Source organism: Nitratireductor aquibiodomus (genome assembly GCF_900105565.1).
Classification (GTDB): domain Bacteria; phylum Pseudomonadota; class Alphaproteobacteria; order Rhizobiales; family Rhizobiaceae; genus Nitratireductor; species Nitratireductor aquibiodomus.
Genome location: NZ_FNSL01000001.1, coordinates 1 through 113,771, shown reverse-complemented (window position 1 = coordinate 113,771; position 113,771 = coordinate 1). Strand labels below are relative to the sequence as shown.

Below are 113,771 nucleotides of genomic sequence, written 5' to 3'. Positions count from 1 at the left end.
TGAAACGGGTTATTCAGACGCCTTGCGGGCTGCATCTAGCCAGCCGTCGACCGCATCGCGGTTTCCAGAAATCCAGTCCGAAGCCTGCTTCTTGATGTCTTCGGGTTTGTCGGCGCCGTCATTCATCGCCGAGTTCTGGGCAAAGATGTCTTCAAGCGGGATCGATGCCGATTTGAGCAGCGTTGCGACGGCGGGGTTCTCCTCCAGGAATTTGGAGTTGGCGACCGGAACGATGTCGTTGGCCTCGAAGCCCATGACGCATGGATCGGCAACGCAGGCATCAATGCCGGCAGCGGCGTTCTCATCCGTTGCCTCTTCGGGAACCTGGATCCAGACCACGTCTTCGCCAAGCTTCAGCTCATTGACGGTCCAGTTGGGCGTCCAGGTGTAGAAGAGGATCGGCTCACCGCTCTCATAGGCAGCAACGGCATCAGCCATCGAAGCCGAATAGCTCGCCTTGATCTCGTTGATGTGATCCTTGAGGTCATACTCGGTCAGATGATCCTCAATCGCCACTTCACAGCCCCAGCCGGGCGGGCAGGCAACGAGATCGGCCTTGCCGTCGCCGTCACGGTCAAACGCCTCCTTGACTTCGTCGCGCTTGAAATCGTCAAGCGTCTTGATCTCGAACTTCTCAGCCGACGCCTTGTCGACGAGGTAGCCCTGCAGCGCGCCGCCGGCCGCGACCGCACCGATAATCTCGGCGGATGCCTCGAAAGCCGGGCGATAGGTGTCGTGGATCGGGAACCAGCCGTTCACCCAAAGATCAACATCGCCATAGCCGACCGCCTGGTAGAAGGGCGGGTTGTCGAGCGTGGTCGGGCCTTCGACCGTGTAGCCAAGCTCTTCAAACATCTGCTTGTAGATTTCGGCGTGGAACCAGCCCGTGTCCCAGGTGGCCTGAGCCATCTTGATGGTCTTGCCGGCGCCGGGGCCGTCCTGCGCCATCGCCGGCATTGCGACGGAGCCGAGCAGCGCGAGCGCTGCGATTGCGGGAATGGTTTTCTTAAGACCAGTCATAATAAGCAGTCTCCTTAAATTCGTGTTCATGAACTGTGGCAGCGTTCGGGGTCAGGACCTGGCCGCTGCCGCGAAAGCGGAACGCGCAGTCGCGTCCCGCGAGACGGACGGTGCCCTATGCGGCCTTGCCCGCTTTTTCTTCGTCACCCGGCTTGCCGAGCGCAAACATCGAGCGCAGCGTCTGCCAGAGCGAAGGCGACTGCACGGCTTTTTTCTCGCCGAGCGATTGCGTGATGCGATCGAGAATGATCGCCAGAAGCACGATGCCGATGCCGCCGGCGGTGGCCGCGCCCACATTCAGGCGCCCAAGGCCCGTATAGACCGTGAGGCCAAGCCCGCCGGCACCGATGAGTGCAGCAATGACCACCATGGACAGGGCCAGCATCAGGGTCTGGTTCAGGCCGGCCATGATGGTGCGCAGGGCCAGCGGAAACTGCACCTCCCACAGCATCTGCCAGCGCGTGGAGCCGAAGGCTTCCGCCGCTTCGATCAGATCACCCCGTACATTGCGGATGCCCAGATTGGTGAGACGGATGATCGGCGGCAGGGCAAAAATGATCGTGGCGATGATGCCCGGCACCATGCCCACGCCGAACAGCATCACGATCGGCACCAGATAAACGAAGGACGGGATCGTCTGCATGATGTCGAGAATCGGTCGCACGACGAACAGCACACGATCACTGCGCGCGCTCCAGATGCCGAGCGGAATGCCGATAATGGCGCAGAAGAGCACCGAGGTGATGATCATCGACAGGGTGGTCATGGTTTCCGGCCACAGGCCGATCATGTCGATAAATGCGAGCGCAACAAGCGTGAAGATGGCGACGCCGCGTCCAGCGGTGCGCCAGGCGATGAGCGTGAGGCCCGCCGTGAAAACCAGCATGGGCAGCCAGTGGAAGAAGGCGTCGAGCCAGCCTAGAACCGCCGTCACCGGCGTCTGCATCGCCCGGAAGAACGGCCGGAAATTCGGCACCAGAAAGTCGCGGACGAAACTGTTTACCCAGTCGTCGAGCGGAATCTGAACGAGATCGGCGGGGCTGATCATTGGCGTTCTCCTTTCTGTGCGGAGCTGGCTTCGGCTTCATCCACAGATGCTGCCGTATCGTCGTTCTCCTCGCCCGAGAGCTGGGAAAACACCGCCTGCGGCTCGATCACCCCGGCGAGACGGCCACGTTTGTCGGCCACGGCAATGGGGTAGCCGGCACTCGCTGCACCATAGAGCTCGTTGAGTGGCGTCTCGCGCGAAACGGTCGGAACCTCCGTAACCAGCACTTCCGAAAGGTCGGTGCGGCCTTCCTCGCGGGCGGCAACCGCCAGTTCCTGATACGTCACGAGACCGGCGATCCGGTCCTCTTCGACCACATAGAGCGCGTTGCGGTTGTGCTCCTCCATCAGGTCGAGCGCCTTTTCCGCAGCCCCCTTCTCCCCGAGTTCCACGGTAATCGGACGCTCGGCGACATGAGCAGCGTCGAACACGCGCCCCCGATCGATGTCGCCAACGAAGGCGGCAACATAGTCATCGGCGGGATTGTCGACGATCTCCTGCGCGGTGCCGACCTGAACGAAGCGTCCGTCCTTCATGATGGCGATCTTGTCACCAAGAAGCAGCGCCTCATTGAGATCGTGGGTGATGAAGATGATGGTCTTCTTGAGCTTCTTCTGCAGGTGAAGGAGCTCTTCCTGCATTTCGCGGCGGATCAGCGGATCAAGCGCACCGAACGGCTCGTCCATCAGCAGAATCTCGGGATTGGTGGCGAGCCCACGCGCAAGCCCGACGCGCTGCTGCATGCCGCCCGACAGTTCGTCCGGATAGCTGTCCGCGTAGGCTGCAAGACCGACCTGCTCGAGCGCGGCCAGCGCCTTCTGGCGCCGCGACGCGGCCCCTTCTCCCTTGATTTTCAGACCGTAGGCGGCGTTTTCGGCGACCGTCTTGTGCGGAAACAGCGCGAAATGCTGGAACACCATGGTGATCTTCTCACGCCGCACCCTGCGCAGGCGCTCGGCCGAGCAGCTCGCCACGTCGTCTTCGTCGATCAGGATCTTGCCATAGGTGGGCGGAATCAGGCCGTTCAATGTCCTGACGAGTGTCGATTTGCCGGAGCCCGAGAGGCCCATGACCACGAAAATCTCGCCTTCGCGGACATCAAAACTGACGTCCTGCACACCGACTGTCTGCCCCGTTTCCTCGAAAATCTCGATCTTGGACTTGTCCTGCTTCAGACCTTCGAGCGCTTTTTCTGGATAGTCTCCAAATATCTTGTAAACATTCTCGACCCGTAGCTTGGGTTTCATGATTCCTCTTGGTTGATTATTTTATGGAAAATGAAATACAGGCCGAACACCTGCAAAATATTTCACATAGGCCTGCATGCTTGAGGTGCATTGTGAGACTTCATTGTGCCTCACACGTCATGTGAAAATACCAGACATGGCTAATGACATAACCCGCGTTATTTCAAATCGCAACAGTGAGTGAAAATTAATTCAGCGTTCAGTCTGATTGAACCGACCGCGCCAGCCCATTAGGGTCAGGACCTATTAATATGGTCGCAATGGTCGGCCTGATTTGTGCGGATACGCGAAGCAGGACCGCAGGAAGACTTCACGTCTTTCAAGGTCTTGCGACAAAGTAGGCCGTGCAAATCAGGCCGATCCGAAGGACGCTCGATAGACCGGCGATCTGCCGCGTCAAACCCCTTGACCGGGGGGAAGACCCCGCTCTGCGGGCTTCTCCTTGCATCTCTTGGTCTATCGAACGCCATTGTGATCATATCAATAGGTCCTGACCCTAGAGCGCTCCTCAGGGCAGAAGCGTTTCTTTCGTCGAAATGACCTGCTAGTGGTAAGCATGCGGGTGGGCGTGCGTGACGCCTGACAGTGCACTTTGAAGGGACGAAGAATGAACGACCGCTATGACGCCTATGCCGCTGCCACCATCGTAACGTTCGGCGCCATTGTGATCGGAGGCCTGATGGCTGCGGCGCTGGCTTTCGGAGAGCGGGATGCGTTCTTTTTTGCGCTCGGAGCAGGCACCTCGGCCTGGGGCGCGGGATACGCCATGTTCCTGGACAGGGCGCGGGTGTTTGTCGGCCTCACCGCGCTCGCCGTGGCGATGTCGATCGCGGCGGCCGTTCTCCTAGGCTTCTGAACCTTCAAACGCAAAAAGGGCAGGATCCCCTGCCCTTTCAACGCGTCAATCTTCGCACGACAATCAGGCGCGTGCGGTTTCGTCACTCACTTTTCCGGTCCAGGCGGTACGGTCGATATCGAGATCCGGGAATTTTTCCGGATCGAGCACCGGTCGCTCGACACCCGCCCTCAACTGCTCCCTGAAGTCTTTCAATATTCTCAGGCATGTGGGCAGAAGCATCATGATGGCGATGAGATTGACCAGCGCCAGAATGCCCATCATCGGATCGGAGAAGAAGAACACCGCGGTGGCGCCGGGCGCCACGGCGCCAAGAAAGACGATCCCCATCACAATCGCGCGCAGGGCGTTGATGGCCAGCGGGTGTTCGCTGATCACCGTCAGCGCGTTCTCACCCAGATAGTAGTTGTAGATGATCGAGCTGAAGGCGAAGAGAAGAAGAATGAAGGTCAGGAAATACTGGGTCCATTCACCCAGATGAGAGACCAGCGACTGCTGGGTCAGAACAACGCCGTCGATGGCTTCGGCGCCTGGCGTGTAGACATCCCCCAATAAGATCACGAACGCCGTACAGCTACAGATCACGATCGTGTCGATGAAAACCGAGAAGGACTGGGTGATGCCCTGGCTGATCGGGTGGCGGACATCGGCCGTGGCCGCCACATTGGGAGCCGAACCGAGACCGGCTTCATTGGAGAAGAGACCGCGGCGCAGGCCCTGTGCGAGTGCAGCCCCCATGCCGCCGCCAACGGCCTGCTCGAGACCGAACGCATTCATGACGATCGAATAGAGAACACCGGGAAGTTCGGTGATGTTGATGAGAATGATGATGATCGCCATCAGGAGATAGGCGACCGCCATGACGGGAACCACAATGTCCGCTGCCTTGGCGATGCGACGGATGCCGCCGAAGACGATGAATCCGGCGATGACGGTCAGCAGGAGGCCAGACCACATGCGGTCGATGCCGAGGCTCTCCTGCGCCGCCCCGGCGACCGTGTTGCCCTGAAAGGCGTTGAAGCCGATGGCGAACGCCGCGATGAGGCAGATCGCATAAAGCACGGCGAGCCATTTGTATTCGGCCCCCAGACCATGAATGATCGACCGGGCCGGGCCGCCGCGAAATGTGCCGTCTGGTTCGCGCCGCTTGTAGAGCTGCGCCAGGGAACATTCCACCAGGCTCGTCGCCATGCCCACCAGCGCAATTGCCCACATCCAGAACACCGCCCCGGGGCCGCCAAGCGTGATGGCCACGGCGACGCCGGCTATGTTGCCGCCGCCGACCCGCCCGCCAACGGAAACGAGGAGAGCCGCACGCGCGGAGATCGCATTGGGGTCTCCGCTTTGATTTTTGGAAGAGAGGACGCGGAACATGCGTCTGAAAAACTGGAGCTGAACGAAACCGGTCAGCGCGGTGATGAAAATACCCAGGACGACAAGGATGGGGATCAGCGACCACCCCCAGGTTAAGTCTCCGATAACGCCAAATAAGTTCTCGATGAAAGTCACTGTCGCACCCTCACTTTTCGCAAATGGACCACTGTCCCCACTGCCCCTCTGTCTCCACCGCCCATGTGCGACAGAATAACCCACAATCAAAAGCAGCACACCAGAAGAAATACACCTTCCGAAGCCGACTGGTTGGGAGGCGATTTCCGCAGGAAGATCCTGTATCGCATCACGCTGAAAGTGCCACAGCGCAAGGAGTGTAGACCACTTAACGCTTTCGTAACGCTCACGGGCGGCAGACGGGGCTACCTCGATTAGCCTACTCGTCCCAACGGCCTGGTTGTGTTATTTCACCTGCACAATTCAGCTTGAAAATCGACCTGATCAAAAATGACGTTCCCTGGGGGGAAAGCATGTCGCTCGCATTTGAGACCTGCGCGCCGGTCGACATTGTCGCCGAGGCGCAGACCTGCCGAGACGCGTTAGAGCCGGCACTGAAACGCATTGTATCGTCCGCCCGGGAGCGCGGCTGGAGCCATCAGCAGGTTCATCTGGCGCTTATGGAAATCGCGATCGCTTCCATAACAACCGAGCAGCTCGATATCGTCACGCTTGCCCGCATGCGCCGCACCGCCTGGTGCGCTACCGTTGCCGCGAGCGACTGACCGGATCTTCATTTCGCCTTTACTGAGACAGCACAGTCGAGGCAACACGTGCCGGACATTTGGGTCGGCACGCCAATCCGTGTATGTCTGTGCGGCAGATGACGATCCCGGAAAGCGCACTGCTGCCGCAAAAACGACCCTGCAGCGTCGATTGCCCGGTGGCGCAGGACGCTCGAAAGCCGCGATCCTCACGCTTGGTGAAAGACATGTAGAAGAACAGGGCCAGATGCTCGATCAACCAGAGAAAACGCCTTTGCAGCAGCGCAAACTGGAAGTGCAGACGCCGGTGCGCTTCGACGCCGGACGGAACGCACGCGCCAAGATCGGCTTCGTCCTCCTGCCGAACGACCAGCTGGTGGAAGAGGACATGGTGCGCATGGCCCCGCCCGGGATCGGCGTCTATTTCTCCAGAGCACGCATGCCGCATGAAATCTCCACCGCTACGCTTGCCCAACTCACCGGAAGCCTTGCCGAAACCGCCGGGCGCATTCTGCCCGACGACAGGCTCGACGTGGTCTGCCTCGCCTGCACCTCCGGAACCGTGGCTGTCGGCGAGCTTCGCGTCTGCGAGGAACTGAACAGGGGCGCGCCGAATGCCCGCGCCACCTCGCTCATGGGAAGCGTGACCAGGGCGCTGGAGACCCTGCAGGTGCGCCGCATCGCCGTCGGCACACCCTACGCACATGAACTGACCGACACTGTGGTGAGTTACCTGCAGGATGAAGCCGGTTTCGAAATCACCGCCTATGCGGGGCTCGGGCTTGATTACGACCGAGACATGGTGCGGGTCACGCCCGACTATCTGCTCGAATTCGCCGCCAGTCTCGATACACCGGAGGCGGAGGCCCTCCTGATAAGCTGCAGCGCTTTGCGGTCACTTGAGATCGTCGAGGCGCTCGAAGAGAAGATCGGCAAGCCGGTCGTCGTGAGCAACCAGGCGATGATGTGGAACTGCCTGCGGCTGGCCGGCATCGAGGATCCGCTTCCAGGCTATGGCGCGCTTTTTCGCCATTTCTGACCACCGGCTGCGGCGGGCGCCGCCTGGAATTCTTAAGACCGGGAAGAAATCGTGATGCAGCGTTTCTCGGCTCGGGGGATTACCCTGCAGACGAAATGCAGCGCGAAGCGATTGACATGCTCCTGGAGTTTCTGAACGCACTGGCCCTCATGATTTCCTTCGTGGTGCTTTCAACCGCGACGGTGGAGTTTCTGTCACGCGTGGTCAGCAACACTTATCTTCGAAGCCAGCCTGTCCCGCCGGTCCGTCTCGCGGTGTGAGCTGACCGGCTCCATTTTCTCCGCTGTCCGGGTTTTCCATGGATAAACAGAAAACTGGGGACAAACAAAAAATCTCCCCCGACGCAAGTCAGAGAAGATTCCTTGTTCACTCAATCGATGAACGAGAGTGAAGCGCCCCACCCCATTACCCCCAACGGTCGGGACGACTCTCGTTAGCACGCACACAAATTTCGGAAATTAACACAGGTTAAGTTTGGCAGTTATTGCTGGGGATGGCGTGCCGGTTGCCTGCAAAAGAGCAGGTCATCGAACATCGGCCAGCACGCCGCCGCTGCATCCCGTCACGACAGCCTTTCCCAAAGCAATCCCGGATTGCGGGCAAGAAGGCTCGGCAGAGAGCGCAATGAGAGCTCCGGCCACTGGCCGGGTATATTCAGCCGTCCGTATCCGTTCCTCAAATCGTGGTGATGGCCATACAACTCCCAAGCAGCTATCACTCTATTATGGCAATCCCGGACCGCCTCAAGTTCTTCAAGATGCGATGGAAACGCTGGCTACGGACTATGTCATCGCAGCTATGGCGCTGTCGGATCGCACGCTTCCGCTGAATGATCGCCGAATGGGGCGCGGATGAACAAACCTGATTTCTGGCCGGGAGTGGTAACCTGGTAAGTCAATTTCACTAATTGCGTTCGGATCGATATCCGCCATCGTTTCGCGAAGTCTAAATGGGGCTTGGGCGAGACGGTATGAGAGCATTCGTTCTTCTTGCACTTCTGTTTCAACTCGCGCTGACAGCGCCGGTTTCCGCTCTGAACCTGGAAGTGTGCAATTCAGGTGAGGAAACGATCTTCATCGCTCATGCGGAATCTTCCTTCAATTCACCATACCGTGCCGTTGGCGGATGGACGGAATTGACGCCGCACAAATGCTGGAAGCGTGAAGCGCCAAAAATGGACAGAATGTCGGTTCTTGCGGCCTACATAGATGGGCAGGGACGCCTCGGCGCCGTGCAATTCGATCCAGATTTCCGGGCGGGCGGGCAGTACTCGTTGTCCCGAGGACCCTATTCTTTCTGCGTTCACCCAAAGGACGGATTCTTCCGAGGACGGGTACGCACCGCCGGTGTTCGCTGTCCGCGCGAAATGGTTCGCGTCAAGTTTCCCTTCTACATTGCAGGGCAAAAAGGGCCTGGTGCTGTCGCCAGGCTGGAGGTTGCCGTGAAGCAAGGCACACTCCATGAAGACTACGCCGTCATTCCCTGGGAGCCCGAAGAAGCTCCGCCTAACCCGCAGGAAGAGCGCTACGCGAACTCAGGCAAGATAGACCTGCTGCGCGGCCCGAGCGCGCGGCAGATCGAAGCTGCGGAGTATCGGAACCTTCAGCTTCGCATGCAGATCGCGAATGCCCTGATTCTGAAGGATGCAAAGCTGAAGATTCATTCGCTTGACCTGGACAAATGTTTGTCGACCAAGGATGGGCCATTCTATTGCCGATACAAGCTTGACGCCCAGATTGAAGCGTCGAAAAAGATGCGACCGATGGCCCAGCTCCTGAACCTCGGATTTCTGTTCAAAGGCTACTACTGGTCCTCATTCACGGTAAGCCGGGGTCGTTGGGCAATCGTCAAGCAGTATGAAGGCTGCAGGGTTTCGGATGTCGATATCAGGTGCTGGAGCCGCAAATAGCCGCAGCAGAACCCGGCGCGTGGAGCGCTGGAAGCTGGCCAAATCAGCATTCGAGAGGATCAACGTGTCCCGCGCATAGGTCTGACATGGGCCACTTTCGCGTTCAAGTCATTGAAAGCCATACTCTTTGGGAGAGAGCTTGGTGCGGTCGAGAAGACTCGCTGATCGGCTTCAAAGCCCATACTTTTCGGGATTTAGGTGTCCCATGGACCCGATTTTCCTCGCATTGTGAATGAAGGGGTTACAGTCACGGTGCCCCACACTCCAGGCCGTAAATACTTCACAGAAATTGTTGCCTGTGGACACCGGCACCGGACGCATGAAACACAAATAGCTGTTCTCCACTTATGTTCTTTTCGTGCTTCGATCGAACTTTTCAGTCTGAGACGTCTTGGAATTTCGATCAATACCTTCGGGCGACCGCTGCCATACATCTTCAGTCCGATAAGTACGCACAAACCTGGCTGACCAAAGAGTGGCCACGAGCGGACGTTCAACTCGTCGCCAATCGTTTAAGCATTGTTCCTTCAGCCGATGCTCGGCAAGAATGGCAGGCCAGCGTGTGCCTGAAAGAGGGTCCAGAGCGTGAAGGCGAGAAAGAGGGTCGCGAATGCGGTTACCGGCCATGTCTTTTCTTTGCCAAGCACGGTTGAGGAAATCAATCCGAAGGCCGGCACGAAATGCAGCGCGTGCGTAGCAAAAAAATGCGCGACCCTTAGGTCACCTCCATCTCTTACCCACCCCAAAAGTAGCAATCCAGATTCGTCCGTGTTCGACCCGCCGACCCAATGCCCATCCATAATAGTTCCCGCAGTAACAAGAGTGAGCGGCGCAGTCATAGCTAAGCCAAGTATGAGGCTTCTAATGATCGCCGGCGATAATGTCAGTCGCTTGTTGCGAGCGATTTGAAAGGCATAAACCGATGAAGCTGAAACAATTACAATGGCTGCTATCCCCATCACTGTGTAAATTGCGAGCCCAATCAAACTGGAATTGAAATGTGATTCAGTACCGATTGCACCAGCCCCTGCAGTCCAGACCACCTCGGCCAAGGCTGACAACGCAACTGCAATTGACAGGCGCCTGTACCAATTGCGGTAGCGAACATCATCGGGAAGAAACCTGGCATAGACGACGAGCGTCAATAAATAGAGCCCGAAGGCGAACTGAAACTTTAATGGCTTGTCCCATACGCTGACGCCATTGATGGTTCGCGTGTCCATCAATGCAACTACAAACGTAGGCAGCATGGCCAACCAGACCAGCAATCCCGTCATGAAAAAGCGTGGCTCGTACGAAGCGAATTCTCGCCACCATACGGTCAGCTTCGACGACGCGAAGTTTGTATGATGTGTCATTCGGCTGTGCTTTCGAGAGTACCGAGAAGAGGTTAGTCTGCAGCGTAAGCGACGCGCGTGCGGGCAATAACTGCGCAAACGAAGGCAAAACAGGCCAGTGCGGCAGATATTGCGCGAACATGATTCCAAGTGGCCCACCGACCAATCAGATCATTCCAAACTTCTGCCATCCCCTCACTTTGGGAGTTCAGATCGGCCAGCTGCGAGTTGATCGGAACGTGCACTGTCATGGTGACAGCAATAACCCCCAGCGACAGGAGCAAAGCTCCCGCGATTGTCGCCCATGTTGCAGGTGACGCCCACGTTGAAACTGAGCCTATGGCTAAGACAATTGCTAGGGCCGGTGTGCCTAGGAAAATGATAAGAAACAATGGGTTCAGAACAACGACTTCGTTCATCGCTTTCATTGCATCGATAGCCTTACCGGCTTCCACCCAACTGAGGCCATCCACCACATCAGAGAACGCTATTATGTAGCCAGCAACGAGACCCGAGCCTACGGTCGCTACGACGGACAGTGTCAGCCAGGCAATTTCGAAGTTTCTGGGGTTTGCTCTCATGTGGGGAGTCCATCCGATATTCTGACACCTGACCGTCGGGTCGCATCCAGCCACAGGTCGACTTTCATACCGCACTCCAAATATGAATCATCCTCACATTTTCGAAATACGAGCAATCCTCATATTTGTCAACTGGCAGCGATGAGATAACTCGATTGTGAAAGAAAGCTGTGAGCGGTTGGAGCGAATGCATGTAGCTGCGCGGTAGTTATTAAGGAGCCTGCTGGCGATCGCCCCCTTCGTTATGTGAGTCAGTATTAATCGATTTTTATTTTGATAAATCTTTTCGATACTTATCGGCTGTTCTTCTATCCCAGAACCGCTTGCGCTTCCCCTTCCCTCGATCCCGCTTCGGATCGAACGGAATGCCCTCGAATTTAGCTGCGAACAGGTCCGCGTCTTTCTTCTCCGCAAAGCAGAAGACGATGAAGTAGCACCCTCTCGGCCCGGCCCATCCGGCGAATACGGTTTGAGTCCTGATATGCAGAGACAGGCCTTTGCAGAAGTCGTGAACGGTATCGTAGTTTTCGCCCTACACCCGGCGCGTGGAGCGCTGGAAGCTGGCCAAATCAGCAATCGAGAGGATCAACTTGCCCCGAGCATGGGTCTGACATGGGCCACTTTCGCGTCCAAGTCATTGAAAGCCATACTCTTTGGGAGAGAGCTTGGTGCGGTCGAGAAGACTCGAACTTCCACGGGTTGCCCCACAGCGACCTCAACGCTGCGCGTCTACCAATTCCGCCACGACCGCACGCAGCTGGAGGCCGGTTCGCACCGGCACCGGGCATGTAGCAAATCGGATTTGGGGAAACAAGCGCCCTTCTTCAAAAAGACGAAAAAAATCACCGACAAACCACAGAAGCCACACACTGGACCCGCAGCCGGTTTATCTCCATATGTGACGGGCAGTTTCAGTACCTGATGGGATGATGCGATGAGCGAACGCGGCCAGATCGACACGGAATTCCTGCCGCGCATGGACGGTCCGCCCGTCGAATGGCGAATCGAACCGGGGCTTACCGATTACGAGAAAGCCGTCGCCATTATGGAAGAGCGTGCCGGCCTCATTCGCGAAGGAAAAGCCGCCGAGATGGTGTGGCTGGTGGAGCACCCGCCGCTCTACACCGCCGGCACCAGCGCAAACAGCGCCGACCTGCTCGAAAATGGCCGCTTCCCGGTCCACAAGACCGGTCGCGGCGGCGAATACACCTATCATGGGCCAGGCCAGCGGGTCGCCTATGTGATGCTCGACCTGAAGACCCGCCGCGAGGATGTGCGCGCCTTCATCGCTGCCCTGGAAGCCTGGATTATCGCCACGCTGGAACGGTTCAACGTCAAGGGGGAGCGGCGTGAGGACCGTGTCGGCGTCTGGGTGGCGCGACCGGACAAGCCGCCCCTGCCCGGCGGCCTGCCCGCTGAAGACAAGATTGCCGCCATCGGCATTCGCCTGCGGCGCTGGGTCAGCTTTCACGGCATCTCGATCAATGTCGAACCGGATCTGGCTCATTTCGGCGGCATCGTGCCCTGCGGTATAAGCGGCTACGGCGTCACCAGCCTTGTCGATCTCGGCCTGCCGGTGACGATGGAGGATCTCGACCTGGCGCTCAAAGCGGCTTTTGCGGAGGTGTTTGGCCCTGCGGAAAGCCGTTGACGTCCGGGACGGGTCCGACATGAACAGGCGCGGTGCGATCGGCAAATCGCCGGCAGCCGCGCCATTCAAGGCTTGAGAGCGTTTCGACGGTCCGGTCCCGGATGCGGCGGCGCTCTGACGGAGGAGCGCACAATGCGATTATCACATGCCTTTGGGGCGTTTGCCCTTGTTTCCCTGACCATGGCCCAAGGGGCGTTCGCTCAGCAGGCGACGGACGCCCACGCGCCCGAGATCGCCAGCGGGCTGAGCGACAAAACCACGGTTCACGCAAAAGAACAGATGGTCGCGGCGGCCAATCCGCTCGCAGCGGAGGCTGGCCTCGACATCCTGCGCAAGGGCGGAAGTGCGGCCGATGCGCTTGTGGCGGTGCAGACGGTGCTCGGCCTCGTGGAGCCGCAGTCCTCCGGCATCGGCGGCGGGGCGTTTCTCGTCTGGTATGACGCGGCGAGCGGCAAGGTGACGACCTTCGACGGACGTGAGACCGCGCCCGCCGCGGCCACACCGAACCTCTTCCTCAACGAACAGGGCGAGCCGCTCGCCTTTTTCGACGCGGTGGTCGGCGGACGCTCGGTTGGCGCGCCCGGCGTGGTGCGCCTGATGGAAACCGTCCACAAGCGCGCCGGAAAGCTGGAGTGGCAGACGCTTCTCGAACCGGCGATCCGGCTCGCCGAGGGCGGTTTCACCGTCACACCGCGGCTTCATGCACTGATTGAGGGCGACAGGGGACGCCTCGACACGCAACCGGCCACCCGCGCCTATTTCTACGACAGCGACGGCAAGGCGCTGGCGGTCGGGTCTATCCTCAAAAACCCGGACTATGCGGCAACGCTGAAACGAATTGCCGAATACGGTGCCGACGGCTTTTACAAAGGGCCGGTCGCAGAGAAAATCGTGGCGGCGGTGAAAGCGCATCACGGCAATCCGGGTCTTCTGACACTCGACGATCTCGCGGGTTACGAGGTCAAGGAGCGTGATGCCGTGTGCGCACCCTATCGCGGGCTCGAGGTCTGCGGTATGGGGCCACCCTCCTCCGGCGCCCTGACCGTCGGGCAAATTCTCGGCATGGTCGCGACATTCGATCTGGGCAGTCTCGGGCCTGACGATCCGGAGAGCTGGCGCATTATCGGCGATGCAACGCGTCTCGCCTTTGCCGACCGTGGCCGCTACATGGCCGACAGCGATTTCGTCAAAATGCCGAAAGGCCTGCTCGACCAGGATTACCTAAAAGCCCGCGCGGAGCTGATCCGACGCCCGACCGCGCTTGGTCCGGACGATGTGACCGCCGGCGACCCTCCATGGGACAGGGTGGAACTGCGCATGGACGGGATGAGCCTTGAACAGCCTTCCACCTCGCATTTCGTGATCGTCGACAGGGATGGCAATATCGCTTCGATGACCACGTCGGTGGAGAGCGCTTTCGGCTCGCGCCAGATGGCGGCGGGCTTCATCCTCAACAACCAGCTCACGGATTTCTCATTTACGCCCGATGCCGATGGCGAGGCTGTGGCAAACAGGGTTCAGCCCGGCAAGCGGCCCCGCTCCTCCATGTCGCCAACCATCGTTCTAAAAGACGGAAAACCGCTTCATGCGCTTGGTTCGCCCGGCGGCAGCAACATCATTCCCTATGTGGCAAACACGATCATCGCGCTGACCGACTGGGACATGAACATGCAGCAGGCGATCGACCTGCCGCATCTGACCAACCGCTTTGGCACCTACACGCTGGAAGCCGGCACCAGAGCCGAGGAGATGCAGAACGACCTCGACGCACTCGGCTTCAAGACGTCCATCGGCGATCTCAACTCCGGCCTGCACGGCATTACCATCACCGCGCAGGGGCTGGAAGGTGGTGCGGACCCGCGGCGCGAAGGCGTGGCCGTGGGAGATTAGGTCGCCATGCGGCGCCAACTCGGCCCCCCAAAAGGCGCCCCAAACCGTTGATGAGGTATCGGGATAATCGGAAACCGGTTTTCCCGTTTCGGTTCAATGCTCCAAGAGCGCTTCGCACCTGAAAAAGCACCGGACAGAGAGGCGGGCCTTCCCGCCTCTTTTTCATTCGGACGATGCCGGCAGCCCTGCATGGCACCGGTAGACGTCAGATTGCGCCGATCACCACGGCGGCCATCATGATGAAGGAGCTGACGGCAACGAGCGAGACGACATCCTGAAAAAGATCGGTCATTTATCCCTCCTGATCACTTTATAATCCCTTTATGTTCTATTTTTGTTCTTGCGTCAAGCATGCCTGACGCGCCCGATGCCGCTCGGGCCGGTCAGGGTTTACGCGGGGTTAATCCAACGGGTTTTCGGTAGAGGTTCGACAGCGGTGCGATGCCGGTTTGTGTTGCGCTGGCGGAGGAGTGGGAGTTAGCCCTTCCAGGGAACGACCTTGCCGCCGTCCAGTGTCACGACCCGATCCATTCGCGCGGCCAGCTCATGGTTGTGGGTGGCGATCAGCGCGGCAAGGCCGGACTGGCGCACCAGCGCCTCAAGCGCATCGAACACATAGCCTGCCGTTCTGGGATCGAGATTGCCAGTCGGCTCGTCAGCAAGCAGCACGCGCGGCGCATTGGCAACCGCGCGGGCGATGGCCACGCGCTGCTGCTCGCCGCCGGAAAGTTCGGCCGGCCGGTGGCTCGCACGGTGGCCGACACGCAGATAGTCGAGCAGCTGCCCTGCCCGTTGCTTCGCTTCGGCCGGCGCCATGCCGGTGATCATCTGCGGGATCATGATGTTCTCCTCGGCGGAGAACTCGGGCAGAAGATGATGAAACTGATAAACGAAGCCGATCTCGTTGCGGCGGATCGCCGTGCGCGCGTCATCGGAAAGCCGCCCGCAGGCCCGTCCGGCGATGGTGACCTCGCCCGCGTCCGGCGCCTCGAGAAGGCCGGCGAGGTGAAGCAGCGTCGACTTGCCGGCGCCCGACGGTGCGACGAGCGCCACCATCTCTCCCGGTTTCAGTGAAAACGCGGCATCCTTGAGGATGGTGAGCCTGCCCTCGCCTTCGCGGTAGCTGCGCTCGATGCCCTTGAGTTCGAGAATTGGTCCCGCCATCAGTCATACCTCAGCGCATCGACCGGATCGAGCCGGGAAGCCCGCCAGGCAGGAAAGAGCGTCGCCACGAAGGACAGGACCAGCGCCATGATGATGACAGCCACCGTCTCGCCCGCTTCCATCTTGGCCGGCAACTGGCTCAGAAAATAGAGTTCGGGATCGAAGATCGTGGTGCCCGACAGCCATGAGAAAAACTGGCGGATCGATTCCACGTTCCAGCAAATGACGACACCGAGGATCACGCCGGCAACTGTGCCGGCAACGCCGATCGCTGCACCGGTCATCAGAAAGATACGCATGATGGCGCCGCTGGTGGCACCCATGGTGCGCAGAATGGCAATGTCGTGCCCCTTGTCCTTCACCAGCATGACCAGACCGGAAATGATGTTGAGCGCGGCAACAAGCACGATCATGGTCAGGATCATGAACATGACGTTGCGCTCCACTTCGAGCGCGGAGAAGAAGGTGCTGTTGCGCTGGCGCCAGTCGGAGAGAAGGATGGGGCGCTGAGCGGCCTCCTCGACCTTCGGCCGCAGCGTATCCACGGCATCGGGATTGTCGACGAAGAGTTCAATCGACTGTACGAGCCCCTCTGCATTGAAATAGAGCTGTGCCTCCTGGAGCGGCATGTAGATGATGGAGGAATCGTATTCCGACATGCCGATCTCGAAGGTCGCAGAGATCGGATAGGTTTTCACGCGCGGCGTGGTGCCGAAGGGGGTGATGTCGCCCTCGGGGGCGACCAGCGTCACGGAATCGCCGACCGTCAGGCCGAGATTCTGCGCCATGCGCGAGCCGACCGCCAGTCCTTCGCCGGCAGCGAAGCCGACCAGCGAGCCGTCCTTGATGTTGTCGGAAACCAGTTCGAGACGGGACAGGTCGTCAGCACGCACACCGCGCACCACGGCGCCCGTACCGGCACCGCTGCGGCCGGAAACGAGAACCTGCCCCTGAACCATAGGCAAGGCGAGGCGCACGCCCTCAACGCCCTCAATGCGGCTGGCAACGGCCTCATAATCATCCATCGGCATGTCGATCGGCTGCACGATGAGATGGCCGTTGACGCCCAGAATGCGGGTCAGCAGTTCGGCACGAAAACCATTCATCACCGCCATCACCACGATCAGCGTTGCAACACCCAGCATGATGCCGATGAAGGAGATCGAGGCGATCACCGAGATCACCGTCTCCTTGCGGCGCGACCGCAGATAACGCCAGGCGATCAGCCGCTCGAAACGGGAGAACGGTCCGGCGCCCAGGGGTTTTCCCGGGGCGCTCTGCGCGGTTTCTCCGCTTGTGGCGGCTTCACTCATGGCTCGACCTCAAAGGCTTTTGCGCAAACAGAAATCGCGGCGCCGCCTCATGCAGCACCCTGAGCAAGGCGGTTGAGCGCGTCTTCGACCGACAAGGAGACCCGTTCGCCGGAAGCGCGGTTCTTGAGCTCCACCTCGCCATTGGCGACACCACGCGGGCCAACCACCAGTTGCCAGGGAAGACCGATCAGGTCCGCAGTGGCAAACTTGCCGCCGGCGCGCTGGTCCGTATCGTCATAGAGCACGTCCCTGCCCGCGGCCTGCAGCTTTCCATAAAGCTCTTCGCAGATGCGATCGCAGGCTTCGTCACCCACCTTCATGTTGATCAGGCCCACATCGAAGGGCGCGACGCTCTCCGGCCAGATGATGCCGTTCTCGTCATGGCTCGCCTCGATGATGGCCGCCAGAAGGCGGCTCGGGCCAATGCCGTAGGATCCCATAGACACATGATGCTCCTTGCCGTCCGGACCGGTGACGGTCGCGTTCATGGGCTCGGAATACTTGGTCCCAAAGTGGAAAATATGGCCGACCTCGATGCCGCGCGCAGAAACCTTCTCATCGTCGGGAACAGCGTTCCAGGCGACTTCGTCGTGCATCTCTTCGGTCGCCGCATAAGGCGTCGTCCAGGTGGTGACGATGTCGGCGATCTCCGCGTCATCGCTGAAATCGACATCCGCGCCCGGCACCTGAAGTTCAAGGAACTCCTTGCGGCAGAACACCTCGCTCTCGCCGGTGGAAGCGAGAATGATGAATTCGTGGCTCAGGTCGCCGCCGATGGGGCCGGTGTCGGCGCGCATAGGGATCGCCTGCAGCCCCATGCGGGCAAATGTGCGCAGATAGGCAACGAACATGCGGTTGTAGGCGGCCTTTGCGCCCTCGAAGTCGAGATCGAAGGAATAGGCGTCCTTCATCAGGAATTCGCGCGAACGCATCACGCCAAAACGCGGGCGCACCTCGTCGCGGAACTTCCACTGGATGTGATAGAGATTGAGCGGCAAATCCTTGTAGGACTTCACGTAGGAGCGGAAGATGTCCGTCACCATCTCTTCATTGGTGGGACCGTAGAGCATCTTGCGCTCGTGCCGGTCGGTGATGCGCAGCATCTCCTTACCGTAATCGTCATAGCGCCCGCTCTCCATCCAAAGATCGGCAGACTGGATGGTCGGCATCAGGATTTCCTGCGCCCCTGCCCGGTTCTGCTCCTCGCGGATGATCTGGTTGACCTTGTCGAGAACACGCTTGCCCAACGGCAGCCAGGAAAAGCTTCCGGCGCCCTGCTGGCGGATCATGCCGGCCCGCAGCATCAGACGATGCGAGACGATTTCGGCCTCACGAGGTGTTTCTTTCAGGATCGGCAGAAAGTAGCGCGACAGTCGCATAAACGCATCCATTGAAGCGGCTCGGACGAGCCTGTTCGGAATCAAAGTGACAAATGGTTCAGGGCCGGTGTCTTAACCATTTCGCAATGAATTGAAAAGCCGAAGCCATGCACCGGCCTCCGCTCGCCACACAAAAGGGCGGCTGCACGCGGATTTGATAACAATGCATTTCAAACGCGATTTTCCTCGTGACATTTCGTCTCAACTTGCTCTATGGTGCCCTCCCATAACAAGAGGGTGAAGCTGAAAATTCATCCTCACCACGCGGTCAAAGTCTTGGGAGGATGCGGTCCAGGCGCGGTTACACGCAGCCGCCGACGATGATACGGTAAAGGATCGGACGCGTTGAGTTAGCAAGGCCTCTTGGCCTTGCATTTTTTTTGGGCCAAGCCCATTCCCCGATGTCTTCAGGAGATGCCCGCGCCGCGCCGAAGCGGTTGTCGCATGACTGCCGCAGATTGCGTCAGTCGAAACGCGGAATGACCCTTGGAATATCGTCGAACGAATAACCAAGACCCCGTGTCACAAGGATCAGGAGACCGCAGATCACCACGGCGATGATCGTGGTGCGGATCAGGGCGCGCAGCATGTGCGGCCCGCGCGGCGCGCTTTCGGTGGTGCCAAGCGTCACCTCGCCGTCTTCTTCCTGCGTGCGCAGACCGAACGGCAGCGCGATGAAGAGCACCGTCCACCAGACGATGAAGAAAACGGCCAAAAGAGAAATCCAGCTCATCAGAACCTCAGACCTGTTCGAGTTCCACGAGAGTGCCGGCGAAATCCTTTGGATGAAGGAAGAGGACCGGCTTTCCATGGGCGCCGGTCTTCGGCTCTCCGTCTCCGAGGATGCGCGCACCATCCGCCTTCAATCGGTCGCGCGCGGCAATGATATCGGCCACCTCGTAGCATATGTGATGCATGCCGCCGTCCGGGTTTTTCGAGAGAAAGCCGGCAATCGGTGATCCCTCGCCAAGCGGCTCCAGCAGCTCGACCTTGGTGTTGTCGAGCTCTACGAAAACCACGGTAACACCATGCTCGGGCAGAGCCTGCGGGCGAGAGACGCAGGCGCCCAGCGTATCGCGGTATAGGGCAGACGCTCTTTCAAGGTCCGGCACGGCGATCGCCACGTGATTGAGCTTTCCGAGCATCGGCCTGCCTCTCCTGCAATGCGGCGGGGTCTTTCCACCCCGCCCCTGCTTATTGCGTGACGAATACGGTCACAATGGGCTTTTTGCCCCATGCGGCATTTGCCGCATTGCGCACGGCACGCCGGACCGATTCCGACACCAGGTCGAGATCCTTGCGGCGGTTGCGCGGAATGCTGCGCACGGCGCCGGATGCTGCGTCCAGCATGATGTCCTCGAGCAGTTCCCCCTGTGCATCGCGCTCGGCAACGCCGATGGAGACGATGTCGGGGTCGCCATCAAGATTGAAACGATCATCAAGCACGACATTGAGCACGACATGGCCCGCATAGGAAAGCTTGCGGCGATCGCGGATGCCCATCTCCTCGTCGTCGCCGAGAAGCCGGCCATCCTTGAAGAAACGGCCATGCTGGACCTCGCCAATGATTTCGGCCGGCCCGGGCGCAAGGCGCAGCATGTCGCCATTGCGCACCTGCGTGACCTCTGGAATGCCTTCCATCGCTCCCAGCGAGCCCTGCGCCACCAGATGCGCGGCCTCGCCATGCACCGGCACGAGGATCTGCGGACGCACCCAGGAATACATGCGCTTCAATTCGCTGCGGCGGGGGTGGCCGGAAACATGAACCAGCGCGTCGTCATCCTCGATGATCTCGATGCCCATCTCGATCAGTCGGTTCTTGGTTTCCAGAACCGCTTTTTCATTGCCGGGAATGAGGCGCGAGGAATAGACGACCGTGTCGCCTGCCGTCAGCGCCACATTGCGCATCTCGTCGCGGGCGAGTTTGGCGAGTGCGGCGCGGCTTTCTCCCTGACTTCCGGTACAAAGCACCACGACCTTGTCGCGCGGGACGTGCTGGAACTCGTCCTCGTCCAGATAGTCCGGCAGCCCGTCGAGATAGCCGAGTTCCGTCGCCACATCGATGACGCGCTTCATGGAGCGACCGAGCACGAGAAGCTGGCGACCGGCATCGCGCGCTGCTTCCGCAATGGAGCGAATGCGGCCCACATTGGAGGAGAAGGTGGTGACGACGACACGGCCTGACGCCGCCTCGATCACTTCCTTCAGCCCCTCGCCAACGGCCTGTTCGGTGGGCGATTCGCCTTCGCGCATGGCGTTGGTGGAATCGCAGACCAGCGCCAGAACGCCTTCATCGCCGATCGCGCGGAAGCGTGCCTCGTCGGTCTTGGGGCCGATGGCGGGAGCCGGGTCGATCTTCCAGTCGCCCGTATGCACCACCCTGCCGAGCGGGGTCGAGATGGCGAGCGAAACCGGCTCGGGAATGGAGTGCGCGACGGCAACGGCCTCGATGCTGAACGGACCGACCTCGAAGGTTTCGCCGGCCCTGAATATCTTCACCGGCACATCGGGTGCGCCGGATTCGGACTGGCGCTTGGCTTCCAGAAGCCCGGCGGCAAAAGGCGTCATCCAGACATCAGCCTTGAGCAGCGGCCAGAGATCGAGCACCGCGCCGTAGTGATCTTCATGCGCGTGGGTGATGACGATGCCGCGCAGCCGGTCGACCTCACCGCGAATGAAGCTGATGTCGGGCAGAACCAGATCAACGCCCGGAAGCTCCGGCCCCGGAAAGGTGACGCCGCAATCGACAACGATCCACTCGCGCTTTCCGGCGGGCCCAAAACCATAGAGGCCAAAATTCATGCCGATCTCGCCGACACCGCCAAGCGGGCAGAAAACCAGCTCGGCATTCTTCAGATCGCCGCTCTTGGCCGGCTTCTTTGTGCTGGAACGCGCCATGGGTCCCCTTCTCTTAATCTGCCTGCGCAGAAGCAACCGCGCCAAAATGCACGTCGCCTGCTGCAATTCTCAACAATGAACCGTCCGCTTCGCGGATAACGAAGCGACAGGCCTCGTCGATGGTTTCGAATGTGCCGCGCGCCACGCGGCCGTCGACACGGATGGACACCTGAGTGCCAAGCCCCGCCGCCCGCTTCAGCCAGCGGCTGCGAATGGCATCGAGCCCGCGCCCGCCATTCCAAAGGCGACTGTTATCGACCCAGGCGTCCGAAAGCGCAAGGAAGAGATCGCCTGCGTCACCGCCGAACCCCAGAGCGCTGAGCGAGGTTGCCGGGTAAGGTGTATTGTCCGGGTGGGAGACGACATTGACGCCGATACCAACCGCAATCGCAAAGCGGCCATCTGGAAGAATGGCCGATTCCAGCAGAATGCCGGAAAGCTTCGCCCCGTCGGCCAGAACGTCGTTCGGCCATTTGAGCGCAAAGCGCCCGCCCGGCATGTCACCGCCATCGGCAGCAACCGCAATGCGCTTTTCCGGCACCACTGCCAGAAGCGCATCGGAGAGGGCGAGCCCGGCAACAAAGCCGAGCGTGGCCGCCGTCGCCGGCTCGAAATGACCGACATTCAGGAGCGTGGCTGCAAGATTGCCGGGCGGTGTCGCCCATTCACGGCCGCGACGCCCTCGCCCACTCTCCTGCCTGGAGGCGACAACCCAGAGATTGCCCGGGTCGCCGGCGCGCGCATGATCGAGCGCCAGCGCATTGGTGGAGCCGACGCTCTCATGGGCTTCCAGCCGATAACCGGCCGTTTCCGCCGACGGCGCCAGACGAAAGGCCATGACCTAGAAGAAGGTCTTTGCGGCGGCCTCGGCAAAGCGCCCGACAGGGCCGCCGATCAAAACGTAGAGCAGCACAAAGGCGCCCGACAGAAGCATGACGAAGCGTAGTTCGCCCGCCATGGGCTGGAAGCCGCCCGCCGATTCGTCGAACCACATGATCTTGATAACGCGCAGATAGTAGAATGCGCCGACCACGGAACTGACCACACCGATCACTGCAAGCGCATAGAGCTTGGCGTCGATGGCCGCGAGGAACACGTACCATTTTCCCCAGAAGCCCGCGAGCGGCGGAATGCCTGCCAGCGAGAACATGAGAATGGTCATGATCGTCGCCATCATCGGATTGGTCGACGAGAGGCCCGCCAGATCGTCGATCTGCTCGACATTCGCGTCATTGCGGCGCATGGCCAGGATGACGGCAAACGTGCCGAGCGTCATGGCCAGATAGATCAGCATGTAGATCGCCACGCCCTTGACGCCGGCCTCGGAATTCGCGGCAAGCCCGACAAGGGCATAGCCCACATGGCCGATGGAGGAATAGGCCATGAGGCGCTTGATGTTGCGCTGGCCAATGGCCGCAAACGCGCCAAGGATCATTGAGGCAATCGCCACGAACACGATGATCTGCTGCCAGTCGCTGGCAATCGGTTCGAACGCCCCCATGGTGACACGCACCAGAAGCGCCATGGCAGCCATTTTGGGTGCGGCGGCGAAGAAGGCGGTGACCGGCGTGGGAGCGCCTTCATAGACGTCCGGCGTCCACATGTGGAACGGAACAGCGGAAATCTTGAAAGCGAGCCCCGCCAGCACGAAGACGAGACCGAAGACGAGACCGAGCTGGCGTTCGGCACCCGTGAGCGTTGCGGCGATGACGTCGAAGCCGGTGTTGCCGGTGTAGCCGTAGACCAGCGAAATGCCGTAAAGCATCATGCCCGAAGAGAGAGCGCCGAGAACGAAGTATTTCAGGCCCGCCTCGGTAGAGCGTGCGCTGTCGCGGTTGATGGCGGCAACGACGTAGAGTGCGAGCGACTGAAGCTCGAGGCCAAGATAGAGCGCGATCATGTCATTGGCCGAGATCATCAGCATCATGCCTAATGTGGCCAGCATGATGAGAACCGGGAACTCGAACTTGTCGAACTTCTCCGCCTTGGCAAAACCGACCGACATGACGAGCGTCACAACGGAGCCGACCAGCGTCAGGATCTTCATGAAGCGGGCGAACGCATCGCTTACGAAGGCACCGCCGAAGGCGCGGCCATCGGCCGGGAAGATCACCATCAGCGCCATCACGGCGACCAGAAGCGCGACCGCAAGGCCGGTGACGGTGGAATTGGCACGGGGGCCGGAAAAGACACCGACCATCAGGAGCGCCATAGCGCCCACCGCCAGGATCAGCTCCGGCGTTGCAAGGATCAGGCTTATCGTCAGATCAGGCGTCATTCGCTTTCAATCCGTTTACTGCGCGGCAGCCGTTGCCGCTTCCCGTGCCATGTCGGCCGACAGGGAGACATTGTTCACAAGTGCTTCGACCGAAACCGCCGTCGCATCGAGGATCGGTGCCGGGTAGACACCGAAGAAGATGACCAGCACCACAAGCGGGTAGAGGATCAGCTTCTCGCGTGCGGAGAGGTCGAGCATGCCCTTCAGGCTCTCCTTGGTCAGCGAGCCGAACACAACCCGGCGATAGAGCCAGAGCGCATAACCCGCCGACAGGATGACGCCGGTGGTGGCAAAGAGCGCAACCCAGGTGTTGACCTTGAACACCGACAGAAGCGTCAGGAACTCGCCGACGAAGCCGCTGGTGCCCGGCAGGCCCACATTCGCCATGGTGAAGATCATGAACACGGTGGCGTATTTGGGCATGTTGTTGACCAGCCCGCCATAAGCCGCGATCTCGCGTGTGTGCATGCGGTCATAGATGACGCCGACACACAGGAAGAGCGCCCCCGAGACGAGGCCGTGCGAGAGCATCTGGAAGATCGCGCCCTGCACGCCCTGCTCGTTGATGGCGAAAATACCCATAGTGACGAAGCCCATATGGGCGACCGACGAATAGGCGATCAGCTTCTTGATATCCTCCTGCATCAGCGCCACCAGCGAGGTGTAGATGATGGCGATGACCGACAGGGTGAAGACCAACGGCGCCAGGTCGATGGAGGCGACCGGGAACATGGGCAGCGAGAAGCGCAGGAAGCCATAGCCACCCATCTTCAACAGGATGCCCGCAAGGATGACCGAGCCTGCCGTAGGCGCTTCAACGTGCGCGTCGGGCAGCCAGGTGTGGACCGGCCACATGGGCATCTTGACCGCGAAGGAGGCGAAGAAGGCCACCCATAGCCAGTATTGCATGCCCTCGGGGAAGACGTGGGTCAGAAGCGTCGGGATATCCGTCGTTCCGGCCTGCCAGTACATCGCCATCATGGCGAGCAGCATCAACACGGAGCCGAGCAGCGTGTAGAGGAAGAACTTGAAGCTCGCATAGACGCGCCGCTTGCCACCCCAGACACCGATGATGATGAACATCGGAATGAGGCCTGCCTCGAAGAAGACATAGAAGAGCACGATGTCGAGCGCGCAGAACACGCCGATCATGAGCGTTTCCAGAATGAGGAACGCGATCATGTATTCCTTGACGCGGTGCTCCACCGCCTCCCAGCTTGCCAGAACGCATAGCGGCATGAGGAAGGTTGTCAGGATGACGAACAGCATGGAGATGCCGTCGACACCCATGTGATAGGAAATGCCGGAGCCCAGCCATTCCTGCTTTTCCACCATCTGGAACCCAGGGGTCGACGCATCGAAGCCGATCCAGATGAAGAGCGACAGGACGAAGGTGAAAACCGTCGTAAGAAGCGCGACATTGCGAATGTTCCGGCGCGCACCGGCACCGTCCTCCCGGATCAGGAGGATGAGAAGCGCACCCACCAGCGGCAGGAAGGTGACCGTGGAAAGAATTGGCCAGTCGGTCATGGCTTAGAACGTGCCTCCGAGCATCATCCAGGTAACGAGGGCAGCAACGCCGATGAGCATGGCGAAGGCGTAGTGATAGAGATAGCCGCTCTGCAGCTTGACGATCCGGTTGGTCACATCGACCACACGGGCCGAAATGCCATCCGGGCCGAGACCGTCGATGACCATGCCGTCGCCCTTCTTCCAGAGGAAGTGGCCGAGGCGCTTGGCCGGACGGACGAACAGGAAGTCATAGAGCTCGTCGAAATACCACTTGTTGAGCAGGAAGGCGTAAAGCCCGCTGAACTGCCTGGCCAACTGCTTGGGACGCTCGGGCGAACGGATGTAGTAAACCCAGGCGACATAGAGGCCGAGAAGCATGGCGACGAAAGGAGCAAGCTTCACCCAGACGGGCACGTGGTGGAACTCTTCCAGCATGTGGTTGTCCGGCAGCGTGAAGAGCGCACCCTTCCAGAAATGCTCATACTCGTGGCCGACGAAGAACTCCTTGAAGGCAACGCCGGCAAAGAGTGCGCCAACGGCCAGGATGAAAAGCGGCACGAGCATGACCAGCGGCGATTCATGCACATGGTGCATCACATCGGCGGAAGCGCGCGGCTTGCCGTGGAAGGTCATGAAGATCAGACGCCAGGAGTAGAAGCTGGTGAAGACGGCCGCCACGGTGAGCAGGATGAATGAGAACGTCGCGAAATAGTTCTCCGCCGCGAAGGCACCTTCAATTATGGCGTCCTTGGAAAAGAAGCCTGCCGTACCGATGACCGTCAGCGGAATGCCCACGCCGGTCAGCGCGATCGTGCCTATGATCATCATCCAGTAGGTCTGCGGGATCAGCTTCCTGAGACCGCCCATCTTGCGCATGTCCTGTTCGTCGGAGACGGCATGAATGACCGAACCGGACCCAAGGAACAGAAGCGCCTTGAAGAAGGCGTGCGTAAAGAGGTGGAAGATGGCCGCGCTGTAAAAGCCGGTGCCCAGCGCGACGAACATATAGCCGAGCTGCGAACAGGTCGAATAGGCGATCACGCGCTTGATGTCGTTCTGCACCAGACCGACGGTCGCGGCAAAGAAAGCCGTGAACGCGCCGACGAAGGTCACGACCGTGAGAGCCGTGTGCGACAGCTCGAAGATCGGCGACAGGCGCGCGACCATGAAGACACCTGCCGTCACCATAGTGGCGGCGTGGATGAGTGCGGAAACCGGGGTCGGGCCTTCCATGGCGTCGGGCAGCCAGGTGTGCAGCGGCACCTGTGCCGACTTGCCCATGGCGCCCATGAACAGAAGAAGACAGATCGCCGTCAGCGCGCCGCCCTTGTCGAGCGCGTAGCCGAGGAAGGTGAGCACGGGCTCGCCGGCCTCTGCGCCTTCAGCCGGAAGATAGGTCGCGGCGTTGGCGAAGATGGTGCTGAAGTTCACCGAACCGAACAGCATGTAGACGCCGAAAATACCGAGCAGGAAGCCGAAATCGCCCACGCGGTTGACAACGAACGCCTTGATGGCCGCGGCATTGGCGGAGGGCTTCTTGAACCAGAAGCCGATCAGCAGATAGGAGGCCAGACCCACGCCTTCCCAGCCGAAGAACATCTGGATCAGGTTGTCGGAGGTCACCAGCATGAGCATGGCGAAGGTGAACAGCGACAGATAGGCAAAGAAGCGCGGCCGATGCGGGTCATGGTGCATGTAGCCGATCGAATAGATGTGAACCAGCGCCGAAACCGTGTTGACCACGATCAGCATGACGGCAGTCAGCGTGTCGACGCGGATCGCCCAGCTCACATCCAGATTGCCCGAGGTGATGAAGGCCAGAAGCGGCACGGTGAATGCCTCGCCGCTGCCCATGGCCATCGTGAAGAAGGCCACCCAGGACAAAAGCGCGGCAATGACCATGAAGCCGCTGGTGATCAGCTCGGATCCCTTCGCGCCGATAGAGCGGCCGAACAGCCCGGCGATCAGAAAGCCGATAAGCGGGAGAAATACGATCGCTTGATACATGGCCGTATGCTCAGCCCTTCATCATGTTGATGTCTTCGACGGCGATGGTGCCGCGATTGCGGAAGAAGACGACGAGAATGGCAAGTCCGATCGCGGCTTCCGCCGCCGCGACGGTGAGAACGAAAAGCGCGAAAACCTGGCCAACCAGATCTCCAAGAACCGAGGAGAAGGCGACGAAGTTCAGGTTGACCGCAAGCAGGATGAGCTCGACCGACATCAGGATGATGATGACGTTCTTCCGGTTCAGGAAGATGCCGAACACGCCGAGCGTGAACAGGATGGCCGAGACGGTCAGATAGTGTGCGATGCCGATTTCCAGCATGATCAGAGGCCCTCGCCCGTTTCGACTTTCTTGATTTCAATCGCCGTTTCAGGCGTGCGCGCCACCTGGACAGAGATGTTCTGCCGCTTGACGTTTTCCTTGTGGCGCAGCGTCAGCACGATGGCGCCGATCATGGCCACCAGCAGCACCATGCCGGCGATCTGGAAGAAATGGATGTAATCGGTGTAGAGAATGTCGCCGAGCGCTGCCGTGTTGTGGCGCACATCGATCGGCGGCGTGGGCTGGGCAACCTCGCCCGAAAGCTCCGGCGCGAAGGCGTAACCGCCGAGAACGATGATCAGCTCTGCGGCCAGGATGATGCCCACCAGCGCACCGACCGGCGCATACTGCAGCGCGCCGCGCTTCAGCTCCGCGAAGTCCACATCCAGCATCATGACGACGAACAGGAACAGCACGGCAACCGCGCCGACATAGACGACCAGCATGATGAAGGCCAGAAACTCGGCGCCCGTCAGAAGGAAGAGACCGGCCGAGTTGAAGAACGCGACGATCAGGTAGAGCACCGAATGCACGGGATTGCGCGCGGAAATGACCATAAAGGCCGCCGCCACGGTTAGGAAGGCGAACAGATAAAAGAAAATCGCCTCAAGTCCTGTCAGCATGGTTCCCTCGGTACCTAGCCTGCCGAAGCAGAGCGCTCCGGCTTTTCAAGAAACCCGGCACGCCGGGCATTCACTATGTTTCGTTTAGACGGGCGCCCCGCCCCCGTCCACGGGTCAAACCGTCACCGGTATGGCGCATCCAGCGCGATGTTGCGCGCCAGTTCCCGCTCCCACCGGTCGCCATTGGCGAGCAGCTTGTCCTTGTCGTAGTAAAGCTCTTCGCGCGTTTCCGTCGCGAACTCGAAGTTCGGCCCTTCGACAATGGCGTCAACAGGGCAGGCCTCCTGGCAGAAGCCGCAATAGATGCACTTCACCATGTCGATGTCGTAGCGCACCGTGCGGCGCGTGCCGTCATTGCGGCGGGGCCCCGCCTCGATGGTGATGGCCTGGGCCGGGCAGATCGCCTCGCACAGCTTGCATGCAATGCAGCGTTCCTCGCCATTGGGATAGCGGCGCAATGCATGCTCGCCGCGGAAGCGCGGGCTGACCGGGCCTTTTTCATGTGGGTAGTTCAGCGTGTATTTCGGCGCAAAGAACTGCCGCATGGACAGGATGACAGCCCCGACGAACTCTTTGAGAAGCAGCGATTTGGCTGCCTGTGCAAGCGCACTCATCGATTTTCTCCGAAGCGTGTTTCAGGGATGAAAACAGTCGTCGTCATGCCATCCCCGTGATTTTCAGGAAGGCCGCGGTGGCAACGACCATGAAGAGCGACAGCGGCAGGAACACCTTCCAGCCAAGGCGCATCAGTTGATCGTAGCGGTAGCGCGGCACGAAAGCCTTCACCAAAGCGAACATGAAGAAGACCATGCACATCTTCAACACGAACCAGATGACGCCCGGCACCCAGGTGAAGGGAGCAAAGTCGAGCGGCGGCAGCCAGCCACCCAGGAACAGGATGGTGGTGAGCGCACACATCAGGACGATTGCCACATACTCGCCGAGGAAGAAGAGCAGGAACGGCGTCGAGGAATACTCGATCATGTGACCGGCCACGAGCTCGGATTCAGCCTCCACCAGGTCGAAGGGCGGACGGTTCGTCTCGGCGAGCGCCGAGATGAAGAACACGATGAACATGGGGAACAGCGCGAGCCAGTTCCAGTCGAGGAACGTGTTCGGCAGGCCAAGCATGGTGCCGAGACCATCACCCTGCGCAAGCACGATGTCGGTCAGGTTGAGCGAGCCGACCGTGAGCAGGACGGTGACGATCACGAAGCCGATGGAGACTTCATAGGAGACCATCTGTGCCGCCGAACGCAGCGCACCGAGGAACGGATATTTCGAGTTGGAGGCCCAGCCGCCCATGATCACGCCGTAGACTTCCAGCGACGCGATGGCGAAGACGTAGAGAATGCCGATGTTCACATTGGCAATCGCCCAGCCTTCATTGACCGGGATCACCGCCCATGCGGCAATCGCCAGAACCGAGGCGACGACCGGTGCCAGCAGGAAGACGCCCTTGTTGGCGCCGGACGGGATGACCGGCTCCTTGAAGACGAACTTGAAGAGATCGGCAAACGCCTGGAACAGGCCCCACGGGCCGACCACGTTCGGACCCCGGCGGCGCTGCACGGCGGCCCAGATCTTGCGGTCGGCGTAAAGGATATAAGCGACGAAGATCAGGAGGATGACGATCATCGCCACCGACTGCAGAAGGATCAGAAGCCCCGGAAGGACGTAGGTTGAAAAGAAGGTATCCATTCGTCTCTACTCGGCCGCCTGTTTCAGTTCGCCACGCGCCAGCGCCGAACATTCGGCCATCACGGCCGAGGCGCGGGCAATCGGATTGGTGAGATAGAAATCCTTCACCGCAGAGGCGAAGGGAGCTTTCGTAAGCCGTCCGCCAAGCTTCGCAAGCTTCTCGACATCACCTGTATCGGCGGGTGCTACGGCATCGATGGCCGCGAAATGCGGGAAATCGGCATAAAGCGCTGCGCGCAGGGCGCCAAGTGAATCGAAAGGCAGCTTGTGGCCAAGCACATCGGACAGCGCCCGAAGAATGGCCCAGTCTTCCTTGGCCTCGCCCGGCGCGAAACCGGCGCGGTTGGTCGTCTGAACCCGGCCCTCGGTGTTCACATAGGTGCCGGACTTTTCCGTATAGGTGGCTGCCGGCAGGATGACATCGGCGCGGTGTGCACCGGCATCGCCATGGGTGCCGATGTAAACGGTAAAGGCGTCGCCGATCGCGTTCATGTCGATCTCGTCGGCGCCGAGCAGGAAGAGCACGTCCATCGCGCCCATCATGCCCTTTACGTCCTTGCCCTCTTTACCGGGCACGAAGCCGAGATCGAGACCGCCGACCCTGCTTGCGGCAGTGTGAAGAACGGCGAAACCGTTCCACTCGGCAGACACTGCCTTGACCGATCCGGCAAGCTTTGCCGCGAGACCGAGGATCGCCGCACCGTCGGAGCGGGCCAGAGCCCCCTGCCCCACGATGATCATCGGACGCTTGGCCTTCTTAAGGACCGAAGCGAACTTGCCATTGCTTTCGGCAAGTTCCTTGAGCGTCTCGGCGCCAGCGCCGAGTTGCTCGTAATCATAACGCAGGTCGCCCATCTCGCCGATGACGCCAATGGGGAAATCGCCCATGCGCCAGCGCTTGCGGATGCGGGCGTTGAGAACCGACGCCTCGAAACGCGGGTTGGCGCCGACGATCAGAAGCGCGTCGGCCTCCTCGATGCCCTCAATCGTCGGGTTGAAGAGATAGCCCGCACGCCCAAGCGCCGGATCAAGCACTGCGCCATCCTGGCGACAGTCATAATTCTGGGAGCCGAGCGACTGCATCAGCGCCTTGAGTGCGTACATTTCCTCGACGGCTGCAAGATCGCCGGCGATTGCGCCGATCTTTTCCGGCTGAGCCTTCGTCACAGCTTTTGCAATGGCGTCGAACGCCTCGCCCCACGAGGCCGGCTGCAGGCGGTTGTCCCTGCGCACATAGGGGCGGTCAAGGCGCTGCGTGCGCAGGCCGTCCCAGATGAAGCGGGTCTTGTCGGAAATCCACTCCTCGTTCACCGCCTCGTTGATGCGCGGCATGATGCGCATCACCTCGCGGCCACGCGTATCAACGCGGATGGCCGAACCGACCGCATCCATCACGTCGATGGACTGTGTCTTGCTGAGCTCCCACGGACGCGCCTGGAACGCATAGGGGCGCGAGGTCAGCGCGCCAACCGGGCACAGGTCAATCACATTGCCCTGAAGCTCGGACGTCATCGCCTCTTCGAGATAGGTGGTGATCTCGGCATCCTCGCCACGGCCGATCAGGCCGAGCTCGGAAATGCCCGCCACCTCGGTTGTGAAACGGACGCAGCGCGTGCAGTGGATGCAGCGCGTCATGATCGTCTTGACGAGCGGTCCGATATATTTGTCTTCGACGGCGCGCTTGTTTTCCTTGTAGCGCGAAGAATCCACGCCAAAGGCCATCGCCTGGTCCTGCAGGTCGCACTCGCCGCCCTGATCGCAGATCGGGCAATCGAGCGGATGGTTGATGAGCAGGAACTCCATCACACCTTCGCGGGCCTTCTTGACCATCGGCGTGTTGGTGTAAACTTCCGGCAGTTCGCCATTGGGGCCAGGGCGCAGATCGCGCACGCCCATGGCGCAGGATGCGGCCGGCTTGGGCGGTCCGCCCTTCACTTCCACCAGACACATGCGGCAGTTGCCGGCGATCGACAGACGCTCATGAAAACAGAAGCGCGGCACCTCCGCGCCCGCCTCCTCGGCGGCCTGCAGCAGCGTGTAGTGATCGGGTACCTCGATCTCCGTGCCGTCGACTTTCAATTTTGCCATGGTCGCTGTCCGCTTACCTCTCGCCCCTTCCGGAGCAAACCTTCACTTTTATTCCGCCGCCACCAGCGCCGGCCGGGCCTGATGCGCGTTGCGGGTGAACTCGTCGATGCGCCGCTCGATCTCCGGGCGGAAATGACGCACGAGGCCCTGGATCGGCCATGCAGCCGCATCGCCAAGGGCACAGATCGTGTGGCCTTCCACCTGCTTCGTCACGTCGAGCAGCATGTCGATTTCGTGCTTCTGAGCCTGACCGATGACCAGACGCTCCATCACGCGCCACATCCAGCCGGTGCCTTCACGGCACGGCGTGCACTGGCCGCAGCTCTCGTGCTTGTAGAAATAGGAGAGCCGCGCAATCGCCTTCACGATGTCGGTGGACTTGTCCATCACGATCACGGCGGCGGTGCCGAGACCCGATTTCAGTTCGCGTAGACTGTCGAAATCCATCGGCGTATCGATGATCTCACTGGCCGGCACCAGCGGCACCGAAGAGCCGCCGGGAATGACCGCCAGAAGATTGTCCCAGCCGCCGCGGATGCCGCCGCAATGGCGCTCGATCAGCTCGCGGAACGGGATCGACATCTCCTCTTCCACCGTGCACGGCGTGTTAACGTGGCCGGAAATGCAGAAGAGCTTCGTGCCCTTGTTGTTCTCACGCCCGAAGGAGGAGAACCACGAAGCACCGCGACGCAGAATGGTCGGCGCAACGGCGATGGATTCGACGTTGTTCACGGTGGTCGGACAACCATAGAGGCCGACATTCGCAGGGAATGGCGGCTTGAGACGCGGCTGGCCCTTCTTGCCTTCAAGGCTTTCGAGAAGTGCCGTTTCCTCACCGCAGATATAAGCGCCCGCGCCGTGATGGACGTAAATGTCCATGTCCCAGCCGCACTTGTTGTTCTTGCCGAGCAGGCCCGCCTCGTAGCACTCGGCGATGGCACGCTCGAGCGCCTCACGCTCGCGGATGAACTCACCGCGCACATAGATATAGGCCGCATGCGCGCCCATGGCGAAGCCGGCGATCAGGCATCCCTCGACCAGCGTGTGCGGGTCGTGGCGCATGATGTCGCGGTCTTTACAGGTGCCCGGCTCCGATTCGTCGGCATTGACCACCAGATAATGCGGGCGGTCGCCCGGCTCTTTGGGCATGAACGACCATTTGAGACCGGTCGGGAAGCCGGCGCCACCGCGCCCGCGCAGGCCCGATGCCTTCATCTCATTGATGATCCAGTCGCGGCCCTTGTCGATCAGCCCCCTGGTGTTGTCCCAGAGCCCACGCGACTGCGCCCCCTTCAGGGAACGGTCGAACTGGCCGTAAATATTGGTGAAGATGCGGTCTTTATCCTGGAGCATGGCTCAGTCCCTCACCTCGGCTTCTTGCCGAAAACCCTGATGTATTCGGCTTCGCCGCCCTTGGCGAGCGCCTTGGCCTGTTTGACCCAGTCCTCGCGCTCGATGCGGCCATGAAAGCTCAGATAACCGTCGACCCATTCGCGCTCGGCTTTTTTCCACTTCGAAACCTGGTCGAAGGTGAAGATGCCGAGATCGTGCAGAATGCCCTCGATCTTCGGGCCGACGCCGGAAATCATCTTGAGGTCATCGGGCTCTGCCGGACGATCAATGCCAACCGGACGGTTCTTGTCTTCCAGCGACGGCTTTTCCGCCTTTTTCGCCGCGGCGGTTTTTTTCTTCGGCGCGGAGCTGGACGAGACAGCAGCGGCTGCAGAAGTTTTTCCGTTGTCCGCCTTGACCGGCGACGGCGACTTGATGGCCGGATCAGTTTCGGCCGCAGAAGTGTCGGGCTTGGCAGCGCGCGACGGCGGCACCTCGGTGCCTGCGGCTTTCGCCCTGCTGCCGGCCTTCGTCTTCGTCTTGCCGGTGACGGCCTTTTCATCGGTCAGCGCCGTGAGGCCACTGGCAGGAGCCGAATAGATGCGGTCGATCTGCGGACCGGGCTTGATCGTGTCACCCTTGCCCGCTTCGAACGCATCGATGATTTCTTCAAGGCGCTCGGGCGTCAGATCCTCATAGGTGTCCTTGAAGATCATGACCATCGGCGCGTTCACGCAGGCGCCCTGACACTCCACCTCCTCCCACGACAGCGTGCCGTCGGCATTGGGGTGGAAGGGTTCGGGATTGATCTTCTTCTTGCACAGATCGATCAGTTCGCCGGAGCCGCGCAGCATGCAGGGCGTGGTGCCGCAGACCTGAATGTGGGCGCGGGTGCCAACGGGGGCGAGCTGGAACTGAGTGTAGAAGGTCGCCACTTCGAGCACACGGATCAGCGGCATGTCCAGCATGTCTGCCACATGCTCGATCGCGGCGCGCGTGACCCAGCCTTCCTGCTCCTGCGCGAGCATCAAAAGCGGGATCACCGCCGACTGCTTGCGGTCCTTCGGATATTTGCCCAGCCAGCGCTTCACTTCCCCGTTCATGGCACGGGAAAAAGCGAAGCTCTCGGGCTGGACGGCTTCGTCTGCGAGACGGCGGACTGACATTTATCTGTCTACCTCACCAAACACGATGTCGAGGGAGCCAAGCACGGCGGCGACGTCGGCCAGAAGATGGCCGCGGCACAGGAAATCCATGGCCTGGAGATGAGCAAAGCCCGGCGCGCGCAGCTTGCAGCGATAGGGCTTGTTGGAACCGTCGGAGACCAGATAGACGCCGAACTCGCCCTTGGGCGCTTCCACACAGGCATAAACCTCGCCTTCGGGGACGTGGTAGCCTTCAGTGTAGAGCTTGAAGTGATGGATCAGCGCTTCCATCGACCGCTTCATCTCGCCACGCTTGGGCGGGACGATCTTGCCGTCGGTATTGGAGACCGGCCCCACACGCTCCGTGCCGAGAAGACGGTCGACACACTGGCGCATGATCTTCGCCGACTGGCGCATCTCTTCCATGCGGATGAGATAGCGGTCATAGCAGTCGCCATTCTTGCCGACCGGGATGTCGAAATTCATCTCCGGATAGCACTCATAGGGCTGGCTCTTGCGCAAATCCCATGCAGCGCCCGAACCGCGCACCATGACGCCCGAGAATCCCCAGGCCCACGCGTCTTCCAGCGTCACGACGCCGATATCGACATTGCGCTGCTTGAAGATGCGGTTACCGGTCAGAAGACTGTCGAGATCGTCGACCGTCTTGTGGAACGGCTCGATCCAGTTGCCGATGTCCTCGACGAGCTCATCTGGAATGTCCTGATGAACGCCGCCGGGACGGAAATAGGCCGCGTGCATGCGCGCGCCGCAGGCGCGCTCGTAAAACACCATCAGCTTTTCGCGCTCTTCAAAGCCCCACAGCGGCGGGGTGAGCGCGCCCACGTCCATCGCCTGCGTGGTGACGTTCAGGAGATGGTTCAGAATGCGGCCGATCTCGGAAAAGAGCACGCGGATGAGCTGCCCGCGGATCGGCACGTCAATGCCAATCAGCCGTTCGACGGCCAGCGCAAAAGCATGTTCCTGGTTCATCGGCGCGACATAATCGAGCCGGTCGAAATAAGGCACGGCCTGCAGATAGGTCTTGTGCTCGATCAGCTTTTCGGTGCCGCGATGCAGCAGGCCGATATGCGGATCAACGCGCTCGACCACCTCGCCGTCGAGCTCCAAAACGAGGCGCAGAACGCCGTGCGCAGCCGGATGCTGCGGGCCGAAGTTGATGTTGAAGTTGCGTACGGAGTGTTCGGTCATTTGGAGCCGCCCTGCTCTTTCGCCTTTTCATCGCCCGGCAACACATAGTCCGTGCCTTCCCATGGCGAAAGGAAATCGAAATTGCGGAATTCCTGTCGCAACTCGACGGGTTCGTAGACGACACGCTTCAGATTGTCGTCGTAGCGCACCTCGACAAAGCCGGTCAGCGGGAAGTCCTTGCGCAGCGGGTGGCCCTCGAAACCATAGTCGGTGAGGATGCGCCGCAGGTCCGGATGCCCGGTGAAAAGAACACCGTACATGTCGTAAATTTCGCGCTCGAACCAGTTGGCGGCCGGAAACACTTCGATGGCGGACGGCACTGGCGTGTCCTCATCCGTCGACAGCTTCACGCGGACGCGCTGGTTCTGGCGCGGCGACAGGAGATGGTAGACCACCTCGAAACGCTTCTGGCGCGAGGGGTAGTCCGCGCCCGAAATGTCGACGAATGCGAAGAACTGACACTGGACGTCGTTCTTCAGAAAATTGAGCACATCGACGATGTCGCCCGGCTCGACCAGGAAGGTCAGCTCGCCATAGGCGACGACCGCATCCTGAATCTGCGCGTCGAGCTTTTCCGTGACGTAGGCCGCCAGGTCCTTCAGCGCTTCGCTCATATCCGCCTCTAACGTTCGATCGTACCGGTGCGACGGATCTTCTTCTGCAGAAGAAGAATGCCGTAAAGCAGCGCTTCCGCCGTGGGCGGGCAGCCGGGCACATAGATATCGACGGGCACGACGCGATCGCAGCCGCGCACCACCGAATAGGAATAGTGATAATAGCCGCCGCCATTGGCACACGAGCCCATGGAGATGACGTAACGCGGCTCCGGCATCTGGTCATAGACCTTGCGCAGCGCGGGCGCCATCTTGTTGGTCAGCGTGCCGGCAACGATCATCACATCCGACTGGCGCGGCGATGCGCGCGGCGCGATGCCGAAACGCTCGGCATCATAGCGCGGCATGGAGATGTGCATCATCTCGACAGCGCAGCACGCCAGACCGAAGGTCATCCACATGAGCGAGCCGGTGCGCGCCCAGGTGATCAGCGCTTCCGAAGACGTGACAAGAAAGCCCTTGTCAGAAAGTTCGTTGTTGATGCCCGTGTAGAAAGGATCATCCGAACCAACCGGGTTGCCGGTGTTCGGGTCGATCAATCCCTTGGGCCGGGGCGCTACGAGCGTGTCGTTGTTCAGTCCCATTCCAGCGCTCCCTTCTTCCATTCATAGATGAAGCCGATGGTGAGAATTCCGAGGAACACCATCATCGACCAGAAGCCGAGCCAGCCGATATCTCCGAACGCCACCGCCCACGGGAAGAGGAAAGCCACTTCCAGATCGAAGATGATGAAGAGAATCGCCACCAGATAGAAGCGCACATCGAACTTCATGCGGGCATCGTCGAACGCGTTGAAACCGCATTCATAAGCAGACAGCTTCTCGGGATCCGGATTGCGATAGGCCACCAGGAATGGCGCAACCACCAGCGCAAGAGCGACGACAAGCGCAACGCCGATGAAAATAACGATAGGTAGGTATGAACTCAGAAGCTCATTCATGGTCCGACTTTCCGTTGCCCGCCGCGGGCGAGGCTGCGTATCAAGGCCCGTGACCGGGTTTTTGCGCCTACGGCCAAGGCAGCAAGGCTAGGCTCATGTTGCAACGCGGCGAGGGTTAGCGCAGGGCGCTTGGCGACGCAAGTCAAACCTTGGCGAGATCGCGGCATTGTCGCACGCATATCCGCCATTGTTCACACACAACGCCCTCCCGACGTGCTGCAACAGCGGACTTAACGCATAAAAGCCGTGTGTAAAGCGTTATGCGTTTCCTGTCAGGAGACTCCGCTCTTTTGGAACAATCGGGTGGCGCCTGATCCATCCACTGTCTAGGTCTTGTACAAGACAAAAAGCAGGACGGGGCGCCGCGAATGCAGAGAGAGCGACTCACACCGGGCGAGGTGCGGCGAATTGCCCTCGGTGCCCAGGGGTTTTCCACCACGCCACTCAGGGGAACCGTTACCCGGCAACACATAAAGCGCATGCTGGGACGCACCGGGCTCCTACAGATCGACTCGGTCAACGTTCTGGCGCGCGCACATTTAATGCCGCTCTATGCACGGCTGGGCCCCTATCCGGTCGATCTTCTTGGCCGCGCGCAATCCAGAAAGCCGCGCATGCTTTTCGAATACTGGGCGCACGAAGCCTCGCTCCTGCCGGTCGAGACCCAGCCCCTCATGCGCTGGCGTATGGAGCGCGCTGCGCGTGGTGAAGGTGTCTACAAAGGGCTCGTTCATTTCGCCCGCGAGAAGCGCGAACTCGTGGATCGTGTTTACAGGCAGGTGGAAGCCGGCGGCCCGATCGCCGCATCCGACTTTGAGGGAGAGACGGGAAGCGGCGGCTGGTGGGGCTGGAGCGAGACCAAGAAGGCGCTTGAATGGCTATTCTGGTGCGGGCGCATCACCACGCATTCGCGCCGCCCCAGTTTCGAGCGTCTCTACGATCTTCCCGAGCGCGTTCTGCCGCGAGAGGTCCTTGAGACGCCCACACCGCGTGAAGACGACGCGCAGCGCGCCCTCGTCGACATCGCTGCGCGTGCGCTTGGTGTTGCCAGCGAACCGGACATCAGAGATTACTTTCGACTGAAGCCCGCCACCTCCCAGGCACGCGTCGCCGAGCTCGTGGAAGAAGGCGTGCTGCAGCCGGTGGAGATCAAGGGCTGGCGTCACCCCGCATATCTCCACAGGGACGCACATCTCCCGCGCCGTATCGACAGACCCGCCCTCCTCGCCCCTTTCGATCCGGTCGTGTGGGAGCGCGACAGAGCCGAGCGCATTTTCGGATTTCGCTACCGGATCGAGATTTACACGCCTGCCCACAAACGTGTGCATGGCTACTATGTCCTGCCCTTTCTTCTGGGGGATCGCATTGTCGCACGCGTCGATCTCAAAGCGGACCGCGCCGGGCGGGTTCTTCTTGTCCAGTCGAGCCATGCGGAGCGACACGCACCGGCTCACACATCAGAAGCCCTTTACGCAGAACTCCAGCGTCTGTCGCGTTGGCTGAATCTGGATACCATCACCATCATGCCGCGCGGAGATCTTGCAGACCGCCTCAAAGCCGAAGCTTCCAGGCATCGGGACTGACACCAGTCATAGCATCCAAATTTCAGGTTACAATAAAAATTTTTGCAACTTCTGGCATTTTTACTATGTAGTTACAAAATTTTTTGAGATTTTTTTTTGATCGCCAATTCATGAGAAGAACATATTGCTTCGATGGATCGACAACTGTTCCGGGTTCGCCAAATTTCTATTTTCTCAATTTTAAGGCGAGATAACCGATCCAGATCGGGTAGCCCCACTCCAATAAAACCCTGCACTCCCGGAAAATCCAGAAAACCACAATCCTGACTTGTGTAACCTTGAGTTGTTCAAAAATATAAAAATCATATAAATCAAAAGTTGCCTGAAAAATTTCTGCAACCAGATTCCAGCAATCATCAGTATTTGAATCCGCTTTCTCTGTTTAATCTTTGTTTATTTCTGCTCCTGAATCCTATTCCCGGGCTTGGGAGTATTTGCAATGAACAGAAAACTTTTCATAAAATTTTTCCATCGATCAGATGGCACCGCCGCGCTTGAATTTGCAATCATAGCACCGGTGTTTTTTCTCACTGTCTTTTCCATGATTGCCTACGGAATTTATCTGAGTGCAGCCCATTCCGTACAGCAGGTCAGCGCAGATGCTGCCCGAGCCGCAGTTGCAGGGCTTTCTCAGCCTGAAAGGCAGAAGCTGGCGCGCGACTTCATCGAGCAGTCGATGATCAAGCACCCATTTATCAATGTCGAGAAGTTCGACATTCAGGTCGCCGACGACGCCGTAAATCCCAGTCAATTTACTGTCACCGTCAAGTATGATGCTGCAGATCTGCCTATCTGGTCCCTCTATTCCTACGCCATGCCTGACAAGGAGATTGTCGGCTTCTCGACAATCCGGCTCGGGGGACTTTGACATGTCCTGTGAAAAAAAGCGCGCCTTATGCAGCTTCGCCCGGGACCGGCGCGCAAATGTAGCGACACTGTTTGCGCTTTTCCTGCCGATCATGATCGGCTGCGTGGCACTCGGCGTGGATTACGGCAATCTCACCCTGCAGGACCGGAAGCTGCAGAAGACGGCAGACCTCGCTTCCATTGTCGCGGCCGCGGACATTGCCAAAGCCGAGGAGGTCGTTGCCAAGTTCTTTGCCCTGAACAACCAGAACATCGCCGTTGAAACCGACCACGGGCTTCTGCTTGATGAGCGCTACCTGTCTGCCGAAGAATATATTGATCAGGAAAAACGCGGCATAGCGCGGCTCGTGCGCGGGCGGTATTACCCCGACCCGTCGATCACCAGCAATCTGCGGTTCGTCGAGATGGAGACATCGCCGGATGCGGCGAAGGTGACAATCAGAAAACTTGGCGATCTTTACTTTGGCGCGATGTTCATCGATCCGCCGCAACTCTCCGCAGTCGGCACGGCGTCGGCGGAGAAGCTTGCCGGCTTTTCCGTGGGCTCCCGTCTCGCAAGCCTCAATGGAGGCATACTGAACAGTCTCCTGGGCGGTCTTCTGGGCACGACAATTTCGCTGAAGGTGATGGATTATGAAGGGTTGCTCGACACCGACATCAACGTCCTCTCCTTCATGCAGACCCTTGCGACACGCCTGGACCTGAACGCCCTGACCTATAGCGAGATCCTGGAAACAGAACTCACCCTGCCGCAATTGCTGTCTACAATGCGTCTGACGAGCGGCGTCCCGCCAACGGTGCAGAGCGTTCTCAAGACGCTGGAGACGGCAACCTCGAAGAGCAGCAGCAAGATCAGGCTGGAACGGATCCTGAATCTCGATCCGAAAGGGCCGTTGACCATCGCTACCGATGCCCCCTGGGACATGAAGATTTCGGCGCTGGAAATGATTACCGCGAGCGCCGCGCTCGCCAATGGTGACAACCAGATTGCGGTCGATACAGGCCTTAACCTTCCTCCCCTCACCAGTCTTTCAGTCAAGCTCGCCATCGGTGAACCGCCTGTGGGCACGCCCAGTCATGCGCTTGGCCCCATCGGCACCGCCGTGCGCACGGCGCAGACGCGCCTCAAGGTCTCTTTCGAAATCGGCATAGACCTTGTGGTTCTGAAAACGAAACTGCGTGTGCCGCTCTATGTGGAAGTCGCCCACGCAGAGGCACGGCTCGCCGATATTCAGTGCAGCCCCGCCCACCCAAACAGAGGAAGCGTCGTCGTCGATGCGATGCCGGGCCTGCTTGAGATTGCGCTTGGCGAGGTCGATGACAGTGTCCTGTCCACCTTCTCGGATCAGGCACGGGTCACCCCAGCCAAGATGATCGATGTCGGCGGCCTCTTGAGCGTATCGGTGGAAGGCATGGCGCATGTGGAGACACAGAACATGCAGCCTTCCCGTCTGCGCTTCTCAAGCTCCGATATCCAGAACGCCCGCGTTCGAAACGTGTCAACGCGCGACGTGCTGGGTTCCACGACCAGTTCGCTGCTCGACAATCTGCAGCTCGACGTCAAGGTTCTGGGCGGGTCGCTTCTGGGTGGAACGCTCCTAAACAGCACGCTTGTAAAGGGCACAGTCAAGACGCTTCTCTCAAGCCTGTCGGAACCGATCGACGAACTCCTCTACAATGTGCTTGCGCTGGCCGGCGTGAAGATCGGCGAAGCCGATGTGAGGGTTACCGGCGTAAACTGCGAACGCCCGGTGCTCGTACAATAAAGCCCCGGAGAAACGTGCAGCCACTTGCCCCGCAAACCGACCTGCGGGGCTTTTTTTGTTCCCAGCCAAGGGTCGATCCTGTCGACCAACCGTAACAGCGGACGTAAACGGCCCGTTGGTGCCAGAGAACAAAACGGTGTATAATCGCGGCTTCCCCCAGATGCCACGACTGGAGCGTGGACCATTTGGCGATGTGGAGGAGATCATGAAACGCTATGCACTTCTTGTCGCGCTGATCGGCCTGTCGCCGGCAGCGGCTTATGCACATTCATGCCCGGTTCTGATGGGTGAAATCGACCAGGCAATGCCGACCGCCTCGCTCTCGGAAAGCGACAGGGCCCGGGTCCAGGAGCTGCGCGCCCAGGGCGAGGAGCAGCACAAGGCTGGCGATCACGACGCGTCCATGTCCAGTCTTGAGGAAGCCAAGGCCCTGCTCGGCCTGTAGAGCATCGGACCGAAAAGTGGAATCCGGTTTTCGGATTATTCCGATGCTCCAGCAATAGATCAGATCGTCCTTTGTGCGTCCGGATGGGCGCACGGCGATCTGGTGTCGACGCCAGCCGCGGCCCCGCCGCAGAAAACAAAAAAGCGGGCCGTGGCCCGCTTCCTTCGCTCCTGAGAGCCAACCGGGTGCCGGTACCTTCATGGTCACCACGGGGTCGTTCAGGTCGAATACAGCGGCTGCCCGGGGAACCTCGCCACACATCCTGCAGGACGTCCCGCTCCGGCTCAGCCACCGCTTATTCCCATGTGGTGGCGAGGGCCGACCGTTGCAAGAGCACCAATTAAATATAAACACCATTCGTTGAGAGGGCTGCCCCATCAGGCCCGGGCCAGATACCTGCCACAACGACTAAACCGATTTCCAGCCCGGCGCATGACCGTGTATCTCGGCGCGATTGCGGCCGAGGTGCTTGGCGCGATAGAGCGCCCTGTCGGCTTCCTCCAAAAGCGCCTCAATCGTGGCTGAACCGTCTTCCGATGATGCCAGCCCGACACTGACCGTCACAGGGATAGCAACCTGCCTTTCCGGCTTGACGGGTGCCTGCGAGAAGGCGCTGCGGATGCGCTCGGCGACCTCAAGCGCCTGTTCGCGGCGGCATTTGGGTAGAAGAATGGCGAATTCCTCGCCACCGACCCGACCAATAATGTCGTTGCCGCGCAGACACGCCGAAATTCTTGCCGCTGCAATCGAAATCACCTGGTCTCCGGTCGCATGACCGAACCGGTCGTTGATGGATTTGAAGTGATCGATGTCCAGCATGAGGACGGAATAGGGCTGAGCCTGTCGGGCGCAGGACCGCGCGAGCCGCAACACCTCTTCCCCGAAAGCACGTCGGTTGAGGAGATTGGACAAGGGATCGTGCCGGGCAAGATGGGAGAGCTGGGCAATGAGATCCTTTTGTTTTGCCATTGCACTGGCGAGCATCAGAGGGGCAAGGGTGATCAGGCTGACGCCAAGCCGCATGGAGATCAGAGCACCTTCTGCGGAGACATCAACCATCTTGTCGAACAGGTTTGCAGAGAGCGCGATCAGGCTCCAGAAGCTGAACACCGACGTCAGGAGGACCGTGACGAAACGCGGATACACGATCGCCGCCCACAGGAGTGCCGGCACGGGAAACGCGACGGCGCCAGGACCGCCGATCTGAAAACTGGCAAAGCATGTAAGCACAAGCGCAATCATCGGCATTGCGAGATAGGCCAGCCGTTTCGCCGATGCGCCGCGCGGGAATGGAATCACGCGGGCGGTGAGAATGACCGGCAGGATCGCGACAAAGTTGGCAAACTCGGTGACGAACCAGAATGTCCAGCCGCCCAGTGCGGTGCCGCTGAACAGAATCGGATTTGCCACCGATCCCACCAGCCCCGCCATACAGGCGCCAAAACCGATCGCCGAAACCAGCTGGGGAACCGATTCCGGCGTCTGCAGTCGGATCGCCTCCCGCGGAAACATCCGCAGAACCACAAAGGCCCCGCCGATGCTGGCAAGATTCGCACCCGTCAGTATGAGCGTCTTGCCAAGCGGAGAGCCGGTGAGAAGGTCAGCAGCAATGAACCCAGCAGTGGCGGCACCCCAGCCATAGCGCGATGCCGTGGCAGGCATCCGCAACAGCAGGCCGAGCATGACGGCATTGGCTGGCCATACCGTGGCGAGAAAATCGACCGGTCGCGTGTAGATTCCGAAGAGACAGGTGCCGAACACGACAAGGCCGAGCAAAATTGCGGCCTGGATTGTCGCTACGAACGATCGCTTCGGCGTTCGTTCGCTGGCTATAGAATTGGTCACCACTGGCTGCGACCCCCACAAACTGTGGTGGCAGACTAGCATTGAATGCTGTCAGCCGGGTTAAGACGGGCCGCGGAAACCATCTGTGCCGAACATTACGAGCCATGGTTAACACAAGCGTGCAGGGTCCATTAAAGTTCGAGCTTTAGTCTCACGCCATGAGCCCGATCAAACTGTTCTCGTATGTGTTGCGCGCTGCGCTCCTGCTGTCACCGGCGGCGGCTGCGGTGATCATGTTCGTCTATCTTCTCGACAGTGCGGAGCGAACGAATGATCTCCCCGCCGTGGACCCCTTCCGCACAGCCACAATCCGCTGATCGCAATGGATCTCGGGATGCTCTGGCAGACGCTTTCCCGGCCACACGCCAAGACAAGGCGCGCTGAATCTTCAGGGCAGAAGCGCTGTGCGTTTACTCTCAAAAGCGATGGAATTCTGGGAAAAGTGGGAGGGGGAATTTTCACCCCGGCTTCAGAGTTTCCCTCCGAGCGCCACTTCTTCAATTTCTTTGAGAAGTGGCGCGAGTGACGGGGCTCGAACCCGCGACCTCCGGCGTGACAGGCCGGCACTCTAACCAACTGAGCTACACCCGCGCTTGAGGCGCTGTGCCGAAGCAGCAACGCGTCGATGAGCGCTGAATTAGGGGGTTCTTGATGTGGTGTCAAGCAGCCAGGATGCAGTTTGTGAAACTTTCTTGATGTTGCTCCAATATGTGCTGGAGACGCGGTTTTTTGCTTGCGATCCGTGCGCGAACGCCCTAAACGATCCGCTTGGAATGGGCGATTAGCTCAGTTGGTAGAGCGCTTCGTTTACACCGAAGATGTCGGCAGTTCGAGCCTGTCATCGCCCACCATTCCCCTCTCCCTTACTGGACCGGCCATTTTGATCGGCATGCCGGTTTTGCCGTGCTCCAGGCCACCATTTCCTTCCCCAGGGAGCGCGTAGGTGCCCGAGATTCGCAAGGCCCGGAAAGATGACCTCGTCGACCTGATGGAAATCTGGCGGCGGTCGGTTCGCGCCACTCATGATTTTCTATCCGAATCGGATTTCCGCGCGATCGAAGCAGACGTTGCCGGCAGCTATCTGCCGGAGGCCAGGCTCTGGGTCGCGGTGGACGGGCGCGATTCTCCCCTCGCGTTCATGGGGCTGACAGCGGCGCATATCGACAGCCTGTTTGTTGACCCTGATGCGCGCGGGAAAGGCCTCGGTGCGCAACTTGTTACCCATGCCCGCCAGGTCGCCGGCAGGCGGCTCACACTCGAGGTCAACGAGCAGAACGAGCAGGCGCTCGGCTTTTATCAGAAGATGGGCTTCACGGTGACGGGACGTTCCCCGCGCGATGGCGACGGTCGCCCCTACCCGCTTCTGCATATGAGCCTGCGCGCGCCCTGATCGCATTCAGGAAGAACAGGAAGCCATACGGCCAAAAGAAAAGCCGGGTCGAAACCCGGCTTTTCTTGCATTCCCTCAAGGGCGCAATCAGCTGTTGACTGCGTCCTTCAGACCCTTGCCGGCCGAGAACTTCGGCACGTTGCGGGCCGGGATCTGAACCGTGGCGCCGGTCTGCGGGTTGCGGCCCGTGGAGGCCTCACGCCGCGAAACGGAGAAGTTGCCGAAGCCGACGAGGCGCACGTCCCCACCCTTCTTGAGTTCGCCTTCGATGACGGCGAAAACCGCATCGACCGCGGACTGGGCATCGCTTTTCGAGAGGCCTGCCTCTTCTGCGACTGCGGATACGAGCTCGTTCTTGTTCATGTAATTACCCCTTCCTGATAAGGACCAAGTGATGCGACTCACTCGGCTCGAGGCAGTCTAGGGAGAACATTTGCCGCCACCAAGCACGAAATGCTTCAGCGCCCTTCGAAAACCCATGTTTTCTGCGGTTTTCGACAGAAAAGCCGGGCACGAAGCCCGGCTTTTGAGAGTTTTGCCGAAAAAGCGGCCTTGAAATGGAGCGATCCCTTGCGCTGCACCGGTTCAGCGCACCTGCCGAACCAGCCCTGCGGGAAGGCGTTGGAGCATCGGACCGAAAAGTGAATCCGGTTTTCGGGCTATTCCGATGCTCCATCAATAATTTGGGCCGTCCTTTGTGCGTCCGGACGGACGCACGGCGATCTAATGGGCGATCGTCTGCCCCTCGCCCTCACCGGCTGCCACCTTCGCCGGCTCCACGGGCTCGACCCAGTCAATCGGATCGGGCGTGCGGGTGAGCGCATGTTCGAGCACTTCCCCAACGCGGCTGACCGGCACGATCTCGAGACCGTTCTTCACGTTCTCTGGAATATCGGCCAGGTCCTTGGCGTTCTCTTCGGGGATCAGCACCTTCTTGATTCCACCACGCAATGCAGCAAGGAGCTTTTCCTTCAATCCGCCGATGGGCAGCACGCGGCCCCGCAGGGTGATCTCGCCGGTCATGGCGATATCCTTGCGCACCGGGATGCCCGTCATGATCGACACGATGGAGGTCGCCATGGCAACGCCTGCCGAAGGGCCATCCTTGGGCGTCGCGCCTTCCGGCACGTGCACGTGAATGTCCTTCTTGTCGAAGACGGGCGGCTCGATGCCGAAATCGACGGCACGCGAGCGGACATAGGATGCCGCTGCCGAAATCGATTCCTTCATCACGTCGCGCAGATTGCCGGTCACCGTCATCTTGCCCTTACCGGGCATCATGACACCTTCGATGGTGAGAAGCTCGCCGCCGACTTCCGTCCAGGCAAGGCCGGTCACGACACCCACCTGATCCTCGCCCTCGGCCTGACCGAAGCGGAAGCGCTGCACGCCCAGATAATCCGACAGGTTGTCCTCGGTCACTTCGACCTTGTCCTTGCCGCCGTCCTTCTTGGCATTGCGCAGGATTTCCGTCACCGCCTTGCGGGCGAGCTTCATCAGCTCACGCTCAAGGTTACGGACACCCGCCTCACGCGTGTAGGTGCGGATGATCTGCTGCAGCGCGCCATCGGTCACGGAGAACTCGTGCGCCTCGAGCGCATGCTCGCGCACGGCCTTGGGCAGGAGGTGCCGCTTGGCGATCTCCACCTTCTCATCCTCGGTGTAGCCGGCGATGCGGATGATCTCCATACGATCCATCAGCGCCGGCGGAATGTTCAGCGTGTTGGCCGTGGTGACGAACATCACGCTCGACAGGTCATATTCCACCTCGAGATAGTGATCCATGAAGGTCGAATTCTGCTCGGGATCGAGAACCTCAAGCAGGGCCGATGACGGATCGCCACGGAAATCCATGCCCATCTTGTCGATCTCGTCGAGCAGGAAGAGCGGGTTGGACTTCTTTGCCTTCTTCATCGACTGGACGACCTTGCCGGGCATCGAGCCGATATAGGTGCGGCGATGACCGCGGATCTCTGCCTCGTCGCGCACGCCACCCAGCGCCATGCGGACATATTCGCGTCCGGTGGCCTTGGCGATGGACTTGGCGAGCGAGGTCTTGCCGACGCCGGGCGGTCCGACGAGGCACAGGATCGGGCCCTTCAGCTTCTTCTGACGGCTCTGGACGGCCAGATACTCGACAATACGCTCCTTGACCTTCTCAAGGCCGAAGTGATCCGTATCGAGCACATTCTCGGCGAATTCGAGGTCGTTCTTGATCTTGCTCGGCTTCTTCCACGGAATGGAGAGCAGCCAGTCGAGATAGTTGCGGACCACCGTGGCCTCGGCCGACATGGGCGACATTGTCTTGAGCTTTTTCAGCTCCGCATCGGCCTTCTCGCGCGCTTCCTTGGAGAGCTTGGTCTTGTTGATGCGCTCTTCCAGTTCGGCGGCCTCATTGCGGCCGTCCTCGCCCTCGCCGAGCTCCTTCTGAATGGCCTTCATCTGCTCATTCAGATAATACTCGCGCTGCGTCTTCTCCATCTGGCGCTTGACGCGCGAGCGGATACGCTTTTCCACCTGCAGAACGGAGATTTCGGCTTCCATGAAGCCCATGGCCTTTTCAAGCCGCTCACGCACGGAGAGCGTGGCAAGCATTTCCTGCTTTTCGGGAATCTTGATGGCCAGATGCGAGGCAACCGTGTCTGCCAGCTTCGAGTAATCCTCGATCTGGTTCGCAGCTCCGACCACCTCGGGCGAAATCTTTTTGTTCAGCTTTACGTAATTTTCGAAGTCGGAAACCACGGAGCGCGCCAGCGCCTCGATCTCCACCTGATCCTCTTCCGGCTCGGGAAGGAGATCGGCCGTGGCCTCGTGAAACTCCTCACGCTCGGTAAACTGCGAGATGCGCGCACGCGAAGTGCCCTCGACGAGCACCTTGACCGTGCCGTCAGGCAATTTCAGGAGCTGCAGCACATTGGCAAGCGTACCGACGTCGTAAATGCCACTCGGCTCCGGATCATCATCCGCAGCGTTCATCTGCGTGGCCAGCAGGATCTGCCGCTCGGCACCCATCACCTCTTCCAGCGCCTTGATCGACTTGTCGCGGCCGACGAAGAGCGGAACGATCATGTGCGGGAACACCACGATATCGCGCAGGGGCAATACGGGATAAGGAGCGCCACCAGCGGTCTTGGGGGTATCAGTCATGTTTCAGCCTTTTCAAACCGCGACCGCTCAAGAGCCAGTCGCGGGCTTCAGTCTATCCGGCCAGAGCGTTATCCACCAGAAGCAACCGCATTGTTGCGCGATGCGTGAATGGAAACCACCCCACCTTTGCTCCTCCCTTAGTTGGAGACATGAACCGAGAAGATCAAGGGCTTAGGCAGGATGCGTGGACCGGACACACAGCCTGCAGCCTCTGGCCGTCCCGATTGGGGCGATCTGGTGGTTATCAACACCGCAAAACGCGAACGTCACCGGAACGGGGCCCCGGTGACGCAGAGATGAACACAAACACTTACGGACGAGTGTGATTCGTCAGGCGCTGGCGTTGCCCTTTTCCTGCTCGCGCTCTGCATAAATGTAGAGCGGCCGGGCATTGCCGGCGACGACCTCGTCGGAGATCACAACTTCCTGAACGCCTTCCAGCGCCGGTAGTTCGAACATGGTGTCGAGCAGGATCGCCTCCATGATAGAACGCAGTCCGCGGGCACCCGTCTTGCGCTCGATCGCCTTGCGGGCAATCGCGGCAAGCGCGTTTTCATGGAAGGTGAGTTCCACATTCTCCATGTCGAACAGACGCTGATACTGCTTGACCAGGGCGTTCTTCGGTTCGCTCAGGATCTGCACAAGAGCGGCCTCGTCCAGGTCTTCCAGCGTCGCCAGCACCGGGAGGCGGCCAACGAATTCGGGGATGAGACCGAATTTCAGAAGGTCCTCCGGCTCAACCTGGCGGAACAGTTCGCCCGTCGGGCGATCCTCCGGCGACGCCACTGTCGCGCCAAAGCCGATGGACGTCTTGCGGCCACGGTCGGAGATGATCCTGTCGAGACCGGCAAATGCGCCGCCGCAGATGAAGAGGATGTTGGCCGTGTCCACCTGCAGGAACTCCTGCTGGGGGTGCTTGCGTCCGCCCTGCGGCGGGACGGAAGCAACCGTGCCTTCCATGATCTTCAGAAGCGCCTGCTGCACGCCTTCGCCCGACACGTCACGCGTGATGGACGGGTTATCAGACTTGCGCGAAATCTTGTCGATTTCGTCGATATAGACGATGCCGCGCTGCGCCCGCTCGACATTGTAATCGGCTGACTGCAACAGCTTGAGAATGATGTTCTCGACATCCTCGCCCACATAGCCGGCTTCGGTAAGCGTCGTCGCATCGGCCATGGTAAAGGGCACGTCGATGATGCGGGCCAGCGTCTGCGCCAGCAATGTCTTGCCGCAGCCCGTCGGGCCGATCAGCAGGATGTTCGACTTGGCCAGTTCCACATCCGCATTCTTCGAGGCGTGGGCAAGGCGCTTGTAGTGATTGTGGACCGCCACGGACAGCACGCGCTTGGCATGCCCCTGGCCGATCACATAATCGTCGAGCACTTCGATGATTTCCTGCGGTGTGGGCACGCCCTCGCGCGACTTCACCATCGAGGATTTGTTTTCCTCGCGGATGATGTCCATGCACAGTTCAACGCACTCATCGCAGATGAAGACAGTCGGTCCCGCAATCAGTTTGCGGACTTCGTGCTGGCTCTTGCCGCAGAAGGAGCAGTACAGCGTGTTCTTGGAGTCCCCGCTGCCGTTGCTGGCCTTGCTCATGTCTTACGTCCTTTCACTACCCACCGGCATGTCGCCCCGTACCTGCCGGGCGGTCATGGCACCCGAAGACGGAATAGCCCCCAGGCGGTCCACGCTCTGTCTTCGAAACGAAACACAAATCCGAAAACGCGGCAACCATACCGAGCCCCTGTCCAGACCTTGGCTTCGGAAACTCAATATAGGCTTAACGTAGGCGTTCACACACCGGCTGCAAACACAAAAATGTGACAGAATTGACGCAATCGACCGCAAATGCGGGCGAAACGCGTGCCGCCCGGCACCAGGCCGGGCCGTCCGTTGATGAATACCTGATCGGGAATCAGGAATCAGAGGCTTTCTCAGTCGCGTCGCGCGAACTGACCACCTTGTCGATCAGGCCGAAAGACAGCGCCTCGTCCGAGGTCATGAAGTGATCGCGGTCGAGCGTCTTCTCGATCGTCTCGTAATCCTGCCCCGTGTGTTTCACGTAGACTTCGTTCAGACGGCGTTTCAGCTTGATGATGTCCTGTGCGTGGCGTTCGATATCGGACGCCTGCCCCTGGAAGCCACCGGAAGGCTGATGCACCATGATGCGTGCATTGGGCGTTGCAAGGCGCATGTCCTTGTGGCCCGCACAAAGAAGCAGCGAGCCCATCGACGCGGCCTGACCGATGCAGAGCGTGGAGACAGGGGGCTGGATGAACTGCATCGTGTCGTAAATGGCCATGCCCGAGGTCACCACACCACCCGGCGAGTTGATGTAGAGCGCGATCTCTTTCTTGGGATTTTCGGCCTCGAGAAAAAGAAGCTGCGCGCAGACCAGCGAGGCCATGCCATCCTCGATCGGGCCGGTGATGAAGATGATGCGCTCTTTGAGAAGACGCGAGAAGATGTCGTAAGCCCGTTCACCCCGGTTCGTCTGTTCGACGACCATGGGCACCAGATTCATGGCGGTATCGACGGGATTCGGCATGAAAATACCTTTCGGTTGGAAGTCGCACGCCGCAAATCTGGCGCGCGCAAAGCGGCAGAATCGTTTGGTTCAACGGGATAGATAGGATGCCCCCTTCCCCTGACGCAAGAGCAAGCGCTTATCAAGATGGTCGCCGGCCGCCGATTCGCCGGTTATGAATGGCGACCTGCGCCGCACGACACCACACATTCTGGAAGCCGGATCGCCACCACAATGCACATCAGGCCCGCCTATCTCCATTTCGATGCTGAGAGAAAATCCGTCCAGCTCGACCCGCACCAGCCGGAATTCGTTCGCAATCCTTATGACGCCTACGCGTTTCTCCACGCGCAGGGGCCGGCCTTCTTCTGGGAAAACTATGGCTTCTGGTGCCTTATCGATCATGACGGCGTCAATCGCGCGCTGCGTGACCGGCGCCTCGGGCGCCAGCAGCCCGACGGGCGCAGGCCGGATCCCGCGGCCCGAACGCATCTCGCCAATTTCGACGCGGTCGAAGCGAACTCCATGCTGGAGCTGGAACCGCCGGTCCACACGCGGCTTAGAAAACTCGTCAACCGCGCCTTCGTTTCGCGTCAGGTGGAGCGCCTGCGCCCGCGCGTCGAAGCACTTTGCCATCAACTCATCACGGGCTTCGAACGGGATCACGAGGCGGAGCTACTTGCTGCCTACGCAACGCCCATACCGCTGGTCATCATCACGGAAATGCTTGGCGTTCCGGGCGAAATGGGGCCGCAACTGGTCGAGTGGTCGCACCGCATGGTGGCCATGTATATGCATGGCTCGGATGAGGAAACCCAGCGCCGCGCCGACGCGGCCGCACGCGATTTCGCCGCCTTCATCCGCGCCTACGCCGAGAAGCGGCGCGCGTCCCCCGGCGATGACCTGCTAAGTCTTCTGATTGCCGCGAAAGAAGATGGCGAGCAGCTTTCCGAGGATGAACTCGTTTCGTCGGCGATACTGCTCCTGAATGCGGGGCACGAAGCGACCGTGCACCAGCTCGGCAATGCCATCTCCACCATTCTTGCACAGGGCGGTGACCCGCGCCGCTTCTTCACCTCCGAGGCCGAGACGGCTGCCGCGGTCGAGGAATGCCTGCGCTACGATCCGCCGCTGCATATGTTCACGCGCTACGCCTACGAGACCGTTGAGGTCACGGCAGGCCTCACCCTGAAGCCCGGCGAAACGGTGGGGCTGATGCTGGGCGCGGCCAACAGTGACCCGCGCGCCTTTGAATGCCCGCGCAGTTTCCGGCCCGGTCGCGGAGACCAGAAAAACGTGTCGTTCGGCGCCGGCATCCATTTCTGCATCGGCGCGCCGCTGGCGCGACTGGAAATGCAGGTGGGATTGAGCGTTCTGTTCGAACGCCTGCCCTCGCTCGCCCTGAAGGCACCACCGGCCTATGGCGACACCTATCATTTTCATGGGCTTGAGCGGCTCGACTGCCGCTGGAACGCAGGCTCGTGACGAGACACCGTCTCAAGCCAAACTGAAACGGCGCGGGCCAACAGGCCCGCGCCGCAGAATGGGTCAGTCAGACATGGCCGGTTCAGATCTGAGCCAGCGCCTGCTCCAGATCGGCGATGATGTCTTCCACGTCCTCGATACCGATCGACAGGCGGATCACATCGACGCCGGCACCAGCAACAGCCTTCTGCTCGTCGGAAAGCTGGCGATGCGTGGTGGACGCCGGATGAATGATCAGGGATTTCGTGTCGCCGATATTGGCCAGATGCGAGAAGAGTTCCACGCTCTCCACCACTTTCACGCCGGCATCGAAACCGTCTTTCAGGCCGAAGGTGAAGACAGCACCCGCCCCCTTGGGCGAATATTTTTTCATGAGGCCGTGATTGGGATCGCCGGGCAGGCCCGGATAGGAAACCCAGGACACCTTGTCATGGCCCTTCAGCCATTCGGCCACCTTGAGCGCGTTGTCGCTGTGGCGCTGCATGCGGAGCGCCAGCGTCTCAATGCCGGTGAGAATCTGGAATGCATTGAAGGGCGAGATGGCCGGGCCGAAATCGCGCAGGCCAAGCACGCGGGCGGCAATCGCGAAGGCGAAATTGCCGAAGGTCTCGTGCAGCACCATGCCGCCATATTCGGGACGCGGTTCGGAAAGCATCGGGTATTTGCCCGACTTCGACCAGTCGAACGTACCGCCATCGACCAGAACACCGCCGACGGAATTGCCGTGGCCGCCCATGAACTTGGTCAGCGAGTGCAGGACAATGTCTGCGCCATGCTCAATGGGGCGCAGCAGGTAGGGCGAGGCCATCGTGTTGTCGACGATGAAAGGCAGACCGTGCCTGCGGGCAATGTCGCCGATCTTCTCCAGATCGACAAAAGTACCGCCGGGATTGGCGAGGCTTTCCACAAAGATCGCCTGCGTGTCGTCGTCGATCTGGCTTTCGAAACTGTCGAGATCCTCCGGATCGGCCCAGCGGACATGCCAGTCGAAATTCTTGAAGGCATGGCCGAACTGGTTGATCGAACCGCCATAAAGTTTTTTGGCCGCAATGAAATTCGCACCCGGCTTCATGATCGTGTGGAACGTCAGAAGCTGTGCGGCGTGGCCCGAGGCCGTGGCGAGCGCCGCCGTGCCGCCCTCAAGGGCCGCGACGCGCTCTTCAAGCACAGCCTGGGTCGGGTTCATGATGCGGGTGTAGATATTGCCGAATGCCTTGAGGCCGAACAGCGACGCGGCGTGGTCCGCATCGTCGAAGACATAGGAGGTGGTCTGGTAGATCGGCGTGGCGCGTGCGCCTGTCGCCGGGTCGGGCTGGGCTCCTGCATGCACCGCCAGCGTGTCGAAACCGGGCGTACGCTCACTCATGACTATTCCTCCATAAACAAATATTCGGTGAGGCATCAATACAGAGCGCGCCCTCGCAGGAAAAGGCGTTTTGTCCCTGCTGGCGGCGCGCGCCTGAAAAATCAGCGCTGACGAATGCCGAAACTCTGAAAACCTTTGCGCATGATGGGCTTTTTCGAGGAAATGACCCGGCTGTTGACGCCGTTCCAGCCGATTTCGCGTGAAAGCCGCGCATATTCGATCTTCGGGCAGCGGTCCATGACCACCCTGATACCCTTTTCCTCCAGCCTGACAGCCGAGGCGTCGTCGCGCACTGTAAGCTGCATCCACACAACTCCGGGGAGCGGGTCCATCGCCAGGATTTCATCCGTCACCCCGGGAATGGCTGCGGAGGGACGGAAGATGTCCACCATGTCGACAGGCTCGGGCAGATCGGAGAGCCGGGCAACGACCGGGCGGCCGGCGATCTCCCTACCCGCCTGTCCCGGGTTGACGGGAAACACCGTATAGCCCTTGTCGATCAGATATTTCGTCACGAAGAAACTCGGGCGCACCTCATTGGCCGACGCGCCGACAATGGCAACGGTCTTCACCGTGTTCAAAATACTAGAGATGTATGCGTCGTCGTACTTGTCGTGATTCATTGTTGCTCCCGGAATCTTTGGTGTCAGACCACCAGCCGCGCCGCGCGGTGCCACTAGGGTCAGGACCCATTAATATGACCACAATGGTCGGCCTGATTTGTGCGGATACGCGAAGCAAGACCACAGGAAGACTTCATTTCTTTCAAGGTCTTGCGACAAAGTAGCCCGTGCAAATCAGGCCGATCCGAAGGACGTTCGATAGACTGGCGAGCTGCCGCGTCAAACCCCTTGACCGGGGGAAGGACCCCGCTCTGCAGGCTTTTCCTTGCATCTCTTGGTCTATCGATCGCCATTGTGGTCATATTAATGGGTCCTGACCCTAGCAGCATGGTCGCCTGCGCCGGCCCCGAAAATCACGGCCAACCTCATTGTCGGCGCAAACGCAGTTCATGATAAGGTTTCCGCTCAGCGCAGCCGCCGATAATCAAAGGGGTCGAACATGTTGAGATATGCAGCACTGGCCTTCGGAGCGATCATCATCGCCAGCCCGGCCGAAGCTATATCCCGTTACACCTCAACTGCCATGAGCTGCGCCGAGGTGCAAGCGAGGATCGCCTCCGAGGGCGCCGCGATCATGCGCTACCAGTCGCGCAACAACCCCACCCTCCCGCGCTATGACCGATATGTGGCGAACGAGCAACTTTGCCCCGTTGGCCATATCGGCGCGCGCGACACCATTCCCACTGCGGACCGCGCCCACTGTCCGGTCCTGCGTTGCAAGCCGGAGATAAAGGAGCGGCTTTTCCGGCGCCCCTGGGTGTTCTCGAACTGATCCGCTGCGGCATCGCTGGTGAGGCATCGCACATGACGAAACTGCGCATTCGGGCAAGCCTCCATCGCCCCTGAATTGATATATTCAGGAACAGAAAAAATCCTTTATTTATTTATGTTTATAACCGCTTTTATTGTCAAATGACCTGCGGCACTACTTCCCGCCGCGCCTCTCCAGAACACCCAGTTTCACCGGAGGGGCGCGGTCCTGCAACGATGCTCAGAAAGGGAAGTTATGCGCAAGCTGTTGGTCGTTATCGTCGGTATGGTCTTGCTGTTTCCAAGCAACAGCACATGGGCAGCCAGTCAATCCTGCCAGCAGATCCAGGCAGCCATCAGGGAACATGGATCCATCATCCTTCGCTATCCATCGGGCAATGGCGGGTCCATCCAACGCTATGACCGGTTCGTCGCGAACCTCAATGAATGCCCTGCGGCCTTCAATACCCTGAAGGTGCGGCGCGTCCCCGCCCTCGATACCGATGCCTGTCCCCTGCATGTATGCTGGAACAATGATTGACACCGGCGGGGGCGGTGCCCGCTGCGGGTGGCGCTTCTACCGCCCGCAGCCTGCACATCTCATTTACCCTTCCATTCAGGCGCACGCTTCTCGATGAAGGCGCCAATGCCTTCTTCCGCGTCCCGCGCCATCATGTTCTCCACCATCACCCGGACCGTGTAGTCATAGGCCTGCGACAGCGCCATTTCGTCCTGTGCGTAAAACGCCTCCTTGCCGATCTTGAGCGTCAAAGGTGATTTGGAAGCAATGGTTTGTGCGAAGTTCATCGCAGTTTGATTCAGGGTTTCCTGCGGCACCACGCGGTTGACGAGACCGAACGAAAGCGCGGTCTGCGCATCGATCATCTCTCCCGTCAGCAACATTTCCATGGCGTGTTTGCGCGAAACATTCCGCGACAGCGCCACCATCGGCGTGGAACAGAAAAGGCCGATATTGACGCCGGGCGTGGCAAACCGCGCCGCCTCGCCTGCCACCGCCAGATCGCAGGAGGCGACGAGCTGGCAGCCGGCGGCGGTGGCGACCCCGCTCACCTCGGCAATCACCGGCTTGGGATGACGCACGATGGTCTGCATCAGGCCGGCGCAGAGACGCATTGTTTCTTCAAAGAATTCCCTGCCCCGGTCGGCGTCGGCCCGATGCGCCGTCAGTTCCTTCAGATCGTGGCCCGCGCAAAACACCTTGCCTTCGGAGCGCAGAACGATGACACGCACCGCGTCGTCGTCGCGGGCGCGTTCGAGAGCGCCTTTCAGCGCCTCCATCATGGCGATCGACAGCGCGTTGGCAGGCGCGCTCGCAAGCGTCAGCTGCAGGATCCCTCCCGCCTCGCTCACCGTAACCGGTGCCTCTATCGTCTCCTGAACTGCAGCCGCGTCGGCCATGGTCTTCCTCCCGGGGTCAGATGCGCTGCCACCTTAGAGCCGCTTGTGTTGTTGCCGCAATCCGGCAATTCTCTCTTTTGCCGGCCGCCGTCGCAAAGCGCCAGCCAGAAAAGCCGGAAAAGAATGGGAGGACAATGTTCATGGATGCCCAGAGCGGATCGAGCACGTTTCAGCCGGTGATGGACGCCGGGGAGGTCAATCTCTATCTGCGCGACGTGTTTCCGCAGGCCTGCAGCGGTGAGGTTCCCGACTATCGCGCGCTTAACGTCTCTCCGGGTGGCTGTACGGTGCGGCTTGAGGCCGGGTTCCGGCATCTGCGTCCCGGCGACACGGTTTCCGGTCCGTCTCTCTTTGCGCTGGCCGATATCGGCGGCTATGTGTGTGCGCTCTCCCATATCGGCCGCAAGGCGCTCGCCGTGACCACCAATCTCAACATAAACTTCATGCGCAAGGCCGGCCCCGGCACGGTGGACGGCCATTGCCGCATTCTGAAACTCGGCCGCCGGCTGATGGTTTTCGAGGCCGAACTGGTGGCCGGCGATACAGGCGAAACCGTCGCTCACGCCACCGGAACCTACTCCATCCCGCCCGCCGAATGACCCGTTCTGCCTCAGAAATGCGGTAAGCAGCGCTGATTTATGGCGGTATCTGGATACCGTAATTTCAACCTTCTGTTTTTATTGATTTTTTCATGACGCCACCCAAAATATTGCACTTGACGTCCATCCCACCCCCCTATAGGTAACCATCGCTGCACCTTAACTGACGTGCTGCATTGGTTTGCATTGCCCGAGCCTGCCGGGTTTTGACAGTGTCAAACACAAGCAACAAGAAACGCCCTGCCTCTGGGCCGGGTTCATGAAAGTGGAAAAAGACCCATGAAAACCTTTTCGCAGAAGCCTGCGGAAGTGACGAAGAAGTGGATCCTGATCGACGCCGAAGGCGTTGTCGTCGGCCGTCTCGCTTCCATCGTCGCAAACCGTCTCCGCGGCAAGCACAAGCCCACCTTCACCCCGCATGTTGACGATGGCGACAATGTCATCATCATCAATGCCGACAAGGTTGTGCTGACCGGCAAGAAATATACCGACAAGAAATATTACTGGCACACGGGTCACCCTGGCGGCATCAAGGAGCGCACCGCGCGCCAGCTGCTCGAGGGCCGGTTCCCCGAGCGTCTGCTTGAGAAGGCCGTTGAGCGCATGATCCCGCGTGGTCCGCTTGGCCGCCGCCAGATGAAGAATCTGCGCGTCTATGCCGGCGCCGAGCATCCGCACGCCGCCCAGAACCCGGAGACGCTCGACGTCGCCGCCATGAGCAAGAAGAATGTGAGGGCCCAGTAATGGCCGAAATCAACTCCCTCGAAGAGCTGGGTGCGGCAACCGCTGCGCAGACCGCCGAGCAGGAAGCTCCGGTGCATGTGCAGAAGCTGGACGCCCAGGGCCGCGCTTACGCCACCGGCAAGCGCAAGAACGCCATTGCCCGCGTGTGGGTCAAGCCGGGCTCCGGCAAGATCACCGTCAACGGCAAGGAGTTCCAGGCATATTTTGCACGCCCGGTTCTGCAGATGATCCTGCAGCAGCCGATCGTCGCTGCCGACCGCAACGGCCAGTATGACATCGTCGCAACCGTTGTCGGCGGCGGCCTGTCCGGCCAGGCCGGTGCTGTTCGTCACGGCATCTCCAAGGCCCTGACCCATTACGAGCCGGCGCTGCGCGGCGTGCTCAAGAAGGGTGGCTTCCTGACCCGCGACAGCCGCGTGGTCGAGCGCAAGAAGTACGGCCGGGCAAAGGCTCGCCGCTCGTTCCAGTTCTCCAAGCGCTAAGCTTCCAGAACTGTCGGATACGAAAAGCGGGCCTTCGGGTCCGCTTTTTTCTTGCGCAGATTCTGGCTTGACCCTACCCATTTGGATCGCCACAGGAGGAGCCCATGCCGTCGAACTCGATCGACCACGCTTTCACCGCCCGCACGCTGACGGGTGCTGCCAGCGACCCCACCTATGCGGGGGCGCTCTCCTTCATGCGCCGCAAATTCACCAAATCGCTCAAGGGTGCAGATGCCGTGGTATGGGGCATCCCGTTCGACGCGGCCGTTTCCAACCGCCCCGGTGCGCGCTTCGGCCCGCAGGCGATCCGCCGCGCCTCGGCAATCTTCGACAATGACCCGCAATACCCATTTGGCGCGGATCTGTTCGAGACGATGTCTGTCATCGACTATGGCGACTGCCTGCTCGACTATGGCAATCATCAGAAGACGCCGGCGACGATCGAGCGGGAAGCTGCGAAAATTCTCAAATCCGGCGCATTCCTTCTCTCACTCGGCGGCGATCACTTCGTCACCTGGCCGCTTTTGAAAGCCCATGCGGCAAAGCACGGGCCCCTCGCCCTCGTCCAGTTCGATGCGCATCAGGACACATGGCACGACGATGGCAGGCGGATCGATCATGGTTCATTTGTCGGGCGCGCGGTGCGCGACGGCGTCATCGATCCGGCCGCCTCCATACAGGTCGGCATCCGCACCCACGCGCCGGAGGATTGCGGCATCGCCATCCTGCACGGCTATGACGTGGAAGAAATGAAGGCCGGCGAGATCGCCGAAGCCATTCTCGCACGCGTCGGCCATCGCCCCGCCTATGTCACCTTCGACATTGACTGCCTCGACCCAGCCTTCGCGCCGGGCACCGGAACGCCGGTGGCCGGCGGCCCGTCCAGCGCGAAAATGCTCTCGGTGCTGCGCCAGCTCGGCGCGCTGGAGATTGTCGGCGCGGACATTGTGGAGGTGGCTCCTGCCTATGACCACGCGGATGTGACAGCCATCGCGGGGGCGACCATCGCCATGCACTATCTCGGCCTTCTCGCGGCGAAAAAGCGACGATAAGAGCTGAAGCATCGATTCAGGCGCTTTACGGATTGATTCCGAACGCGTGTGTAACCAGTTGAAATACGACTCTTTTTCAGGACTGACATCATGACGGCGAAAATCTTCATCGACGGCGAACACGGCACCACCGGCCTGCAGATCAGGGCACGTCTGGCCGAACGCCGCGACATCGAAGTGATCTCCATCCCCGCCGAGAAGCGCAAAGATCCGGCAGCGCGTGCGGAATTCCTCAACGCCGCCGACATCGCCATACTGTGCCTGCCGGACGACGCCGCACGCGAAAGCGTCTCGCTGATCGACAATGACAGGACGCGCGTCATCGATGCCTCCACGGCCCATCGCGTCGCCGAGGGCTGGGTCTATGGCTTTGCCGAGATGGACCAAGCGCAGAGCGCTGCGATCCGCAATGCCAAACGTGCTGCCAATCCCGGTTGCTGGCCGCAGGGTTCCATTGCCTTTCTGCGTCCGCTGATCGGTGCCGGGCTGCTGCCGGACGACCTGCCTGTCACTGTCAACGGCATTTCGGGCTATTCGGGTGGCGGGCGCACCATGATCGAGGATTACGAGGCCAGAGGGGCCAATGCGCCAAGCTTCATGCCCTACGGGCTGACCCTCAATCACAAGCACCTGCCGGAGCTGCAAACCTATGCAAGGCTCGCGGGTACGCCTCTGATGCAGCCGGCGGTGGGTAATTTTGCCCAGGGCATGCTGACCGCCCTGCCCCTGCAGCTCGGCCATCTCGACCGCGTGCCGTCAGGCGCGGAACTCCACACAGCGCTCGCCGACCATTATGGCGCCATTGAGGGCGGTGTGGTGAAGGTTGCCCCGCTCGCGTCAATCGAACGCACGCCGGATATCGATCCCGAGACCCACAACGACACCAACACGATGACGCTGCACGTCTTTGCCAACGACGCCCGCGCGCAGGCTCTGCTTGTCGCCGTCTACGACAATCTCGGCAAGGGCGCTTCGGGCGCGGCCGTGCAGAACATGGATCTGATGCTGGAAGGACTTTAAGCTTCGGCTCATGGCAAAAAATGAAGGCGCGCCCCGACGGACGCGCCTTTTTCTTTGGCCAGGCTGTGGAGGTCACACGGCGGCGTAAACCTCGTCCTCGTCGCGCCGGCGCCGTGGCGCTTCAGGGAGAGGATAAGGCCCCTTCGTTGCCCGCCAATGGGCACAGGCGAAGAAGAGCACCACCAGCGCCACGCCCTGATGGGTCAGCGCTACATCGATCGGCACAACCATGATGAGTGTCACAATGCCGATGGCCGCCTGCGCCAGAACCAGAACCGCAAAGAGGATCGTGCGGCGCGCATGTGTCGTCCCCGGCGCGCGGCGGATCGCGAACACCATCTGCCAGAGCGCCAGAACGAGCAGCGCATAGGCACCCAGCCTGTGCACAAACTGCACCATCTTCGGGTTCTCGAAGAAATTGATCAGGGCCGGCGTCTGCGCGAAGAGACCTCCCGGCACCAGCGCACCGTCCATCAACGGCCAGGTGTTGTAGGTCATGCCGGCACGCAGGCCGGCAACGAGGCCGCCAAGATAGATCTGGAACAGGACCGCTACCACCATCCAACCGGCGAAGCGGCGTATGCCCTCATCCGCCCTTCCCGCCGAGTGTGGCGCGAGGCCACGCGCGACGAGCGCGGTGGCAGCAAAAATCAGGCAGGCAATGGTGAGATGCGTTGCGAGCCGGTACTGGCTCACATCGACCCGGTCCACCAGGCCGGAAGCGACCATCCACCAGCCGACCGCGCCCTGCAGGCCACCCAGCGCCAGAATGCCAAGAAGCTTCGGCTTCAGGCTGCTTTCGAGCCGCCCCGTCAGCCAGAAAAAGGCCAGCGGCAGCGCAAAAACGAAACCGACGCCCCGCGCCAGCAGCCGGTGCGCCCACTCCCACCAGAAGATGGTCTTGAAATCATCGAGGCTCATGCCCTTGTTGATCTGCTGATATTCGGGAATCTGGCGGTATTTCTCCAGTTCCTCCTGCCATTCGGCCTCGCTCAGCGGCGGGATAACGCCATGGATGGGCTTCCATTCGGTGATGGAAAGGCCCGATTCCGTCAGCCGGGTCGCTCCACCGACGATCACCAGCGCAAACAGGGTGAAAAGCACGAAATAAAGCCAGAAGCGCACAAATTTGCGGTTGCGCAAAAGAGTCTCCTGCGAGACGTCTACCCTTGCAGCACTGGAAGCGGTCATATCCACAGCGTCAGCCATCGTCATTTTGGAAGTTGACCGTTGGTGAACCAAAGCCACCTGACTTGCAAGCCGAACCGGCCTTTGCGCGACAAGCCGTCGCGCTGCGCGATGCCTGTCATTGCATCGCGTCTCCGCGCGTTTTATGAAGCGCGCGAAAGGTATTTTTCATGCCCGTACGTCTTCGAAAATTCATCGGCATGGTCGCGCTCGTCGCGCTTGTGGCCGTCTACGCCATCCTCTCGACCGCGATCGCCGTGGCGCAACTGGCCGAATCCGGCCCGCTGGTTCACCTTGCGTATTTCTTCCTGTCCGGTCTTCTGTGGATTATCCCGGCGATGTTCATCATCCGCTGGATGATCGGCAAGCCCGAGGGCGGCGCCTGATCCGTCGATCTTTCTTTCACCTTTTGTCGGTATTCAGATGCAACGCTGCCAGAAGGGCGGCTTTGACGACTGCGATGAAAGATGACGTTTGCAAAGCAGCCAGAACGGGTGTCTGCCACCGGCAGCAACGCTGAGGAAGGCCTCGGCGTCGAGGTCCGCGACGCCGACGCTGCAACGCTGCAGCGCTATCGCGAAGACTGCGGCGATGCCCGCTTCATGCCCGCTCAAAGCCCCGATTGGGTGGCGGCCTGGGCGAGGCATGCACTGCACCCTCCCATCATCGCCCGGCTTTGCGACGGGGACGGCCACCTGATGAGCCTGGCGCTCGAAGTTGCCCGACAGGGCCGCTTTGGCGTTGCCCGCTTCATCGGCGACCGCCACGCCAATGGCAATTTCCCGGCACTGAGCCGCAGGGTTCGCGACGGATTGCCCGGCTCACACCTTCAAATGCTGATCGACGGTATCCGTCATGCCCGGCCGGATATCGACCTGCTGGTGCTCGAGCGGCAGGTACGCAATTGCGGAGATCAGACCAACCCGCTCTCTGGCTGGCCCCACGGCGACAGCCCCAACGTCTCGCTCGCCGTCGACCTCGAAGGCGGCTTCGACGCGGTTCTCGAACGCTCCAGCGGAAAGCGGAAGCGCAAGCAGCATCGCTCGCAGGCGCGCAAGCTCGAGGCGGCGGGCGGCTATGAGCGCCGTCTGGCGGGCTCACGTGCCGAGGCCGAGGCGATGCTGGACGCCTTCTTTGAAATGAAGGCGCACCGCTTCGCGCTGATGGGCGTTCAGGACGTTTTCGCGCCTGACCGCGTAAAAGCCTCTTTCCGTACGCTCTTTGGCGATGCGGCGGAGATGCAGAACCCGGGCTTTGTGCTTCACGGGCTGGAGGTGGCCGGCAGGCTCCGCGCCGTGACCGGGTCGAGCCGCGTTGGCGAACGCCTGATCTGCGAGTTCAGCTCGTTTGCCGACGATGAGCTGAGCGAGGCTAGCCCGGGCCGCTTCCTGTTTTACGAGAACATCGAGAGCGCCTGCTCACAGGGACTGAAGGTCTACGATTTCAGCGTTGGCGACGAATATTACAAACGGTTGTGGTGCGACCTGGAAACCATCCAGTTCGACACGTTCGTGCCCCTGACGGCGAAAGGCCGCGCGCTTGCCCTGACCCGCGGCGGCATCGCCCGAGCCAAGCACCTGATCAACAACAATCCAAGGCTCTGGGCAATTGCGAAAGCGGTCCGGCGCCGGCTGGCGCTGCTGCGCGGCTGAACCGGGGCTCGGGCCGCGTCGCGGCACCAGGCTCAGGCCGCGTCGCGGCCGGGCGGGGCCGGCGGCATGCGGTGGCCAGCCGGTGAAACGAGGATCGGGGCATCGACGCCGCTTTCACGCAGGTCGTCGAGCATCTCGACCGCCATCTCCCCCTCCTCCGGATCGACCATGCTCACCAGCACCTCGGTGTCGGACGACAGGAGGCGCCGGATATCCCGGGCATCCGATGGACCACACTCGACAATCACCACATCATAGGCAGCCGACAGGGATTCCATGATGATCGGCAGCCGGTCTGCCGCCCGCATGGCGCGTTTCGGATCGGCCGTGCCGACCGGAATGATGTGGCACTCGGAAAAGAGGTCCGTGTGGATCACATCGGCAAACTGCGCTTCCGAGGCGAGAAGGTTTGTAATCCCGGCATAGGCGACGCTTTCGAGCATCGGCAGCGACGCAGCGCCTGAAGCGGTGAGGTCGAGCAGCAGAACGCGCAGGCCGGAATCGGCCACGTCCCGCGCCACCAGAACCGAAGCGGCCGCCGCTTCATCGCCCTCCGGCGAGATGAACAGGGCGCGGCCCGCGCCCCCCGCCACCAGCCGTTCCGACGCCTGTTCTATGTCGATCTCGCCATAGCGCGCCGGTTTCACGGGCTCCTGCCGCACCTCCGGTCGTTCGGCGAAGACCGGAATATGCGCCCGTTCGGTATCCACATCCGTGAGTTCCGGCTCACCGGTGCGGACCTCCTCCAACGGCTCTTCGCGCGGCATTCGTGCCGTCGCGGGGACCGGAGCCGGGACACCGGCTGTCGGGCGCATGGCGCGGCCGCTGAAAAGCTCCTGCAGGAGCGTCATGACGGCCATGATCAGAAGCGACGCGACAAAGGCTGCCACCGTGATCGGCACGATTTTTGGGAAATAGGGTTCGCTCGGCGTGATGGCGCGCGAGAAAATGCGCACATCCGCCGGCAGGTAATTCCGGTCGCTGCGCGACGCGGCCTCACGATAGCGCGTCAGGTAGGATTCGAGCAGTTCGCGCTGGGCGGCGGCTTCGCGTTCCAGAGCCCTCAGTTCCACCTGTTCTTCTTCCGCAACCGCGGATGCGGCTTTGAGGCGGTTGAGTTCTGCGTTCAGTTCTTCCTCACGCCGCTCGGCCGTCGCGGCCTCGGCCTCGAACCCGGCGAGCACCTTGTTGGCTTCGCTCCGGATCTGCGCATCGAGATCGGCAAGCTGGGACCGCAGCGCGCGAATGCGCGGATGATTGCCGAGCAGCGTCGTCGAGAGATCGGCGATCTGTGCGTTGAGCTCCACCTGTCTTTCGCGCAGGCGCTGGATGAGCGGCGACGCCATGACTTCGGGCAGCGTTTCCACCGAAGCGCCACTTTGAAGCGCGCTGCGAACCGAAGCGGCCTGTGCCGTCGCTGCAGACCGGTTCGCGCGCGTGCGGGAAAGCTCGCTCGACAGTTCGGCAAGCTGTTGTGTGGCCAAGACGGTGTTGTTCTGGCCAAGCAGAAGGTCGGACTGCGCCCGGTATTCGGCGACACGCGCTTCCGCTTCCTTCACGCGCTCGCGCAGATCCTGGATTTCCGGCTCGAGCCACTGGGTTGCACTGGTGTTCGACTGGAGCTTGGCATCGCTCTGCACCGCCACATATGCGTCGGCCACGGCATTGGGAATTTCAGCCGCGAGCTTGGGATCTTCCGACGAAAACTCGATGACGATGACGCGCGAATTCTCCACACGGTAGACGGTCAGGCGCTCGCGGAACGCGCGCAGAACCTTTTCTTCCGCCGTTCCTTCAACCGGAGCACTCTTGAGGCCGGCCATCACAAGCAGACCGGACAGAAAGGAACCACCGTCACCGGCAAATTCGCCGCGATTGGCGAGATTGAAATCCTCGGCCACGCGCGTGAGAATTTCGGTGGAGGTGATGAGCTCAACCTGGCTTGCCACCCCCTCACCGTCGAGAATCGGACGGTCGCCGTCATTCACACCCTGCGGGCGGGTGTAGATGGATTCGCGTGTCTCGATCAGCAGCCTTGTCTGGGCGCGATATTGAGGCGTCACCGTATAGGTAACCGCAAAAACCAGTCCCGTGATGACGAGCGCGGCGAAGAGAATGCGTGGCCATTTTAGCCGGACGCTGGCAAAAAGCCGGCCCAGGTCGACATCCACGTCACCATGCGCGATCTGATCGCTGTTCATCCAGTTGGCTCCCAATCTGCTTGGCGCCAAGGTAAACGGGCATAGTAACCAGCCGGTTAAAGCTTCGCGCCTTCCGCTAGATTGAAAAAGCATGCGCGTTATGGGGGTATAAGGCGCAGCTTTACCCGACATTAACCCTAACGGATGGATAAAACGAGCATGGTGCCTGCTTTCGTGGAGATGTCGCAGACAGATCACGGGCGGGACTGGGTGACGTCAGAGGTTTGCAGTCGGTCATGATGAAAACAGCCAAACTCCTGCCAGTGCTGGCAGCTTTCGTCCTTGCTGCGGGCTGTTCGGGATATCGCCCGGCGCCGGCGGCATTTCACGAAGCACTTTACCAGCCCTATGTGCTCGATGCCGGAGATTCGCTGCGTGTCACCGTTTTCGATCAGGACAACCTGACCAACACCTATAGCGTCGACCAGGCCGGGTACATCGCATTTCCGCTGATCGGTTCAGTTCCTGCGCGCGGCAAGACCTCAAAACAGGTTGAGCAGTCCATTGCCGGCATGCTGAGGCAAGGTTATCTGCGCGATCCGGATGTAACCGTGGAGATCGACCGCTACCGCCCTGTCTTCGTGATGGGTGAGGTCGGAGCACCCGGGCAGTATTCCTATGTTCCAGGCATGACGGTTCAAAAGGCCGTGGCCGCCGCCGGCGGTTTCAGCCCGCGCGCCAACCAGAACAATGTCGACATAACACGCGATATCAACGGCAAGGTCATGACCGGTCGTGTCGTTACGTCCGATCCGCTGCTTCCCGGTGACACGGTCTATGTCCGCGAACGCCTGTTCTGAAGCACATCCTCCAATAAGGGCCGAGGCCTTGCCAACCGGCGAAAAACTGAGGATCGTCCACTGTTTTCGCTCTCCCGTTGGCGGAATTTTTCGCCATGTTCGCGATTTGTGCGATGCGCAGCGTGCCGCCGGGCACGAGGTCGGCATAATCTGCGATTCCACCACCGGCGGGACGTATGAGGCGAACCTCATCGCGGAACTGGAACCGCGTCTTTCGCTGGGGGTGAAGCGGACGCCCATGCAGCGTCATATAGGACTTGGCGATCTGACCGCTGCGCGGCGCGCCTATGGCGTCGTACGCGGGATGCGTCCCGACGTCCTTCACGGTCACGGCGCCAAGGGCGGCGTCTACGCGCGCGTCTTCGGCTCCCTGATGCGATTGTCCGGCCAGAAGCCCGCACGCATCTACTCTCCCCACGGCGGCAGCCTGCACTACGCCGCCGAGACCGCCACCGGTCGCTTCTTCTTCTCGATCGAGCGCATGATGGATCGCCTGACCGATCACATCCTGTTCGTTTCGGACTACGAGCGGCGCACATTCGAGCAGAAGGTCGGCCTTCCGCGCGCGCCCTTCACGCTCGTCTATAACGGCCTGACCGCTGACGAATTCACCCCGGTCCGAACAATGCCGGGCGCGGCAGATTTCCTCTACATCGGCATGATGCGCGACCTGAAAGGTCCCGACCTCTTCATCGATGCGCTGGCGCTGGCGGAGAAATCGCTTGATCGCAGCCTCACCGCCGTCATGGTTGGAGATGGCGACGATCTCGGTCGTTATAAGCGCCAGGCGCAGGATCTTGGATTTGGCGACCGCATCCGCTTCCTGCCGGCCATGCCCGCCCGCGATGCGTTTTCACTGGCACGAATCATGGTTGTGCCCTCTCGCGCCGAGGCCATGCCCTATATCGTGCTGGAGGCACTGGCGGCAGGCCGCACGCTGATCGCCAGTTCGGTGGGCGGAATTCCAGAGATATTCGGCGAGGATTCCCCTGCCCTCACGCAACCGGACTGCGAAGCCATTGCCGCGAAAATGCACCTGGCATTATCCGATCACGCAGCCTTTCACGCGATCATGCCGTCGCTCGATGATCTTCGTATGCGCTTCGGTGCGGACGTCATGGCCGCAGCCATAGAGACTGCCTACCGCGCCAGCCTGAAAGCAAATCGTTAAGCAAGAAAACGAGCATTTCCGGCAACCCGTTGCCTGAAACAGAATCTTAGCCCCTCCCACTTATGTTGCGATCGCAAAAGTCAGGGGGCATTGCCGTTCATGAACCAGATCGACCCGAAGCGGCTCCAGACGTCGAGGGCACCACGAAAGCCGGGCATGCTGAAGGCGGGAGACGAGCAAAGCAGGCTCAATCCCATCGCCTGGCAGGTCGCACAGCAATACAAGCGCGAAACCATGTCGCCGGTCATGGTTCTCGGCGTCATGCGTCTGGTGGAGTTCTCCATGCTGCTCTTGAGCGGCTTCGTTCTCTACACGCTCTATGTCGGCCTTTCACCGGTTCTCTTCTGGCACTACATGACCGTCATCGGTGGCGGCTCGGTTCTCATGATCGTGCTTTGCGAGTTCACAAGCTGCTACCAGATGCGCGCACTGCGTAACCCGACCGGCTCGATGGGGCGAGTGCTGGTTGCGTGGATGGCGACGTTCGCAGCCCTGGCCCTGACGGGCTTCTTCCTGAAAATCTCCGACAGCTTCTCGCGCGTCTGGCTCGGTTCCTGGTTCGTGTGCGGGTTTGGAGCGCTTCTTGTGCTGCGCATCACCATGTCGCAGCTCCTGCGCCGCTGGGCTCGCAATGGCACGATCGAGCGCCGCGCGGTCATCGTCGGTGGCGGCTCCAATGCCGAACAGCTCATCCGCTCGATCGAGCAGCAGCCCTACAACGACATTCGCATCTGCGGTCTGTTCGACGACCGCGACGACCTGCGTTCGCCGCCCGTCGTCGCCGGCTATCCCAAGCTCGGCACCATCACCGAGCTGGTGGAGTTCACCCGCATCGCCCGTATCGACATGCTGATCGTCGCGCTCCCGATTTCGGCTGAAAAGCGTGTTCTATCGCTCCTCTCGAAGCTCTGGGTGCTGCCGGTCGACATTCGGCTGTCGGCCCACGCCAACCATCTGCGCTTCCGGCCCCGCGCCTATTCCTATATCGGCTCGGTGCCGATGCTCGACATTTTCGACCGGCCCATCAACGACTGGGATTCGGTTGCCAAGCGGGGTTTTGACATCCTCTTCAGCCTGATCGGCATCATCGTCTTTTCACCGATCATGCTTGCGACGGCCATCGCCATCAAGCTCGACAGCAGGGGCCCCGTGCTCTTCAAGCAGTTGCGGCACGGCTTCAACAACGAACCGATCGAAGTCCTGAAGTTCCGTTCCATGTATGTCGAGCAATGCGACCCGACCGCGAAGGCGGCAGTCACCAAGAACGACCCGCGCGTTACCCGTGTCGGCCGCATCATCCGCAAGACCTCCATTGACGAGCTGCCGCAGTTCTTCAACGCGCTGTTTGGCAGCCTCTCCCTTGTCGGTCCACGGCCGCATGCGGTAACGGCGCAAACCCACAATCGTCTCTATGAAGAAGTCGTCGACGGTTACTTCGCCCGTCACAAGGTCAAGCCGGGCGTCACCGGCTGGGCGCAGATCAATGGCTGGCGCGGCGAGATCGACACGGACGAAAAAATCCGCAAACGCACGGAATACGACCTTTACTACATCGAGAACTGGTCGCTCTGGCTCGATCTCAAGATCCTGTTCCTGACACCGATCAGCCTGTTCAACACGGAAAACGCCTATTGAGCCTGCTCGCCTACGATAGACCGCCGCCGGGCCTGCCCCGCGCCGCCGTTGACGCCAAGCTGGTTTCACTCGTGAAGCTGGCGGCGATCGGTCTTGGCGTTTTCCTGTCCGGCTTCGTTATCCGTGAACCGGCCCCCTATGAACTCTACATGGTCGGCCTCATCGCCGTCTGGGCGCTTGCGGGCCTCAGGATATCGCGGCGTGTCGCACCGCTTCTGGCGCTGCTCATCGCCTTCAATATCGGCGGCCTCATATCGCTCTCGCAGCTGGCCGATCTCGGCACGATCCCGCTCTATATCGCGGTCTCTCTGTTTCTGGCGCTCACATCCGTGTTCTTCGCCGCGATCGTCGAGGCGGAGGCCGAGCTGCTTTCGGTTGTTTTCCGCGCCTGGGTGGCCGCCGCCGCGATCACGGCGCTGTTTGGAATTCTCGGTTACTTCAACGCCTTTCCGGGCGCTGCGATGTTCACCAAATTCGGGCGCGCCGCCGGCGTTTTCGAGGACCCGAACGTGTTTGGTCCGTTCCTGACACTACCGGCGATCTATCTTCTCTACCTGATTCTGACGGCGCGCCCGGGAATTGCCTTTCTTGCCGCGCCGCTGCTTCTCATCGTTACGGGTGGCATTTTCTTTTCCTTTTCGCGCGGCGCGTGGGGCCTCCTCGTCTTGACCTCGAGCCTTCTGGTGCTTGTCGTCTTTCTCAATGCCGGAACTGCCACCGCGCAGCTGCGCATCGCCGTCACCGCGCTTCTGGCGGTTGCCGGCATCGCGCTTGCCCTCATTCTCGCGCTTCAGATTCCCGCCGTATCGGAACTCTTCACCCAGCGCGCTCAGCTCGTGCAGGATTACGACAGTGCCCGCCTTGGCCGCTTCGCACGTTTCGGCATCGGTTTCGGCTGGGCCACAGAACATCCGCTCGGCATCGGCCCCCTCCAATTCGGCCAGATTCTCGGTGAGGACACGTACAATATCTGGCTGAAGACGCTGCTCGATTATTCCTGGCTGGGTTTCGCAGCTTATCTCACGCTGATCCTGTGGTCGCTTGCGGCAGGTTTCCGCATCCTCTTCCGCCGCCGCCCTTGGCAGCCCTATCTGATCTGCGTCTACATCGTCTTCGTTGGTCATCTGGCGCTCGGCACGGTGATCGACACCGATCACTGGCGTCATTTCTATCTCCTGCTTGGTCTGCTTTGGGGGATGATCGCGCTGGAGCAGCGATGGATGGCAAAGCGCTATCGGAACCTGCCCTTGGGCTAAAACATTTTGCAGTCAGGAGGCTTCACCTCACGTCCGCATAAATGCGGAAAACAACGAGATGGAGCGGAACGGCGTTTCTTTGGAGCGATGAACCACTCCGAAGCGATCACCTCCACCTGCCGGGCCGACATCCTGCGTCAAGCGCCCGACAGCGCCAGCATGCAGGCAAAGCCCAAAAGAACGACGCCCGACACGATCTGAAACACATCATACCGGCCCTGCGTCAGACAACGCTCCCGAACATGGTTCGCCATGAGTGCATAGACGCTGAGAGAAACGACCGACAAAGCACAGTAGGTGAAGACCAGCAAGGCCGACTGCTGCAGCAACGCCCTTTCTGGATCAAGCACCTGCGGGAAGAGCGCCGCGTAGAACAAAAGAGCTTTCGGGTTGGTGACAGCAAGCAGCAATGCTTCCCGAAAAAGCGCACCTGCGCGAACAGGACAGTCGAGTTTGCCAGGTCGGGCGATGCGTTCACGCCGGACAATCAGTTTCGTTCCGAGCCAGGCAAGATAGCCGGTTCCGACCCACCGGAAAGCGGCCCATAGAATATCGGACGTGATTACAAACGCGGAAACACCCCACGCGCACAGCGCCCCTCCCACGGCAAGCCCCAACGCATTGCCGAAAATTGTCGGAAGGACGGGCAGGAAACCCAATTGCAGCGCCCTTCTCAGTGTATTCAGGTTCGCGGGACCAGGTGTTACGATGTTTGCAGCCGATATCGTCGCAAAGGACAACCAGACAGCCCAGACCATGACTTGATGCTCCGAATTGCAGAAATTGCGCATCAATTTAGCAAAGAGGCCAGGCGGGATTGTCCGCTGCTATAAAGATGTTTCGGGAAAATTTCCTTAGAAACGGAAGCTCCCCTCTGCTATTCATTCAGAATGGAAGATTCATTCGACAAACTCGACCTCATGCTTTTGCGTGCGCTGTGCCGGGATGCGAGGCTCAGCTGGCGCGAACTCGCGTCGTTGACTGGCGTATCGGCCCCAACGGTGCGGGATCGCGTTCGGCGCCTTCAGGATATGGGAGTGATTCAGGGTTTTGTCGCCGAACTGTCGGCCAAGGCGCTCGGCTATACGCTTGAGGCGATTGTGAGGTTCAAACCATTTCCGGGAAAGGTTCACCTGCTTTCCGAAATGATCGTCATGACAGATCGCATCGTGCAGTGCGACAAGGTGACTGGTGAGGACGCTTTCGTCGCGCGTATCCTGCTCAAGGATATTTCCGAGCTCGATGAAGTATTGGAGGCATTCTCCGCCCACGCCTCCACACAAACGTCAGTCGTGAAATCAAGCCCCGTACGCATGCGCCCTCCACCGCCTGCATGAGGTGAAGCATTCACGGCCAAGTCAGAGACAGGCTTAGACCTGAAAATTAAGCAGAAACCTGCAAACCAGCAGGCCGCGACGTCAGATGATAGACGCTGCAACATGCTGTAATGTTTAGAAAAAATGGTCGGAGCGGCGGGATTCGAACCCACGACCCCTTGACCCCCAGTCAAGTGCGCTACCGGGCTGCGCTACGCTCCGAACCGGCGCAAGGGATATAGTTTCCGCATCGCACGCGCAAGGCCTAAAAACAATTCAATGGTAAAAAGCCGGCACGAGCGCTGACTTTCAACAAGCCCCCTCTTCCGACCCGGCAAGAACGGCTTAACGCACCTGGTCGAGCAGGCGCTTGCATTCCAGAAGATCGAACAGCGCCTCCTGCAGAAGCGCCCTGTTGTCGCGTGAAAGGCTTGCCGCATCAGCGGTGACAGGTCCCTCCTGCTCGCCACGGCCGAGACCGAAAAAGCGCTTGCTTGGCCTCGCCTTCGGCGTTCCCACCAGAACCTCCTCTTCGGAGGCAGTCTTCTCGGCCTCAGCCTGGTGGCTCTGCGCAATGGCCTCAACGGCGGCCACATCACCCCGGCCGATCGCCACGACGAACTGGTTGCCGTTCTCACGCAAAAGCTTCTGCACGCCTTTGATCGTGTATCCCTGGTCATAGAGCATGTGGCGGATGCCCTTGATCAGGTCGATGTCCTGCGGCCGGTAATAGCGGCGGCCGCCGCCTCGTTTCAGCGGCTTGATCTGCGAAAACCGGGTCTCCCAGAAGCGCAGCACATGCTGCGGCAGGTCCAGCTCTTCAGCCGCTTCGCTGATTGTGCGGAAGGCGTCGGGGCTCTTGTCCATGATCGTGCATCTCCTGCAGGCCGGCGCACTACGCCGTCACCCGTTCGAACCGGGCGACCTGCGCACGGCATAAGCCGCGTGAGGCAACGCCCATCGATTCGTGAGTGTAAACCACTTCGCGGTTCAGAAAAAACCGTTCAGCCCTGCTCCAGACCGCCAGAGTGGTTCACCGTTTCACGGAAACGCCGCTCCGCTCTATCTGCCTGATTTCCTGCATTTGTGCTGACGTCAGGTGATTCCACCTGACTGCAAAATGCGCAGGGCGTTCAGGCGCTCTTGCGCATCCGCCTTGCCTGGTGCGCCTTGAGAATGCGGTCCTTGAGAACGTTCGAGGCCTTGAAGGTCATCACCCGGCGCGGGGAGATCGGCACTTCCTCGCCGGTCTTGGGGTTGCGGCCGATGCGCTCGTTCTTGTCGCGCACCTGGAAGGTGGCAAAAGAGGAAAGCTTCACCGTTTCGCCGCGAACCACCGCGTCGCAGACTTCCTGCAGAACCATTTCGACAAGCTGAGCGGATTCGGTTCGTGACAGTCCGACCTTCCGATAGACGGCCTCAGCCAGCTCGGCACGCGTCAGTGTCTTTCCCCCCATAGGGCTACCCATCCAGATCTTGAAAATGCTTGTGATTTCAATACGCGGCGCTGACGTTACAAAAAATGCTTTGCAACGGTCAAGGACGATACACGTGATTTGCTTCCACTACCAGCGCACCAGCACCGCGCCCCAGGTAAAACCACCACCCATGGCCTCGAGAAGCACCAGGTCGCCCTTCTTGATCTGGCCACGCTCGACAGCCACAGAAAGCGCCAGCGGCACCGAGGCGGCAGACGTGTTGCCATGCAGGTCCACCGTCACCACGACCTTTTCCTCGGCAATTCCGAGTTTTTTGGCCGAAGCGTCGATAATGCGCCGGTTGGCCTGGTGCGGGACGAACCAGTCGATGTCCTCGGCGGTGATGCCGGCCTTGTCGAAAACGTCCTCGATCACGTCGATGATCATGCCGACGGCATGTTTGAAGACTTCTCGCCCCTGCATGCGCAGGTGCCCCACCGTGCAGGTGGTCGACGGGCCGCCATCGACGTAGAGCTTGTCGCGCTGGCTGCCGTCGGAACGCAGCGACGAGGCGATGACGCCGCGCTGTTCCAGTGCCGCTTCACCATCCTCAGCTTCGAGGACCACTGCGCCGGCCCCGTCGCCGAAGAGCACGCAGGTGGTGCGGTCGTTCCAGTCGAGAATGCGCGAAAAGGTTTCGGAGCCGATCACCAGCATCCGTTTTGCCTGACCGCCGCGAATGTAAAGATCGGCGGTGGTGATGGCGTAGACGAAGCCGCTGCAGACGGCCTGCATATCGAAGGCGAAGCCGCCGGACATGCCGAGCCGCTCCTGGATTTCGACAGCAGTCGCGGGAAAGGTGTTGTTGGGCGTCGAAGTCGCCAGAATGATCATGTCGATATCCGCCGGCGTCAGGCCGGCGCTGTCGAGAGCCGCGCGTGCTGCCGCCTCACCCAGCGATGCCGTCGTCTCGTCCTCCGAGGCGATGTGGCGCTGGCGAATGCCGGTCCGCTGAACGATCCACTCGTCGGTTGTATCGACCAGTTTCTCGAACTCCGCGTTCTTCATGATGCGGCGCGGCAGAGCAGAGCCAATGCCACGCACGACGGATCTAGTCATTACAGCGTCCTATTCATTCACGGCTGCAGCGCCAGCAGCCACCTGCGGCTTGCGGGCGTGATAAAGGTCCAGGGTAGCACGCGTCCTGTCGAGCAGGTGACTGCGCGCCATTTCATATCCAAGCTCGACGGCGGCAGCAAAACCTTCCGCATCCGCCCCGCCATGGCTTTTGACAACAATGCCGTTGAGGCCGAGAAAGACGCCGCCATTCACCTTGCGCACGTCCATCTTCTCGCCAAGGCGCTGGAATGCGCCGCGTGCGAAGAGATAGCCGATGCGCGCCATCAGCGTACGGCTCATGGCTTCGCGGAGATAGCCGGCAATCTGTCGCGCCGTGCCCTCGGCGGTTTTCAGCGCGATGTTGCCGGCAAAGCCTTCCGAAACCACCACGTCGACGGTGCCCTTGCCGATGTCGTCGCCCTCCACGAAGCCTTCATAGCGCATCGTGTTGAGCGCGGCCTCGCGCAGCATGCGCCCGGCCTCCTTGACCTCTTCCTGACCCTTGATTTCCTCGACCCCCACATTCAGAAGGCCGACCGTCGGTCGGTCGAGATCGAACAGCGCATTGGCCATGGCGGCGCCAAGGATGGCATAGTCGACCAGTTGCTGCGCATCAGCGCCGATCGTCGCGCCCACATCCAGAACGATGCTTTCGCTGCGCATGGTCGGCCAGATCGCGGCGATCGCCGGCCGCTCTATATCGGCCATGGTGCGCAGGCAGAATTTCGACATCGCCATCAGCGCGCCGGTGTTGCCGGCGGAGACGCAGGCATCCGCCTCGCCGTTTTTCACCGCTTCAATGGCTTTCCACATGGACGACTTCCAGCGGCCCTGGCGCAGGGCCTGGCTCGGCTTGTCGTCCATCCGCACTGCAACCTCGCAATGCGTGAACTCGCTCACATCCCTGAGGACGGGTAAGCCGTCGAGCACCGGCAAAACGGTGTCTTCACGGCCATAGATCAGGAATCGGGCGTCAGGACGCCGTTCGATGACCTTGGTCAGGCCACGCAGCGTGACCTCGGGACCATGATCCCCACCCATAGCGTCAATCGAAATGCGTACCACGCGTGATGTGCCTCAATGGTTGATCGGGCGCCGGTATCGGCTCAAATGTGCGGCGAAAATAGCGTTTTTGGCCGGTGGCACAACCTCGTTTCGCGCCTTCTTCGTGCAATTCAGGACTTTTGTCCGAGCTTTCGCAGGCCCTCATAGAGGGGCCCGGCCTCTTTTGGGGCATCCTCATGCTGTTCGGCAGCCTCCATAACAGCCCCGGGCCTGCGCGGATAGGGGTCAATGCCGAGCGTGAAGAACTCCACCGCCAACACACCGACGTCGATGATGCTGCCGTGAAACGTGTCAGGCATATCCGGGCCTTCCGCGTCCAGCACGAACTCGCCGCCCTCCACTTCGTTGCGGGCGAGCCGCGATCCTTCCGGCACCAACATCGCCGACACATCTTCCTCGATGTGGCTCGAGACCGGCTCCAGCGTCACCACACAGGCCTGGGTGATGTCAGCCTCAACCGTGCCGGTGATGCGCACGCCATCGGCTTTCCAGGGCCGCACGGTGAGCTCTGCTGCAAAACGCTCGACGGAAAGGAGATCGTGCTCTTCCGCCAGCGCCCTGCGCTCGGCCTCGTCTGCCTTGATGGAGACCGTCATTCCCTTGCGCGCAAGGCGATGGACGTTCACCTCGTGCGAGATCGGCGTTTTCTTCTTTTCAGGCATGGCTCAATTCTCCCTTTTAGCATCAGGGAATGCAATATCGGCCGCGATCAGGCGTTCCGTCTGCTGGCTTTCGAGCGACGCCGCAGCGGCAAGCGCGTATCGCGCAATCGGCTCGGCACCGGTCCAGCCCTCGGAGTCCGGGCGAATGTTGCGGCGCAGGGCTGCGGCCAGCGCTTCCACATCGCCCGCGTCAATCGCTTCGCCATAGGCGGCAGCACGGCCGTAAAACATGCGTGCCAGCTTCTTGATCCGCTTGGGTACACCCAGATCGCCGATTCCCAGCTCGCGAATCGCATGCTCCACATCGGCGAAGAAGACGTCGGTGACCTCCTGCGCCACCTCGCGGACGACTGCGCTCTCCTCATCGCGCACCCGGCGCAGAAACAGTATCATGTTGAGAGCAATCATCTCGAAGCGACCGAGCGGCGTATCGGGTACCTCCCAGCGTGCATAAAAGACAGGCTGCCGCGAGGCCGCCACGATTCGTTCATACAAGCCGTCGATGACCACACGGCGCGAACGCTGCCCAAAGCCAAACAGCTTCTGGAACATGAGAAATGCCCTCCCTCGGGGCTGGTTTGGGACAGGATCAGGTTGCATCGGCGCTTAAGCTGGTTTACCCGTTTTGCCGGCGGGGACAAGGGCTTTCGCTCGAAAGCCTTCGCGCCGGGGACGCTATGGAGATGTCGTTGCAGGTGAAGAAAATCAACAGTTATCCTGTCGGACGCACAATTTTGGCTGCCGGTCTTGCCGGCGCAGCGGCTGTGTTGTCCGGCTGCAATGTCGCCAACACGCTGGATGCGCGCGAAACGCTGACCCAGGGCTATGTCATTGACGAGCAGGCGCTGGAACTCGTTCCCGTCGGCTCGAGCCGTGAACAGGTGCTTCTGGCGCTTGGTTCGCCGTCGACAACGGCGACCTTCGACAACGAAGCCTTCTATTACATCTCCCAGAAACGTGTGCGCGGGGCCGCCTTCATGCGTCCGCGTCTCGTCGAGCAGCAGGTTCTCGCCGTTTATTTCGGCGATGACGAGCGTGTCTCGAAAATCGCCCATTACGGCATGGAAGACGGCAAGGTGTTCGATTTCATCTCACGCACCACGCCGACAGGCGGCAAGGAACAGACCTTTATCGGCCAGATTCTCGCCGGTGCCTCGAAGGGCGGCCCGCCGGCGGGCCTCTTCGGCGGCGGCGGCTGACCGATCACAGATCTCAGGCAACACCAAAAGCCCGCGAGCCATGCTCGCGGGCTTTTTCTTTGCAACCGGTGCAGACTTTGCCTACTTCTCAGTGCGCAAGAACGGCCAGCATCAAGAGCGCAATGATGTTGGTGATCTTGATCATCGGATTCACCGCAGGTCCTGCCGTGTCCTTGTAGGGATCGCCCACCGTATCACCGGTCACGGAAGCCTTGTGCGCCTCCGAACCCTTTTCGTGCTTCGTGCCGTCTGCATCCACGAAACCATCCTCAAAGGATTTCTTGGCATTGTCCCAGGCGCCGCCACCGGCGGTCATGGAGATTGCCACGAACAGCCCGGTCACGATGACACCCAGAAGCATGGCGCCAAGCGCGGAGAAAGCTTCGCTTTTCCCGGCAATGGCATAAACAACCGCAAAGGCAACCAGCGGCGAGAGCACCGGCAGAAGCGAAGGCACGATCATTTCCTTGATCGCGGCCTTGGTCAGAAGGTCGACCGCCGCGCCGTAGTCGGGCTTTTCCCTGCCTTCCATGATGCCCGGCTTCTCGCGGAACTGCCGGCGCACTTCCTGCACGATCGCACCACCAGCACGGCCGACCGCCGTCATGGAAAGCCCGCCAAACAGGAACGGCAACAGACCACCGAAGAGAAGACCGACAACCACATAGGGGTTTGAGAGCGAGAAATCGACGCTCACGCCTTCAAAGAAGGTGCCCGGCTCCGCATTCGCGGCAAAGAACTTCAGGTCTTCGGTATAGGCAGCAAAGAGCACCAGCGCGCCGAGACCGGCAGACCCGATGGCATAGCCCTTGGTCACTGCCTTGGTGGTGTTGCCGACCGCATCGAGCGCGTCGGTCGTCTGGCGCACCTCGCTCGGCAGATCTGACATTTCGGCGATGCCGCCGGCATTGTCCGTCACCGGACCGAACGCATCGAGCGCCACCACCATGCCTGCCAGTGCCAGCATGGTCGTCACCGCGATGGCGATGCCGAACAGGCCTGCCAGATTGAACGACAGGATGATGCCGGCGATGATGACGATGGCTGGAAGCGCCGTCGCCTCAAGCGAGACAGCCAGGCCCTGAATGACATTGGTGCCATGGCCGGTCACCGATGCCTGGCTGATGGAACGCACCGGCCGGTAGCCGACACCGGTATAATATTCGGTGATCCAGATGATGAGGCCGGTCACGCCGAGCCCCACAACGCCGCACCAGAAGAGCGACGTTCCGGTGAATTCGGAACCATTGCTTGCCGAAAAGGCGGTCGAACCGCCGAGCCACCCCCAGACAATGCCGCCAAGTGCGACGACCGAAAGTACGGCAGTTGCCCAAAACCCCTTGTAGAGCGCGCCCATGATGGAGTTGTTGGAGCCGAGCTTGACGAAAAACGTCCCGATGATCGACGTCACCACGCAGGCAGCACCGATAACCAGCGGGAAGAGCATGAGCGTCAACGCCACTTCGCCGGTGAAGAAGATCGAAGCGAGCACCATGGTGGCGACGACCGTCACCACATAGGTCTCGAACAGATCGGCAGCCATGCCCGCGCAATCGCCGACATTGTCGCCCACATTGTCGGCGATGGTGGCCGGGTTGCGCGGATCGTCCTCCGGGATGCCCGCTTCCACCTTGCCCACCAGATCGCCGCCGACATCCGCACCCTTGGTGAAAATGCCGCCGCCCAGACGCGCGAAGATGGAGATGAGCGACGCGCCGAAGCCGAGCGCCACCAGCGCGTCGATGACGATACGGTCTGTCGGCGCATGGCCGAGCGGCCCTGTAAGAACCCAGAAATAGACTGACACGCCCAGCAGCGCGAGACCCGCCACCAGCAGGCCGGTGATCGCACCGGACTTGAAGGCGATGTCGAGGCCGGCGGCGAGGCTGTTGGATGCCGCCTGCGCCGTGCGCACATTGGCGCGCACCGAAACGTGCATGCCGATGAAGCCTGCGGCAGCCGAGAGCACCGCACCGATGAGGAAGCCGATGGCCGCCACGGAGTTCAGAAGCCACCATGCGAGAATGAAGACCACGACACCGACAATGGCGACAGTGGTGTACTGCCTTGTCAAATAAGCCTGCGCCCCCTCCCGGATGGCACCGGCGATTTCCTGCATGCGTGCATTGCCCTGATCGGCGGCCAGCACCGACCGGGTTGCCCAGATGGCATAGAGTATGGAAAGCACACCGCAGGCGATGACCACGTAAAGCATGTTCATTGCCAATCTATCCCTTGATTTCGACCCGCGACTGGAACCCCCTCCCGGGTCACGCTGAAAAGGCCGGCGGCATTCGCGCCCCTCCCGGCCCAATGCGCGCAGCTTGGGCGAAGCCGCGCGGACACGTCAAGCTTGTGTAGGGATAATTTGTCGCAGGGATGCGCCGGCGCGGCCGCCGACGCCCTGTTCTCAAGGGGTTGCGTGTCAGGCGACCTGTCTGGAGCGGCGGTTGAGAGCCATGACACCCAGCGCAAGAAGGCACGAACCGGCGACGGGAATCACGATCCAGGCGAGCATGTTCCAGCCGAACGCATTGTAGATCTGGCCCGACATCAGCGAGGCAAAGGCCGTGGTCGAGAAGAGCAGAAAATCGTGCACACCCTGCACACTGTTCTTTTCCGATGGCCGGTAGCACTCGGCCACCATCGCCGTTGCGCCGATAAAGCCAAAGTTCCAGCCGATGCCAAGCAGGATCAGCGCCGTCCAGAACTGCCATAGCTCGATGCCCGATAACGCCACGATGGCGCAGGCAATGAGCGTCACAAGCCCCGTAGCCACAATGGTTTCCTTGCCGAAGCGCGCGATCAGCCGGCCGGTGATGAAACTCGGCGCGAACATCGCCATCACATGCCAGGAAATGCCAAGTGTTGCCTCGTCAGGCGTGAAGCCGCAGCCCACCATGGCAAGCGGCGCACCCGTCATCACGAAGCTCATCAGGGCGTAGGAGGCGACGCCGCAAAAGAGCGAAACCAGAAAACGCGGCTGCAGGAGAATCTGAGACAGCGGCCGGGCCGGCTCGTGACTGTCAAGCGCTGCTGAAGGGGCTTCCTTTGGCAGGCGAAGGAAGGAGAGGATGAAAGACCCCAGGAGGCCGAGCACCACCAGAGCGGCGAAAGCGCCGGCAAACTGGATCGGTGCGAACAGGTCACGTGTGTAGATCACGGTCTGCGGGCCAATGATCGCGGCAAAGACGCCGCCGCCCAGCACCCAGGATATGGCTTTTGGTTTGAAATCCGAGGGCGCATTGTCCGCTGCTGCAAAGCGGTATTGCTGCAGGAACGCATTGCCGATGCCTGCAAGCAGGAGACCGAAGGCGAAAAGCCAGAAACTGTTCTGGAAAAGGGCTGACGCAGCAACGAAACCGCCGCTCGCCGTCACCAGACCGCCGGCCATGAAGCCGTTGCGGCGGCCGACAGCACGCATCAGGGCGGCAGCGGGAAGCGCGCCAAGCGCGATGCCGACATTGAACCCCGTTACGGGAGCCGTTGCGAGCGACTTGTCGCTGCCGAGCAGATAGAAACCGGCGAGACCGCCCATGGAGATGGCGATCGGGGCAGCGGAGCCGACGATGGCCTGTGCGGAGGCAAGAATCAGAGCGGTGCGTTTTGCCTCGCGGTACAGATCATCGCGCGTGCCGGTCATTCCGGGTCTTTCCCCCTGCCCTCATTGCGGCTGCGCCGGGCAACCCGGTCGAGCACGGCATTGACGAGCTTCGGCTCGTCCTCGGTGTAGAATGCCTTGGCGATGTCCACATATTCCGAAACGATCACGGCCACCGGCACATCCTTGCGCCGTGTAAGCTCGTAGACACCGGCGCGCAGGATGGCGCGCAGCGTCGAATCGAGACGCGAAAGCGGCCAGTCCTCCGTCAGCGCCTTGCGGATCACCGGGTCGATCGTCTTCTGGTCCTCGACAACGCCCGACAGAATGGCGCGAAACCACTGCGGATCGGCATCGCGGTAAAGCTCGCCGTCGATCTCCTTGCCAAGGCGGAAAAGCTCGTACTCTGCGGTGGTCTCAAGCAGGCCGGTGCCCGCCACATCCATCTGGTAGAGCGCCTGAACGGCTGCAAGGCGGGCTGAACCCCGTTTGTTGGCCGGGCGAAAGCCGTCTGCGGTCGGTTCGGTCACATCAAGCTCCCATGCGCTGTTTGAGCGCAATCATCGTCAGTGCCGCTTCGGCGGCGAAATATCCCTTGCCCATGCTTTCGCCGCTGGTGCCCTCGCTCTTCTCGATGCGGGCAAGCGCCTGGGCTTCGTTCTCGACGGTCAGGATGCCATTGCCGATAGCGAGATTCTTCCGCACGGCGAGGTCCATCAGCGCGCGGCTCGATTCATTGGCAACCACATCGAAATGATAGGTCTCGCCGCGGATAACGCAGCCGAGCGCCACGTAACCATGATAAAGCGGACCGCCATTGCCCGACGCCGCAAAGGCAATCGCTGCAGGCACTTCGAGCGCTCCGGGAACCGTTACCACATCATAGGCAGCCCCGGCGGCATCCAGTGCTGCCTTTGCACCTTCAAGAAGACCATCGGCCAGATGGTCGTAAAAACGGGCTTCGACGATCAGCAGCCTAAAGGCGCGCGCATCGGCCATGGACATTCTCCACACGGCATAAACTCTAAAATGAGAGCGCTGCCTTAAGCCTCTTTGGCGGCATCCGCAAGACGTGCGGCGTAACGGGCCATCGTATCGACCTCGATATTCACCCGGTCGCCCACCTTTCGCTCTCCCCAGGTGGTGACGGAAAGCGAGTGGTGAATGAGCAGAACATCGAACCGCGCGCCGTCAACACGGTTGACCGTGAGCGACGTGCCGTCCAGCGCCACCGAGCCTTTCGGCGCAATGAACTTCGCCAGTTCCTTCGGCGCTTCAAGCACGAAGCGAACGGCCTCGCCCTCATCCCTGCGCTCGACAATTTCAGCCATGCCGTCCACATGACCCGAGACGATATGTCCACCCAGTTCGTCGCCCACCTTTAGCGCGCGTTCCAGATTGATGCGCTCTCCCTGCTGCCAGTCGGAAACCGTGGTCAGCCGCAGCGCCTCTTCCCACGCCTCCACCTCGAACCAGCGCGTGTTCGCGCCCGCTTCTGGCAGTTTCACCACGGTGAGGCAGACACCCGAACAGGCGATGGACGCACCGATATCGATGGTCTCGGGATCGAAATTGGTCTCGATGCGCAACAGCACCCCTTCGTCGCGCGGGGTGGCGGACTGCACCACGCCTATGTCCGTGACAATGCCGGTGAACATCAGTCGCCTTTCACATATTCCAGGTACACATCGTCGCCGAACCGCGCCTCGCGCAGCAGGCAAAAACCTTCCGGGATATGGTCGCGATCGACCGGTGCGGCAATCCCGCCAGGGCCGATTTTCGATGGCCCAGTAAAGAGTGCGAGCCGGTCAACCAGCCCTTCCGCAAGGAACATGCGGGCGGTGAAGGCTCCCCCCTCCACCATGAGGGTGAGGACTCCGCGCGCCGCCAGATCTTCCAGGAACTCCGGCAGCGCGATCTCGCCGTCATGGAGCTCGACGCCGAGAAAATCGACGCCCGCCTCGGCCAGAGCCTTTCGGCGCTCCGGGGCGCAATCTTCCGCCGCCGTCATCAGCACCGGCACATCGCGGGCGGTCTGAGCCAGAACGGACTGCACGGGCAGTCTGGTCGCCCGGTCGAGCACGACGCGCAGCGGCGAGCGATGTTCAAGTCCCGGCAGCCGGCAGGTCAGCGACGGATCGTCCGCCAGCGCCGTCCCGATACCGACGAGAATCGCGTCGCTCTCGGCGCGCATCATGTGCACCTGCCGGCGCGACGCGGGGCCGGTGATCGCGACCTGTCCCTCGCCTGTCCGCCCGATCATGCCATCGGCGGATATGGCAAGCTTGAGAATCACTTCCGGCCGTTTCTTCTCGGATCGCGTGAGATACCCACGCAGCATGTCGGCCGCCTCTTCGGCCAGCACACCCTCGACCACCTCGATGCCCGCTTCGCGCAGGATGGCGTAGCCCCTGCCGCTCACGCGCGGATCGGGATCGCTCGCCGCCCCCACCACACGGGTAACGCCGGCGGACACCAGCGCATTGGCGCAAGGGGGTGTGCGGCCGTGATGGGCGCAGGGTTCGAGCGTCACATAGGCCGTTGCGCCACGCGCCGCCTCGCCGGCTTCCGCCAGCGCCTGCGGCTCGGCGTGCGGGCGCCCGCCAATCGCGGTGACGCCCCTGCCGACGATGCGTCCATCGCGCACGATCAGCGTTCCAACGGAGGGATTGGTGCCGGTCAGACCGAGATTGCGGCGCGACAGCCGGATCGCAGCCGCCATGAACCGCCGGTCGAGCTCGCTTGCCGGCCCGCTCTCCATCCTCAGTCCTCTTTGCCCTTCAGCTCGCCCAGCACGTCCTGAAAATCCTTGGCTTCGCGGAAATTGCGGTAGACCGAAGCAAAACGCACATAGGCCACGTCATCCAGCGCCTTCAGAGCATCGATGACAAGCAGGCCGATGTCGTCGGAGGGGATCTCCGTCTCGCCCGAGCTTTCGAGCTGGCGCACGATGCCGGTGACCGCGCGTTCCACGCGCTCCGGCTCCACATTGCGCTTTCTAAGTGCGATGTCGAAGGAGCGCATCAGCTTGTCGCGGTCGAACGGCACCTTGCGGCCCGACCGCTTGACCACCACCAGATCGCGCAACTGAATGCGCTCAAAAGTGGTGAAACGCCCGCCGCAATCGGGACAGGCGCGCCGTCGCCGGATCGCCGCCCCGTCTTCGGCGGGGCGGGAATCCTTCACTTGTGTGTCTTCCGACTGGCAGTAGGGACAGCGCATATCGGGCCCTTGTTCACGAATCCATTCGTGACTGCTTACCCCAGATAGGGGTAGAGCGGGAAGCGCTCGGTCAGTGCGATCACCTTGTCCTTCACAGCCTGTTCGACCTGGGCGTTGCCCTCATCCGAGTTCGCCGCCTTGAGACCGTCGAGCACCTCGGCAATCAGATGGCCGATTTCGCGGAACTCGGCCGTGCCGAAGCCGCGCGTGGTGCCCGCCGGCGTGCCGAGACGGATGCCCGAGGTGACGAAGGGCTTTTCGGGGTCGAACGGGATACCGTTCTTGTTGCAGGTGATGTTGGCGCGGCCAAGGGCAGCCTCGGCGCGCTTGCCGGTCGCGTTCTTGGGGCGCAGGTCCACAAGCATCAGGTGGTTGTCGGTACCACCCGACACGATATCGAGACCGGTTTCCTTCAGGCTCTCGGCCAGAGCACGGGCATTCGCCACCACGTCGCGTGCATAGGTCTTGAAGTCCGGTTGCAGCGCCTCGCCCAGCGCAACCGCCTTGGCGGCAATCACATGCATGAGCGGACCGCCCTGCAGGCCCGGGAACACGGCCGAATTGAACTTTTTCGCCAATGCTTCGTCATTGGTCAGAATCATGCCGCCGCGCGGGCCACGCAGAGATTTGTGCGTCGTGGTGGTGACCACATGGGCGTGCGGCAGCGGCGACGGGTGCTGGCCACCGGCAACGAGGCCGGCGATGTGTGCCATGTCGACCATCAGCCAGGCGCCGATCTCGTCGGCGATCTCGCGGAAACGCTTCCAGTCCCAGACGCGGGAATAGGCGGTGCCGCCGGCGAGGATCAGCTTCGGCTTGTGCTCTTTTGCAAGGCGCTCCACCTCGTCCATGTCGAGCAGGTGATCGTCCTTGCGCACGCCATAGGAAATCGGGTTGAACCATTTTCCGGACATGTTGACTGGCGAACCGTGCGTCAGATGACCGCCCGAATTCAGGTCGAGGCCCATGAAGCTGTCGCCCGGCTGAAGGAGCGCCAGGAACACGGCCTGGTTCATCTGCGAACCGGAATTGGGCTGCACATTGGCGAACTCGCAGCCGAAAAGCTTCTTGGCGCGCTCGATGGCCAGTTCCTCGACAATGTCGACATACTGACAACCGCCATAATACCGCTTGCCCGGATACCCTTCCGCATATTTGTTGGTCAGGACCGTGCCCTGCGCCTCCATCACGGCGCGCGAGACGATGTTTTCCGAGGCGATCAGCTCGATCTCGTGGCGCTGGCGGCCCAGTTCCTGCTGGATTGCGGAGAAGATGTCCTGGTCGCTGTCTTCGAGCGGCCGGGTGAAGAATGCGTCGGTCTCGTTGGAAGCGGCGGCGGTCGCAATTGCCATGGCGGTGTGTTCCCTTCGATGATGGATCAAATGCGGAAGTGGCGCATCTAGCATTTTTCCCCCGCCGTCACCACGCCTGACGGCGAAAATTTATCCTCCGGAAACGAAGCAGCCGCCCGTTTCCGGGCGGCTGCGGCAATTCATCATGGCTGTGTCGGTCAGAGCGCAGTCGAAATCTGCAACTCGCTCGCTCCGTCCCGTGCATAAATGTCGTCGCGCAGATGCACGGCACCATCGCCCGTCGACCAGGCCGAGATATAGGTGAAATAGACCGGAACAGGATTGTTGAGCGAAACCCGGACATCCTCGTCGTTCTGGATCGTCTGCTCAATGCGCCGGCGGTCCCAGCCGTCGGTCTCGCGCAGGAGCCAGGTAACCAGGTCGCGCACGTTCTGAACGCGCACGCAGCCCGACGAATAAAACCGGTCGAGATCGCGGAACAGACCCTGCTGCGGTGTATCGTGCATGTAGACCGCATGCGGGTTCGGGAAATTGATCTTGATCGACGCCATGGCGTTGATCCGGCCCGGATCCTGGCGGAAGCGGTATTTGGCCGCGTCATCCGTCGACCAGTCCACCGTCAGCGGATCCACTTCGCTGCCGTCCGGCGCGATCAGGCGGATATTGTTGTCCGTCAGATAGTTCGGATTCTTGCGCATCAGCGGGATGATGTCCTTGCGGACGATCGAAACCGGCGCGTTCCAGTACGGATTGATGATGATTTCGTTGATCTTGGAATTCAGGATCGGCGTCTGGCGGTCGACCTTGCCGACGATCGCCGTATGGCGCAGCATCACACGGCCATTGTCCACCGCTTCGATTTCGGCAGCGGGAATGTTCACCACCACATAACGGTCGCCCAGGAAGCCGGACATGGAGCGCAGCCTAACGAGATTGGTTTCGAGCTGGCCAAGGCGGATTGCGGCGGGAACGTTGAGAGCGGCAAAGGTATGACGCCCCGTCACACCGTCGGCCGGCAGGCCGTGGCGGGCCTGAAAGCGCTTCACGGCAGCATCCACATAGGAATCGAACGATTGCGACATGCCCGCGCGCTGCGAAAGATCGCCCGAGATCATCAGCCGGCGGCGCAGGATCTCCACATTGGGATCGACCACGCCCAGCTCCAGTTTCTTGTCATCGGGAACGCGCGGCCAGCCACCCTGCGAGGCGATGCTGGAATACTCCATGATCGCGCGCTCGACATAGGACACCGTTTCCTGGCTGAAGATGGGGAGGTTGGACGCCACCTTGCCGCCACTGCTTGCCCGCGCATCAAACTGATCGTTCCAGGCGCCGCGCCGAGGCGAACGGATGATCGCCTCGATCAGGTCCTGGGCACTGGCGGCTCCGGTCATCGCTGCCGTTGCAGCTGCACCGGCACCGGTTAAAAACATGCGGCGGTTCGTCTTCATACGCGTATCCGTGCTCTCTTGGCTCGTCAGCCCCTTCCAGGGTACTGCATGCAGTCCTGCAGCCATACATGCCGCGACTGCGTTAAGAATCCGCGAACCCTGATCAGAAATCGGCGCAAGACGCACCGCGCGGCCTCCATGAGGCTGCATTCCACCGGATTATGACCTTAACGTGACCGTGCGTCACTTTGAGCGCGATAACAAACGCGTGAAGGCCGGCGTCCCGCCACGCCGGCCTTCATTGGCTGCACACCGGCGCGCAGCCAGGTGATCAAGGTGAGACTACATACGGTATGCGATCGAGTCGTTCCAGAAGCGGTCCAGCCGCTGCAGGGCACGATTCATCTGGCTGAACTCGTCGGGGCTAATCCCGCCGACCTGCTCGATGGAGCCGATGTGGCGGTTGTAGAGCCCCTCGACCACCTTGGCGACCTGGGCGCCCTTGGGCGTCAGGCTGATGCGCACCGAACGACGGTCGACGCGCGAGCGCTGGTGGTTGACGAAGCCGAGATCAACCAGCTTCTTGAGGTTGTAGGAGACGTTGGAGCCGAGATAGTAGCCGCGCGAGCGCAGCTCGCCAGCCGTCAGTTCGGTGTCACCGATATTGAAGAGCAGCAATGCCTGGATGGCGTTGATGTCGCTGCGTCCGTTGCGCTCGAACTCGTCCTTGATCACGTCGAGCAGACGGCGGTGCAGTCGCTCCACGAGTTGGAGAGATTCAAGATAAAGAGAACGCAGTGCATCTTTGCGTTCGTCATTCGTAGCGGCAGGTTTCGCCGCGGGTCGCGAAGTATTCATAACTAAAGCCTCTCGTTTGACGCCGGTGATTTTTGTTTTTTGTCTCACCTTGGCCTGACCCTATCGAATGCTTCTAAAATTCGACTTAAACACTAGCCTTAACAACGCCTTACAAAAGCCGACCCTGCAAACACGGCTAACAGCCGGTAAACCGGGCTGCGGGCATTCGATGAAAGCTTGAGAGAAGCAGTGGTTGCGGAAACGAAACGGGGCTACAGCATTGCCCGGCGTCTGCTCCGGTAGCGGGCGAAACGCAGGACCGCATAGACAACGGCCACCACAAGATGAAAGCCGATCAGCGGGTAGTTGTGTCCGAAAAGATCAGGCAATACGCCAAACATCACCACTTCCGCACCCGCGCACAAAAACCAGATGACCGCGCCCCACGGCGCGACCAGCCAGAGGCCAACCGAAGCAAAGGGATAGATGACCGCGAGAATGACGCTTGCGACCTGCCAGTGGACCGGCATGAGGTCGAACCGCCACATAAGACCGGGATAGAAGCCCAGAAGCCGGACCCAGTAAAAAAGCCCCATGATCAGGCAGGCGATCGCAATCAGCCGGTGAAACCCGAAATAGAGGCTGTCGAGTTGAGACGGCCGGGTGGACGTTATGCCCGACAGGGTTTCACCATTCACAGCGTCAGTTCCCCGTCGGCCAGTGGTGCGAAATAGGCGTCGATGTCCTCTTCCCGAACGTCGCCCAGCGTTTCAGGCTTCCAGCGGGGCGTGCTGCCCTTTTCAACGAGGACGGCGCGAATGCCCTCATAGAAGTCATGCCCGGCGAGCATCCGGTTGAGGATGCGGTACTCCATCTTCATGCACGCGTCCATCTCCAGCATCGCGCCCGCACGCACCTGGCGGAACGCGACATGAAGGCTGGTGGGCGAGCGTTTTTCGATCGTGGCAAGAGTGCCTTGTGCCCATTCGTCCTGATCGCCGGCAAGCGATTCCAGAATTTCGGGCAGGCTGCCGAAGGAGAAATGGCGCGCGATCGCATGCAGAACGCCCTCGTCCGTCTGCGGCTCCGCCTCGCCGCCGAACACGGAGAGCGTCCCATCCACACTGTCGCTTTCGCATAATGCCTGCATGAGCGCCGGCATTTGCCCGGCATTGACCGAATGGGTCGCCAGCCCCGCCGCACAGGCATCACCGCGGCGAATGCGATTGCCGGTCAGGGCCAGATACATGCCGAACTCGCCCGGCAGGCGCGACAGAAGATGGCTGCCGCCCACATCGGGAAAGAAACCGATCCCTACTTCGGGCATTGCGAAAACCGCATTCTCCGTCATCACACGATGGGAGCCGTGACAGGAGACGCCGACGCCGCCACCCATCACGATACCGTCGATCAGCGCGACATAGGGTTTTGGAAAACGGGCAATCGCGGCATTGAGCCGATATTCGTCGGCGAAGAAATCAGGACTGGCCCGGCCTTCAAGGCCGGCCCGGTAGACATCCAGGATGTCACCCCCTGCCGAGAAGGCGCGTCCCTCTCCCCGGATAATGACACGCTCGACCGCGCTGTCCGCCTCCCAGGCAGAAAGCGCCCGCGCAAGCGCGCTGATCATGCGATGATTGATCGCATTCAGAGATGCCGGCCGGGAAAGGGTCACGATGCCGGCACGCCCGACCTGTTCGAACAGGATATCTCCAGCGCCACCGAAATCGACGTTCACGGGCACCCCCAAATCGTTGCAGAAACAGCAAGCCTCACTAGGTGATTATTCGCCGCTACCCGGGCCGTCAATGCTATAAGCGGATGCGACCACAGGACGCCGGACGTACACTTGGACCCGTTTCGCCTGCGTGATAGAGAGGCGCCATACTGGAGTCGAAGCCGTGAACAAGTTTTCCCGCACCATGAACAGCCCCGCCACACGCCGCAGCGTCGATGAGATTACAGGCAGCCGCCGCCTGCGTCGCACCCGCAAGGCCGACTGGTCGCGCCGGCTGGTGCGCGAGAACCATCTTACGGTCGATGATCTGATCTGGCCGCTGTTTCTCATGGAGGGTGAGAACCGGCAGGAGCCGCTAGAGGCCATGCCCGGCGTCATGCGGCATACGGTCGATCACGCGGTGAGGCAGGCTGAGCGTGCGGCAAGGCTCGGCATTCCCGCGATCGCCACCTTCCCCAATATCGATCCTGCGCGCCGCGACGAGACCGGCTCCCACAGCCTCGATCCGGACAATCTGATCAACCGGGCTACCCGCGCCATCAAGGAGGCGGTGCCGGAGATCGGCATCATCAGCGATGTTGCACTCGACCCCTTCACCAGCCACGGCCATGACGGCATCCTGCGCGATGGCGAGATCGTCAACGACGAGACGGTCGCCCAGATCGCCGTGGCCGCCGTCGGTCAGGCCGCGGCCGGTGCCGACATAATCGCGCCCTCCGACATGATGGACGGCCGTATCGGCGCGATCCGCGATGCGCTCGACCAGAACGGCTTCCAGAACGTCGCGATCATGTCCTATGCGACCAAATTCGCTTCCGCCTTCTACGGCCCTTACCGCGAAGCCATCGGCACGGGCGGGCTGCTGAAGGGAGACAAGAAGACCTACTATATCGATCCCGCCAACAGTGACGAAGCGTTGCGCGAAGCCGAGCAGGATCTTCTGGAAGGGGCGGACATGCTTATCGTGAAGCCCGGGCTTCCCTATCTGGACATCGTCCACCGCCTGAAAGACACATTTTCTGTTCCGACCTTTGCCTATCAGGTCTCCGGCGAGTACGCGATGATCAAGGCTGCAGCAGCCAATGGGTGGATCGACGGAGAGAGAGCGATGATGGAGAGCCTCCTCGCCTTCAAACGCGCCGGTTGTGACGGGATTCTCACCTATTTCGCGCCCGAAATGGCCGAATTGCTTTGATTTCGCGCTGGAAAGCTTGAAGCGCGCGCCAGGTTCCCCATCTCTGTCATGAACCAATCGAAAGAGGATCGTTTATGACAGCCCAGCCCCTCGACGGCGAAATTCTCGATAATGCACAGGACGACGGTTATCTTTACCGCGGTGTCCGCACGCGCCGTATCCTCGCGTTCTTTATCGACTATCTGCTGATCGGATTGATGATGATCCCCGTTGCGATCATCGTTGCCCTGCTCGGCGTCATGACGCTGGGCCTCGGCTGGCTTCTGTTCGGCATTCTCGCGCCTTTGACCGCCCTCCTCTATGTCGCCATCACGCTCGGCGGGCGCAGTCAGGCGACGCTCGGCATGCAGTTCATGGATATCCGGCTTGCGCGCCTTGATGGCGGGCGTGTCGATTCGCTGCTTGCGGTGGTTCACACGGTTCTTTTCTGGGCCGGCAACGCAATTCTGACCCCGCTCATCCTTCTGGCAAGCCTGTTCCTCGACCACAAGCGCACGGTCCATGACCTGCTCCTGGGCACCGTTGTCGTCCGCTCCAGTTAAATACTCTTAAAAGTTGTATCTTTAACGCCGTCATCGACTTTAGATTTATGCGGTCGTGATATCCCGATATCGTGATGTCTTTCAGGGCATCAACGATATTACGAGCGATTTCATGACCGACAGATTTGAAGAATACCATCCAGAAGAAGCGCTCCCTGACAGCCGGGCAATTGACATTTCCCTGCGGCAGGGTCGATGGCTCCACGTCCGGCGCGTGCTGGCATTCCTCATCGACTATGCGCTTTACGCGGCGCTGGCCCTCATGCTGACCGTTGCCACGAGGATGCTGATGGAGAACCTGACCGGGATAGCGGGGGCCGATGGAGGCCTGGCGCACGGTTTTTCGCAGCAGAGCGTCGATGCGTTCTACACGCTTTCTACGGGCCTTGCCTCACTGGCCACGCTGGCGATTGTCGTCGTCTATGTGTGCGTCACGCTGGGCGGGCGCCGCCAGGCGACACTCGGCATGCGCGCTGTCGGGCTACGGCTTGAAAGGCTCGACAACGGCAAAATCACCGGGCGTTACGGGATTGCCCATCTCCTTCTGTTCCTGGCGACCTTTACCGTGTTCACACCACTTATCCTGTTGGCCCCCTTTGTCCTGTCCAACCGGCAGATGCTCCACGACCGGTTGCTCGACATCGTCATACAGGGGTCAGCCGAAAACCTGCTTCCGGCCGCAAAGCGCTGACCGCACACGGGCCGCATCCAGCAAGCAAAATTCTTTCGCTGGCGGTGTGCCCTGCCCTTCTCATTTGCCCGCCTTTTGTCGGCGTGAGACAAATCCATGCTTGCGGCGCGCCTGCCCGTGCTTATTCTCCTCAACGATGAGCAGGCGCAGACCGTCGCCTGCGGGGACAGTCTCAAGCAGCGGGACCTGAATGGCCGATTTCCATCTCTGGGCGACCTACGCGATCATTCTCGCAACCGTCGCCGCCTATGTCAGCGAGCGCTTTACGCTGGAGATCGTTGCTCTTGGCAGCCTCGTCGCCTTTCTGGCGCTCTTCGCTTTCATCCCCTATGAGGCGTCCGGAGGCCTGCCGCCCGAAGAACTCCTGTCGGGCTTCGCCAATCCCGCGCTGGCTACGGTTCTGGCACTCCTGATAGTGGGTCAGGGCCTGTTTGCCACCGACGCACTCGACAAGCCGGCACGTATTCTCGCGAAATCCGCTGGCAGTTCGAGCACGCGAACCATCATCATCACGCTCATCACGGCGGCGATGCTGAGCGCGATCCTCAACAACACGCCGGTGGTGGTCATCTTCATTCCGGTGCTGATCGTCTTCGCCGCACAGCGCAACTTCCCGGTTTCCAAGGCGCTGATGCCGCTTTCCTTCATGACCATTCTGGGCGGCATGACGACGCTGATCGGCTCCTCAACCAATCTTCTGGTGGCCGGGGTCGCCGGCAAGGCGGGCCTGACGATCGGTTTCTTCGACATCACCATGCCCGGCCTGCTTCTGGCGGCGGCCGGTGCGCTCTATGTCTTTTTCGTGATGCCGCGCATCCTGCGCGATTCAAGCAGCGAAAAGACCTTCCGGCAGATGCAGTCCGGCACGCAGTTCATCGGCGAGATTCGCATCGTGCCGGGTCATCCCTTCATCGGCAAGGAATCGAAAGCCGGACTGTTCCAGGGGCTCGGCGACCTGACGCCGCGCCTTATCGTCCGGCGCGGGATGAGCTTTCACCCGCCCTTCGAGAACGTGGTTCTGTCGGAAGGCGACCGTCTCATGGTGACGGCCACCCGCCGTGCATTCACCCAGGCGCTCTCGCACGGCGCGGCGGGTCACATTGCCGATTCCGAATCGGAAACCGCAGCCGTCGGTCCCGATTATCACATTGCCGAAGCCGTCATCCCGCCGGGTTCGCGCCACGCCGGGCGTACGATCCGCAACGCCGGCATCGAGACCGAACACAGTGTCCACATGCTCGGTGTGCAGCGCAAAAGCCGGATGGGACGCACGCCGGTCTCCGATATCCGGCTTGAACCCGGCGATACCATTCTCGTGGGAGGCACCGACCGCGCCTTCGAGGACCTGCGCGAGAGCCACGATCTTCTTGTCCTTGAATGGTCTGCCGAACCGGTTCCCCAGCGCCGCAAGGCCTGGATCGCTTTTGTCATTTTCGCCGGGATCGTCGTTACCGCAGCGCTCGACATCGCTCCGATCGTCGCCACGGCGGTTGCCGGCGCCTTCGCCATGATTGCCACGGGTTGCCTGACCCTTGCCCAGGCTGGCCGCGCCTTTGACCGGCAGATTTTCCTTCTGGTGGGCTCGGCCATCGCCGCCGCCACAGCGCTCGAACGCACGGGCGGTGCACAGCTCATCGCCGACGGAGCGGTGGCGGCACTTCAGGACCAGTCCCCCGCAATCATCCTGTCGGGCTATTTCGCGGTGGTCGCCATCCTGACCAATTTCCTCTCCAACAATGCCACCGCCGTATTGTTCACCCCGATCGCACTGGGCATCTCAACCGCCATAGGCGCACCACCGGAGGCGTTCATTGCGGCGACGATCTTTGCCGCCAACTGCTCCTTCGCGACGCCGATCGGTTACCAGACAAACCTGATGGTCATGGGCCCCGGCCACTATTCGTTCCGCGATTTCATCAAGGCGGGCATGCCACTGGTGGCGATAATTTGGTTGACGTTTTCGTTTGTCGGGCCATGGTATTATGGGCTTTAGGATCAGGAGTGACGCCCTACCGACATGACGCAGCAACCCGCCCAATCGCCGCAGTTCTTTCTAACCGCGCCTTCACCCTGCCCTTATCTGGAAGGGCAATTCGAGCGGAAGGTCTTCACCCATCTGGTCGGGGACAAGGCACCCGAGCTGAACGATTTGCTTACCCAGGGTGGTTTCCGACGCTCTCAGAACATCGCCTACCGCCCCGCCTGCGAAACCTGCCGCGCCTGCGTTTCCGTACGCATCCTCGCACAGGAGTTCCAGCCGACGAAGAACATGAAGCGCATCCTCAGGCAGAATGCCGACCTCATCGGCACCGCCCATGATGCGGAACCTTCCACCGAACAGTACACGCTGTTCCGTTCCTACCTCGACGCCCGCCACAAGAAAGGCGGCATGTCGGACATGACCGTGCTCGACTATGCGATGATGGTGGAAGATACCCATGTAAGCACGCAGGTGATCGAATATCGACGCCGCGGACCCGACAGTTTCATCACCGGCAAGGGCGAAGGCGAGCTGATGGCCGTGGCCCTTACCGATACGATGGGAGACGGGCTGTCGATGGTCTATTCCTTCTTCAATCCGGAGCTTACCGACCGTTCGCTCGGCACCTTCATGATCCTCGACCATATCAACCGTGCAATCTCCGCCGGCCTGCCGCATGTCTATCTCGGCTACTGGGTCAATGGCTCGCGCAAAATGGCCTATAAGGTGCGCTTCAAGCCACAGGAGCACCTGGGCCCGCAGGGGTGGGAACGCGTCGACTGAAGGTCGCACCACCGCACCCGCCTGCATCCGACACGCCGTCCCGGAAGGCTCCTTCATGCCCACTCCCTCGCCATCTTCCCACGCCAAGGGACTTGCGCTGACCGCCTTTGGCGGCATGGCGCTCACCATCGACATTCCGCTGATCCGGCTGGCCGATGGCGACCCCTGGCCGATCCTGATGGTGCGCAGCGCCTTGACGGTCGCGGTGGCGCTTATCGTATGGTTCGTATGGCGGCTTTTTACGCGCAATGTCCCGCCGCTCATACCCGGTCGCGTGGGCCTTGTGGTCGCCGCCCTTTATGCGCTTTCGGCACTCTGCTTCATCACCGCCGTCTACAACACCTCTACCGCCAATCTTGTGTTCATTCTTGCCTTCAACTCCATGTTTGCCGCGCTTCTCTCATGGTTGTTTCTCAAGGAAAGACCAAGACCCGCCACGCTGATGGCCATGGGGGTCATGATGATCGGTGTCTTGATCATCGTCGGCGGCGGCATCGGGGCCGGCAATCTGTTCGGCGATGTGATGGCGCTGAGCGCCGCATTCCTGCTCGCCACCGCGATCACCATCACACGCGGCAGCGGTCGCGATATGGGCTTTGCCGCACTCGTGGCGGTGGCGCTTCCCTGCCTTGTGGCCGCGATCATGACAGCCAGAACCGGCTATCGCATCGAAGCGCCCTGGTGGATCATCCTGAACGGCGCGGTGATCATGCCCATCTCGTTCTTCTGCCTGTCCAACGGCCCGAAATACATTTCAGGCCCGGAAGTGGCGATGTTCTATCTACTCGAAACGGTACTGGCGCCAGTCTGGGTGTGGCTGATCTTTTCCGAGGTACCGAGCCGTGCCACCCTCATCGGCGGCACGATCCTCATCGTCACACTGGTCGCGCACTCGCTGTGGCAACTCCATTCAGGCCGCAAGCGGCGATTGGCGCAGGGCGTGGTGCGTCACCCGCTGTGAGGGCGGAATGACGAACGCCCTTTATTTCTTCTTCATGGCCTGAGCGAGCGCTGCGGCCAGCGCGCCCTGCGGTTCACTGCCACGCCCGCCCGGCTTGCCGCCACCATTGCGAGGCATCGCGGCACGGGCGGGCTTGCCCTGATCGCGCGGTCGACCGGCACCGGTTCCTGCGCCTGCGCCGGCCCCAGCTGCGCTGCCGCCATCCTTGCGCATGGAAAGGCTGATACGCTTGCGCTTGATGTCCACCTCAAGCACCCGGACCTTCACCACGTCTCCGGCCTTCACCACCTCATGAGCATCCTTCACGAAGCGGTCGGCAAGCTGCGAGACATGCACGAGCCCGTCCTGATGCACGCCGATGTCGACGAAGGCGCCGAAGGCGGCGACATTGGTCACCGTGCCTTCGAGGCTCATGCCCGGCTTCAGATCCTTGATGTCGTCAATCCCCTCGGCAAACGTCGCCGTGCGGAAGGCCGGGCGCGGGTCGCGGCCGGGTTTCTCAAGCTCGGAAATGATGTCACGCACCGTCGGCAGACCGAAGCGATCATCCACGAAAACACGTGGATCGAGCGCCTTGAGCGCACCGGCATCGCCCATAAGCGCGCGCACGTCGCGGCCGCATGAGGCGACGATCTTGCGGGCAACGCCATAGGCTTCCGGGTGGACGGATGACGCGTCGAGCGGCTCTGTGCCGTTCTGGATGCGCAGAAAGCCGGCACATTGCTCGAAGGTACGCTGTCCGAGCCGCGCCACCTCCAGAAGCTCCCTGCGGCTGGAGAACGCGCCATTGGCATCACGATGCGCGACAATCGCCTCGGCGATCGATTCACCAAGGCCGGAAACCCGCGCCAGAAGCGATTTGGAAGCCGTATTCAGATCGACGCCCACCGCGTTCACCGCGTCTTCCACCACCGCATCGAGCGCCTTTGCCAGACGATACTGGTCCACATCATGCTGATACTGGCCGACGCCGATGGATTTGGGTTCGATCTTCACCAGTTCCGCCAGCGGATCCTGCAGGCGGCGCGCGATGGAGACAGCCCCGCGCAGCGACACGTCGAGATCGGGGAATTCAGCCGCTGCCGTGGGTGATGCCGAATAAACCGAGGCCCCCGCCTCAGACACCACCACCTTGAGCGGTTTGGGTGCCGGCATGTCGGAGAGCATGTCGGCAACCATTTTTTCCGTCTCGCGGCTGGCCGTTCCGTTGCCGATGGCGATGAGTTCGACGCCATGCTTGCGGATCAATGCCGAAAGCGCCGCCTGGCCGCCGCGCAGATCGTTGCGCGGCGGGAACGGGTAGACCGTTTCCGTGTCGAGCAGCTTGCCCGTGGCATCCACCACCGCCACCTTGACGCCGGTGCGGATGCCGGGATCGAGCCCCATCGTCGCGCGGGTGCCCGCGGGGGCTGCCAGAAGCAGGTCCTTCAGATTGCGGGCGAACACGTTGATCGCCTCTTCCTCGGCCCGCTCGCGCAGATCACGCATCAGATCGAGGGTGAGATGCAGGAAGAGTTTTACACGCCATGTCCAGCCGGCCACCTCCATCAGCCACTGATCGCCGGGGAGCGTTCCGCCGATCTCGTAGGCTGCCGCGATCATGCGCACGGCCGGTTTCAACGGGCTAGTGTCGTCCGTATCCACTTCCAGATCGAGCGCCAGAACATCCTCGTTGCGACCGCGCAGCATGGCCAGTGCGCGGTGGCTCGGTACGCCCGCCCAGCGCTCTGAATGATCAAAATAGTCGGAGAACTTGGCCCCCGCCTCTTCCTTGCCCTCAACCACGCGGGCGCGCAGCACCGCGCGCTCCTTCATGTGGTTGCGCAGTTTTCCAACCAGGTCGGCGTTTTCCGCAAACTGTTCGGCCAGTATGTCGCGCGCGCCCTCCAGCGCGGCCTTTTCATCCGGCACCTCATCGCCCAGATAGTCCTTTGCGAGATCCGCCGGCACCTTCGAGCGGTCTGCCAGAATGGCCTCTGCCAGCGGCCCCAGCCCGCGCTCTCGCGCAATCTGCGCCTTGGTGCGCCGTTTGGGCTTGTAGGGAAGATAGATGTCTTCAAGCTCTGCCTTGGTGGCGGCTGTGGCGATCTTTGTCTCCAGTTCCGGCGTCAGCTTGCCCTGCTCGCGGATGGACCCGAGGATCGTGTCGCGCCGCTGATCGAGCTCGCGCAGATAGGAGAGCCGCTCGGAGAGGGTGCGAAGCTGCGTGTCGTCGAGCCCGCCGGTCACCTCCTTGCGGTAGCGCGCGATGAACGGAACGGTCGCCCCCTCATCGAGGAGGCCGATGGCAGCCTCGGCCTGCTCCGGACGAGCGCTGATCTCGGTGGCGATGAGGGCGGCAATGCGTTTGGCGTCTGCGGACATGGAATTTCCTGAATCGATTGGTGCGGCGAAGATAGTGTCATTCGCCGCAGCCTGCCGCTCACAAGAAGCGCTTTTCCACAATCGCGGACGTGAAGGGACAATGTGCGCTGAGAGGGAGTGCGTCCTTCGACAAGCTCAGGATGAGGGAGGATGGAGCTCGACCTCTCGGAAAAGAAGGAAGAGCTCGACTTCTCTGACCGAGGGAGGAAGTGCTCGCAACGTCCACCTTGATGGCGCGCTCCATCCTCCCTCATCCTGAGCTTGTCGAAGGACGCACGAAGCTCATGCCGGCGATCATACCGGCGCGCGCCTCAACGCGGAGCGAGGTCGGAAATCAGGCCGTTCACCACCTCCGCCATCAGCATGGAGGCAGAAAAATCGAACTCGTTGATCGCCACAAACACCCCCACCCCGCGCGTCGGGGCAAAAGCGTGATAGACGAACATGCCCTGCAGGCCGCCCGCCTTCTGCAGGATCAGCGGGCGATCGCCCTCCGGCTGCATCACGATCCAGCCAAGGCCCATCGCGTCCATGTGGCCGGATTCGTCAAACCCATAGGTGGGATCGAGCGCATCGCGCTGCACATAGGCCGCCTGGTCGAGAAACCGCATCTCCGCCATTTCCGGCGAAAAACGGTCAAGATGCCATTTTAGCCACTTCACCATGTCGTTGGCGGTTGAATAGAGCCCACTCGCCCCGGACATGACCGGCGTGTTGGGCACATCTGGCAGTGGCGAGCCATCGAAATTATGCCCCTGCATCAGCCGGTCGCGGTCATTCTCGGACGGTGCAAAAGTCGTGTCTGTCATGCCGAGCGGCTCAAGCACCCGCTCGGCAAGCAGCCCATCATAGGGCTTGCCTGCGGCAGAGCCGAGAGCAGCGGCCAGCATATCAAAGCCGAAATTGGAGTAGAGCCCGCCGGTCCCCGCCGGAAAGAGCTGCACGCCCCCGGCAAGCGCCTTCTCGTAGGTCTCTTTCGTCAGTGTGGAGAAAGGATCATTCTCCGGCCCCGGCTCCCGGTCGACTTCGCGTGGCAGGCCCGAGGTGTGCGTTGCCAGATCGATCAGGCGGATCGGCTTGTCGTCCACCACCGGAACGGTCACGTCCCAGCCGAGGCGGTCCTGCAGCCGGTCGGTGAATTTCACCGAACCATCGGCGACAAGGCTCGCCAGAACGGCACCGGTGAAAACCTTGGTCACGGAGCCGACGCGCATCAGCGTGTCGCCGTCCGGCGTCTTGCCGTTTCCTTTCGCTGTTTCACCGAAACCGAACACCGCGGTCTCGCCATTGCGCACCGCGCCGATCACGAGGCCGGGCACGTCGGTCTGCAGATAGAGCACCTGGCCGGAGAAATCGACCGCATCGCTCAGCACCCTGTCCTCTGCGAAAGAGGACTGCGCCAGACCGACCGATCCAGCCAGCGCAAACGCGACAGCCCGAAGACCCCTTCCGTTCCAGTGCAGCATCTCACCCCTCCTCATTCTGCGCGATGTCGTTCAGGCCCGGCCCAAAATCCTCAGCCGAATTTACCGGTGCGCGGAAATCCTTTCGGCGCCATGCGACCGGCGGCAGCGCGGTTGCCCATCCATTCGGTGAGCTCCTCGCGCGTCTTGACGAAGGTCCGGTCGGCCGAATCCTTCCATGAAAGCCCCTCTTCCATGGCGAAGGTCTTGATGTCGGAAACACCACCGTCCTTGTAGCGCTGCAGGCGCACACCCTTGCCGCGCGACATCTCCGGCACTTCGGAAAGCGGGAAGACAAGCAGCTTGCGGTTCTGGCCGACGATCGCCACATGGTCGCCCGAAACCGGCAGGCACAGCTTGGCCTCGTCCGGTGCCTTCACATTCATCACCTGCTTGCCCTTGCGGGTGTTGGCGATGATCTCCTTCTCGGCGACGACAAACCCGTTGCCCGCGTGTGATGCAACCAGAAGCCTGCGCTCGGGATCATGCGCGAAGGCGGTGACGATGGCCTGATCGTTCTCCATGTCGACCATGATGCGCACCGGCTCGCCATGGCCGCGCCCGCCGGGCAGACGGTCGGCGCCGATGGTGAAGACCTTGCCGCCCGTGGTGAAGAGCAGGATCTTGTCGGTCGTCTGCGCATGGAAGGCAATCTTGAGGCTGTCGCCCTCCTTGAAGGAGAGCGAAGAGAAATCCGCCAGATGTCCCTTCATGGCGCGCAGCCAGCCTTTTTCAGAGAGCACCACGGTGATCGGCTCACGCTCGATCAGCGCCTCGTGAACCTCTTCCAGATCGTGCTCCGGAGCTTCGGCAAAGGTGGTGCGGCGCTTGCCCAGACCCGGATTTTTCTCCGGGTCGAAGGTCTGGCGCACTTTGGCCACCTCCCAGCGAACCGTCTTCCACTGGCGCGCGGTGGAGGCCAGCAGCGCCTCGATGCCGTCCTTCTCTTCGGAAAGCTTCTCGAATTCCTTGCGGATTTCGAATTCCTCGAGCTTGCGCAGGGCGCGCAGGCGCATGTTGAGGATCGCCTCGGCCTGCGTGTCGGTCAGCTCGAACCGCGCGATCATCACCTTCTTGGGCTCATCCTCCTCGCGGATGATGCGGATGACCTCGTCGATGTTGAGATAGGCGACCAGATAGCCGGCCAGAATTTCCAGCCGCTTCTCGATTTCGGCCAGCCTGTGGCGCGAACGGCGCAGAAGCACCTCACGCCGATGGTCGAGCCATTCACGCAAAACCTGTTTGAGCGAGAGCACGCCCGGCACCTTGCCGCGCGAAAGCACGTTCATGTTGAGCGGGAAGCGGCTTTCCAGATCGGTCAGCTTGAAAACCGATTCCATGAGCAGCTCCGCAGCCACAGTGCGGCTCTTGGGCACCAGAACGATGCGGATGTCTTCCGCGCTCTCGTCGCGGATGTCTTCCAGAAGCGGCAGCCGGCGCGAGATGATCAGCTCGGCGATCTTTTCGATCAGCCGCGATTTCTGAACACCATAGGGAATCTCGGTGACCACGGCCGTCCACATGCCGCGCCCCTGATCTTCCTTGTGCCAGCGCGCCCGCACGCGGAACCCGCCGCGTCCGGTCGCATAGGCTTCGCGGATCGAGGCCTGATCCTCCACGATGATGCCGCCGGTCGGGAAATCCGGTCCCTTGACGAATTCGAGCAGCCGTTCGGGATCGACGTCCGGATCATCGATGATGGCGAGCGCCGCATCGCAGACCTCCGCCGCATTGTGCGGCGGGATCGAGGTGGCCATGCCCACGGCAATGCCCGACGAACCATTGCACAGAAGATTCGGAAAGGCGCCGGGGAGCACGGTGGGCTCCTCATCTTCCTCATTGTAGGTCAGGCGGAAATCGACCGCATCCTCGGTGATGCCGGTCAGGATTTCCGAGGCGACCTCGGTCATGCGCGCTTCGGTGTAGCGCATGGCGGCCGCGTTATCGCCGTCGATATTGCCGAAATTGCCCTGCCCGTCGACCAGCGGGTAACGCATGGCAAAGGGCTGCGCCAGACGCACCAGCGCGTCATAGATCGACTGGTCGCCGTGCGGATGGAACTTGCCCATCACGTCGCCGACGATGCGGGCGCATTTGGCAAAGCCCTGATCGGGGCTCAGACGCAGAAGCCGCATCGTGTGGACGATGCGCCGATGCACGGGCTTCAGCCCGTCACGCACATCCGGCAGCGCGCGGTGCATGATCGTCGACAGCGCATAGGCGAGATAGCGCTCTTCAAGCGCCTTTTTCAGATCGACCGGCTCGACGGCATCACCGCCGTCGCCACCGGGCGGAAGCAAATCTTTTCCCATGGTTTCGGGTTAGACCAGCGGGTGATTCGCGGCAAGGGGAGAGTAGCGAGTAGCGAGTAGCGAGTAGCGAGTAGCGAGTAGCGAGTAGCGAGTAGCGAGTAGCGAGTAGCGAGTAGCGAGTAGCGAGTAGCGAGTAGCGAGTAGCGAGTAGCGAGTAGCGAGTAGCGAGTAGCGAGTAGCGAGTAGCGAGTAGCGAGTAGCGAGTAGCGAGTAGCGAGTATGGATTGCCTCAGGCGACGCAGGTGTCCAGCCCTATTCCCTATTCACTATTCACTCATCTCGTCACCTGCGCCAGAAATCGCTCAATGGTCACCGTGGCGGGATCGCCTGGCTGGCCGAGCTTGCGGGCAATGGAGCCATGCGTGTAGCGCCCGCCGTCAAAAACGGCCGCACGCGCGCCCCGCGCCTTCAGGAGATTGGCATAGCCATTGGTCAGCGCTTTGCGGCGCGCGCCGTTGGAGCCCGAATGCAGGAAGAGATGCGGCGGGAAGCCGGAGCCACGCCGCGCATAGGTGACGGGCGACCAGCGCACCCAGTCATTGGGATCAGAGCCAAACGCATTGATATAGGGATAGCCGAGCGAACCGCGCATGCCGGCATAGGCGACCATGTCATAGGCCTGCACATCGTTGGGGATGACCCCGCGCACGGAGCCCGCAACATTGCGGGCGGCCGCCATCGCCACCAGGTGCGCGCCGGCCGAATGCCCCATGAGCACGATGCGCGAGGGGTCGCCGCCATAGCGCGAAATGTTGGAGCGCACCCAGGATATCGCCGCCGAAAGATCATTCACCTGACCGTCAATGGTGGTCTGCGGAACCTTGCGATAGTCGATCGCCACCAGCACATAGCCGCGCGCGGTGAGCCATTCGGGCAGCGAATAGACTTTCTTGCGCGATCCCTTCACCCATCCGCCCCCATGGGCGTAAATCACCACGGGCGCCCTGCGGCCGCCGAAGGAGAAGAGATTCATGCGCACCACGCCCGCCTGTGCCGTCCGGCCGGGGCGGTCGGGCGCGTGAATATCCAGTTTCAGGCCGCTCCGGTATGTGATGCCTTCGTGAAGCTCCACCGCCCGGGCGGCAAAGGACAGAAGAATCAGCAGAAAAATCCCGGCTCCAAATCGCCCCAGTGCCCGCATTCCTCACCTCTCCCAGAGATATCTTGATGGCGCATAAACCATTTGAACGCCCGCAAAATTGACACAGGATTGCCCTCAGGTCATCCTCAGACCGCATTTCCCGGCGACCAAGCCGTTGGATGACTGTTACCTTACGCAATTTCAAGGAAATTCCCATGCTCAGCCACGTGACCAAGCTGAAGTCCCTTTCGCTCGCTGCCCTTCTTTCGGCCACGGCGCTGCAGCCCGCCTGGGCCTGGGAGGCAGAAGAGGTCGCCGCCCGCTACAAGACCCTGCTTGGGGATCAGGGGCTGACGGCAGAATGGACCGGCGTACGCCAGGAAGGCGATTCGATCATTCTCGAGGGCGCATCCCTTGGTCTTATCGACGTGAAAGCGAAGGTTGAGCTCGGCGATTTTCTTCTGGAGAATGTAAGCGAGACCGACAGCGTCTATGAGATCGGCCGGATCGCAATCGACAGTTTCGAGCAGTCGGAAGAAGGTTTTGACATCGCACTGACCGGGCTTTCCGTCGAAGGGCTCATCCTGCCGAAGGAGGGCGAGAACGCGCCCTATGGCGGCCTGATGCAGTATCGTCGCTTTGCCGTCGACGAAGCGCGCGTGGGCAAGGATGAAGACCCCGTCTTCACCCTCGAATCGCTCAGCGCCGACACCACGCTCGGTGACCGAACCGGTGAATTGTCCTTCGTCGGTGCCGTCGAGAATTTCTGGGTGGATGTCGCAGCATTCGCCAACAACAGCGCCGCGCGCAGCAAGCTCGGTGAATACAGCTATGAGGAGCTTTCGGGCCGCGTCGACATGGCCGGCAGCTGGGCCCTGGAAGACGGCCGCATGAAGATCACCCGCTACGACGTCAAGGTCGAGAACGCCGGCACCCTGGCGATCACGGCGGACATCAGCGGCTACACACCGGAATTCATCCGCACCCTGCAGGAAATGCAGAAGCAGATGGAAAGCGCCACGGAAGAACAGAAGCAGGCGCAGGGACTTGCCATGCTCGGCCTCATGCAGCAGCTCAGCCTGCACGGTGCGTCGATCCGCTTCTCAGACGCTTCCCTGACAGGCAAGGTGCTCGCCTATGCGGCGGAGCAGCAGGGCGTCAAGCCGGAAGATGTGGCCAATCAGGCCAAGGCGATCGTGCCCCTCATGGCCGGTCAGTATCTCGGCCCGGACCTCACGCAGAGCCTGTCCAAGGCCGTCACCGCCTATCTCGACAACCCGCGCAACATCACGATCAGCGTTGCACCGGAGGAAGGCATTCCGTTCGCCGTTCTGATGGGCACCGCGATGGGCTCCCCCGAGGCACTGGCAAAGCAGGTGGGGCTTTCGATTACGGCGAATGAGTGAGTGGCGAATAGCGAATAGCGAATAGCGAATAGCGAATAGCGAATAGCGAATAGCGAATAGCGAATAGCGAAAAGGGGTTGCAAGCTGTACAAGGCCTGCAACCCCTTTCTTTTTGCGACCAGCTATTCGCTACTCGCTCACTCAATCCTTCTTGACCGGCGCGAGCCGCAGATTCAATTCGCGAAGCTGTGCGGCGCTCGCCTCCGAGGGGGCACCCATCAGGAGGTCCTGTGCCTGCTGGTTCATCGGGAACATGGTGATCTCGCGCAGGTTTTTCGCGCCAAGAAGCAGCATGACAATGCGATCGATGCCGGCCGCCATGCCGCCATGGGGCGGTGCGCCATACTGGAATGCGCGGTAGAGGCCGCCGAAACGCTCTTCCACATCCTGCTGCGTGAAGCCGACCTTCTCGAACGCCTTGACCATAACCTCGGGCAGATGGTTACGGATGCCGCCCGACGCGATTTCGAAGCCGTTGCAGACGAGGTCGTACTGATAAGCCTTGAGCGCCAGCGGATCCTCGCCCTCAAGCCCTTCCAGACCGCCCTGCGGCATGGTGAAGGGGTTGTGGCCGAAATCGATCTTCTTCTCGTCCTCGTTCCACTCGTAGAAGGGGAAGTCGACAATCCAGGCGAGCTTGAATTGATCGCGGTCGACCAGATCGAGCTCCTCACCTGCCCGCGTGCGGGCGGCGCCGGCAAAGGCGGCGAACTTTTTCGGATCGCCGGCGGCGAAGAAACAGGCATCGCCATCTTCAAGGCCAAGCTGGGTGCGGATCGCCTCAGTGCGCTCCGGCCCGATGTTCTTGGCAATGGGGCCAGCGCCCTCAAGGCCCTCACCTTCCTTGCGCCAGAAGATATAGCCGAGCCCCGGCTGGCCCTCGCCCTGCGCCCATGAATTCATGCGGTCGCAGAAAGCTCTGGAGCCGCCAGTCTTTGCCGGAATGGCCCAGACTTCCGCCTTCTCGTCATTGGCGAGAATGTTGGCGAAAACCTTGAAGCCCGAGCCACGGAAGTGCTCGGAGACGTCCTCCATCTCGATCGGGTTCCTGAGATCCGGCTTGTCTGAACCGTATTTGCGCATCGCTTCGGCATGCGGAATGCGCGGGAAGACGTCCGTCACCGGCTTGCCATCGGCGAACTTTTCGAAGATGCCGCGCATGACCGGTTCCATGGTCTGGAACACGTCTTCCTGCTCGACAAAGCTCATTTCCAGGTCAAGCTGGTAGAACTCGCCCGGCAGACGGTCGGCGCGCGGATCCTCGTCGCGGAAGCAGGGGGCGATCTGAAAATAGCGGTCGAAGCCCGACACCATGATGAGCTGCTTGTAGATCTGCGGCGCCTGCGGCAAGGCGTAGAACTTGCCCTCGTGAAGGCGCGACGGAACCAGAAAGTCGCGCGCGCCTTCGGGCGAGGAAGCCGTCAGGATCGGCGTCGAATATTCGGTAAAGCCCGCCCCACCCATGGCGCGGCGCATCTCGGCGATGATCTTCGTGCGCTGGACGATGTTCTTGTGCAGCGTGTCACGACGCAGGTCGAGGAAGCGGTATTTGAGGCGAATGTCTTCAGGATAATCCGGCTCGCCGAACACCGGCAGCGGCAGTTCCTTCGCCTCGGAGAGTACTTCGATCGCACGGGCGAAAATCTCCACCTCACCGGTCGGCAGGTTCTTGTTGATCGTCTCGTCGGTGCGTGCCTTCACCTCGCCATCGACACGGATCACCCATTCGCCACGCACGGTTTCGGCCGTCTTGAACGACGGAGAATCGGGATCGGCGACGATCTGCGTCACGCCGTGATGATCGCGCAGATCGATGAACAGGAGGCCGCCATGGTCGCGCACGCGATGCACCCAGCCGGACAGGCGCACATTCGTGCCCACGTCGGATTTTCTGAGTTCGGCGCAGGAATGGCTGCGATAGCGATGCATGGTCATATCATCCGTGTCTTGGAATTCGTGCTCGGGAGAGGCCGGAACCGTCCCGGAAGGTCGGCGCGAAAAGCGCATGAGAGGTACGATTTGTCAAGGTGTGGGACCGGAAGCGCCCCGGTCCGTCTCGCCCGTCAGGCCTTTTCGTCCGGCACGAGCGCGCGCGTGTCATCGGTTTCGGTCCACCAGTCGCCAAGCGCATCGATCAGCGGTACGAGATCGAGCCCCGCCCTGGTCAGATCGTACTCGACCCGCAGCGGGTAACCGTCGAACACCGTGCGCTCAACGATGCCGGCCTGTTCGAGCTTGCGCAGTTCCAGCGAAAGCATCCGATGGGACACGGTCGGGTTGTCGCGCTGCAACTCGCTGAAGCGCTTCGTCCCCTCCTTCAGATAGTAGATGAGCAGCGTCGGCCATCGGCCGCTCAGCACGCGCATCACCTCTTCGATGGGACAGCGTGAAACCAGATCTTTCATGGCGAGGGTCCAGTCCGGGGTTACAAAAAAGTGCGTAATTTACATGGGGGCAGAAGCCGCTAGGTTCCAGCCTCGCTGCGCAGCGTGATCACCGAGAAATCACGGAGAACGACAAATGGAACCGATTCTTGTCTATGGCTTCCCGGCGGGAAGCTCCATGGGGCTTGTGGCCGCGCTGGAATGGCTTGGCAAACCCTACCGGCTCTGCCGGGTCGACATGTTCGGCGAGATGCGCGAGCCTTCCTATGCGCGCATCAACGCCCGGCATGAAACCCCGGTGCTCATAACCGATGCGGGCTCGCCACTGAGCGAAACGATGGCCATCGCCGCATGGCTGGAAGCGCGCGATGACGAACGCCGCATCAGCTTCGCGCCGCGCTCAGCCGAGGCAGACCGCATGCACCAGATCATGGCCTATGTGAATACGGGCTTCACCTCGGCTTTCGGTCCCCTGTGGGCCGCCATGGAGATGGAAGAGCTCACCCCGCAGACCAAGGAAGCCCTGCGCGCCTTCGGCCGTGACGCCGTCATCGAACGTCACGACAGGCTTGAGGCGATGGTCGGCGACGGGCCGTTTCTCCTCGGAGAGCGCCCCACACTCGCCGACGGTGTTCTCGTCGGTGTCGCCCGCTGGCTGGATTACCACGAGGTGGCGTCCCCGGAACGCTGGCCGAAGCTTGCCGAAATCCGCCGCCGGATCGAGGCCGACCCTGCCGTCGCCTATGCGCTCGCACTCGAAAGCGGAGAGGATGCCGGCGGCTCCGGGGCCTGTCTCGGGCATGTGCCGCTGCACGAGGTGATCGAACGGTACGGAAAATAGGACGCACGCGGGCAGCGACACGCTGAATTGGTCGCTGCCCGCTTCACGTCAATCCCGTCTCGTGGAGCGCAGATAGCGCTCCACCGTGTCGCCCAGGCCGAGTTCGCGCAGGAGCCGGATGAAATAGTCCCGCAATCCTGCTTCGCTCTTCGCGCCGGGCTTCAGAAGCAGTTCATGCATGAGCGCACCGCTGAACATGTCCTGAAACATGTCGGCGTCCGTCCCGGGGGAAAGCGCGCCTTCGCTCCTTGCGCGCTCGAGAATGACGTTGAAGGCGGCGCGGCGTGGCGCGATGTGAACCTCCCAGTAGATCTCGAGCAGGTCCGGCGCGTCCGGCACCGAGCCTATGATGCGCGCCAGAAGACGGCGGGCGTCGAGCTCCACCCAGGCTCTGGGTCCGTGATCGATCATCATGCCGATCAGCGTTTCGAGCGGCAGTTGCTCCCACGGGCCGAAATCCTGCTCGGCATTCTCCTTCAAACGCCCGAGCGCATCGGCAATCAGCGTTTCGCGGGACGACCAGCGGCGATAGATGGTGGCGCGCGTCACCCCTGCCTCGCGGGCGATCTTCTCGAAGCTCGTCCCGTCCAGCCCGCTGGCCACGAAAAGCTTCAGGGCAGCGTCGAGTATGGCCGCGTCCGTCCGCGGGTCGCGTGGTCGTCCGCGTCCGCGCGCCTTCTGCACCTTGTTCCTGCCCGCCTCAGTCAGCGCCTTCTCCTTCACCAGTCGCAGTCGCCGGTTGCGCCAGATCAATGCCGGGTACAGCGCGCTGCGACAAGGTTATTGTACAGGCAGAATTATTTATATACAATTCTGTATCGTATTTATAATGCCGCATCGGGCGGCTGTCCGGGAGAGTGATGTGAAACCCCTCCGCCTCCTTTTCGCGGCCGCCCTGCTGGCTGCCGCCGCCGGCGCCGCCTTCTGGTATTACGGAAGGCCCGAAGCGGTTTCCGTCATACGGCCTGAGCGAGGCAGTGCCGCCGAGATCGTCTTCGCCTCGGGCGTGGTGGAGCCCCGCAACTGGGCCAAGGTCACCTCGCTGGTGCGCGAGCGGATCGTCGAGGTCTGCAACTGCGAGGGAGCCCGCGTGACGAAGGGCGACGTGCTGGCGCGTCTCGACGCCAGCGAAGCCGAGGCCACGCTCACCGAGCTCAGGGCGCGGCATAAACTTGCCGTCGACGAGCGCGACCGCCTGACACTTCTGGTCGAACGCAATGTCACCAGCGTCACCGCCCTGGAGCGCGCCCGCGCCGAGGTGAGCCAGGTGGAAGCGCTGATCGCCGGCCAGACCGCGCGTCTCGAAAACTACGAGCTGCGCGCGCCCGGCGACGGTCTCATACTGCGTCAGGATGCCGAGGTGGGTGAGATCGCGGAGCCGGGCAACGTTCTGTTCTGGGTCGGGCGGCCGCACCCGCGCATCGTCATCGCCGAGGTCAATGAAGAGGACATTCCGCGTATCGAAGCCGGCCAGCGCGTTTTGATCCGGTCCGATGCCTTTCCGCGCAGCGAACTTGAAGCAACGGTGGACAGCATCACCCCCAAGGGCGACCCCGTCACACGCACCTACCGGGTGCGGCTTGCCCTGCCGGAGGACACGCCGCTGATGATCGGCATGTCGGTCGACGCCAACATCGTCACCCGTGTGGTCGAGGACGCTCTTCTGGTGCCCGCGCTCGTGCTTGACGGCGACACGCTGTTTATCGTTGAAGATGATGTCGCGCGCAGGCGGACCGTGGAAACCGGCATACGCGGCACGGAGCGGATCGAAATTCTCTCCGGCATCGATGCCGGCGCGCAGATCATCAGCCCCTACCCCGACGGGCTCGAAGACGGCGCCCGCGTCTCCGTCGAGAGCCGCTGACATGCGTCTCATCCTCGACATCGCCGTCACCCACATTCTCGGGCGTGGCCGCCAGACACTGGTGGCGGTGATCGGTGTGGCCGTCGGGGTCGGCTTTTCCATCGCCATGGCGGCTCTGATGCAGGGCGGGCAGGACGATTTCGTCGAACAGCTTATCGACACCATGCCCCATGTGCAGATCACCGACGAGCAGCGCAGCACGCGGCGCCAGCCGGCTGAGACCGAGTTCGACGCCGCCGCGATCTCCGGCATCCGTCCGCCGGACGACCGGCGCGGCATCATCAACCCCACCGCGGCCATGGCATGGCTCGGCGGCTGGGTGCCCGGCAATCTTGCACAAAGCCTCAGAACCCAGGGCGTGGTGCGCTATCAGGGCCGCGAGGCCGGGGCGGCTTTCGTCGGCGTCGAACCCGAGATGGAGCGCGCAATCTCGCCGATCGTCGAGGATTTCACGGCAGGCAGCTTTGCCGCGCTTTCGCAGGGCGGCAACAATCTGGTCGTCGGCGACCGCATGGCGGAGAAACTGGGCGCGGGGCTCGGCGACACCGTCACCGCCGTCTCGTCGTCCGGCCTGTCGCGGAGTTTCCGCATTACCGGTCTGTTCCACACCGGCACCACCGCCCGTGACGAGGGCGAAGCCTACCTGCTCCTGAAGAACGCGCAGATCCTTTCCGAGCGCCCCAACGCCATCAACGACATCCGCATCAAGCTCCACGATCCCTATGCGGCCCGCGAGGCTGCGCGGCGCATCGAGGCAGAACTCGGCTACAAGGCGGTTTCCTGGCAGGAGGCCAATGAATCGATCATGGAAGCCTTCGTGGTGCGGAACGTGATCATGTATGCGGTCGTTGCCGCCATCCTTCTCGTCGCCGGGTTCGGCATTTTCAACATCGTGTCTACCATCACCCATGAGAAGGCGCGCGACATCGCCATCATGAAGTCGCTCGGTTTCAGCCGCAGCGACATGCAGCGCATGTTCGTCATCGAAGGCATCGCCATCGGCGCGGCAGGCTCCCTACTTGGCTGGGCGCTCGGGTTTGCCCTCACCTATGCGCTCGCCTCCATCCGCTTCGAGCTCGACGCCGGCGGGCAGGAAATAACCGAACTCCCCATCGCCTGGAGCGCGCTGCACTATGCCATCGCCTCCGGGTTCGCGCTCGGCTCGGCTGCCGTGGCAGGCTACCTGCCGGCCCGCAAGGCAGCGCGCCTCAATCCGGTCGATATCATCCGGGGCGCCACATGAGCGTGTTGCTTGAAGCCGAAAACCTGACGCGCATCCTGCCCGAAACCATCCCGGTCACGCTGGTCAGGGATGTATCTCTTACGATTGCCGAGCGCGAATTCGTGGCCATCACCGGCCCGTCCGGGTCCGGCAAATCATCGCTCCTCTATCTTCTGGGCCTGCTCGACCGTCCAACGGGCGGCACGCTCACCATCGAGGGGCGCGACACGGCACCGATGAGCGATGGCGAACTGGCACGCACGCGGCTCGAAATGCTCGGCTTCGTCTTCCAGTTTCACTTCCTTTTGCCGGAATTCAGCGCCCGTCAGAATGTGGAAATTCCCATGCGCAAGCTTGGCCGGCTTTCGCGCAGGCAGATGCGCGATCGCGCCGGCGAGCTTCTCGCCATGCTCGGCCTTGAAGATCACTGCGAAAAGAAGCCGTACCAGCTTTCGGGCGGTCAGAGGCAGCGTGTCGCCGTCGCCCGCGCGCTCGCAAACGATCCGCCCATGGTGTTTGCCGACGAGCCGACGGGCAGCCTCGATTCGAAAAGCTCCGAACAGGTGTTCCAGACCCTGCGCGATCTCGTCACCGGACGCGGCAAAACGGTGGTCGCCGTCACGCACGATCTCGACATGGCTGCGCGCATGGACCGGCGCATTCACCTGGTAGATGGCATGCTGGCCGACGCCGTTGACGATTGACCCTAATGCATGTCGCTTTCAAATGAATTCATTTGAAAGTGTTACAGCGTCCTTTGCGCATCTTATAAGACGCGCGGCGCTGTAGCGGGGCCTGCACCGAACTGGGACCATCGGCGCGGCCCTCTGGCCCAAGAGAATTGGCACAGAGCGACCTATAGCTCGATGATGAACGGTGCGACCTGCCGCGCCTCCCAGCCCGGGCCTCCCACCATGTCCAGCCTTCGCCCGCTGATCCCGCTTCTCATCGCCGCCGGCATCCTGTTGGCCGGCAACGGGCTTCAGGGCACGCTGATCGCGCTTCGCGGCGCTGCGGAGGGCTTTTCCGAGACCACCATCGGCCTGATGGGCAGCGCCTATTTCGCGGGCTTTCTGATTGGCTGTCTCTATGTGCCGCGCCTTCTACGCGCGGTGGGACATATCCGGGCTTTCGCGGCCCTTGCGGCTCTGGGTGCCGCCGGCGCGCTGCTGCTCGTGCTCTTCGTCGATCCTCTCGCCTGGATCGCCGTGCGCTTTCTCTCGGGCATCTGCTTTTCGAGCCTGTTCACCACCATCGAAAGCTGGCTCAACTCGGCTGCGCAGAACACCAACCGTGCCCGCGTTCTGGCCGTCTACCGCATCATCGACATCGCCGCCGTCACCGGTTCGCAATACATGCTCCCGGCACTCGGCATAGAAGGCTTTGTCACCTTCGCCGTCATGGCCATGATGATCACCCTGTCGCTGGTGCCGGTCTCCATGGCTGACCGGTCCAACCCCCGCCCGCCGGCCGAGCTGCGCCTTGATCTTGTCGCCGTCTGGCGCATCTCGCCGCTGGCGGCGTTCGGCTGTTTCGCCGTCGGTCTCACCAACAGCGCCTTCCGCATAGTCGGGCCGATCTACGGCCAGTCCATCGGCCTCAGCGTTTCCGAGATCGCCACCTTCATGAGCGCCGGCATCGTCGGCGGTGCGGTGATGCAATATCCGCTGGGTGCGCTCTCAGACCGTCACGACCGCCGCAAGGTTCTTCTGGGCACCACAATCGGCGCGCTCGTCGCGGCCCTTGCCATTGTCTGGTTCGCCGGCGACAGCCGCAGCGCCAACATGCTGCTCGTCTTCCTGTTCGGCGCTTTCGCCATGTCGCTCTATTCGCTGTCGGTCGCCCACGCCAACGACCACGCCGAAAAAGACCAGTTCGTGCAGCTCGCAGCCGGCCTCCTGTTCTTTTATTCGCTGGGTGCGATGGCGGGGCCCCTGCTTGCCTCTCTGCTCATGCAGCGCTTCGGCCCGCATGCCCTCTTTTCCTACACGTCCATCGTCTATGCCGTACTGATCGGCGTCACGCTCTACCGCATGAGCGTGCGGCCCTCGGTTCCCGCTGCCCGCCGCCGCCGCTTTGCCGCGCTTCTGCGCACTTCGCCCGTCTTCATGCGCATGGCGCGCCGCAGCCGCAATCATCGCTCCGCGGGCGATACCTAGGCGCAGCGAACAACCGATTTCTTTCCTTTTTCTCTCGCATGACCTAAAGAAAAAGAATGGACCTGATCACCACGCAAAAAGACCTCGAGGCGGCGATTGCCGCATTCCAAAAATCCGATTTCGTCACCGTCGATACCGAGTTCATCCGCGAATCGACCTTCTGGCCCGAGCTGTGCCTGATCCAGATGGCCGCGCCCGGCGTGACCGCGCTCATCGATCCGCTTGCCGACGGGATCGATTTGAAGCCGTTCTTCGCGCTCATGGCCGATGAGAACATTGTCAAGGTGTTCCACGCAGCGCGGCAGGATGTCGAAATCGTCTACAATCTCGGCAGGCTTATTCCTCATCCGCTGTTTGACACCCAGGTGGCGGCATCCGTCTGCGGTTTCGGGGACAGTGTTTCCTACGACCAGCTCGTCTCCAGAATCACCGGCGCGCGCATCGATAAGTCGTCGCGGTTTACCGACTGGCGCCGCCGCCCGCTTTCCGACAAGCAGCTAAGCTACGCGCTTGCCGACGTCACCCATCTGATCGACGTCTACCAGCATCTCAAGACCGAGCTGGAACGCGAGGGCCGCGCGCACTGGCTCAATGAGGAAATGGCGGTTCTGACGGCACGCGAGACCTATGACCCGCATCCCGACGATGCGTGGAAGCGGCTCAAGCTCCGGGTCAAGAAGCCTCTCGATTTCGCCATTCTCCAGCATGTCGCCGCCTGGCGCGAACGCGAGGCGCGCGAACGCAATGTGCCGCGCGGCCGCGTCATCAAGGACGACGCGATCTATGAAGTGGCACAGCAGCACCCGCGCGACAGCGAGGCGCTGGGGCGGCTTCGCACCATTCCCAAGGGATGGGAGCGTTCCGGTGCCGCAACCGGGCTGCTCGGCGCCGTAGCCAAAGCCATGGCGCTGCCCAAGGAAGATCTGCCGCGCCTGCCGCGCCCACCCCATGCACCCGAAGGTGCGGCCGCTGCCGCCGAACTGCTCAAGGTGCTCTTGAAGCTGGTGGCAGACCGGCAGGGCGTGGCACCGAAGATGCTTGCCTCGAGCGATGACATCGACCGCATCGCCGCCGATGGCGCGGATGCGGATGTCCCCGCCATGTCCGGCTGGCGGCGTGAGGTCTTCGGCAAGGAAGCGGTGAAACTGATAGAGGGCGAGCTTGCCCTTCGTTTCAACAATCGGAAGATCGAGGTTTTCGAGCCCGCCGACGCCCGCAGCGAGGCTGCGGAATAGGGGCACGGGTTGCGCCTATCTATCGGCGAAGGCACCCACACTTCGGTCTGAGCCACCTTCTCCCCGCACGCGGTGAGAAGGTGGTTTTCAATACAAGCCGGCCTATTCCTTCGCCACTTCCAGCGCCAGGCTCAGACCCGTCACTTTCGCAAGATGGTCCATGCGGCCGACCGGGCGCTCGCCCATCAGGGCTTCGTGCGATTTCGGGAGCAGGAGAACCGTCG

General features: G+C 61.1%; 105 protein-coding genes and 4 tRNA genes. 43 read left to right on the top strand and 66 right to left on the bottom strand.

Annotation, left to right across the window (positions count from 1 at the left end; genetic code table 11):
* Positions 1-9: 9 nt before the first annotated feature.
* The 3 genes from proX to BLW55_RS00530 all read right to left on the bottom strand — a co-directional run bounded on the left by proX (position 10) and on the right by BLW55_RS00530 (position 3,315).
* Positions 10-1,020, bottom strand: coding sequence for a glycine betaine/L-proline ABC transporter substrate-binding protein ProX (gene proX / locus BLW55_RS00540; protein WP_007007876.1), 1,011 nt, complete (start codon positions 1,018-1,020; stop codon positions 10-12).
* Positions 1,021-1,135: 115 nt separating this feature from the next.
* Entirely contained in the window at positions 1,136-2,068 is a 933-nt protein-coding gene (locus BLW55_RS00535; RefSeq protein ID WP_065817647.1) for an ABC transporter permease, read from the bottom strand.
* Positions 2,065-3,315: a quaternary amine ABC transporter ATP-binding protein gene (locus tag BLW55_RS00530; protein WP_007007878.1), complete on the bottom strand. Its 1,251-nt coding sequence runs from the start codon at positions 3,313-3,315 to the stop codon at positions 2,065-2,067. The genes BLW55_RS00535 and BLW55_RS00530 overlap by 4 nt, the downstream gene beginning before the upstream one ends.
* A 607-nt stretch (positions 3,316-3,922) precedes the next feature.
* Here BLW55_RS00530 and BLW55_RS00525 point away from each other — a divergent pair.
* Positions 3,923-4,171 (top strand): hypothetical protein, encoded by a 249-nt coding sequence (locus tag BLW55_RS00525; protein ID WP_007007879.1) that lies wholly within the window; start codon positions 3,923-3,925, stop codon positions 4,169-4,171.
* Between the two features lie 63 nt (positions 4,172-4,234).
* Here the strand turns inward: BLW55_RS00525 and BLW55_RS00520 are convergent, their stop codons facing one another.
* Complete coding sequence (locus BLW55_RS00520; RefSeq protein ID WP_007007880.1) at positions 4,235-5,680, bottom strand: alanine/glycine:cation symporter family protein; 1,446 nt, start codon at positions 5,678-5,680, stop codon at positions 4,235-4,237.
* 353 nt (positions 5,681-6,033) lie between these two features.
* Between BLW55_RS00520 and BLW55_RS00515 the strand changes: the two genes are divergently transcribed.
* The 4 genes from BLW55_RS00515 (at position 6,034) to BLW55_RS00505 (ending at position 9,212) form a co-directional block, all read left to right on the top strand.
* Positions 6,034-6,285 (top strand): hypothetical protein, encoded by a 252-nt coding sequence (locus tag BLW55_RS00515; protein WP_143038406.1) that lies wholly within the window; start codon positions 6,034-6,036, stop codon positions 6,283-6,285.
* Between the two features lie 79 nt (positions 6,286-6,364).
* Complete coding sequence (locus BLW55_RS00510; RefSeq protein WP_244508951.1) at positions 6,365-7,303, top strand: maleate cis-trans isomerase family protein; 939 nt, start codon at positions 6,365-6,367, stop codon at positions 7,301-7,303.
* A 95-nt stretch (positions 7,304-7,398) separates the two neighbouring features.
* Positions 7,399-7,563, top strand: coding sequence for a hypothetical protein (locus BLW55_RS20710; RefSeq protein ID WP_177174993.1), 165 nt, complete (start codon positions 7,399-7,401; stop codon positions 7,561-7,563).
* Positions 7,564-8,273: 710 nt separating this feature from the next.
* A complete protein-coding gene (locus BLW55_RS00505) occupies positions 8,274-9,212 on the top strand; it encodes a hypothetical protein (protein WP_090325900.1) in 939 nt (312 codons plus the stop codon).
* Positions 9,213-9,739: 527 nt separating this feature from the next.
* Here BLW55_RS00505 and BLW55_RS00500 read toward each other — a convergent pair.
* The 3 genes from BLW55_RS00500 to BLW55_RS00490 form a co-directional block, all read right to left on the bottom strand.
* The gene (locus BLW55_RS00500) at positions 9,740-10,570 is read right to left on the bottom strand and encodes a hypothetical protein (RefSeq protein WP_090325897.1); all 831 of its coding nucleotides are present in this window, start codon (positions 10,568-10,570) and stop codon (positions 9,740-9,742) included.
* A gap of 32 nt (positions 10,571-10,602) precedes the next feature.
* Entirely contained in the window at positions 10,603-11,130 is a 528-nt protein-coding gene (locus tag BLW55_RS00495; RefSeq protein ID WP_051556153.1) for an anthrone oxygenase family protein, read from the bottom strand.
* A 666-nt stretch (positions 11,131-11,796) separates the two neighbouring features.
* Positions 11,797-11,881: transfer RNA gene (locus tag BLW55_RS00490), tRNA-Leu, on the bottom strand.
* Positions 11,882-12,064: 183 nt separating this feature from the next.
* Here BLW55_RS00490 and lipB point away from each other — a divergent pair.
* Positions 12,065-12,781, top strand: coding sequence for a lipoyl(octanoyl) transferase LipB (lipB, locus tag BLW55_RS00485; RefSeq protein ID WP_090325895.1), 717 nt, complete (start codon positions 12,065-12,067; stop codon positions 12,779-12,781).
* A 132-nt stretch (positions 12,782-12,913) separates the two neighbouring features.
* Complete coding sequence (ggt, locus tag BLW55_RS00480) at positions 12,914-14,671, top strand: gamma-glutamyltransferase (protein ID WP_090325892.1); 1,758 nt, start codon at positions 12,914-12,916, stop codon at positions 14,669-14,671.
* A 477-nt stretch (positions 14,672-15,148) separates the two neighbouring features.
* Here the strand turns inward: ggt and BLW55_RS00475 are convergent, their stop codons facing one another.
* The 21 genes from BLW55_RS00475 to BLW55_RS00375 form a co-directional block, all read right to left on the bottom strand.
* Positions 15,149-15,835, bottom strand: a complete 687-nt coding sequence (locus tag BLW55_RS00475) for an ABC transporter ATP-binding protein (RefSeq protein ID WP_007007885.1) — start codon at positions 15,833-15,835, stop codon at positions 15,149-15,151.
* Positions 15,835-17,148: a lipoprotein-releasing ABC transporter permease subunit gene (locus tag BLW55_RS00470; protein ID WP_090325889.1), complete on the bottom strand. Its 1,314-nt coding sequence runs from the start codon at positions 17,146-17,148 to the stop codon at positions 15,835-15,837. Before BLW55_RS00470 ends, BLW55_RS00475 begins: the two co-directional genes overlap by 1 nt.
* A gap of 47 nt (positions 17,149-17,195) precedes the next feature.
* Positions 17,196-18,527 carry a proline--tRNA ligase gene (proS, locus tag BLW55_RS00465; RefSeq protein WP_090329835.1) on the bottom strand — a complete coding sequence of 444 codons (1,332 nt, stop codon included), beginning with the start codon at positions 18,525-18,527 and terminating at the stop codon, positions 17,196-17,198.
* Positions 18,528-18,990: 463 nt separating this feature from the next.
* Positions 18,991-19,260 carry a DUF1467 family protein gene (locus BLW55_RS00460; RefSeq protein WP_007007888.1) on the bottom strand — a complete coding sequence of 90 codons (270 nt, stop codon included), beginning with the start codon at positions 19,258-19,260 and terminating at the stop codon, positions 18,991-18,993.
* A 7-nt stretch (positions 19,261-19,267) separates the two neighbouring features.
* Positions 19,268-19,672, bottom strand: a complete 405-nt coding sequence (mce, locus tag BLW55_RS00455) for a methylmalonyl-CoA epimerase (RefSeq protein WP_090325887.1) — start codon at positions 19,670-19,672, stop codon at positions 19,268-19,270.
* A 49-nt stretch (positions 19,673-19,721) separates the two neighbouring features.
* On the bottom strand, positions 19,722-21,425 hold the full coding sequence (locus BLW55_RS00450) for a ribonuclease J (protein WP_090325884.1): 1,704 nt from the start codon (positions 21,423-21,425) through the stop codon (positions 19,722-19,724).
* Positions 21,426-21,438: 13 nt separating this feature from the next.
* On the bottom strand, positions 21,439-22,263 hold the full coding sequence (locus BLW55_RS00445; RefSeq protein ID WP_007007891.1) for a biotin--[acetyl-CoA-carboxylase] ligase: 825 nt from the start codon (positions 22,261-22,263) through the stop codon (positions 21,439-21,441).
* A gap of 3 nt (positions 22,264-22,266) precedes the next feature.
* Positions 22,267-23,703 carry an NADH-quinone oxidoreductase subunit NuoN gene (gene nuoN, locus BLW55_RS00440; RefSeq protein WP_090325881.1) on the bottom strand — a complete coding sequence of 479 codons (1,437 nt, stop codon included), beginning with the start codon at positions 23,701-23,703 and terminating at the stop codon, positions 22,267-22,269.
* Between the two features lie 15 nt (positions 23,704-23,718).
* Entirely contained in the window at positions 23,719-25,233 is a 1,515-nt protein-coding gene (locus BLW55_RS00435; protein WP_007007893.1) for an NADH-quinone oxidoreductase subunit M, read from the bottom strand.
* Positions 25,234-25,236: 3 nt separating this feature from the next.
* Positions 25,237-27,222 (bottom strand): NADH-quinone oxidoreductase subunit L, encoded by a 1,986-nt coding sequence (gene nuoL, locus BLW55_RS00430; protein ID WP_007007894.1) that lies wholly within the window; start codon positions 27,220-27,222, stop codon positions 25,237-25,239.
* Between the two features lie 10 nt (positions 27,223-27,232).
* Positions 27,233-27,541 (bottom strand): NADH-quinone oxidoreductase subunit NuoK, encoded by a 309-nt coding sequence (nuoK, locus tag BLW55_RS00425; RefSeq protein ID WP_025030250.1) that lies wholly within the window; start codon positions 27,539-27,541, stop codon positions 27,233-27,235.
* A 5-nt stretch (positions 27,542-27,546) separates the two neighbouring features.
* A complete protein-coding gene (locus tag BLW55_RS00420) occupies positions 27,547-28,167 on the bottom strand; it encodes an NADH-quinone oxidoreductase subunit J (RefSeq protein WP_065817665.1) in 621 nt (206 codons plus the stop codon).
* Positions 28,168-28,289: 122 nt separating this feature from the next.
* Entirely contained in the window at positions 28,290-28,781 is a 492-nt protein-coding gene (gene nuoI, locus BLW55_RS00415; RefSeq protein ID WP_065817666.1) for an NADH-quinone oxidoreductase subunit NuoI, read from the bottom strand.
* Between the two features lie 43 nt (positions 28,782-28,824).
* Positions 28,825-29,868, bottom strand: a complete 1,044-nt coding sequence (gene nuoH, locus BLW55_RS00410; RefSeq protein ID WP_007007897.1) for an NADH-quinone oxidoreductase subunit NuoH — start codon at positions 29,866-29,868, stop codon at positions 28,825-28,827.
* A 6-nt stretch (positions 29,869-29,874) separates the two neighbouring features.
* Positions 29,875-31,956 (bottom strand): NADH-quinone oxidoreductase subunit NuoG, encoded by a 2,082-nt coding sequence (nuoG, locus tag BLW55_RS00405; protein WP_090325879.1) that lies wholly within the window; start codon positions 31,954-31,956, stop codon positions 29,875-29,877.
* 48 nt (positions 31,957-32,004) lie between these two features.
* Positions 32,005-33,309, bottom strand: a complete 1,305-nt coding sequence (gene nuoF, locus BLW55_RS00400) for an NADH-quinone oxidoreductase subunit NuoF (protein ID WP_090325877.1) — start codon at positions 33,307-33,309, stop codon at positions 32,005-32,007.
* Positions 33,310-33,320: 11 nt separating this feature from the next.
* On the bottom strand, positions 33,321-34,454 hold the full coding sequence (locus BLW55_RS00395; RefSeq protein ID WP_090325873.1) for an NADH-quinone oxidoreductase subunit E: 1,134 nt from the start codon (positions 34,452-34,454) through the stop codon (positions 33,321-33,323).
* The gene (locus BLW55_RS00390) at positions 34,455-35,645 is read right to left on the bottom strand and encodes an NADH-quinone oxidoreductase subunit D (RefSeq protein ID WP_090325870.1); all 1,191 of its coding nucleotides are present in this window, start codon (positions 35,643-35,645) and stop codon (positions 34,455-34,457) included. It abuts the gene before it with no gap.
* Positions 35,642-36,259: an NADH-quinone oxidoreductase subunit C gene (locus BLW55_RS00385; protein WP_007007902.1), complete on the bottom strand. Its 618-nt coding sequence runs from the start codon at positions 36,257-36,259 to the stop codon at positions 35,642-35,644. The genes BLW55_RS00390 and BLW55_RS00385 overlap by 4 nt, the downstream gene beginning before the upstream one ends.
* An 8-nt stretch (positions 36,260-36,267) precedes the next feature.
* On the bottom strand, positions 36,268-36,843 hold the full coding sequence (locus tag BLW55_RS00380; RefSeq protein WP_007007903.1) for a NuoB/complex I 20 kDa subunit family protein: 576 nt from the start codon (positions 36,841-36,843) through the stop codon (positions 36,268-36,270).
* The gene (locus tag BLW55_RS00375; RefSeq protein ID WP_007007904.1) at positions 36,834-37,199 is read right to left on the bottom strand and encodes an NADH-quinone oxidoreductase subunit A; all 366 of its coding nucleotides are present in this window, start codon (positions 37,197-37,199) and stop codon (positions 36,834-36,836) included. Before BLW55_RS00375 ends, BLW55_RS00380 begins: the two co-directional genes overlap by 10 nt.
* 368 nt (positions 37,200-37,567) lie before the next feature.
* Between BLW55_RS00375 and BLW55_RS00370 the strand changes: the two genes are divergently transcribed.
* From BLW55_RS00370 to BLW55_RS00355, 4 genes are all read left to right on the top strand, one after another.
* Positions 37,568-38,782, top strand: coding sequence for a winged helix-turn-helix domain-containing protein (locus BLW55_RS00370; protein WP_177174992.1), 1,215 nt, complete (start codon positions 37,568-37,570; stop codon positions 38,780-38,782).
* A 439-nt stretch (positions 38,783-39,221) separates the two neighbouring features.
* The gene (locus BLW55_RS00365) at positions 39,222-39,650 is read left to right on the top strand and encodes a TadE/TadG family type IV pilus assembly protein (RefSeq protein WP_007007906.1); all 429 of its coding nucleotides are present in this window, start codon (positions 39,222-39,224) and stop codon (positions 39,648-39,650) included.
* A 1-nt stretch (position 39,651) separates the two neighbouring features.
* The gene (locus tag BLW55_RS00360) at positions 39,652-41,415 is read left to right on the top strand and encodes a pilus assembly protein TadG-related protein (RefSeq protein ID WP_090325865.1); all 1,764 of its coding nucleotides are present in this window, start codon (positions 39,652-39,654) and stop codon (positions 41,413-41,415) included.
* 205 nt (positions 41,416-41,620) lie between these two features.
* Positions 41,621-41,860 (top strand): hypothetical protein, encoded by a 240-nt coding sequence (locus BLW55_RS00355; RefSeq protein ID WP_007007908.1) that lies wholly within the window; start codon positions 41,621-41,623, stop codon positions 41,858-41,860.
* Positions 41,861-42,268: 408 nt separating this feature from the next.
* Here BLW55_RS00355 and BLW55_RS00350 read toward each other — a convergent pair whose 3' ends face one another.
* Positions 42,269-43,705 carry a GGDEF domain-containing protein gene (locus BLW55_RS00350; protein WP_244508950.1) on the bottom strand — a complete coding sequence of 479 codons (1,437 nt, stop codon included), beginning with the start codon at positions 43,703-43,705 and terminating at the stop codon, positions 42,269-42,271.
* A 158-nt stretch (positions 43,706-43,863) separates the two neighbouring features.
* Here BLW55_RS00350 and BLW55_RS20705 point away from each other — a divergent pair, with 158 nt between their 5' ends.
* Positions 43,864-44,022, top strand: coding sequence for a hypothetical protein (locus BLW55_RS20705; RefSeq protein ID WP_157776511.1), 159 nt, complete (start codon positions 43,864-43,866; stop codon positions 44,020-44,022).
* Between the two features lie 197 nt (positions 44,023-44,219).
* On the opposite strand, the gene BLW55_RS00345 is transcribed toward BLW55_RS20705, so the two are convergent.
* Positions 44,220-44,296, bottom strand: a tRNA-Asp gene (locus BLW55_RS00345).
* Between the two features lie 184 nt (positions 44,297-44,480).
* Between BLW55_RS00345 and BLW55_RS00340 the strand changes: the two genes are divergently transcribed.
* Positions 44,481-44,556: transfer RNA gene (locus BLW55_RS00340), tRNA-Val, on the top strand.
* 92 nt (positions 44,557-44,648) lie between these two features.
* Entirely contained in the window at positions 44,649-45,095 is a 447-nt protein-coding gene (locus BLW55_RS00335; protein WP_090325860.1) for an acetyltransferase, read from the top strand.
* 87 nt (positions 45,096-45,182) lie between these two features.
* Here the strand turns inward: BLW55_RS00335 and hupB are convergent, their stop codons facing one another.
* The 4 genes from hupB to BLW55_RS00315 form a co-directional block, all read right to left on the bottom strand.
* Positions 45,183-45,458: a DNA-binding protein HupB gene (gene hupB / locus BLW55_RS00330; protein WP_007007911.1), complete on the bottom strand. Its 276-nt coding sequence runs from the start codon at positions 45,456-45,458 to the stop codon at positions 45,183-45,185.
* Positions 45,459-45,818: 360 nt separating this feature from the next.
* The gene (lon, locus tag BLW55_RS00325) at positions 45,819-48,242 is read right to left on the bottom strand and encodes an endopeptidase La (RefSeq protein WP_007007912.1); all 2,424 of its coding nucleotides are present in this window, start codon (positions 48,240-48,242) and stop codon (positions 45,819-45,821) included.
* A gap of 330 nt (positions 48,243-48,572) precedes the next feature.
* Entirely contained in the window at positions 48,573-49,847 is a 1,275-nt protein-coding gene (gene clpX / locus BLW55_RS00320; RefSeq protein ID WP_007007913.1) for an ATP-dependent Clp protease ATP-binding subunit ClpX, read from the bottom strand.
* A 319-nt stretch (positions 49,848-50,166) separates the two neighbouring features.
* Positions 50,167-50,799 carry an ATP-dependent Clp protease proteolytic subunit gene (locus BLW55_RS00315; RefSeq protein ID WP_007007914.1) on the bottom strand — a complete coding sequence of 211 codons (633 nt, stop codon included), beginning with the start codon at positions 50,797-50,799 and terminating at the stop codon, positions 50,167-50,169.
* 213 nt (positions 50,800-51,012) lie between these two features.
* Here BLW55_RS00315 and BLW55_RS00310 point away from each other — a divergent pair, with 213 nt between their 5' ends.
* On the top strand, positions 51,013-52,263 hold the full coding sequence (locus BLW55_RS00310) for a cytochrome P450 (protein WP_177174991.1): 1,251 nt from the start codon (positions 51,013-51,015) through the stop codon (positions 52,261-52,263).
* 82 nt (positions 52,264-52,345) lie between these two features.
* Here the strand turns inward: BLW55_RS00310 and BLW55_RS00305 are convergent, their stop codons facing one another.
* Positions 52,346-53,629, bottom strand: coding sequence for an O-acetylhomoserine aminocarboxypropyltransferase (locus BLW55_RS00305; protein ID WP_090325855.1), 1,284 nt, complete (start codon positions 53,627-53,629; stop codon positions 52,346-52,348).
* Between the two features lie 101 nt (positions 53,630-53,730).
* Entirely contained in the window at positions 53,731-54,252 is a 522-nt protein-coding gene (locus tag BLW55_RS00300) for a CoA-binding protein (protein WP_090325852.1), read from the bottom strand.
* 439 nt (positions 54,253-54,691) lie between these two features.
* On the opposite strand from BLW55_RS00300, the gene BLW55_RS00295 reads away from it, so the two are divergent.
* Positions 54,692-55,024 carry a hypothetical protein gene (locus BLW55_RS00295; protein WP_090325849.1) on the top strand — a complete coding sequence of 111 codons (333 nt, stop codon included), beginning with the start codon at positions 54,692-54,694 and terminating at the stop codon, positions 55,022-55,024.
* Positions 55,025-55,258: 234 nt separating this feature from the next.
* Positions 55,259-55,543: a hypothetical protein gene (locus BLW55_RS00290; RefSeq protein ID WP_007007920.1), complete on the top strand. Its 285-nt coding sequence runs from the start codon at positions 55,259-55,261 to the stop codon at positions 55,541-55,543.
* A 59-nt stretch (positions 55,544-55,602) separates the two neighbouring features.
* On the opposite strand, the gene BLW55_RS00285 is transcribed toward BLW55_RS00290, so the two are convergent.
* On the bottom strand, positions 55,603-56,421 hold the full coding sequence (locus BLW55_RS00285; RefSeq protein WP_090325847.1) for an enoyl-CoA hydratase: 819 nt from the start codon (positions 56,419-56,421) through the stop codon (positions 55,603-55,605).
* A gap of 134 nt (positions 56,422-56,555) precedes the next feature.
* Between BLW55_RS00285 and BLW55_RS00280 the strand changes: the two genes are divergently transcribed.
* The 5 genes from BLW55_RS00280 to argC all read left to right on the top strand — a co-directional run bounded on the left by BLW55_RS00280 (position 56,556) and on the right by argC (position 60,318).
* Positions 56,556-57,020, top strand: a complete 465-nt coding sequence (locus tag BLW55_RS00280) for a PaaI family thioesterase (RefSeq protein ID WP_090325844.1) — start codon at positions 56,556-56,558, stop codon at positions 57,018-57,020.
* 279 nt (positions 57,021-57,299) lie between these two features.
* Entirely contained in the window at positions 57,300-57,764 is a 465-nt protein-coding gene (gene rplM, locus BLW55_RS00275; RefSeq protein WP_007007923.1) for a 50S ribosomal protein L13, read from the top strand.
* Positions 57,764-58,246 carry a 30S ribosomal protein S9 gene (gene rpsI / locus BLW55_RS00270; RefSeq protein ID WP_007007924.1) on the top strand — a complete coding sequence of 161 codons (483 nt, stop codon included), beginning with the start codon at positions 57,764-57,766 and terminating at the stop codon, positions 58,244-58,246. Before rplM ends, rpsI begins: the two co-directional genes overlap by 1 nt.
* Positions 58,247-58,350: 104 nt before the next feature.
* Entirely contained in the window at positions 58,351-59,298 is a 948-nt protein-coding gene (speB, locus tag BLW55_RS00265) for an agmatinase (protein ID WP_007007925.1), read from the top strand.
* Between the two features lie 90 nt (positions 59,299-59,388).
* Positions 59,389-60,318, top strand: coding sequence for an N-acetyl-gamma-glutamyl-phosphate reductase (argC, locus tag BLW55_RS00260; RefSeq protein WP_090325841.1), 930 nt, complete (start codon positions 59,389-59,391; stop codon positions 60,316-60,318).
* Positions 60,319-60,390: 72 nt separating this feature from the next.
* Here argC and BLW55_RS00255 read toward each other — a convergent pair whose 3' ends face one another.
* Entirely contained in the window at positions 60,391-61,509 is a 1,119-nt protein-coding gene (locus tag BLW55_RS00255) for a COX15/CtaA family protein (protein ID WP_090329834.1), read from the bottom strand.
* Between the two features lie 167 nt (positions 61,510-61,676).
* On the opposite strand from BLW55_RS00255, the gene BLW55_RS00250 reads away from it, so the two are divergent.
* A complete protein-coding gene (locus tag BLW55_RS00250; RefSeq protein WP_007007928.1) occupies positions 61,677-61,892 on the top strand; it encodes a DUF2842 domain-containing protein in 216 nt (71 codons plus the stop codon).
* An 81-nt stretch (positions 61,893-61,973) separates the two neighbouring features.
* Positions 61,974-63,158, top strand: coding sequence for a GNAT family N-acetyltransferase (locus BLW55_RS00245; RefSeq protein WP_007007929.1), 1,185 nt, complete (start codon positions 61,974-61,976; stop codon positions 63,156-63,158).
* 32 nt (positions 63,159-63,190) lie between these two features.
* On the opposite strand, the gene BLW55_RS00240 is transcribed toward BLW55_RS00245, so the two are convergent.
* Complete coding sequence (locus tag BLW55_RS00240; RefSeq protein WP_090325838.1) at positions 63,191-65,359, bottom strand: GumC family protein; 2,169 nt, start codon at positions 65,357-65,359, stop codon at positions 63,191-63,193.
* A gap of 236 nt (positions 65,360-65,595) precedes the next feature.
* On the opposite strand from BLW55_RS00240, the gene BLW55_RS00235 reads away from it, so the two are divergent.
* The 4 genes from BLW55_RS00235 (at position 65,596) to BLW55_RS00220 (ending at position 70,221) form a co-directional block, all read left to right on the top strand.
* Positions 65,596-66,159 carry a polysaccharide biosynthesis/export family protein gene (locus BLW55_RS00235; RefSeq protein ID WP_007007931.1) on the top strand — a complete coding sequence of 188 codons (564 nt, stop codon included), beginning with the start codon at positions 65,596-65,598 and terminating at the stop codon, positions 66,157-66,159.
* 28 nt (positions 66,160-66,187) lie between these two features.
* The gene (locus tag BLW55_RS00230; protein WP_040664981.1) at positions 66,188-67,330 is read left to right on the top strand and encodes a glycosyltransferase family 4 protein; all 1,143 of its coding nucleotides are present in this window, start codon (positions 66,188-66,190) and stop codon (positions 67,328-67,330) included.
* Positions 67,331-67,429: 99 nt separating this feature from the next.
* Positions 67,430-68,965 (top strand): undecaprenyl-phosphate glucose phosphotransferase, encoded by a 1,536-nt coding sequence (locus BLW55_RS00225; protein ID WP_090325836.1) that lies wholly within the window; start codon positions 67,430-67,432, stop codon positions 68,963-68,965.
* Positions 68,962-70,221 (top strand): O-antigen ligase family protein, encoded by a 1,260-nt coding sequence (locus tag BLW55_RS00220; RefSeq protein WP_090325833.1) that lies wholly within the window; start codon positions 68,962-68,964, stop codon positions 70,219-70,221. The genes BLW55_RS00225 and BLW55_RS00220 overlap by 4 nt, the downstream gene beginning before the upstream one ends.
* Before the next feature lie 137 nt (positions 70,222-70,358).
* On the opposite strand, the gene BLW55_RS00215 is transcribed toward BLW55_RS00220, so the two are convergent.
* A complete protein-coding gene (locus BLW55_RS00215) occupies positions 70,359-70,979 on the bottom strand; it encodes a LysE family translocator (RefSeq protein ID WP_090329833.1) in 621 nt (206 codons plus the stop codon).
* Positions 70,980-71,111: 132 nt separating this feature from the next.
* Between BLW55_RS00215 and BLW55_RS00210 the strand changes: the two genes are divergently transcribed.
* A complete protein-coding gene (locus tag BLW55_RS00210; RefSeq protein WP_025031203.1) occupies positions 71,112-71,558 on the top strand; it encodes an Lrp/AsnC family transcriptional regulator in 447 nt (148 codons plus the stop codon).
* Positions 71,559-71,682: 124 nt separating this feature from the next.
* Here BLW55_RS00210 and BLW55_RS00205 read toward each other — a convergent pair.
* From BLW55_RS00205 to BLW55_RS00175, 7 genes are all read right to left on the bottom strand, one after another.
* Positions 71,683-71,759, bottom strand: a tRNA-Pro gene (locus BLW55_RS00205).
* A gap of 123 nt (positions 71,760-71,882) precedes the next feature.
* Complete coding sequence (locus BLW55_RS00200; RefSeq protein WP_007007937.1) at positions 71,883-72,404, bottom strand: MerR family transcriptional regulator; 522 nt, start codon at positions 72,402-72,404, stop codon at positions 71,883-71,885.
* 266 nt (positions 72,405-72,670) lie between these two features.
* Positions 72,671-72,994 carry an integration host factor subunit alpha gene (locus BLW55_RS00195; protein WP_065817701.1) on the bottom strand — a complete coding sequence of 108 codons (324 nt, stop codon included), beginning with the start codon at positions 72,992-72,994 and terminating at the stop codon, positions 72,671-72,673.
* Positions 72,995-73,102: 108 nt separating this feature from the next.
* On the bottom strand, positions 73,103-74,074 hold the full coding sequence (locus tag BLW55_RS00190; RefSeq protein WP_090325830.1) for a beta-ketoacyl-ACP synthase III: 972 nt from the start codon (positions 74,072-74,074) through the stop codon (positions 73,103-73,105).
* Between the two features lie 9 nt (positions 74,075-74,083).
* On the bottom strand, positions 74,084-75,139 hold the full coding sequence (gene plsX, locus BLW55_RS00185) for a phosphate acyltransferase PlsX (protein WP_090325827.1): 1,056 nt from the start codon (positions 75,137-75,139) through the stop codon (positions 74,084-74,086).
* Positions 75,140-75,249: 110 nt separating this feature from the next.
* Positions 75,250-75,801, bottom strand: coding sequence for a YceD family protein (locus BLW55_RS00180; protein ID WP_090325824.1), 552 nt, complete (start codon positions 75,799-75,801; stop codon positions 75,250-75,252).
* Positions 75,802-75,804: 3 nt separating this feature from the next.
* The gene (locus BLW55_RS00175) at positions 75,805-76,353 is read right to left on the bottom strand and encodes a ubiquinol-cytochrome C chaperone family protein (RefSeq protein WP_090325821.1); all 549 of its coding nucleotides are present in this window, start codon (positions 76,351-76,353) and stop codon (positions 75,805-75,807) included.
* A gap of 125 nt (positions 76,354-76,478) precedes the next feature.
* Between BLW55_RS00175 and BLW55_RS00170 the strand changes: the two genes are divergently transcribed.
* Positions 76,479-77,000 carry an outer membrane protein assembly factor BamE gene (locus tag BLW55_RS00170; RefSeq protein WP_025031200.1) on the top strand — a complete coding sequence of 174 codons (522 nt, stop codon included), beginning with the start codon at positions 76,479-76,481 and terminating at the stop codon, positions 76,998-77,000.
* Positions 77,001-77,088: 88 nt separating this feature from the next.
* Here BLW55_RS00170 and BLW55_RS00165 read toward each other — a convergent pair whose 3' ends face one another.
* From BLW55_RS00165 to BLW55_RS00110, 12 genes are all read right to left on the bottom strand, one after another.
* Positions 77,089-79,221, bottom strand: a complete 2,133-nt coding sequence (locus BLW55_RS00165; RefSeq protein WP_090325818.1) for a sodium-translocating pyrophosphatase — start codon at positions 79,219-79,221, stop codon at positions 77,089-77,091.
* 204 nt (positions 79,222-79,425) lie between these two features.
* On the bottom strand, positions 79,426-80,643 hold the full coding sequence (locus BLW55_RS00160) for an MFS transporter (RefSeq protein ID WP_090325815.1): 1,218 nt from the start codon (positions 80,641-80,643) through the stop codon (positions 79,426-79,428).
* On the bottom strand, positions 80,640-81,131 hold the full coding sequence (gene nusB / locus BLW55_RS00155; RefSeq protein ID WP_065817708.1) for a transcription antitermination factor NusB: 492 nt from the start codon (positions 81,129-81,131) through the stop codon (positions 80,640-80,642). Before nusB ends, BLW55_RS00160 begins: the two co-directional genes overlap by 4 nt.
* Position 81,132: 1 nt before the next feature.
* Positions 81,133-81,600, bottom strand: coding sequence for a 6,7-dimethyl-8-ribityllumazine synthase (gene ribH / locus BLW55_RS00150; RefSeq protein ID WP_090325812.1), 468 nt, complete (start codon positions 81,598-81,600; stop codon positions 81,133-81,135).
* A 44-nt stretch (positions 81,601-81,644) separates the two neighbouring features.
* The gene (locus BLW55_RS00145; protein WP_090325809.1) at positions 81,645-82,259 is read right to left on the bottom strand and encodes a riboflavin synthase; all 615 of its coding nucleotides are present in this window, start codon (positions 82,257-82,259) and stop codon (positions 81,645-81,647) included.
* Positions 82,259-83,362: a bifunctional diaminohydroxyphosphoribosylaminopyrimidine deaminase/5-amino-6-(5-phosphoribosylamino)uracil reductase RibD gene (gene ribD, locus BLW55_RS00140; protein WP_090325806.1), complete on the bottom strand. Its 1,104-nt coding sequence runs from the start codon at positions 83,360-83,362 to the stop codon at positions 82,259-82,261. The genes BLW55_RS00145 and ribD overlap by 1 nt, the downstream gene beginning before the upstream one ends.
* 2 nt (positions 83,363-83,364) lie before the next feature.
* The gene (gene nrdR / locus BLW55_RS00135) at positions 83,365-83,823 is read right to left on the bottom strand and encodes a transcriptional regulator NrdR (RefSeq protein WP_025031595.1); all 459 of its coding nucleotides are present in this window, start codon (positions 83,821-83,823) and stop codon (positions 83,365-83,367) included.
* 35 nt (positions 83,824-83,858) lie between these two features.
* Positions 83,859-85,175 carry a serine hydroxymethyltransferase gene (gene glyA / locus BLW55_RS00130; protein ID WP_090325804.1) on the bottom strand — a complete coding sequence of 439 codons (1,317 nt, stop codon included), beginning with the start codon at positions 85,173-85,175 and terminating at the stop codon, positions 83,859-83,861.
* Between the two features lie 158 nt (positions 85,176-85,333).
* Positions 85,334-86,587, bottom strand: coding sequence for a L,D-transpeptidase family protein (locus BLW55_RS00125; RefSeq protein ID WP_007007953.1), 1,254 nt, complete (start codon positions 86,585-86,587; stop codon positions 85,334-85,336).
* Positions 86,588-86,869: 282 nt separating this feature from the next.
* On the bottom strand, positions 86,870-87,385 hold the full coding sequence (ldtR, locus tag BLW55_RS00120; RefSeq protein ID WP_007007954.1) for a transcriptional regulator LdtR: 516 nt from the start codon (positions 87,383-87,385) through the stop codon (positions 86,870-86,872).
* 212 nt (positions 87,386-87,597) lie between these two features.
* Complete coding sequence (locus tag BLW55_RS00115; protein ID WP_090325801.1) at positions 87,598-88,023, bottom strand: DUF6163 family protein; 426 nt, start codon at positions 88,021-88,023, stop codon at positions 87,598-87,600.
* Positions 88,020-89,069 carry an enoyl-CoA hydratase/isomerase family protein gene (locus BLW55_RS00110; RefSeq protein ID WP_090329832.1) on the bottom strand — a complete coding sequence of 350 codons (1,050 nt, stop codon included), beginning with the start codon at positions 89,067-89,069 and terminating at the stop codon, positions 88,020-88,022. The genes BLW55_RS00115 and BLW55_RS00110 overlap by 4 nt, the downstream gene beginning before the upstream one ends.
* Positions 89,070-89,226: 157 nt before the next feature.
* Here BLW55_RS00110 and hemB point away from each other — a divergent pair, with 157 nt between their 5' ends.
* The 6 genes from hemB (at position 89,227) to BLW55_RS00080 (ending at position 95,216) form a co-directional block, all read left to right on the top strand.
* Positions 89,227-90,258 carry a porphobilinogen synthase gene (gene hemB, locus BLW55_RS00105; protein WP_007007957.1) on the top strand — a complete coding sequence of 344 codons (1,032 nt, stop codon included), beginning with the start codon at positions 89,227-89,229 and terminating at the stop codon, positions 90,256-90,258.
* A gap of 74 nt (positions 90,259-90,332) precedes the next feature.
* Positions 90,333-90,800, top strand: coding sequence for an RDD family protein (locus BLW55_RS00100; protein ID WP_007007958.1), 468 nt, complete (start codon positions 90,333-90,335; stop codon positions 90,798-90,800).
* Between the two features lie 112 nt (positions 90,801-90,912).
* Complete coding sequence (locus BLW55_RS00095; protein ID WP_052017348.1) at positions 90,913-91,491, top strand: RDD family protein; 579 nt, start codon at positions 90,913-90,915, stop codon at positions 91,489-91,491.
* Between the two features lie 190 nt (positions 91,492-91,681).
* On the top strand, positions 91,682-93,484 hold the full coding sequence (locus BLW55_RS00090) for an SLC13 family permease (protein WP_025031589.1): 1,803 nt from the start codon (positions 91,682-91,684) through the stop codon (positions 93,482-93,484).
* A 24-nt stretch (positions 93,485-93,508) separates the two neighbouring features.
* On the top strand, positions 93,509-94,255 hold the full coding sequence (locus tag BLW55_RS00085) for an arginyltransferase (RefSeq protein ID WP_007007961.1): 747 nt from the start codon (positions 93,509-93,511) through the stop codon (positions 94,253-94,255).
* Positions 94,256-94,310: 55 nt separating this feature from the next.
* Positions 94,311-95,216, top strand: a complete 906-nt coding sequence (locus tag BLW55_RS00080) for a DMT family transporter (protein ID WP_090325799.1) — start codon at positions 94,311-94,313, stop codon at positions 95,214-95,216.
* Positions 95,217-95,237: 21 nt separating this feature from the next.
* On the opposite strand, the gene BLW55_RS00075 is transcribed toward BLW55_RS00080, so the two are convergent.
* The 4 genes from BLW55_RS00075 to BLW55_RS00055 all read right to left on the bottom strand — a co-directional run bounded on the left by BLW55_RS00075 (position 95,238) and on the right by BLW55_RS00055 (position 102,496).
* Positions 95,238-97,580, bottom strand: a complete 2,343-nt coding sequence (locus tag BLW55_RS00075; protein ID WP_090325796.1) for a Tex family protein — start codon at positions 97,578-97,580, stop codon at positions 95,238-95,240.
* A 311-nt stretch (positions 97,581-97,891) separates the two neighbouring features.
* Positions 97,892-99,046, bottom strand: coding sequence for a D-alanyl-D-alanine-carboxypeptidase/endopeptidase AmpH (ampH, locus tag BLW55_RS00070; RefSeq protein WP_090325793.1), 1,155 nt, complete (start codon positions 99,044-99,046; stop codon positions 97,892-97,894).
* Positions 99,047-99,096: 50 nt separating this feature from the next.
* Entirely contained in the window at positions 99,097-101,355 is a 2,259-nt protein-coding gene (gene parC / locus BLW55_RS00065; RefSeq protein ID WP_007010399.1) for a DNA topoisomerase IV subunit A, read from the bottom strand.
* Between the two features lie 274 nt (positions 101,356-101,629).
* Positions 101,630-102,496: an alpha/beta hydrolase gene (locus BLW55_RS00055; RefSeq protein ID WP_090325791.1), complete on the bottom strand. Its 867-nt coding sequence runs from the start codon at positions 102,494-102,496 to the stop codon at positions 101,630-101,632.
* Positions 102,497-102,651: 155 nt separating this feature from the next.
* Here BLW55_RS00055 and BLW55_RS00050 point away from each other — a divergent pair, with 155 nt between their 5' ends.
* Positions 102,652-103,842, top strand: coding sequence for a hypothetical protein (locus BLW55_RS00050; protein ID WP_090325788.1), 1,191 nt, complete (start codon positions 102,652-102,654; stop codon positions 103,840-103,842).
* A 141-nt stretch (positions 103,843-103,983) separates the two neighbouring features.
* Here BLW55_RS00050 and aspS read toward each other — a convergent pair whose 3' ends face one another.
* Both aspS and BLW55_RS00040 read right to left on the bottom strand, forming a co-directional pair.
* Positions 103,984-105,771: an aspartate--tRNA ligase gene (gene aspS / locus BLW55_RS00045; RefSeq protein ID WP_007010395.1), complete on the bottom strand. Its 1,788-nt coding sequence runs from the start codon at positions 105,769-105,771 to the stop codon at positions 103,984-103,986.
* A gap of 134 nt (positions 105,772-105,905) precedes the next feature.
* A complete protein-coding gene (locus BLW55_RS00040) occupies positions 105,906-106,247 on the bottom strand; it encodes a winged helix-turn-helix transcriptional regulator (protein WP_090325786.1) in 342 nt (113 codons plus the stop codon).
* A 115-nt stretch (positions 106,248-106,362) separates the two neighbouring features.
* Here BLW55_RS00040 and BLW55_RS00035 point away from each other — a divergent pair, with 115 nt between their 5' ends.
* Positions 106,363-107,067 (top strand): glutathione S-transferase family protein, encoded by a 705-nt coding sequence (locus tag BLW55_RS00035; RefSeq protein ID WP_090325783.1) that lies wholly within the window; start codon positions 106,363-106,365, stop codon positions 107,065-107,067.
* Between the two features lie 48 nt (positions 107,068-107,115).
* Here the strand turns inward: BLW55_RS00035 and BLW55_RS00030 are convergent, their stop codons facing one another.
* On the bottom strand, positions 107,116-107,820 hold the full coding sequence (locus BLW55_RS00030) for a TetR/AcrR family transcriptional regulator (protein WP_090325781.1): 705 nt from the start codon (positions 107,818-107,820) through the stop codon (positions 107,116-107,118).
* A 76-nt stretch (positions 107,821-107,896) separates the two neighbouring features.
* Between BLW55_RS00030 and BLW55_RS00025 the strand changes: the two genes are divergently transcribed.
* The 5 genes from BLW55_RS00025 (at position 107,897) to rnd (ending at position 113,547) form a co-directional block, all read left to right on the top strand.
* A complete protein-coding gene (locus tag BLW55_RS00025; RefSeq protein ID WP_177174990.1) occupies positions 107,897-108,931 on the top strand; it encodes an efflux RND transporter periplasmic adaptor subunit in 1,035 nt (344 codons plus the stop codon).
* Position 108,932: 1 nt separating this feature from the next.
* Positions 108,933-110,174 carry an ABC transporter permease gene (locus tag BLW55_RS00020; protein WP_090325778.1) on the top strand — a complete coding sequence of 414 codons (1,242 nt, stop codon included), beginning with the start codon at positions 108,933-108,935 and terminating at the stop codon, positions 110,172-110,174.
* Positions 110,171-110,857, top strand: a complete 687-nt coding sequence (locus BLW55_RS00015; RefSeq protein WP_090325774.1) for an ABC transporter ATP-binding protein — start codon at positions 110,171-110,173, stop codon at positions 110,855-110,857. The genes BLW55_RS00020 and BLW55_RS00015 overlap by 4 nt, the downstream gene beginning before the upstream one ends.
* 210 nt (positions 110,858-111,067) lie before the next feature.
* Complete coding sequence (locus tag BLW55_RS00010) at positions 111,068-112,312, top strand: MFS transporter (RefSeq protein ID WP_090329830.1); 1,245 nt, start codon at positions 111,068-111,070, stop codon at positions 112,310-112,312.
* 56 nt (positions 112,313-112,368) lie between these two features.
* Positions 112,369-113,547: a ribonuclease D gene (rnd, locus tag BLW55_RS00005; protein WP_090325771.1), complete on the top strand. Its 1,179-nt coding sequence runs from the start codon at positions 112,369-112,371 to the stop codon at positions 113,545-113,547.
* Positions 113,548-113,771: the final 224 nt, after the last annotated feature.

Bases quoted from the DNA above. Each gene is read 5' to 3' on its own strand.
- proX (WP_007007876.1), bottom strand. From the start codon at position 1,020: ATGACTGGTCTTAAGAAAACCATTCCCGCAATCGCAGCGCTCGCGCTG.
- BLW55_RS00535 (WP_065817647.1), bottom strand. From the start codon at position 2,068: ATGATCAGCCCCGCCGATCTCGTTCAGATTCCGCTCGACGACTGGGTA.
- BLW55_RS00530 (WP_007007878.1), bottom strand. From the start codon at position 3,315: ATGAAACCCAAGCTACGGGTCGAGAATGTTTACAAGATATTTGGAGAC.
- BLW55_RS00525 (WP_007007879.1), top strand. From the start codon at position 3,923: ATGAACGACCGCTATGACGCCTATGCCGCTGCCACCATCGTAACGTTC.
- BLW55_RS00515 (WP_143038406.1), top strand. From the start codon at position 6,034: ATGTCGCTCGCATTTGAGACCTGCGCGCCGGTCGACATTGTCGCCGAG.
- BLW55_RS20710 (WP_177174993.1), top strand. From the start codon at position 7,399: ATGCAGCGCGAAGCGATTGACATGCTCCTGGAGTTTCTGAACGCACTG.
- BLW55_RS00505 (WP_090325900.1), top strand. From the start codon at position 8,274: ATGAGAGCATTCGTTCTTCTTGCACTTCTGTTTCAACTCGCGCTGACA.
- BLW55_RS00500 (WP_090325897.1), bottom strand. From the start codon at position 10,570: ATGACACATCATACAAACTTCGCGTCGTCGAAGCTGACCGTATGGTGG.
- BLW55_RS00495 (WP_051556153.1), bottom strand. From the start codon at position 11,130: ATGAGAGCAAACCCCAGAAACTTCGAAATTGCCTGGCTGACACTGTCC.
- lipB (WP_090325895.1), top strand. From the start codon at position 12,065: ATGAGCGAACGCGGCCAGATCGACACGGAATTCCTGCCGCGCATGGAC.
- ggt (WP_090325892.1), top strand. From the start codon at position 12,914: ATGCGATTATCACATGCCTTTGGGGCGTTTGCCCTTGTTTCCCTGACC.
- BLW55_RS00475 (WP_007007885.1), bottom strand. From the start codon at position 15,835: ATGGCGGGACCAATTCTCGAACTCAAGGGCATCGAGCGCAGCTACCGC.
- BLW55_RS00470 (WP_090325889.1), bottom strand. From the start codon at position 17,148: ATGAGTGAAGCCGCCACAAGCGGAGAAACCGCGCAGAGCGCCCCGGGA.
- proS (WP_090329835.1), bottom strand. From the start codon at position 18,527: ATGCGACTGTCGCGCTACTTTCTGCCGATCCTGAAAGAAACACCTCGT.
- BLW55_RS00460 (WP_007007888.1), bottom strand. From the start codon at position 19,260: ATGAGCTGGATTTCTCTTTTGGCCGTTTTCTTCATCGTCTGGTGGACG.
- mce (WP_090325887.1), bottom strand. From the start codon at position 19,672: ATGCTCGGAAAGCTCAATCACGTGGCGATCGCCGTGCCGGACCTTGAA.
- BLW55_RS00450 (WP_090325884.1), bottom strand. From the start codon at position 21,425: ATGGCGCGTTCCAGCACAAAGAAGCCGGCCAAGAGCGGCGATCTGAAG.
- BLW55_RS00445 (WP_007007891.1), bottom strand. From the start codon at position 22,263: ATGGCCTTTCGTCTGGCGCCGTCGGCGGAAACGGCCGGTTATCGGCTG.
- nuoN (WP_090325881.1), bottom strand. From the start codon at position 23,703: ATGACGCCTGATCTGACGATAAGCCTGATCCTTGCAACGCCGGAGCTG.
- BLW55_RS00435 (WP_007007893.1), bottom strand. From the start codon at position 25,233: ATGACCGACTGGCCAATTCTTTCCACGGTCACCTTCCTGCCGCTGGTG.
- nuoL (WP_007007894.1), bottom strand. From the start codon at position 27,222: ATGTATCAAGCGATCGTATTTCTCCCGCTTATCGGCTTTCTGATCGCC.
- BLW55_RS00420 (WP_065817665.1), bottom strand. From the start codon at position 28,167: ATGCTGACAGGACTTGAGGCGATTTTCTTTTATCTGTTCGCCTTCCTA.
- nuoI (WP_065817666.1), bottom strand. From the start codon at position 28,781: ATGAGTGCGCTTGCACAGGCAGCCAAATCGCTGCTTCTCAAAGAGTTC.
- nuoH (WP_007007897.1), bottom strand. From the start codon at position 29,868: ATGGATACCTTCTTTTCAACCTACGTCCTTCCGGGGCTTCTGATCCTT.
- nuoG (WP_090325879.1), bottom strand. From the start codon at position 31,956: ATGGCAAAATTGAAAGTCGACGGCACGGAGATCGAGGTACCCGATCAC.
- nuoF (WP_090325877.1), bottom strand. From the start codon at position 33,309: ATGCTCCAGGATAAAGACCGCATCTTCACCAATATTTACGGCCAGTTC.
- BLW55_RS00395 (WP_090325873.1), bottom strand. From the start codon at position 34,454: ATGTCAGTCCGCCGTCTCGCAGACGAAGCCGTCCAGCCCGAGAGCTTC.
- BLW55_RS00390 (WP_090325870.1), bottom strand. From the start codon at position 35,645: ATGACCGAACACTCCGTACGCAACTTCAACATCAACTTCGGCCCGCAG.
- BLW55_RS00385 (WP_007007902.1), bottom strand. From the start codon at position 36,259: ATGAGCGAAGCGCTGAAGGACCTGGCGGCCTACGTCACGGAAAAGCTC.
- BLW55_RS00380 (WP_007007903.1), bottom strand. From the start codon at position 36,843: ATGGGACTGAACAACGACACGCTCGTAGCGCCCCGGCCCAAGGGATTG.
- BLW55_RS00375 (WP_007007904.1), bottom strand. From the start codon at position 37,199: ATGAATGAGCTTCTGAGTTCATACCTACCTATCGTTATTTTCATCGGC.
- BLW55_RS00370 (WP_177174992.1), top strand. From the start codon at position 37,568: ATGCAGAGAGAGCGACTCACACCGGGCGAGGTGCGGCGAATTGCCCTC.
- BLW55_RS00365 (WP_007007906.1), top strand. From the start codon at position 39,222: ATGAACAGAAAACTTTTCATAAAATTTTTCCATCGATCAGATGGCACC.
- BLW55_RS00360 (WP_090325865.1), top strand. From the start codon at position 39,652: ATGTCCTGTGAAAAAAAGCGCGCCTTATGCAGCTTCGCCCGGGACCGG.
- BLW55_RS00355 (WP_007007908.1), top strand. From the start codon at position 41,621: ATGAAACGCTATGCACTTCTTGTCGCGCTGATCGGCCTGTCGCCGGCA.
- BLW55_RS20705 (WP_157776511.1), top strand. From the start codon at position 43,864: ATGAGCCCGATCAAACTGTTCTCGTATGTGTTGCGCGCTGCGCTCCTG.
- hupB (WP_007007911.1), bottom strand. From the start codon at position 45,458: ATGAACAAGAACGAGCTCGTATCCGCAGTCGCAGAAGAGGCAGGCCTC.
- lon (WP_007007912.1), bottom strand. From the start codon at position 48,242: ATGACTGATACCCCCAAGACCGCTGGTGGCGCTCCTTATCCCGTATTG.
- clpX (WP_007007913.1), bottom strand. From the start codon at position 49,847: ATGAGCAAGGCCAGCAACGGCAGCGGGGACTCCAAGAACACGCTGTAC.
- BLW55_RS00315 (WP_007007914.1), bottom strand. From the start codon at position 50,799: ATGCCGAATCCCGTCGATACCGCCATGAATCTGGTGCCCATGGTCGTC.
- BLW55_RS00310 (WP_177174991.1), top strand. From the start codon at position 51,013: ATGCACATCAGGCCCGCCTATCTCCATTTCGATGCTGAGAGAAAATCC.
- BLW55_RS00305 (WP_090325855.1), bottom strand. From the start codon at position 53,629: ATGAGTGAGCGTACGCCCGGTTTCGACACGCTGGCGGTGCATGCAGGA.
- BLW55_RS00300 (WP_090325852.1), bottom strand. From the start codon at position 54,252: ATGAATCACGACAAGTACGACGACGCATACATCTCTAGTATTTTGAAC.
- BLW55_RS00295 (WP_090325849.1), top strand. From the start codon at position 54,692: ATGTTGAGATATGCAGCACTGGCCTTCGGAGCGATCATCATCGCCAGC.
- BLW55_RS00290 (WP_007007920.1), top strand. From the start codon at position 55,259: ATGCGCAAGCTGTTGGTCGTTATCGTCGGTATGGTCTTGCTGTTTCCA.
- BLW55_RS00285 (WP_090325847.1), bottom strand. From the start codon at position 56,421: ATGGCCGACGCGGCTGCAGTTCAGGAGACGATAGAGGCACCGGTTACG.
- BLW55_RS00280 (WP_090325844.1), top strand. From the start codon at position 56,556: ATGTTCATGGATGCCCAGAGCGGATCGAGCACGTTTCAGCCGGTGATG.
- rplM (WP_007007923.1), top strand. From the start codon at position 57,300: ATGAAAACCTTTTCGCAGAAGCCTGCGGAAGTGACGAAGAAGTGGATC.
- rpsI (WP_007007924.1), top strand. From the start codon at position 57,764: ATGGCCGAAATCAACTCCCTCGAAGAGCTGGGTGCGGCAACCGCTGCG.
- speB (WP_007007925.1), top strand. From the start codon at position 58,351: ATGCCGTCGAACTCGATCGACCACGCTTTCACCGCCCGCACGCTGACG.
- argC (WP_090325841.1), top strand. From the start codon at position 59,389: ATGACGGCGAAAATCTTCATCGACGGCGAACACGGCACCACCGGCCTG.
- BLW55_RS00255 (WP_090329834.1), bottom strand. From the start codon at position 61,509: ATGACCGCTTCCAGTGCTGCAAGGGTAGACGTCTCGCAGGAGACTCTT.
- BLW55_RS00250 (WP_007007928.1), top strand. From the start codon at position 61,677: ATGCCCGTACGTCTTCGAAAATTCATCGGCATGGTCGCGCTCGTCGCG.
- BLW55_RS00245 (WP_007007929.1), top strand. From the start codon at position 61,974: ATGACGTTTGCAAAGCAGCCAGAACGGGTGTCTGCCACCGGCAGCAAC.
- BLW55_RS00240 (WP_090325838.1), bottom strand. From the start codon at position 65,359: ATGAACAGCGATCAGATCGCGCATGGTGACGTGGATGTCGACCTGGGC.
- BLW55_RS00235 (WP_007007931.1), top strand. From the start codon at position 65,596: ATGATGAAAACAGCCAAACTCCTGCCAGTGCTGGCAGCTTTCGTCCTT.
- BLW55_RS00225 (WP_090325836.1), top strand. From the start codon at position 67,430: ATGAACCAGATCGACCCGAAGCGGCTCCAGACGTCGAGGGCACCACGA.
- BLW55_RS00215 (WP_090329833.1), bottom strand. From the start codon at position 70,979: ATGGTCTGGGCTGTCTGGTTGTCCTTTGCGACGATATCGGCTGCAAAC.
- BLW55_RS00210 (WP_025031203.1), top strand. From the start codon at position 71,112: ATGGAAGATTCATTCGACAAACTCGACCTCATGCTTTTGCGTGCGCTG.
- BLW55_RS00200 (WP_007007937.1), bottom strand. From the start codon at position 72,404: ATGGACAAGAGCCCCGACGCCTTCCGCACAATCAGCGAAGCGGCTGAA.
- BLW55_RS00195 (WP_065817701.1), bottom strand. From the start codon at position 72,994: ATGGGGGGAAAGACACTGACGCGTGCCGAGCTGGCTGAGGCCGTCTAT.
- BLW55_RS00190 (WP_090325830.1), bottom strand. From the start codon at position 74,074: ATGACTAGATCCGTCGTGCGTGGCATTGGCTCTGCTCTGCCGCGCCGC.
- BLW55_RS00180 (WP_090325824.1), bottom strand. From the start codon at position 75,801: ATGCCTGAAAAGAAGAAAACGCCGATCTCGCACGAGGTGAACGTCCAT.
- BLW55_RS00175 (WP_090325821.1), bottom strand. From the start codon at position 76,353: ATGTTCCAGAAGCTGTTTGGCTTTGGGCAGCGTTCGCGCCGTGTGGTC.
- BLW55_RS00170 (WP_025031200.1), top strand. From the start codon at position 76,479: ATGGAGATGTCGTTGCAGGTGAAGAAAATCAACAGTTATCCTGTCGGA.
- BLW55_RS00165 (WP_090325818.1), bottom strand. From the start codon at position 79,221: ATGAACATGCTTTACGTGGTCATCGCCTGCGGTGTGCTTTCCATACTC.
- BLW55_RS00160 (WP_090325815.1), bottom strand. From the start codon at position 80,643: ATGACCGGCACGCGCGATGATCTGTACCGCGAGGCAAAACGCACCGCT.
- ribH (WP_090325812.1), bottom strand. From the start codon at position 81,600: ATGGCCGATGCGCGCGCCTTTAGGCTGCTGATCGTCGAAGCCCGTTTT.
- BLW55_RS00145 (WP_090325809.1), bottom strand. From the start codon at position 82,259: ATGTTCACCGGCATTGTCACGGACATAGGCGTGGTGCAGTCCGCCACC.
- ribD (WP_090325806.1), bottom strand. From the start codon at position 83,362: ATGGAGAGCGGGCCGGCAAGCGAGCTCGACCGGCGGTTCATGGCGGCT.
- nrdR (WP_025031595.1), bottom strand. From the start codon at position 83,823: ATGCGCTGTCCCTACTGCCAGTCGGAAGACACACAAGTGAAGGATTCC.
- glyA (WP_090325804.1), bottom strand. From the start codon at position 85,175: ATGGCAATTGCGACCGCCGCCGCTTCCAACGAGACCGACGCATTCTTC.
- BLW55_RS00125 (WP_007007953.1), bottom strand. From the start codon at position 86,587: ATGAAGACGAACCGCCGCATGTTTTTAACCGGTGCCGGTGCAGCTGCA.
- ldtR (WP_007007954.1), bottom strand. From the start codon at position 87,385: ATGAATACTTCGCGACCCGCGGCGAAACCTGCCGCTACGAATGACGAA.
- BLW55_RS00100 (WP_007007958.1), top strand. From the start codon at position 90,333: ATGACAGCCCAGCCCCTCGACGGCGAAATTCTCGATAATGCACAGGAC.
- BLW55_RS00095 (WP_052017348.1), top strand. From the start codon at position 90,913: ATGACCGACAGATTTGAAGAATACCATCCAGAAGAAGCGCTCCCTGAC.
- BLW55_RS00090 (WP_025031589.1), top strand. From the start codon at position 91,682: ATGGCCGATTTCCATCTCTGGGCGACCTACGCGATCATTCTCGCAACC.
- BLW55_RS00085 (WP_007007961.1), top strand. From the start codon at position 93,509: ATGACGCAGCAACCCGCCCAATCGCCGCAGTTCTTTCTAACCGCGCCT.
- BLW55_RS00080 (WP_090325799.1), top strand. From the start codon at position 94,311: ATGCCCACTCCCTCGCCATCTTCCCACGCCAAGGGACTTGCGCTGACC.
- BLW55_RS00075 (WP_090325796.1), bottom strand. From the start codon at position 97,580: ATGTCCGCAGACGCCAAACGCATTGCCGCCCTCATCGCCACCGAGATC.
- ampH (WP_090325793.1), bottom strand. From the start codon at position 99,046: ATGCTGCACTGGAACGGAAGGGGTCTTCGGGCTGTCGCGTTTGCGCTG.
- parC (WP_007010399.1), bottom strand. From the start codon at position 101,355: ATGGGAAAAGATTTGCTTCCGCCCGGTGGCGACGGCGGTGATGCCGTC.
- BLW55_RS00055 (WP_090325791.1), bottom strand. From the start codon at position 102,496: ATGCGGGCACTGGGGCGATTTGGAGCCGGGATTTTTCTGCTGATTCTT.
- BLW55_RS00050 (WP_090325788.1), top strand. From the start codon at position 102,652: ATGCTCAGCCACGTGACCAAGCTGAAGTCCCTTTCGCTCGCTGCCCTT.
- aspS (WP_007010395.1), bottom strand. From the start codon at position 105,771: ATGCATCGCTATCGCAGCCATTCCTGCGCCGAACTCAGAAAATCCGAC.
- BLW55_RS00040 (WP_090325786.1), bottom strand. From the start codon at position 106,247: ATGAAAGATCTGGTTTCACGCTGTCCCATCGAAGAGGTGATGCGCGTG.
- BLW55_RS00035 (WP_090325783.1), top strand. From the start codon at position 106,363: ATGGAACCGATTCTTGTCTATGGCTTCCCGGCGGGAAGCTCCATGGGG.
- BLW55_RS00025 (WP_177174990.1), top strand. From the start codon at position 107,897: ATGCCGCATCGGGCGGCTGTCCGGGAGAGTGATGTGAAACCCCTCCGC.
- BLW55_RS00020 (WP_090325778.1), top strand. From the start codon at position 108,933: ATGCGTCTCATCCTCGACATCGCCGTCACCCACATTCTCGGGCGTGGC.
- BLW55_RS00015 (WP_090325774.1), top strand. From the start codon at position 110,171: ATGAGCGTGTTGCTTGAAGCCGAAAACCTGACGCGCATCCTGCCCGAA.
- BLW55_RS00010 (WP_090329830.1), top strand. From the start codon at position 111,068: ATGTCCAGCCTTCGCCCGCTGATCCCGCTTCTCATCGCCGCCGGCATC.
- rnd (WP_090325771.1), top strand. From the start codon at position 112,369: ATGGACCTGATCACCACGCAAAAAGACCTCGAGGCGGCGATTGCCGCA.